A 97,815-nucleotide genomic window follows, 5' to 3' on the forward strand; every position below is an offset into this window, starting at 1 on the left:
CAGCTGCATTTTAGTAATGAGTCGATAGGCCGAAACGTTGCCGACATTATCAACCAAGCGGTGAAGAAAGTGGCTATTAGCGTGGCGGATGATGAGTTTGCCTATGATATCGGTGAACACAATTTTCACCCTTTGCTCGCGGATAATGATTTTCTTATCTCACCAATCAAAAGCAATGAAATTCCGGTTTATTTTAAGCTCAAAGAGTATTTCTCAATCCCTGCTAAACGGCAGTTTTTCATCTTGAAAAACCCTCATAAGATAAATGTCGCGCATGGCAAAAGTGTTTACATCGACTTTTATTTAAATGAGTTGGGCGCAGTGTTACTTGAAGAGAAAAACCTCTCGGTCAAAATAAATAAGACACTCTTTAGTAACTTATTTCATCAATCTTCGGAACCGGTGAGAGTCAACTATCAAGAGCTATCGTATCCTGTTATTGCAGACGCCAGTCAGCGTCATATTCAGATTTATTCAATCGATAAGGTTTACGTCGTAACTTCGGCCGGTCAAAAGGAAATTCCACCTGTGGTCGGCACGCAAACTGTTGATTTTCAATCGCAACTATATTGGTCACAGAGCAACAAGTTAGGCCATATTGAAGCAGCAGATAAGGCCACTTCTTTGGATGAGGTGAAGCACTTGGTGTTGCCAATCAATAAGGCGACCAAGGCTTACCCCAATGGGTTCACCGCATTTGCAGAGATCAGCTGTTACGATGCGCAGTTAGCCAACAAAATCCATGTTGGTAATCAAATCGTAGTAAATACAGAAGAAGCGCTAGCTGGGGAGTTTGAAGTCGGTGGCGTGACGATTCAACCCAGTAGCATGGTGACGGACGAGAAAAATTATTGGAGTTTGCTCAAGCTGATGTCCTTTAATTTATCTCAGCTGTTACAGGCACAAGACGCGAAGGCTACCTTGATTGGCTTCTTAAAATTGTTTGTTAATGCTAATGCCACACATCAAGAGCTCAATTCAATTTATGATGTTACGGCAAAAAAAATGAATGCCCCGTTTTTGGTTGAAAATCGCATGATCTTTGTCCCGGGGATGTCGCTGACATTGACGTTAGATAACTCAGAGTTAAACGCGGATTTTTCGTTGTTTGCTGAGCTACTCAATGACTTTTTAGCGGCGCAAACACCATTTGATCGCTGCAGTCAGCTAACCGTGGAGTACACCAGTTACAACTGGCCAGCAAAGCGCTTTGAAGCACAGTTAGGAGCGCGCGTATGCAGTTAACGAAACGCTTATTTAGCAAAGTATCGTCGGTACTTCATTTTACGCGCTTACTGAGAGTCGCTGGGGCAAAAAAAATCAGCTTTAAACAGCACTTGTTTTCAGACACGTATGGTAAGCGAAAAATCGACTACCAAGAACTGGCTGATCAGCACTTTGTGGTCGATAGCAATGAGGCAACGTTATTTGGTGAGCGAGGCGGGTTACCTCATTTCATCCTGGATTGGTTGAAAGAGGCTTACTTACGTAATAATCGCGCGTACCTCAGGTTTTTGGCCATTTTCGACAACACTTTTGTTCATCAATCTTTAGAACTCAAAGCATTTGCATCTAAGGTGTTTCGTGCCGAGGCCACGACAACAGAGCAGCAACAGCGTCAATTATTGCAAAGTTACTTCAGCTCGCTAACCGAAAACTACGAAACACTATCGATGATCCCGGCGACTTTGATTACGAGGGCTGAGCATTACTCTTTGAGTAATCTTCAGCGCTTGCTTAAGCATTATTTCCCCCATCCTATTCGGTTAGCGATGAGTGACATCGAGGTGAAAGAAATTCCCCCAGCCGCAAGAAGTCGTTTAAGCGCTTGTCAGCTTGGTAGAGGGGCTGTGCTGGGTAAACAATTTGCCCAGTTAGGTAGAACCTTAACGGTAACGGTTAGCTTTGATGATGCGATGGTTTTTTCAAAGTTAGAGAAGCAGGAAGCAGAACAGGTGGCGTTGTTAAGTGCCATCAAGTCACTTTGCTGCCACTACGTCAATCACGAGGTGGCGGTGGAAGTTGAAGCTGAATACATCGGAACAGTACCTTCTACTTTGGTACTCACGAATAATTATAAGGGCATTGTGCTTGGGGTAAACGCCAACTTAGCAAGGCGCAATGACGACCAGAAACGAACGGTAAGGGCTCTGTAGAGTTAGGGATAAGTATGTCTCAAGTATCTATTTCAAAACTAATTTCTTATTTAGACAGTAACTTAAAAAATGCGCTGGAGTATGCCGCTGCAGATGCCATGAACAGCCAAGCTGGCGCCATTGAAATTGAGCATTGGTTCATTTCGTTACTGAAAGGACGTGATCCTAAGTTGCAACAGTTTCTTGAGTCGCAACAGGTTAATATTGCACAGTTTGTGCAAGAGCTAGAGCAAAAACTAGGTCAGTTGGCACCGAGTCATTCAGGACAGCCTACCATCAGCCCTGAGTTGATAGACTTAGTGAAGTCTGCGTGGTTGGTTGCGTCGGTTGAATTTTCTCACAGTGCCGTTGCGGGGCTACATCTGTTACTTTGCATATTGCAGCCCGATCCATTGTCGTTTAAGCAAAAAGAGTTTACTGCACTTAAGAATGTCTCTGTTGAGAGCTTAAAAGAGCATATTAAAACGCTATCTATTTCGGCTAAAACACCAGCAAAGGGCGCGACAAGTGCACCGCAGAGTGTGGTAACGGGGGCGTTAGAAAAATATACCGTTAATCTTACTCAGGCGGCTCAGGCAGGTGAGCTAGATATTGTCTCTGGGCGTGCAGATGAAGTTAGGCAAGCCATTGATATCTTGTGTAGAAAACGACAAAACAACCCTATTTTTGTTGGCGAACCTGGGGTGGGTAAGACCGCCGTGGTGGAAGGGTTAGCGCAAAAAATTGCAGCGGATGAAGTACCTCCGGTTTTGTCTGGTGTGCAAATTCATTCACTGGATCTTGGTTTACTGCAAGCGGGTGCGAGCGTTAAAGGGGAGTTTGAAAATCGCTTAAAAGATGTAATTAACGAAGTAAAAACCTCAGAAGTGCCCATTATTGTTTTTATTGATGAGGCGCATACTTTGATTGGCGCAGGTGGTGCGGAAGGACAAAACGATGCCGCTAATTTGTTAAAACCGGCACTAGCGCGAGGCGAGTTTAGAACCATCGCGGCAACGACTTGGGAAGAGTATAAAAAATACTTTGAAAAAGACCCTGCACTGACACGCCGTTTCCAAGTGGTCAAAGTCGACGAGCCGAACGCAGAAGATGCGTTGCAAATGCTGCGTGGTGTCGCAGAGTCGCTAAAGAGTCACCACAATGTGTTTATCACAGAGGCGGCGCTACAAGCTGCCGTTGATCTGTCTATTCGTTATTTACCTAGTCGAAAGCTCCCAGATAAAGCCATCAGTGTGCTAGACACATCGTGTGCTCGTATTGCCTTAACGCAAAACGCAAAGCCTGCGAGTATCGAAGCAACAGAGCAGGGAATTCGCTACTTGGACAAAGAGCTAACATCGCTGACAAAAGAAAACGACATGTTGGCGAACCAAGCTACAGCCATAGCCGCAAAAGAACAGAAAAAGACTGAACTAGAAGCGCAACTGGTTACATTGAATACGCAATGGGAAAAAGAAAAAGCGCTTGTATCTGAACTGGCACAAATCCAAGCGGGTGAGCAAGCGGGAGATTTCACGGCGAAATTGGCTGAACTCAAGTCGTTGCAAGGCGAACAGCCTATGGTTCATGCCATTGTCGATGAGCAAACTATTGCGGAGGTAATTGGCGCTTGGACTGGCATCCCGATTGGTAATTTAGTTAAAGATGAAGTGGCGAAACTACTGACATTAGAAACAGCTTTACATCAGCGTATTATTGGTCAAAAGCATGCGCTACATGAGTTGTCTAAGAGTATTCGGGTTTCGCGTGCCGGTCTGACTGATAAACGTAAGCCAGTTGGCGTATTTTTGATGTGTGGCCCAAGTGGTGTAGGTAAGTCAGAAACTGCGCTTGCACTTGCGGATCAGCTTTTTGGTGGCGAGCAAGACATGACGGTCATCAATATGACCGAGTTTAAAGAAGCGCATAAGGTATCTATGTTACTTGGATCGCCAGCAGGTTATGTTGGTTATGGTAAAGGTGGTGTGCTAACTGAAGCGATTCGTCGTAACCCTTATTGTGTACTGTTACTCGACGAAATGGAGAAAGCGCACCCAAGCGTCCATGATATTTTCTATCAAATTTTTGATAAGGGCTGTATTCAAGATAGTGAAGGTCGTAATATCGATTTTAAAAATACTTTGATCATCATGACCTCTAACGCTGCTGACAGTGAAATTGTCGATTTTTGTAATGTCAGTGAGTCTCGCCCTGATTTAGTAGAGTTAGTGGACAACGTACGACCTGCGCTACAGAGCTTTTTCAAGCCAGCCTTTTTAGGTCGTTGTAATATCATCCCATATTATCCTTTAAATACTGCGGAGTTAGCTGAGATCACGGGGATATCGCTAAAACGTGTTGCGCAAAAACTACAAGAAACCTATGGGGCAACATTAAATTATGATCAAGCCTTTGTGGATTATGTGGTTGCCAAAGGAAATGAACCAACTATAGGTGGTCGTGCCATTGAGCAAATAATCAATCGAAACCTGATGCCGCAATTGGCTGAAAGCTGTATCGAGCGGATCAGCTTAGGCGAACCTATCCGTGAAGTGGTGATCTCAGGTTCAGCGGATGCCTCGGGCTTTGAGTTAGCTATAAATTGATGAAATGATGCTAAAAACCAGATTAATACGAGGCCTTATGTTAGGCCTTACATTATTTACCATGCATACGACAGGCAAAGAGGTCGTACAGCTGGCGACGCATGATGCTTACCCCTATCACTATGTTGAAAATGAACTCGTGAAGGGGAGTGTTATCAGGCAAGTTCAGTGCGCTTTTAGTCGGATGGAAGCCCCGTATCGCGCTGAGTTTGATAGTTGGGTAGAAGCAGAGCTCAAGTTGCGTACTGGTAAACTCGATGCCATTTTTGCCGTAGCTCAAAGTGATGCTCGAATGCGTTATGGAACGCTGTCTATTCCGATGGCGAGAAAACACTTGTACTGGTATTTCTCTGGTGCTGAAATGAATATCAGTGATGACAATCCGTTATATAAAAAATATAGAGTCGCCGCTGAATTTGGCTCTGACGAGTGGTTTGATATCAAGCGTAAAGGTTATAACGTGCAAATGAAGCCACGCAGTGGTAGTGCACTTTTAAAGTTGTTATTAGGCCATGAAGTCGATGCTATTTTAATAGATGAACATGAGTTTGAACATGAATTGGCTAAGTTCAAGCTACAAAACACCAACTTTTCTCGACGTGAATATGGCACCATAGAGTTAGGTATATTGTTTTCAAAAGCCTTTTTAAAGAAGCGTCCAACCTTTCTAGAGGCGTTTAATACTGCTGCCTCGAACTGTATTGTTGCCGATGATAGGAAGTTATAGATGAATGCTGCGATGTTGCAAGTCACTGAGTGCCCTGAAGATGTTCGATTGTTGTCGAGAATGGCGACGGTTTCTCAATCCGGCGTGGTGCTCGGAGCGTCAATTGAATGTGATTTGATTTTGCCGCATGCTGAGCAAGAAACGCAGCAACATGATGTATATGCTCGCATCGAACAAGATAAAGATGCCAATCAACTGCGGTTATATACAGAAGTTGAGGGGGTAAGTTTAAATGGTCGGCCACAGATCACACACTCATCCTCCGTGCTTTCTGATGGTGATATCATTGTACTTTTTGGCTACACCCTATTGCTTTCCATGCAGTCGGAAATCGGCGAGCCTGTTTTGGCTGCTGAAAAGCAAGAAGAGACTTTTTTTGATGTGATTGATGAAGTTGAGTTTGATGCGAGTAATATTTTTGCCGATTTAGAGACTGAACTTGACCAAATAAACACGCAAAAAACGCGTTCTGAGCAAGAAGAATTTATAGAGTATAAAGCAACAGATATCGGCGCTCATGATACGCAAAGTACATTAAATCAGGCTGCTATTGAGCAGAAACTGGATAAGTTATTAGAGGCGTCGCGTAGCCCTTGGCAGCAACAAAAGCAGATGTTGTTGATGTTAGATCAGGTGATGGATGAATTTCTAAAAGAATTCGATCCTCAGCTGATTGAAGACATGGTTGGCTCACCATCAAGGTGGAGCGGTAAGCACTGGGCGGCGTATAAAAATTACTACACAAGAAAAATGAACGAAGGACACTTTAAGCGTCAGTTTAAAGCGCTATTAATCGAATGTATGCAAAAGTAATCTTAGTCTCATTATTGATATGCTTAGCGGTTGGCTGCTCAAGTGCCGATCCGCTCCAGCGTTTTTCGTTACCGATACAGTTGCAGCTGGAGACCAACGAAAAGCTCAATTGGGCCAATGAAGGTGCCAATCCTGTTGCTATCCGGTTATATCAGCTCACCAAATCAGACCGATTTTCACAAAGTGAATTCATCGAGCTATTTCAATCGGATACGCAAATATTGGCTGAGCAATTGATAGAGAAGCAGCGGTTGTACCCAGTGATGCCGAATACAAAAGAGCAAAAGACGATTAAATTGCTTCCTGGAGTAAGGTATTTGGCGGTATTGGTAGAATTTAGTGACTATCAGAAAGGGACGACAAAGGCCGTCGTGGAAGTGCCTGAGGACGTTTCTGAAAGTACAGTAATTTGGCTTGGGCTCCAAGGAACGACAATAAAGTTCTCGGTAATGCCACAGCAGAGCTGGATGGATAGTTTGTTTGGTTGGGGAGCATAGTTTTGAGTAATAAAATTGTTTGGCGAGAAGGTACCTTTTTATATCCTCAGCATTTTCAGCAGATGGAATCACACCTTGAAAACGTCACACAGCAATATAGTGCGCTGACAACCAGTGAATTTGCACCGCATTGTGGTCTTGCTCAGCTGAGTATCAATGAAGGGTTACTAAAACTGGGTCAGTTTTCTGTGGTAGCGTGTGAAGGCATTCTGCCCGATGGTCAGTACTTCAAGTTAGATCAAGAGGTCGCGCTGCACATTCCTGAAGGCACGATAGATCAAATGGTCTATCTGGTTGTGCCAGCCAATCTTGCTGGAAACAACAGCTTTGATAACGGGGCTTCGAGCTCTCGCTATAAAACCCAGTTTAATCGCGTTTTTGACTTTACCAATAACCAAGCTGCTGAACTTGAAATTGAAACTGCACGCTTAAATGTGGCGTTGAAACTAGAGCAAGAAAACCTAGATGGTTTTGTCAAATTAGCGGTTGGTAAAGTGCTGGAGGTGGATGGCAATGGGGCAGTGATCATCGACCGCGCTTTTATCCCAGACTGCCTCAGCATTGGGGCGGCTGATATTTTGTTAGAGCGCGTGCGAGAGCTCGACACTTTGGCAAATGCCAAAGTGAATCAGCTGCTCACACGATTACAATCCGTCGTTGATACACAAAGCAACAGCGCATGGTACAAAGAGCAGCAGTTGCTTACCGTGATCTATCACTGGCTACCTTGGCTCGAGGCAACCCAACGAACACAACATTATAAATTAGGCCGTTTCTACTTTGAGCTAAAACAGTTTGAGGCGGCGCTATTGAGTATCGATTTTGAGGTGCGCTCTCCGTGGACACCGCTTACGTTCGAAAGTTTATATGAAAAATTTCATGGTGTATTGGCGCGGATCAAAGACAAGCTGTCGATCACCCAACAGCAAAATGTCATTGAATACACTTGGGATAAGTCGCTTTTCGATAGCAGAAGAATGTTATTGGTAAAGGTGAAGCAACACGATATCAGCCAGACTAAACGTATGGTTATTGCGGTGACTAGTCCGCAAAGCCTCGCCAAAGAACTATTTACAACAGGGTTTAAGCTTGCGGGTAACAAGAGCATCATCAATTGTATTAAAAACGCCACACCTGGTGTGCGAGTGAGTGCATTACCTTACGCTCCGCCAGAGCTAAAAGAGCAAGGGTCGACGGAATATTTTCAAATTGATTTAGAAGATCCACTGTGGGTGAAAATGGTAGATAACAAAGAAATGCTGGCGTTGCACATTGATGCCCGAATTCATGTCGATGACGTTAAATTATTTTTGATTAGCTAACTATGAGTGCAGCCAGTTATACGGTTAACCAATTCTCACTTGTTGATGAGAAAAATGCAGCGCTAAAGGACTTGCTAACGGAATTTAGTTGGCAGGAAGAGGCGTTATTACAACTAAGCCTGCCGCTTCTTGCGATGGTTGAGTCCGTTTCTTCATTGGAAGATATCGCCGCGCTGGAAAATTTCAGAGCTAACCTCATTACCGAGCTCAAGAGCATTAAACAACGAGGTCGGGAGCGAGCTATATCACCAGCGCTACTGGATAAGTTGTGCTTTATTTGGGCGGCATTCTTTGACGAAAGGATAAGCTATGGTTGTCAGTTGGATACGACACAGTGGCAAAACAAGACCTTAGTGAGTCAATTATTTGGTATTCGCAACAGTGGAGACACCTTTTTTAGCTTAGTATTTCAATTGATGGAGTTTCCTAAGAAGCACTTAGCGTTATTAAAGATTTGCTATCTCATTCTACAGCTTGGCTTTAAAGGGAAATATCACACAGGTCATGTGACTGAGTTGAAAAAGTTAACCGCCGAGATCAGTTTTGCATTAACTGAGCTTGGGGCATTCAAGTTGAAGCTTGATACGAATACAACAACGGCTCCCAGAAAGTCATCTCGTAACCTAGGGCTATTTACTGGTATTTCACCATTGAGTTTTTGGTTAGCGTTTACGGTGCTTTTAGTGGTGGGTTTATTTATTTATAACCAGTATTTCGGTGAGATTTATGAGCGCCAAAACCAAGAGTACAAAGAAATGGCGGGAGATACTTTTCAGCATATCCAGCAGTTGCAACCGAAGAAAATGTTTATTGAAAATGCAAGATTTTACGAAAGTGAGCAAATGCATGCATTAGAAACAGCGAAACCAACTGCGCAACCACAGACAATTGAGCAACCTAAAGCGCCCGCAGTTGCCCCGGTTATCACCGAAGAACCTATGACATTGTACTTGGTGCAAATTGGTGCTTTTAACAATATGGCACGTGCACAAAGTCTTAAACAAAAATGTGATAATAGCCGCTATCCACTCGTTATTGAGGAAGTGGGCGATAGCCAGTTTGTAGGTTTTATTGCAACAGGTTTTACGCAGGCCAAAGCGGTTAGTCAGTTTTTTGTGCAAAGCTGTAACATTTCACCTTATATCAAGGAGTATCAGTGAAGACTCCGTTAGTTCGCCTATGGATCGGTGCATCCTTCGTCTTATTGGCTGTACTACTTTTAGTACTTACTTTTTCGCTAGCGTTAGCAACACATTGGTATTGGCTGAGCGGACTGCTGGCTCTGGTTGGTGTGCTGGTGGTGTATGTGCCTAGTATCAACCGTTTTGTTATCGGCAAATATCAAAGAAGAAACTTCTTTAAGCAATACTCTACCCTATACAAGCGCATCGCAAAAAAACTGAAACTGAGCAGCAATGTTTATAAAACCGCATGGTATTTGGTGATTTCAGAGGGCAATACCAGTGACTCCTTCGCGCAATTTAATCGCGTTAAACTCAATGGTATGCCACCAAATATAGCGGTTTATCACGTTCAAGGGGCGTTGATTTGGCATGTAAAAGCAAAGGTTGAAGATCAGCAGCACTTCTTAGCTTGGCTGAGCTTTATTCGCGCAAAACAGCCGTTGAACGGGGTACTGTTATTAAGCGACGCATTTAGTGTTATCCAGCGTTCGCAAAAGGCTAAGCAAGAGTTTATTGCAGACTTTAAAGCGCGGCTCGAATCTATTTATCTGCGCAGCGGTTATCCCGTTCCCGCACACTTATTTCTATGTGGAATTAACAAGTTAGATGGAATAGCAGAAAGCTTGAATGAGCGGGTCGAGCTTGCTGATCTGTCCATTTACTTCTCTGAGCAGGGATTACAATCCTCTCACGCGCTCAGTGAAGCATACGACTTACTGTTTAAGAAGCTATTTGCCAATAATCTACAACAAGTCTCGCTGCAGCTGGATGATGAGTTCAAGCGTAAACAGCTGCTGGGACCGATGCAGCTGCAATATTTAAAGCTTGCCGTTGCGCACTTTATCGACGAGCTGGCCGACTTTAATGGTCAGGTACTGCCGTATAAAATTGAGAGCTTCCACTTAGTTGAGTCTGAAAATGCGGAGCAGCGGGTAAACCTTGCAACGGCACATACGTTAATTGAAGTGAATCAATCCCTTTTGCCCGTTGTTGCTGAAACCACGCTAAAACCTAAAGCAGAGATCACCAAGACATTCACAAATCAGGTTTTGCCGTTGGCACACTTAGCACCTGTAAATAGGTGGAAGATTTGGCGCCATAGCGTTAGACAGTTTTTAATGCTTTGCACAGGTGCAGGTCTACTCGCTGGAGCAGCTTGGGTAGGCTGGCAGGCTTACGTCTATAACCAGTCATTACACCAAGAATTTAGCAAGTTACATCAAGATTATAAGTATATTTTGAATAAAAGTGCCATCAGCTTTGATGAGCTAAGTTCATTGATTGAACCATTGGCATTGCTGCAGTCTGGTTATAGTCAATTTACCGAGGAAAAGGAAAGCCAACCTTGGTACGCGCTACCAATTCTTGCCTCTATTGACCGTGAAGAGCATTATCGTTCGCTATACCAGCAACAACTAGCTACCACGTTAGAGCCCACAATCAGCAAATATCTTGAGCAGGAGTTGTTTGTTTACTTGGAGCTTGAAGACTATCTCAATGTCATCAATGTAAAGGATATCTATCAGTCGTTTGCATTAGGTGAAAATAAAAGGTTGGTTAAAAAACATTTGGCGGAATCACTCACCCAGAGCGCTTTACTTGATGAGTCTCAAGTTCAAGTAGTATCAAGTCTCGTTGATGATCTGTATTTCCTCGGTTATAACAAAATAGATATCAATGAAGAGCTGTTGGCTTTAGTTGATAACCAATTAGCGCTGCAAGATACAAACCAATTGATGTATGAGTACGTTAAGCAGCTTCCTGAATTTGCAAAGCTGATTGATATCAGACCAACACTACTCGCCAAACATAGCGATCATGTGAGTTTATTTGGGATCACTCGAGCTAAAACACAGTTTTTGGTTCCCGAGTTGTTTACGCCTAAAGCACTGCAACAGCTATCGTTTTTGCCGGAGTCGGCGTTTATGCAGAAGCTAGTGCAAGACAATCATGGGTTATTTCAAACCCCGCCATCCAAGCGAGAACTAACTCGCATCGGTAACTATATAAAGTTTAGCTATATTAATGACTATATCAGCTTTTGGAGACAGTACTACTCGGGGATCCACCTTGCTCCAGAACTGTCGCTAGAGGTATTGCTTTCTGAGTTAACCGAAAGTGAGCAATCACCTCTGTTGCAGCTATATACTACACTTCGAGCCTATATCTATCTGCCGCAAGTGGAAGTGCCGAGTTTTGAAAAGGCTGATGCAATTGCCGTTAATGCCCCGAAGAAGGTCGCAGCCAAAGCACAAAAAGCGCAGCAACTAATTGATAAAGCTAATCAGAGCTTAAATAAGCAACAGTTATTGGAAATCGAGCGGGCAAAAGAGTTTAACGAAATTGCGGGTAAAATCCGTCAAGCATTCTCTGATAGTCCAATCCTAGTGCAAAGCGCTGAAAGTTTATCAAAGCAGTATCAAGCGTTTGTGGCACAGTTAAAAGCGCTGAAGGATTGGAAAACACAGGCGGATAGCACTGTGATCCCCGGGCTAAGCTATTTTCAACAGCTACAAGACCCTAATAACTTCAAGGCCTTTTCAGGGCTGTGGTTAACCCGTTACGATGAGCCTTTAATGGCGGAGCTGGTAGATTTGGTATTGCGTGAAACTGCAACGCATGTAAAGCGCAAAACATCAGAGTACTTACAAGAAAAGTGGCAGCAAGACGTGGTAGCGCCTTACCGTAAAAATGTTGCTGTTTACTACCCATTTAATAAATCTGGCGAAGACCTTAAACTCAGCGCACTGGCCGCATTTTTTGCGCCCAATAGTTCAATCAGTAATTTTGAGGAGCAGATCTTAGGGCAGTTTGTTTCTGTTGATGGCACGCTACAATTTCCGGTATTTGGTCGTCAGGCTGCGCTTTCACTATCACCTGAAGTCACAACATTTTTATCCACTTACGGCAAGCTTCAGCGAGAACTTTATGGCCAAGATGGCAACCTTAAGCTGAATATAGTGATTGCGCCAAAGTCGATGTCTGCAGCCTTGAGTGAATTTACATTGCGTGTTGGTGAGCGAAAACTAACCTATACCCATGGTCCTTTGGTTGAAACTCAGTTTAGCTGGCCGACAGATTTTACAGAGCAATCACTAGAGCTGGTGTTAACTGACCTGAGCAACCAAAAAATGACGCATACACTGGAGGGCGTCTGGTCTCCCATGCGCTTGGTTGAGCGTTACCAACAACAAAGTGGGCGAGATACGGTTGAGGTGAGCAACAAACAAGGTGCAGCTGTCGTGTTGAGCATGAAGGGCGCAGGCGATGAGGCGAGTTTGCTAAACCCAGAGTTTTTCTCTCGGTTATTCGTACCCGATACCGTTTTGCAGTGATATTACCCGTCGATTAAGGTGTGAACATGGAAACTTATATTGCAGGTGAAGTTAGCTACTTAGTTGCTAAGACAAGTAGCGGCAAAGCTTATCGCCTGAACTATTGCGATATTAGTGATGCAGTAGATAAAGGTGTCTCTGCAGAAATTGAGTTAGTCACTGACGGCGATGATATCTCAGATACGTTAGGGGACACTATGACCTTAAACTGGTATCAAGATGTTGCTGGACGACCCAATAACTTACTTGAATATCAGGCTTATGTCGTTGAAATTAATGAGCTTGATAGCCGTGCTGATGCGCTTCGTCGCTTTAAGCTAACGTTGAAATCTTGGTTATGGTTGCTCAGTTTTAATCGCACCTATCGGATCTATCAAGCTCAGTCAGCAAAAGACATTTTGTCTGATATTTTCGATACAGCAGGGTTTAAAGGGATGTACCAGTTTGGCACTATGCCAACCGCTAAATTGGAATACTGTACTCAATATGATGAAACCGACTTGGAGTTTGTGACGCGTTTAATGTCGCAATCTGGAGTTATCTTTTATTTCTCTCAAGATAGTGGCAAGCACACCTTGCAGGTTCATAGTGCAAGTTCGCCACTCGATAGCAATAGCCAAGCTAAATTTGATCATGCGCAGGTTAAAACGGCAAAAAACTTGCTGCTACAGCGTTTCGAACCACAGCAAAAGCTGGTTAAAAAATCTCTGTCATTGGCAGGTTATAACTATACGAAAACGAAAGTAGAATCCGCCAAAAGCCAGCTTTCTAATTCGAGTGTGACGACGATAACCTCAAATAACTTTGAGCATGTAGCGTTAAATAGTGATAGTAATGACTTTAGTGATGTCAGCACGCTTGCGGCTCAACTTAATAGCGCAGAGCAAGCCTGCGGTGGTGATATCGAGATGGAGACGGATGCAAACGTGGTGGTGGTGGGCAATAAGCTTACCGTGGCGACCCACGTTAATAGTCAACTAGAGGGTGACTATAATGTATTGGCGGTTAACCATCACATTGATGTGCAGCAATCAAGCCAAAGCGCGAGCTATCGCTGTGTGGTTCAGTGTCGCGATGAGGCGCTTCCGCTAACGCCACCTTACCCCAAAAAACCGTTGGCACGGGGTATTACGTCAGCGGTGGTGGTAACCGAAAGTGGTTCATTAGATAGCAAAGGCGAAATCAATCAAGACACGGATGGCCGAGTCAAAGTACATTTCTACTGGGATACCACAGACGAAAAATCAACTAGTTGTTATTTACGTGTGATGCAGCAAACCGCGGGCAGTAAAGCGGCGATGCAATTTATTCCGCGCATAGGCGATGAGGTTATCGTAGATTTTATAAACGGTGACATTGATCAGCCAATCGTTATTGGTAGTGTGTTTAACAGCAATACTAAACCACTCTATCCACAAAAAGATGCGACACAGTCGAGTATCAAAACAGGTTTGGCTGATGATACCGCGCATGAAATTTGTTTTGATGATAAAAAAGGCGAAGAGCTGCTTTCTATTACATCAGGTAAAGATCTCTCCATTACGGTTGCCAACAATGCCACGAGTTTAATCAACGCGGACGATAGTTTAACGGTTAAGAAAAACCAGACAACGACAGTTGAAGAATCACAAACTGTCTCGGTGACCAAAAATTACAGCTTAAAAGCAGATAAAATTGCGCTTGAAGGGGACACCGAGATTGAGCTGAAAGTGGGCAGTAATAAAATTACTATTTCAAGTTCTGGTATCAAGATAGAAGGTTCTGCCATTGAGCTTAAATCGTCTCAAGATACAAAAATATCAGCCATGAATCTGACAACCTCAAGCCAAGCATCCACCAAAATTAGTGCGACAGCAAATTTAGATCTTAAAGCAACCGCGCAGGCAAACTTAGAGGGTACGGCAGGTGTTAACGTAAAATCGACCGCGATTGCTAAGTTAGAGGGAACGGCGGGTGCACAAGTCACCTCAACGGCGATGGCCAAATTGAGTGGTACGGCAATGGCTGAGATCAGCGGCGCATTGGTCAAAATTAACTGAGTATATTGATGACGAGAATTAACGAGCAAGTGCTAGGGCAACTCAAGCAAGCATCGATTGCGACTATTATCAGTCGATATCAGGCTTCTGAAGAAGCAAGCAAGTTACTGGAACCCACATTAACCCCACGGCAGGCGGTATCGGCTTTACTAAAAGCTGACCTTGAGCGAGATGCAATTCAACTCGTTGCGCATGGCTTAGCGGTAATGAATGCGATCCGATGGGGGCTTCAAGTCGTGAAGGCCTCTGGGGGGAAAGCAGATGATGAACTCAAGGTATTGAGCTGTGTTGAGAGTTGGTTGCAATCACCTAGTGAAACTTTGCGTATTCGTGCACAACAGCTCGCTGAGCGGGTGGGGTTAGACAACGCGTTTGGTTGGTTAGCTTACTCTGTCTTTTGGTCGGGAACAGGTTCAATAGTTGCGCCTGAGTTACCTGTGGTACTACCACCCGAAAATATGGTTGGCCATGCTATCAATGCTGCAATATTATTATCTATGATTGATTAATAATCTTGGAGCGCACATGCCCTTTGCCACCACTCATATCCTTAATACATGGCGTAATGACACGAGTATTAGGCTGACACCAAGAGGGAAATTGTTGCGTAAAGTTGATAGTAAAGTCGCAGCCTATCGAGAATCTGCGACCCCAGCCAACTTTAGAGAACTAAAAAGTGCCTACTTTCTATGGCAGGTTAGTAAAGAAGAGAAATATTTAAAACAGGATGGCTGGCGTTCTAGTTTACGTAACTCGGCTGATAATAACTTCCCTGTTGAGCGTTTGCATAACTTCCTTTTCCCGAAGGAAGAAGACCAAGATATCGATGACTTTTCACTGTTGCTTGCCAAAGAGGCCAAGCGAGACTGTGTCAGGATCTTGTATGGCAGCCGTGCAAAGTTTCTGTATAAAGATGACTTAAAAGACATGGTCAAGCAGGCAAAGAAAGACATCACACAGTCAAAGCGCGAAAAGCAAGAGAAAGACCGCCAAGTACAGTCAAATTATAATGAAGAGCAACGACGAGAATCCTCTGAAATTCATAGAATTGCTAACTCAATCGTCAGCCAAGTTAAAAGTGGGAATGTCATGGCAACGGCAGTTAAGCAGGGCTACCACTGGGTAAAGGAAATTGCGCAAACCGTGATCGACTTTTTGAAAGGCATAGCGCAAGACTTTATGTTATTCGTCAAAGAATGCTGGGTGAGCATTCGTGAGCTGTTGATCAGTTTAGTCGCCGAAATTTGTATCGCTTTGGTGCCTGGGATCAATGCCATTGTATCTGCCGCGAAGTCGGTGAAAGACTACACTGAAGCGGTGAAAATGGCTGCCAAAGCTTGTTCTCAGCGTTTTAAAGATAGTAAAACGATGATGCTGGCGAATAAAACTTATCAATTAAGAACCGCATTAACGACGTTTGCTAACAATCAGTTTTTATTGGCGATGGCCGAAGCGGGTAAACAATTGGTCAAAGCAATTGATAACAGTTTTTCCGTCATTTCCGGGATCACATTGCCCGGAAATGTAACGAAAGTGCTGACGCTCACGGCTTTTTACGTGCAGAAAATCGCAGTACTGGCAAAAGAGTATTACTACACGCGTAAAATTAATCGATATTTATTACAAATCAACAAATATCATCCATATTTGGATGATAACCTCCTTAAAGACCCATTAGTTGCTGCGTACCTTATTGTTAATGCAACCGACTCCACATTGTTTGCAACGGTTAGAGACAACACTGATATGGCTGTTTGGCTAGACTATTGTAACGAGCATTTGTCTGAATTTGAGTCACTCAAAGAGCGAGCGCAGGAATACATAGAGTCACGCAAAATTCGACTTAAAGATTTAAAAACAAAGGCAAGCGAAGTAGGTCCAGCGCCTTTTCTGCAACAAGTACAAAATTTTGATAAATCGCTACTCAGTAAAGTCGAATTATCAAAACCTAAATCTGTATTGGACGAGGTTAGAGGGTTCGATAAGTCTAGCTTGAAGCCAACGGTAACCGTGGAAAAACGGGGGCATGGACTACTTGATGATATCGAGCTTTTTAATAACAAAAAGTTGAACTCGGTGACGACGCTAGAAAAGCGTGGTTTGGGGTTACTCGATGAAGTGACGCGTTTTAACCCGTCACAATTGGCACCAAGTAAAACGCAGGTAAAGCGTGGGGTCAGTGTGCTTGATCAGGTTGAGCTGTTTAATAACAAGTCATTGAGTAGTGCTAACACGGTTGTAAAACAGGGCGTCAGCGTGTTGGACCAAGTTGAGTTATTCAATAAAAAAGTACTGAAGCAACAAAGTACAAACAAGCTGGACTACTTATCGCAATTAAAGAAATTGGAGATGGAATTGCAGACGCTGGACTACAAGATGTTAGCGCACACTTTGCTAGGTAAAGGGTCGTTGTCTAGTGACTTGAATAGTATAGAAAGTACGCCTGTTAACATTGCGCAGTGGAAAAAACTTACGTGGGTAAAGTTTGGTCGTCGTCATGAAATAACCAAAGCGATAGATAGTGGAATTGGTAAATATTACCAATTCTTTTGCCAGCGCAAACATGCTTTTACAAGGCCCAGTAAGTGTGAACAGATCCCAAAATGCTTAGCGTTAATTGCAAGTAGAATAGAAATTTTGCAGCGGGATGTGCTTTATCCGACGCAAAAGTGGTTGTCACAGCTGGACTCGACACACCGGACGAGTCCACGTCGTCCTGCGATGACTAAGCTGAATGCCTCGAGCCAATCTGAGAGAAATGCGCTGCAGGCACTAGCGATGTCGTTAGAAAAAATAAACAGACGATATAGCGTGTTAGCAGGGCACAAAGCATAGGGTCTGCGGCAGTGAGTAAAATAGTTTTTTGAGGTTTATAGCCCATTTGGGGTTATCGCTTCGTGCTCAAATCAAGTTGATATTGTAACTGTAATGGATCATTACTAAGGATATAGCGTTGAAAAGCGGAATAGAAAATGCGGAGCTATTAGCTGGGATCCCTGAAGCCCATTCAGCGGTGTTTGCGCGTGTAGCAAAAGAGACTAACTGTGTTATTTCTTCTCGCGCGGTTGGTATTTATGCAACCCAGCTAATCACACAAGGCTACGCCACAAAAGGCTATCATGTTAAGGCTAAATCATGTGATTGGGGACCAATGGCTGGTTTTGTCTTAGCAGATCCTGCCCTTGGAAAAAAGGGCACTGGGGGTAAGGCGAGAGGCTGGCAAGAAGGGAAGGTAGCCGAAGCAATTAATAAATATGGCGCAATGTCTATTCCGCTTTATATTACGGATGCTCGTCGACAGGCGATGGCAGGGCTAATGCAGCGAGCCAGTAAAGGCTACGCACAAGAAACCGTGAATGACCATATCATCAAAGTGACTGCAGCTGCTAAAGACGGGCAGCGACATGCTTTTTTATTGATTAAGGTAAGCCAAATTCAGCCAGCGTCTCGTGCCTACGGACCAGAACAGAGCGACTGGGCAGTTTGCTATGATGCGAGTAATACCCTTGCTGCAGCCTGTCCGGATCCCCGTAAACATACTATCACGCTGCAATCTGGACATACCTATGTACAACTTTGTGGACTAACAAACCCGCTAGGTTATGGTGCCAAAGCACCATCAAATTACAAAGGCGTGCAAACAGGTGATTACGACTTGTGGGGAGTATTTCCGAAGGACAAGTTTTTCGGTGAAGAAGAAAGAGCGGTCGTGCGAGCAGCCACCAATGGTAAAAAGGATGGCTTTTGGCAACGAGACGTGGATGGCAGTGATAAGTTTATTCGCACATTTGATGAATATAGCCGCCAAGAAGGTCCTCACACTGGTAATCTTTCTCTATTGATCGAAGAAATAGCGGTACGCGTCAACACTGGCTGTATGAATGAAGGCAGTGGTGGGTGGATGGTTCACCACAGTGATGAAGCTGGTCGACCTATGGTTGATGAGCTGGATTATGAGGCCGTGGTGTATTTTCCCGATTCTCGTATTTGGATTATGGAAAGCGAGCAGGATGTGATAACGCTACGAGCACAATTAGTACAAATGGACTATGTGCCGCTATTTAATCCAATTTGGAATTTTAAACTTGGCTTCCAATGGATGAAAATATTAACTGAATGGCTGCAGCGACATGGCTCGATGAAAGGCTTCCCATTGAAAGACTATCAAGGCTTGTCATTGAAAATCTAATTGAACATGCCTTTCACTTGAAAGGCATTCGCTTGTTGAAGCTACGTTTACGCGGCGTCTGTTAGCCAATTAGTACGGTTGGCATTCCCAGCACAATATTGCCACCATGGCTGGTGGTATCACCCATTCTCGCCGCTGGTCTGCCACTAATAAGCACACTGGTGCTGCCTTTTACTATGGTATCTGGTGGACCAACACAGACAGCGATATCGCCAACAACAGAAGCAGGCATATTTCCAATTAGCACGTTAGGCACCGAGGGGCCTGATATTGGTCCACCTACATGTGGCACGGTGCCTGTTACCATAGAGCAGACATGCATATCTGAAATCCGTGCAGCTGGTAATCCGGGCATGGCATTCTCCTTTTATTGTTGTACTCCATCTCAGTATATCGCCTTTATGAAAATTCCCAATACTCAGAAAGGGTGTAATTTCTGTCAGAAGTTGCATTACGTTCCCAAACTGTTTACACTTGCCGCGATTCTAACCATTCATTCACTGTAGAGGAGAGAAAAACATGACACATACAATTTTATCCTTTGCAGGTCTTTCTCTGTAATTCGCGAGCGCGAATAAATATTTCCTAGCTTGCGAAAGCTGTATTTAGCGATTTTGTGTTGCCTATGCAACCTAACATTTGATTGCTATAACTAAGCCACTCTAGACCTGCCAATACACAATTATTTTTAAACCTCATTGAAAGGTATTGGTAACTATGGGCAGATCCGTCCAACAAATTTCTGATCGCGTGTGTCTATTTGCATCTCAAGACACTTGGATTGAAGGCGCTGCGATCCAACAACTTACAAAAACAGCTGAACTAGCCAGTATGCATCGTGTTGCAGGTATGCCTGACTTGCACCCGGGACGTGGTTATCCAATCGGCGCGGCATTTTTTAGCCTAGACCGGCTGTATCCCGCGTTAGTCGGAAACGATATTGGCTGTGGCATGGCGCTGTGGCAAACCACCACAAAGGTTGCCAAAGTTAATGTCGATAAGTTTGCTAAACGGCTAGAAGACATCGAGCAGCCGCTCGATGCAAGTTGGCAAGAGACTGTTCAAGCTGAAATGACACATCGTGATATTTCAGCTGGATTATTTGAAAGTGCACTGGGTACGATTGGCGGCGGTAATCACTTCGCCGAGTTTCAAGCGGTGGAACGTGTTTACAATGAAGCCGCGTTTACTGCGCTTGGCCTTGATAAAAAGTATTTACAGCTGCTGGTTCACTCAGGCTCGCGTGGGCTTGGGCAAGCCATTTTAGTCGACCATATTGCGCGTTTTAATCATGATGGCTTAGTGGCTGAAGCGGGCTCGGAGAGTGAAAGCGCACGCTATTTGGCACGCCATGATGAAGCGGTGCGCTGGGCTGAGTTAAACCGCTTTTTGATTGCAAAAAGATTTCTCGCAGCCATTCGTAGCGATGGTGAATGTACGCTAGATGTTAATCACAACCTCGTGTGCCCAAAAGTTATTGATGGCCGCGCTGGTTGGCTGCACCGTAAAGGTGCGACCCCAAGTGACAAAGGTGCTGTCGTGATCCCCGGCTCACGAGGTGACTATAGCTATTTGGTTCAGCCTGTAAACAATGCGCCTGCGTTAACGGCCTGTTTATATTCTTTGGCTCATGGTGCTGGTCGAAAGTGGAAGCGAGGTGACTGCCAAAGCCGCTTGAGTCACAAATATAAACGCGAAGATCTTTATCGCACAGCATTGGGGAGTCGTGTGATCTGTGGCAATAAGGAGTTGCTTTACGATGAAGCGCCGCAAGCTTATAAAAAGTGTGAAACCATTGTTAGTGATTTGGTTGACGCTGGATTGATAGAAGTGGTTGCAATATTGCGTCCGGTGCTGACATTTAAAACCAACGGGAGCTGTTCATCATGATCTTGTTGCAACTTTCAGCCGGTCAAGGCCCAGCAGAGTGCGGGAAAGCCGTTGCATTGGCGCTCAACTTAGTCAATAAACAAGCCAAAGCAATAGGCGCAGAATGTACCGTGTTAGCGCAAGAAATGCATGCACACAAAGGCTGCATGAAATCCGTATTGCTACAGCTTTCGAGGGACGCAAAAGCGCTTGCCGAGTATTGGCATGGCCCGCAGTTGTGGGTGTGTCAGAGCCCATTTCGTGCCAAACATAAACGGAAAAATTGGTTCTTTAGCGGCAGCATGGCCGAGATAGATGAAGTCGCAATGGCATCCGATATTCGCTATCAAACTTGTCGCGCCTCAGGTGCTGGTGGGCAGCATGTTAATACCACAGACTCAGCGGTACGAGCGACGCATATTGCATCAGGATTGAGTGTGCGAGTGGAGAGTGAACGTAGTCAGCATGCCAATAAGCGCGTTGCAAAGGCGTTATTACTACAGAAATTGGCCGCGCAGGCAGATGCTGAGGAAATGGCTCGTGATAAAGCAAGGTGGCAGCAGCATCAGGCGCTACAACGCGGTAATCCTAAAAATACTTTTAAAGGAAACCAGTTCAGCCCAAGGGTGCCGTTTAATATAGGAGCTCTGCATGACAACTAATGTGTTATTTATCTGTAGTCGCAACCAATGGCGCAGTCCAACCGCTGAGCGTATCTGGAAAAATCATCCGGGTATTAGCGTGAGATCGGCAGGCACAAGCCCAAGAGCACGTCGCAGTGTAAAGGTGAGTGATATTGAGTGGGCCGATATTATTTTAGTCATGGAAGAAAAACATAAATCGCGGCTGCGTGCACAATACGCCAATCTATTGCGCTATAAAAATGTTCAAGTGTTGGATATTCCTGACGAATATCAATTTATGGATGACGAGCTAGTGACGCTACTACGAGACAGCGTCGCGAGTATTTTAGTGGTTTAACCCAGCCCATTTTGGGTGTTAATAAGGTTGTAGGGAAGAGGATAGAGCAATGTAATTCCATCGGGAACAAGCAATTGAGAACACAATAAGTCGTTTTGTCGCTATTAATTGCTGATTTTGCGGCCAAGTACCAACTTGGCTTTTTAATTTTAAAAATGGAGCAACTAAGATGAGAATTAAATATCCTCGAACTCCGCACTTGGTGTGGTCAAAAGGGATCACAAGTGATGATGTAAGGTGTGCCAATACGGAACACTTTAAAAACAAACAAGTAGTCGTGACCGAAAAAATGGATGGTGAAAATACCACTTTGTATGCTGATTATTTGCATGCACGTTCACTCGACAGTCGTTTTCATCCATCTCGCTCTTGGGTAAAAGCACTACAGGCTCAAATAGGTCTAAAGATTCCAAAAGGATGGCGTATCTGTGGTGAAAACTTGTATGCAAAGCACGCCATTCATTATCAGAAGTTGCCTAGCTACTTCCTCGCTTTTTCTGTGTGGAACGCGAGTAACGAGTGTTTAAGTTGGGATGATAGCCAAGCTATTTTTAATGAGCTTGGTCTGCATAATCCAAAGGTGCTCTATCGTGGGGCATGGTGCGAAAAAACCATCAAAAGTATTGTTGTAGATACAAACTTACAAGAAGGCTATGTGGTCAGAGTGGCTGATGCCTTCCATTATGATGAGTTTGTTAATTGTGTTGCCAAATGGGTGCGCTCAGATCATATTGTGTCGGATAAGCATTGGATGCATAGCGTTATTACACCAAACAAACTCATGGAGGAGTAACACTGTATGTTAGCGAAGAAAAAAGTAGCGGATTGGTTGCCTTTGCTTGCAGAGCAACATCAGCCTGATTTTACAGAGTGCTTAGCCATGTTGGGGGAAACCTTTCCCCTTTTGCACGAACTTGAAGCAACACCACAAGATACTATTTGGCATGAGGAAGGTAATGTTGCCATTCATACCAATATGGTATTGGAAGCACTTTATGCATTGCTGCAGAGTTCTGCCTCTCATATAAAGGGGGAGCGAAGGCAGGTGCTGATACTCTCTGCGCTGTTGCATGATATTGCCAAGCCTGTCGTGACTAGAGCGAAGGAGATTGATGGTCAACGGCGGATTGTTGCACCGCGGCATGAGGCGATCGGGATGAGTTACCTAGCAAGTAGACTCGTTGACTTACCGTTGCCAATGCAGACTATTCAAACGATTTTAGCATTAGTCGGTTTTCATCAAATGCCCAAATTATTGGTAGTTAAAAACAAAGGCTTCAGTGAATATCTTAATTTAGCGCTAAATGCTGATCTCGAGATGCTCTACTGGCTCGAAGTTGCAGATATGCGAGGTCGTATCTGCCCAGATCAGGATATCCAAATTGAACTGCTGAGCTTGTTTAAAATGTTTGCTCAAGAATATGAGCTTTGGTCAGTTGCAGATCCGGCTGAATCACTGCTTGCTAATATATCGCGATACCCAACTGTTGAAGAACAGTGCTTCATTACTGCTTATACAGTTAGACAAATGGCTTTTGGCGAAATTACAGTTCCTGAAGAAGCTCCTATCAAATTTTACCAACAGGCAAAGCACTATGGTCATTTTTATATCATGTGTGGAGCGAGTGGGAGCGGTAAATCCAGTTGGATAGCAAAGCATCTTCAAGGATTTACACTGGTCTCTTTGGATGAACTAAGAGGCGAGATTAACGGTCGTTCCGCGAGTCAAAAAAACCGTGGTCAGGTGCTACAAGCCGCCAAGCAAAAGCTGAAAAAAGCATTAGCAGCGAAGGAAAATGTTGTGTGGGATGCGACAAACCTGCGAAAAGATTTTCGTAAGATACTTTGCGATTTAGGGTGTGACTACGGTGCGCTCGTGACGTTAGTCGTATTTCAACAAGGTGAAGTACAACTTAGACAAAATAACAGAGCAAGAGCACGAGTCGTCCCAGATGAAGTGATAACCCAGCAGCTGAAAAGGTTGGAGTGGCCATCGGTGACAGAAGCGCATCGGATACAGGTGATTGGCGAACAAGGGCAAGTGCTTTGGCAAAAGGGGACGTTTTAGCCACCGCTCAGTGAGGTTAGCTTTACTTGTCAGCTAATTTTGATAGCTGACAAGTAACCAATATAGAAGTGTGAATAGCGGCAGAGTGCTATCCTACGAGCTATGCTAATTTTATCTTGCTCAAGAACAGTTCTTTTGTCGGACTGCTCCTGAACATCATCCAAAATTTCGAAGCCTAAAACGTTCCCTTTCTTTGCATTTAACAATCGTTGCACCAGTTTATATTCTTGTGCTGTATAGCCTAGCCAAGGAGCAACTGCACTAGTGTTGTTGGTCATACTCCCTCATACCACTTTTACCAATATCAATGAGAGTATTAAGGTTATATGTATAAATTTTAAGCGCTTTTATATAAAACTTATATACCTTAAAGAAATGACGGTAGACCCACTGTCAGACATAGCTATACTTCACTCTCGATACGCCAAATACAATTATTTTGTGTGGTGGTTTTTAGGGTTTTGTTTGTGGAATATAGGGCGGAGGCGCGGAAATACACACATAGATACTTTTAGAATGAGCACAGGTGCGCTCAATATTAATGCGTTTAAGACTATAAATATTAATCCATCATAAGCTTTTTGCGGCAGCAGCATATGGATACTGAGGAATTTATCCGCTAAGAGAATCAATAGCCATGATAAAAAGGTGGCGAGAAAATGGTCTAATTTTAGGAAGTAGGCAATAGGGAAACTTGCAAAAAATATCATCAGGTAGCCGTAGTTTAGGTTGGTGCTGAGTGTGTTACAAAGCCACAGGGTCACGGCTAACAAGGAAATTGTAGATGTGTGCAAAAAGTGTGATTTTATTCCCTGACTTCCAGTAGCCATTTACGTTCCTTACTGACTGTGGTGGTGTACATTTGTTCAGCAATTACATCCGAATTTGTTCGATAACACAACGGCTTTTTCAATGACTCCACTTTGCTGCTAAGTGCCTCGCTAACTTAGCGCTTTAAAGCGCTTCTATCATTGCTTATGGAGAAGCGCTTAACTTCTTAAAAGTGCAAATTAAAGTGGTTTGATGGCGATAATATCCACCGCTTTTGCCAACCATCCTTGATACAGTGTAAATACCTGTTTGGTGTAAGCTTGCTGATGATGAAAATCGAACGCGGCTTGATCGACGAAGCGCTCAACTAAGGTAAGCTGGGTGCGGTTTTCATTTTCATAAAGTTCAAAGCGTAAACATCCTACTTCTGCTCGAGTGGCTGGCAAGATCTCTTGGATTGCGTTAATACAATCTTGATAGTGCTCGGTTTTAGGTGTGATATGGGCGATAAAGTTGACGTTATAGTGGTTGTTGGCCATGGTATTTCTCCATAATACGTTTAGTAACGGCGGTAACTGGGGCTGATAAAACATAGGCGGCGGTAAAAGAAGCTGGCCAAGCATTAGCAAAGGCATGTGCCCATCGCGTGGTAAAGTCCGCCATTAATCCCAAATTGATGTACGTGACCCATCCAGACACCATAAACGATAGGCACAATGACAGCAGTAATGTAAAAATGAGTTTTTGCATGTTTCCTCCTTTGGCTGTTGGTATGATTGTAGGGAGTTGCCAGCCGATCAGAATGGCAAAAATGGAAAGCTAAGATTGCGGAGATAACTATGCTAGATGACTTAAGACTCTTTGTTGAGGTAAGCCGCCGAGGAAGCTTTGCCAAGGCGGCAGAAGACCTTGGCATAGGCGCGCCGACGCTATCTAAACGGATGTTAGCGCTAGAAGACAAGCTTGGTTATCCGCTATTACTGCGTAGCGCCAGAGGACTTACATTAACGAATCATGGTCAAGCTGTAGTCGATGAGATGGCTGATCCACTGCTTGCGCTGCATGCAAAAAGTGAAACGCTTTCGACACTAGAAGCTAAGACGTTCCACCTGCTATGCCCGCAAAACCTAATAATTGATCCATTATACGATGCACTGCAATCGTTTCAGTCGCAACATCCTGATATTCAATTACATGTTGAACCTGCCAACAGTGTGGCCTTGTTAAGCCAAAAACGCTTTGATTTAGCGATCCGTGTTGGCGAGCTGGAGGATTCTAGCGTCTATCAAAAACAGCTGGGGAAAATCGCGGTAAGAGTGGTGGTTGCCACGGAAATTGCGACTACACAAACCCTATTTTTGCCCTTTAAAGCATCGCAACTGCCTGCAACCGATGAGTGGCGAGCACTGCTGGCGCAGTTTAGTCACGTCTCTTATGTGGGTGATATTACCTTAGTGCGTAAATTGGTAGGCTCGGCTAACGGTGCTGGCGTCTTGCCGATGACAGAAATTGCAGCGTTGGCAGCGCAATCTCAAACCACATTTAGCTATATCGGTGACTGCCAATTTATTCGCAGCATCTACGCACTTTGGCCAAATCAACGAACTCCACCGACTTACACCAGAGATTTTATTGAGTTACTGCAAATGCGGTGTCAGGAGCTTGATTATCTGCAAGGGGCAGTGATAACTCTATAATGAACACCGTACAATCGCATCTTATCCTAAGCTCAGATTGCGCTCAAAATGCACGATATCGACATCAGGCTTTAGCTTATAGAGCTGCGCTAAACGTCCGCCTGACTTGACCTTTTCATCTAGTGCTTCAAACATGTTTGAGGCTTCGATACGTCTTACTAAGCTCTTGCGCTGAATGGGTTTGGCGATAATGGCCTCGATGGCGGTTTTGAGTTGTCCAATGGTAAATTGATCAGGCAAACAATAAACCGGGATCATGGAATATAACGCCTTTTGCTGCAGCCGTGCCTTGGCCTTTTCAATAATGTGTTTATGATCAAAAGCCACGGCGAGATCTGGGATCTCGCTAAGATCTACCCATCTCACATCATCTACTGAGTCAATTTGCGTTGCCACTTGCTGAGGTGAAATCAAGGCGTAATAAACCAAGGTGACACTAAAGCCTCGCGGATCACGGTTGATCCCAGAAAAAGCCTGAAGTTGCTCTAGGTATTGTGGGGCAACACTGGTTTTCTCTTTGATCTTACGCAACGCGCTCATATCCGTGTTGTCATCCAGCTCAACATCAACAAACCCCCCAGGTAATCCCCAGCGGCCTTTAAAGGGAGCGTTAGCGCGTTTTACCAGCAGCACTTTTAAGCTGTCCTGCAAAATTGTAAATAACACGCTGTCTACCGTGAACAGTGGGTTTTGGTATTGGGTTAAATCGTAATCAGGGCTCATGAGATTTTTAGTTTGTGTCTTTTAGACACAATAAACAATTGTAGTCAGTATGGCAAATATACTGAATATCCCTATGTTAAAAATAAACACTAAATGTCCTTTAGACATAAAGATGTTGATTGATCAAAAAATGTTTGATACCTTATTTGTGTCTTAGGGACATTATTAAGGAAAGGTTATGAAAGTCACGAGTTATGAATTCTCTGGAAACAAAAAAGATGTTCAATATGAAGCATTTACCTTCTCAGGCGGGGAAGAGCATATTCGTTTCAAGGCATTTGATTTCTGTGATTGCGAAAAAGTGCAAATCACAGCCAGAGTGACCAATTCTTCTCATATCATGCGTTTACTGATGGCGGTGGATGCATTGAAGCGACTTTGTTTGGCGCGGACGCCAATAGAATTAGTGTTACCCTATTTCCCCTATGCGCGCCAAGACAGAGTATGCGTGACGGGCGAAGCGCTAGGTGCAAAAGTGATGGCGTCACTTATCAATCAACTGGCGCTAGACAAAGTCACCGTGTGGGATGCACATAGCGACGTTGTACCTGCACTCCTTGAGCGAGTGGAAAATGTTGAGCAAACGACATTGATATCTCAGTGTCCGGCTTTACAGCGACAGTTGCAGTGCGGTGCGCTCAGTTTAGTTTCACCAGATGCTGGAGCGAGTAAAAAAACACTGAAAATTGCGCAGCATTTTGGTGGTGAGGTTGAGGTTATCCAAGCACAAAAAGTACGAAATCTTAAAACGGGTGAAATTGTACAAACGCAGGTACTTGGTGAGGTAAAGGGTAAAGATTTACTGATCGTTGATGATATTTGCGATGGTGGTAGAACCTTCACCGAACTTGCTAAGGTACTAAAAGCACAAGGCGCTAACTCAATTGCGCTTTACGTAACACACGGTATTTTCTCTCAAGGATTAGGCGTTTTTAGTGGACTGATCGATACCGTTTATACGACTAATTCGTGCCGTGATAACGGCGACTTGGTTGAACACCACGATGTGCAATTTAACATGATTGAATTATAAGGAATATTGTCATGACAATTACCGCAGCAAGTATGCAAAAAGACGTGTATAAAGAATTTCACAGCCGCGCCTATCATCCTGAAGTGACAGAGGTTTATGCAAACTTTACCTCGCGCAGCGGTAAATTAAGTAATGTTGCAAATAACGATAAAGTGGCTTTTGTGGGGCTGCAGTATTTTATCAAAAGTTACTTACAAGAAGAGTGGCAAGACTTTTTCGCAGCCGACAAGCACACCGCTGTGGCAAATCATAGACGGATCATGACAGCAATGTTGGGCTACCCGGTGGATGTAGGTTATCTCGAGGCGCTACACGACTTAGGCTATTTACCGCTGAGGATTAAAGCGCTGCCAGAAGGGACTTTAGTACCGTATCAGGTGCCGCCCATCACTGTGGTCAATACCAAGCCTGGATTTGAATGGCTAACCAATATGATTGAGACTGTCTTAAGCTGCGAAAACTGGCCAATCCAAACGAGCGCTACCACCTCAGTTGCATATTTAAAAGTGTTCCGAGAATTTGCTCAAAAAACCGGTTTACCTCAGGAGATCGTGCCGTTTCAGGGTCATGATTTTAGTTTTCGCGGCATGTTTGGTAAGCACGCTGCGGCTATGAGTGGTTTTGGTCACCTTGCGTCTGGCCTTGTGGGGACGGATACTATTCCTGCGGTACTATTTGCTGAAAAGTACTATGGCGCAGATGTCGACAAAGAGCTGGTCGGCTGCTCAGTAGACGCAACCGAGCACTCTGTAACCTGTTCTTGGATCCAAGAAGGTGAAATCGAGTTTTTCCAATATTTGATGCGTGAGCAGTCACCGACCGGGATCCTCAGTGTGGTCTCTGATACTTGGGATTTTTGGAAGCTAGTCACCGAGTATTTACCAGAATTAAAAGCAGAGATTATGGCGCGTGATGGCACTGTGGTGATCCGTCCAGACTCCGGAGATCCGGTGAAAATCCTGACTGGGTATTGTGTCTCACCAGTATCAGAATATAGCGAGTTGGTTGACTCTCAGCAGCAAGCGCAAGAAATGGCAATGACAGATGGCTTTGAAGCGTATCGTTGGCAGGGAAATTACTATGCAGTTGAGCCTCACTCAAGGCAGCTGCAGGAGTGTGAAGTAAAAGGACTGATAGAATGTCTCTGGGATACCTTTGGTGGCACTGTGACCGATAAGGGCTTTAAATTGCTAGACGAGCATATTGGCGCAATATATGGCGATGCAATTACCCTTGAACGTCAGCGTCAAATTCTACAGCGACTGATGGATAAAGGATTTGCGTCCAAAGTGGTGCTCGGCATTGGCTCATATAGCTACCAATATGTCACTCGCGATACCCATGGCTCTGCGGTAAAAGCAACTAGTGTGGTTAAAAATAACCAGCGTGTGGCAATTTTTAAAGAGCCAAAAACCGACAGCAAAAAGCGCTCAGCAAAGGGACTGCTCAAAGTAGAACGCGTAAATGGTGAGTTGATCTGCAAGGACAATGTGACCGAGGAAGAAGAAAAGCAGGGTTTGTTAGAAGTGGTGTTTGAAGATGGACAGCTATTAAAAGAAACCACCTTGAGTGAGATCAGAGCTTTGATCAGCGCGCAAATTAGTTAGATTCCATTGTTGCTCTCATCGTCTTTTGGTCGCGATAGGTTCCAGCCATCGCGACTTTTGTGCTTCACAATTGTACATCTAATAATTACAATCAGTACAAAAAGTACTTTCCCATGTCTGACCAATATACTGTTTTATATGTAGAAGATGACTCTAGCAGTGCCGAGATTTTAAGTTTATATCTGGCACAAGCGAATATGCAGGTTGTCCATTTCGATAACGCCCCTGATGCTCATCGAGCCTTACAAAACCTCACATTTGAGCTTGCGATTTTGGATGTTATGCTCCCAGGAGGCGATGGCCGTGAGCTACTTAAAGAAGCCGTTATGCGCAACATTCCTACCATTATGGTGACCGCCAAAGTGTCTGAAACCGACCGCCTTGAGGGGTTTGAATTTGGTGCGGACGACTATGTGTGTAAGCCTTATAGCCCGAGAGAGGTCATCTCCCGAGCAAAAGCGCTATGTAAGCGCAGCTACCGAGGACAGCAAAGTGCCGCTTTGCTATTTGATGGCTTGAGCATTAACTTAGAGAGCAAATCCGTCACTGTGGCAAAGCATACTCCTGCGTTGACGGCGGTAGAGTTTGAGTTACTACTCACCATGGCCAAACAACCTCATCAAGTATTTAGCCGGGCGCAATTAATTGAACAAGTATGGGGAAGTGATGCGCCTATTACGGATCGGGCAGTCGACACTCATTTAGCAAACCTTCGTAAAAAACTGGGCGATAGCAAGGCTGAGCCCAAGTTTATCGCCACGCGTTACGGGCAAGGCTATCAATTTATCGCGCGTAAGGTGTCTTCATGAAGCTAAAAACTAAATTTACTTTACTTGTGGCACTATGTACCTTTGCATTGCTTGGTAGCTTTTATCAGTTATCTAAACACTCGGCAGAGCGCACCTTTTTAGCGTTCAATAAGCAAAGTGCAGTGATATTAGGGCATACGCTGCTTGATGATGACTTAGTGGAAGCTGCATTGGCTGACAAAACCTTTGTAAACCCAGAAGCGACGTTGACGTTTTTAGCATCGACATTTCCCGAGCAACTGTTTATTTGGCGAGATGCTAACTCAGCAACGGATATAAAGATCCTCAACCCCGATCTCACTATAGATTACGAGCAGGTCAAATCCGGTCATCAATTTTCTATCCATCATTCTGGTGTTGCAGCTTTTGTGGTGCAATTTAATGAGGTGCAACATGAACTGGCGCAGAATGAAGAATTATTTTGGCTCCCCAAGGTATTGCTAAATAGGTCGTTTGAAAAAGAAGCGCTACAGCAAGCGATGCTGGACGATTTTATGCTTACTTTGGTCATTTTATCAATTATTGCTGCGTTACTTGCATGGCTGGGCTCGTGGTACTTTTTGTCGCCACTTAAACAGCTTAAACGTAGCTTTAAGGCGATAGAGTCGGGCGAGTTAGATACCCGCTTAGCGCTAAAACGTCATGATGAAGTGGGTGAAATCATTAGCAGCTTCAATAATCTTGCGGCTTGGTTACAAGGGTTACACCAGCAATATAAGCAAATGAACTCCGACTTATCTCATGAGCTTAGGACCCCACTTAACGGTATTCGCTCACGCTTAGAAGCGATGGAAGACGGCATCTTGCCGATGGACAAGGCTCAGCTGGCGGTGATCGCCCAAGACCTTCACAACGTCAACCGTATCATCGACGACTTGTGCTTGTTATCGTTAACCGAGTCAAAGCAACTGACTTTGTCACCTGCACAGGTGGATGTTTCTGAGTTGATGAGTGCGCTTTTGGTGCGTTATCAAGCGCAGGCACAGGAGCAAGGTGTGGCGTTGACAGCAGATATTCAAGCGGGCGTAATCGTGACGCTCGATGCAGGAAGAGTTAGGCAGATAGTGGTGAATCTACTCGATAATGCGTTTAAATACGGCGCTGATGGCGGCCTTGTAATGCTACACCTACATTATCAAGACAATGAACTGGTTATCACGGTGACTGATCGCGGTCAGGGTATGTCTCCTACTCAATTAACACAAATATTTGAACGCTTTTATCGAGTGCAGGCGTCACGCCATGACACATCTAGTTTAGGGCTCGGCTTACCAATTTGTCGTCAACTTGCTGAGTTGATGGGGGCGACCTTGACTGTCAATAGCACTGAAAATCAAGGAGCGAGCTTCACGCTGAGGTTTTCTCGACTAACTTGATAATTGCTTGACAATTGCTCGGCATAGTTAGCTCAACAAAAACATCAACAGTGTGAGAGCAAGATTATGAGAGCAATTATTTTATCAGTATTAGCATGTACTACCGTTGGCTGTGGCATCACCGCGTCTACCAAACCTGAGTCACTAACCTTACCGATGAAGTATACCGAGAAAGGTCATGCCTATGTAATGACAGCACTTAATCATCAGATCACGCATCCTATGATTTTAGACAGTGCTGCGAACTTGGGGGTTTTACCCTCTCATTTAAAAGCCGCACTTGCTTTGCCAGAAGATAAAATCAGCACAATGAAAGTGCAAGGAGCCAATGGTAATTCAGAGCTGGAATTGACAAAGATAGAGCACACGAGTGTCGGGCACTTTGCGATTGAATCGCTACCGTATGTATTTCAAGATATGAACCGCTTAGAGGTCGAAGGCGTCTTACCTGGCATTTTGGGGCATGGATATATGTCGCAATATTGTAATGTGTTTGATTTTAAAAATAATGCGTTTAGCTTGTATCAAGAGGCTTGTCCAAGTAGTGTGACACAAGGTCTAGAAAGTGCACGCTTTACAATAGACGACGACTTTATCAAACTCACAGCAAGTTTTAATGGTGAACGGGTGGATGCGTTACTAGATACCGGTGCGCCAACTAATTACATCAACTCACACTTGGCAAATAAGCTATCTTTGACGCTTGGTAAAGAAGATATCGGCCGAGGTCTAAATAATATAGAAAACAAAAAGGTCGCCATAGAATCACTGCGCTTTAGCTTAGGTGGCAAGGAAATCATCAATACTGAAAGTCACTTGTCAGATATGCCAGTATTTGAGGTGCTTGGATACAAAGATGAGCCATTTATCCTACTTGGTTTAAGTAACTTTAACGATGACAAGCTAGTTATCGACTACGCTGAGAACAAAATTTACTTTTGATCCCAATGCTGCTGGCTTGACCCGACCAGTCAGTAGCGAATTATATTTCATACTAATTTAGACAGTTATTGTGTTTACTATAGCGAATAGTTATTTGAATGATCATTCAAGTAAGGTTAGTCTAGTACTCAATGAGTAGTTAACCTGAGGTTAGTTAGATCTCAGGTTATACCAATACAAAATGCACCAAAAGGAGCAACTGATGACTGACTTTACAATCCATACTGTAGAATCTGCACCGCAAAAAGGTAAACCATTACTCGAGAAGTCCCAGCAAGCGTTTGGCCGTATTCCAAACCTTCATGGCGTGATGGCTGAGTCGCCTGAGCATCTACATGGTTATCAAGTGTTACACGAAGCATTTTTAAATAGCTCGTTTAATAACGATGAAAAAACTGTGGTATGGCAAGCGATTAATGTAGAACATGAATGTCACTATTGTGTACCTGCTCACTCCGCTATCGCTAAGTCAATGAAAGTGAGTGATGAATTGATCAAAGCGCTGCGTGAGCAAGCACCACTAGGCGATGAAAAGCTAGAAGTACTGCGTGCCACAACACTTGAAATGTTACGTGAACGTGGCAAATTGAGTGATGCACAAACTAAAGCGTTTTTTGCCGCAGGTTATACTAAACAAAATCTGCTGGAAATTATCTTAGCGCTAAGTCAAAAAGTGATGAGTAATTACGTGAATCATATCGCGCATACTCCGCTGGATGATGCATTTAAAGCGTTTGTCTAAGTACAAAAAATCGTCACAAAACGAAGTATCATTCAATTTGTGACGCCTCGGTATATTAATATTTCCAGTTGCTAGCAAAGGATTAGTAATCCACTGCTCAGGTTATTTAAATCGGCTTCAATTTAGTGAGTCTTTGCGCTGCGAAGATGGCTAGTCCAAACACCAAGAGCGTAGCAAAAAGGAGTGACGAAAAGCTTTGGCTTGGCGTTTGTGGCTGATTTTTGTAAAGTGGAAAGTTGAGAATATCCTCTTTCGTTACCGCTTTATCAAAAAACATGAAATCATAAAAAAAATGGCGGATCTGCTGGTGGTAGTGTGCTATTTCTTTAAAATATTCTGTTTGATGATAAGAGCTGGTGTGAGCTAATTGGTTAAGCCCAAATTGCAGCATTAAGGCTGGAGAAAGCCAGCTGAGTTTCTGTAGCTGTTGATGTCTGAGCGCTCTGTTTTGCAAATAACCTTGCCATTGCTCATCAACTGCTATGTCACTTAAATGTTGCTGAGCGAAATACCATTTCCAATCGAATGTATCACCAAGTGGTGAGGTGCTTTGCCATTGTGGTTCATGGCTTAAGAACTCATCAAGCGCAGCTTGTTGATTTTGATCCCATCCATCATTCATTATTAAGCGCTGCTTGAGGCTGATTTCAAGAGGTGTATTCGTTTGGTAGCTGTTTGATAGGTAAAGGTGGATCGCGCCTGGAATAAGGATTGCAAAAATAACCCAGCTACTCAGATACGCTAAACTATTTACTACGCTACTTTTCCCCAAACTCATGATCAAACCTGCAAGAGAAAACCAAAATAGCATATAAAGTGTGATTGCGGCACACACCAACCAAAACGTTCCATCAAATGGTAAAGATAGTAGCGCTGCAGCACTGATGAGTAACACTGCGGTCAACAACCAGATCACCGCAAAGCGCAGCCCGAGTTGTTTATAAACTTGAAAGTAGGCGCGAATTGGTAGCGCACTTAATAACCGCCACCTTCCTGCATGTTGCTCATCTGAGATGAGTGTCACGGTGACAATTCCAATCACGATTGGCAGTAAATAGACAAGTACGAAACCTAAATCTAGTCCACCGGTGCGTTGTTGCGACGGATTGACGATTTCGCGGTTAAAAATTTGACCCTGTAGCGCCAATGCCTTGATTTTTGTAGCAACCATTGAATGTTGGCTTTCGCCAACAAATAACGCGGCCCACGGGCTAAGCTGCCACTGAGTGGGGGCGCTGGCATAGTAGGCGATAGAGCCAGGCTCAGGTAAGGTCTCGCGGTTGGCAACATATTCACGCTCCTGTTGAAAAACCACCGTAGATTTATATTGATCGACACGCTGTGATTTATAGCCTTGTGCTCCTTGATAAATAGCAACCAAGCCTGAGATAAGAAACAAGGCAAGTACCAGCTTGTTGACTGTGCCAGAGAACAACCGTTTGCATTCAAGCTTAAACTGAAGCATAAACTCTCCTTTGCATGAGGGGTGAATTTAAACTAAGAAAAATAATCAGCACGGCGAAGGTTGGCAGCAGCCATGTCCAGCTGAAATCACGAAGCGACCATTGTAAGTTGGGAGCGCTGTAGCTAAATGGCTCAAACTCCTGCCAATATGACTTGTCGATCCGTTGTGCTCGGTCGTTATGGTGATTAACCTGATGGGTATGCAGCTCGTTTAATTTTTGAATACGCGCATAGCGGTGTGCTTCGGCTTGTTGTTCAAAATCTAAAAAGTGTTTGGTATCGGTTCGCGTTAATGCCATAGAAAAGTCGCGCACAAATAAATACGGATTTAACCAATAAAATTTACTAATGAAGGCTTGTTGTGCATCAAATTGGGCTATTTGTTGGTCGTAGTGTTTGCGGTAAATTTGGGCGTTTAAGCGTTCACCCTCTTGCATCACCAGTCCACGATAGTTGATAGGTAAGTCTTCAACCTTGTCAACGCCGTATTGCTTTAAGGTTTGCTCTCTGAACTGATTAAAATACGGATCATTTGGATTATGACTGTTGCCTACTTTGCGGTTATCTAGTTTAACTGCGAGCTCAAAGTCATTGCGTTTTTGATGTGGGTGCTGGTTGTGAGCAAACTCAGCTAAAACACGAGGCATTAAAATCGTTAAAATAAACCAAATAGAAGTCAGTAATACGAGCGACTGTTTTGGCGCTTTTACCACAGACGACACAAAAAGTGTTAAACCAGTCCAAAATAAGCAATACAGTAAATAAATACCAAACAACAAAGCTAATCTTAAAGGGCTTTCTGTGGTGAGATCTGCTCCCGAGCTTAACGCTAGTACAAGGGCAAAAGCAAAAGCGGGGATGATGAAAATAACTGACAATAGTAGATAGCTGAGAGATTTTCCGATGATTAAATCGCGAAATGAGACGCCCATCGACATCAGTTGTCTTAACGTACCACTGTTTTTCTCGCCACTGATACTGGCAAATCCAAGCGCAACAATTAGCAATGGCCAGATTGTTAGCAAGATATTGGCCGTGCTTAATTCTGAGAAACGCAGCAGTGTGCCGCCATCTAAGTCATCTGTAAAGTTAGCACTGTTTTGCTTATGTGCCTCCAAGAAAATACTATCGCCAACCCAAGTATTAATACCAAGGTCAAAAAAGCTCAGTGCACTTGGGGGGCGAAAGGCGAAATGCCCAAAGTGGGCGACGCGGTGTGGGTGCCTATCGGGTTGCGCTTGCCATTGTTGCTCTACCAAGGCTTGGGCATTTTGTTGAGTCTGAGTGCTGTGTTGATATTGCTGGTAACCCGTAAATAATGCAATGGCGAGCAACAGTTGTATCATGATGAAAAGCAGCCACAAGACTGGGCTTTTGCGTTTACTGGCTAACTCATGGCGGAATATTTTTATCGTTTTGCTATTGATCATGCAAATATATTTCCTGTATTGACGCTGTGAACCTGAGCGATAAGAAAGTTGTATCAGCTGACTTTTTTTATTGGGGTCTTACCTGAGATCAGCTCATGATATTTCTGCTCTAATGAAGCGAGTGGCAAGTTTTTGTTTTCTATCAGTGTCAGTAGCGTGCCTTTGTCCATAATGCCGATTTTGTCTGCTAAGGTATGCGCGCAGTAAAAGTCGTGCGTGACCATTAAAATCGCCGCGCCTTTGTCGGCTAATTGCTGAATAATGCGAATAAACTCTAGAGTCGCACTTGGATCTAAGCCAGATGTTGGCTCATCTAAAAGTAAGACTTTTGCTTCACGAATAATTGCGAACGCGATCCCTACTTTCTGGCGCATGCCCTTTGAGTAACTTTTTAACGATTGCTGTCTAGCGTTTTGTTCAAGTCCAGTTTCATCTAATGCTGCGTGGATCTGCTCAGTGGTAACCGACAGCCCGGATAGGCTTGCTAAGTATTTTAAGTTATCAATGGCGTTAAACTCTTGATACAAATTGACCTGCTCAGGCAAATACACCAATTTATCTTTGGTATTTGCATCACGATGGACGTCAAGTCCGTCAATCAATGCTTTGCCGCTGTCTGGTTGTAAGAAATTTAAGAAGACATTGAGTGTAGTGCTTTTTCCGGCTCCGTTAGCGCCAAGTAAACACATGATTTCCCCTGATTGCACAACAAAGCTCAGATCGTTGAGCACTTTTTTATCTGCAAAAGATTTATCTAAATTAATGGCTTCAAGCATGAAATAATCCTTCAAAGATACTGTGCTTAGTGTAAATCTACGTAATTCTCGAAGTACTACACCTGCACAGTATTCGATTTAAAATTTGATTAGTTATAACATATCAATTGTTCAATAAATAGAAACATCTTTAGTTTGTTGGCACTAAAAAGCTCGCGGAACCCGTAAATGCACCACCATCAACACAGATTTGCGCGTTTTTATAGTAAACAAGGTCGTTTGAAAGTCGTTTTTTACAGTGGTTAGGAAAAAAAGCTTCAAATCGAACTGCACGCGTGGAGTTGATCGTTTTTTTGAATTTGATATCTAAATCTCTTAAATAGACCTCACCGACTTTTTCGCTCAATTGGTTATCCCAACAACCGTAGATTATGCCTATCTGAGATATCCAGATCATGGCGCTTTGGGCACTGAAGTGAAAGCGACCATCGCCAGGCATTTGAAATTGCTCAACGTCGACTTTACCTTCAATATAGCCAGGTGCGACGACCACAGAACTAAATGACATTTTTTCTTTACGCCAACCGTTTTCCAAATAGTCCGACATATAAGCGCGTTGCTGTTGCTGAGTAAGTTGGATCATGAGTTTTTCCTTACACTAGAAATTAATGGATTGGCAGAGTGTTGCTCCTCTGCAGACCGATTCGATGGGAGTAATATTGAATTTATGACTGCGGTGAAAAGCCCAATGGTGGTTAGGCTGTACCATGCTAAGTGATTATCTTGATTGGAATAATCAAAGGCTGCTCCAATTGCACTGCTACCTACGACCAATCCAATACCTGCAAAAAGATAGAAGAATCCGAAATGCGTTGCTACCGCGTGATTATTCGCAAGTTCAGAGATTTGACTCATGATAAATGGAAAGCTGATCATAGTGCCGAGGGTAAAAACAATGGCTAACATACTTAATGGAAGATAATAAAGTACGCCGTGGTTGTAAGGCCAATCGGGAATTAGCGTCACAAATGCCAGTCCCATCAACGCAATTCCTATGCTGATCCATTGATTTGGATGTAGCCAGCGTTCGCAAAGTCTCGTTATAAAAAACTGCAAACAAATAGAGACTAAGGCGCACAATGTGAGCACCCAAGCGACATCCTTTGGCTCACCATCTTGGCTTGTAATATGTATCGGAATGGCAAACGAAATCTGATTAATTAACATGAAGTAGCCAGTCATTACAGCGCAGAAAAGTAAAAATTCACGGTTTGAAAACACGGTACTGATAATACTTTTAGAAGGAGACATTTTTGCTTGAGCGTCTGGTTGAGTTTTGCGTTGTTGAGAGGCTGGCAATAAGAAAGCAAATATAATCGCAAAGATCACAAAGGGGATGGCGGAGACTAAACATAGCGCTGCGAAGTTGACGTTGAGCAACATCAATCCACACACTGGACCTAGTAGCTCTCCGCCGTTTCTCGCTACAGCCACCAGAGAGAACATTTGTGCACGGCTTAAGATCTCCTGTTTGGCAAAATACGCTTGTGCTGCTGGGGTAAAAAGTGCTCCAGCAAATCCTGTAAGAAAGGCCGCAAAAAATAGCAGAGGTATGATATCCGCGAATAAAAACAGCACAAACCCAATTGCGCGGAGCACACAGCCCATCATGATGAGTGTCTTGGTGCCAAACAGATCGGCGAGTAACCCACCGATGAGAAATAGTCCTTGCTGACAAAAAGAGCGCACTCCTAATACGACTCCAACTAAAGTTGCACTGAGCAGTAAATCTTGTTTTAAGTAGCCTGCCAAAAAGGGGATCAACATATAAAACCCCAGATTAAAGAAGAATGCAGCGACAAGCATCCAACGATATTCCGAGCTCAGTTTGAAATAGTAAGTAAACATAAGCGTTAGGACTCCGCGTATGGCTTTTGAGCAATTAAAATCGAGTGGAAGTTATCTGCAAATGTCTGAATTTTTAGCTTAACTTGAAAACCAGCAAGGTCGCTTTCGGTTACGCTTGGATAGAGTAAGGTACGTAAATTATAGGCTGTGCGAATGACCAACAGGCTACCCGCAGCCATACTATCGAAAAGATGGTGCAATATATTTCGTTTAATTTTTTCATCGCCAACTAAAGCGGCGAGCCAAATTACGTCATAGCACGCGAGATCGTCTTGTTTACAGATATCGTTATGAATAAAGTTCATACGATGAGCCGGCGCGAGTGCGTCACAAACTTCCTTTCCAAGTAATAGATCTTGTTGATGAATATCTAGGTTATCAACGGCTAGTTCGGCGTTATGCAGAGCTAAGCTTGTTAGAGGGAGTGCGCCGGAGCCAACCATTAATACCCGGTTGATTTGTTCAGTAGCTAGCGAGTGAGCGGCGTTAATTTCCAGTGCTGTGGCTCGTTGATAGTGCTTAAAATAGGGATATTCATGCTCTAGGGTGTGAACTGGGTCGATACTTTTAGAAATGCAATATGCCCAGTGTCTTTCATAAATGCTCGAAGCTTGACTAAATAAGGTTTGGACACGGGGTTTAATCGCTTGAATTTGTTGTTGCGCTAATACCGCATCAGTAAATTCGCTGCCATGTTCATTAGACAACAAACCCAAAAACTGGTGCAGCATCTCCATAACTTCAGGTGTTATTTCAAGTTTCGGTAATTGGCTGATCTTCTGATAAGTACTGACGATGCAATTAGCATGATTGAGGGGGTTAGTTAAAGCGCTCATTTTTTACTCTTAAATGGTTATCCTTAATTTACGTTATAACATACTATCTATGTTTGTTTTTTGTAAATGATTGTTTTGATTTTTCTTGTTTTTAATAGCTTATTCTTTACTATAAAAGTTTTATGGTATTGAATTTATTTCTTTTATTTTCATTGTTAATGATTTGTTTTTTTACGTCATCGACCGGTATCACGGTAGTACACGAAAAGTGATAGGCGAAAGTAAGAGCAGTACGTAAGTCATACTGCTATTACTTTTTTAAGAGTGTGGTGGTTAGAATTGATAAGACATAGAGAGTAATACTTTACGTGGCTCGCCAGGCTGAACCCACATTTGACTATACGAATTAGTGAAATGCTCACGGTCAAAGGCATTTTGTATCTTGCCTGAGACTATCCAGTTATCATTAACATTGTATTGCGCAAATGCGTTAAAGGTAACGTACGAAGGTAAGTAAAATTCGCTTCCGCGCTGACCAAGTCGCTTATCAATGTATTGCACACCAAAGCCTGCAGAGAGTGGGCGGTTAAATAGTGTATATTGCTGGCTTAGCTGTAAGCTAGCCGAGTTTTCCGGAATGTTTAGCAGGTCATCCCCTTTCTTTAAGCTTACGCCTAAACCAGTATCAATGGAGTCTTTATCTACCTGCGCATCAAGATACATGTAGGAAAAATTAACGGTGACATCAGCTGGTAACTGACCGATAACATCAAGCTCAACCCCTTGGCTACTTGCTTCCCCGATGGCTGCACTAAATCCCGGGTTTTGAATGTCGGCAACGATGATATTGGTTTGCTGGCTATCAAAGTAAGCTAGGGTAATATCCAGTTGACTATCGAGTAATGTCCATTTGCTGCCGAACTCGATTGATTCGCTTTGATTTGGGTCGAAAGCAGCACCTTGATAGTCAGTACCAAAGTTTAAGCGATATCCTTCACCGTAGGTTGTGTACAAAGACCATTCATCTGCCAATCGGTAAACCACACCCAACTGGGGACTGAAGTGTTGTTCAGACTGTTCAGCATATTGCTGACTAATTTTGTTATCAATAGTTTGTTTAAGCCAGTCAAAACGACCACCGATCCGCACCTGTACTGCATCGGTAACAGTGATTTGATCTTGGATGTAGACACCAGTTGCCCATTGATTTTGTTGACGAATAATGACAGGAGTAGGGGTCGGAGGGGAATATTGACCATAAACAGGGTTGTGAATGTTAATGGCATAAAGCTGTGCGTCACTCGGATTAGTGCTCAGGGCTGGTGCTCTAGCAACTCGGTAGTCCCGATCAAAGTCAAACCTGTCGTAATCCACGCCCATTATGAGGTTATGTTTGAAATCACCCACAGTGATGTCTCCAGCGAGCTCAAAACGTGCAACATATTGCTCGGTGTCATAAGCCCGTTGTCGATGTTGGCGGGTCAGGGTTTTAAAGTCGATATACAGCTTTTGACGTGAGGGAGAGATGTCAGCATCACTCGACAGACTGTCTAATTCGGTCTGTCTAAATGCTAATGCAGAGCTTAGCTGCCACTGTGCGTCGATGTTATATTGCCATTGTAACTGGTGGCCGTGCACCATAGTGGTTGTTGGACCATCACCTGGCTCACCAAGAAAACGCTCAATCGGCATAAAGTCGAAGTTACCTTGCGGGGCAATGATGCCTCGGTCAAATGGAATTTCTTGCTCTGCATACTCAAGTTCATATTGCCATTTTGACCTATCGCTTTGCTCGAATACCAAAGCCGTGGTTATTCCTTGTTTTTCAGTTTCAATGGTATCTCTAAAGCTGTCCTCTTGCTGATAAAAGCCGATGATCCTCGCGGCCGTATTTTCAGATAAGGTGGTGTTGAAATCCGCTTCTAAGCGTTGATGTTGGCGATTACCCAAAGTGAGTTTCACATCACCAAAAGTTTGGAACATGGGTTTTTTGGTAATTAAGTTGATGGCGCCACCTGGCTCTCCACGCCCGAATAGTGCAGCTTTTGGCCCTTTTAACACTTCAACGCGCTCAATACCCGACACATCTCTAGGTCCAGAAAAACCACGTCCGGCATTGAAACCATTGACTAAGTAGCCACTTGGTACATTCTCATCACCAAAAAAACCGCGAATGGCAAAGCTATCCCACAGTCCCCCAAGACTATTTTGCCTACTCACAGATGCCGACATATCTAGCACTTGCGTTAAACTATTGATCCCCATGTTTTCTATGAGCTCGGCATCGAGCTCGAACATCGCTTCGGGCGCTTCTAAATGGATAAAGTCTCCCCGATAAGCTTGACGCTCCGCCACGACTTCTATTTTTTCAATATGGGTGTCGTTATTGGCCTGTGCTGAAAAAGCGGCGGCGAGTGCCAGAGAGAGTAAACTTAAACGGCTTACCCCATTTACAGTGTTCATTATTAATCCTTTTGATATGTTATAACGTTTTTGGGTACTCTAGCATGGTATTGATTCGCTGTTAAGCTATGTTGAATAGACTGATAAGAAAAGAGTAGCTCGGGGCGGGCAGAGTGAGTTTGGTGTAGCTTGTCTAGTATTTAGGTCTAAAGGAAATGAGAGGCTAGGCCTCTCATTCGCTGATATTACTCACTTTCTAGCCCTTCAAGCTGCAAGCCAATCTGAGTACTTAACACTCCAGCTTGCGCTCGTAGTTGTGCATTTAAAGCGGTTAGATCGGTTTGTGCGTCGGCGTGGCGGTAGATTGCGCGGTTACCACGGACATAGCTTAATATCAGGTTATTATCACTAGCGAAAGTAGTAGCATTAATCATCGTAAGATGTTCAACGATAATTTCACCAGTGACAGTGTAAACCTCGCCAGTTGCAGGTGATTGTAGCTGTAACCCTGCCACTAATGTTGTGCCGTCCCCTTCGAGTGAGACAAAAGATTGGTTATTGATGTTTATCTCGGCACCTTGTGGAGCCTCGGTTAACTCAATTAATCCATCGCTAGCTGCAAGTGCTTGGCCACTAAGTAGTAAGGCAGTTAAAACGAATGCTTTCATAGTGGTTCTCCTTAGTTATGACCAATAAAACGAATTTGCCAAGAGGTTAATACACCATCTTGTGCGTTATTTCTATGCACTGCTTGAATATCCGGATCGCCGTTACGTGGATCAAAGATAAAAGCTTCGTCCTCACCTTGGGTATCAATTAACCGAATGGTCCACTGACCTTGTGCTGGCTCTCCATAGAAGTGGTGCGATAGCATTTGCATATCGTTAAAGCCGTTACGTCCGGTAATGGTACCTGTTCTTGGTGTCATTAAAACACTGCGAGTGCCTGACGGAGAAATAAGCTCAATTGCAACGTCACGGGTACTGGTATGCTCACCGGTCACTCGGATCTGTACCGCTTCAACGGTGACATCGTTGTCAATTTGTAGCGAGCTTTCGGCACCCGCAAGGCTACCGTCAGGAATGGTGACATTGGCATTAACTTGCTGCCAAGGTGTAATCGTGAAATTCCCTCGATCCGCACTATAGAAGCGGGCCATATTTACTGCCGCATCAACATCGATGGCACCGAAGCCATAGAAGGTGTGGAAGTCATACCCTGCCGCATTAGTTTGCCATGCTGGGATCGCATCATATTGCTGTGCTTCACCAGCCACATTGTTAAAGGTTAGTGTGACACCTGGGTGGTCTGGGTCAATTTTGCGAGCGGTTGAAGCTAAAATATGTCTAACATCACGCCACGTTAACGCGGGGTTTGCAGACATGATTAGCGCAATTGCCCCTGTCGTGTTTGGTGCCGCAGAAGAGGTGCCATTCATAGTCGCGTTATAATCACAGGTTGGATCGAGCGGGTGCCCGCCATGTAAACTATTGCGAAGGTTCGCAGGGTTTCTGCCCCAGTCACAGCCGCTAATATCTGTTGAGATAATAGCAGGTGTTGTTGAACCATATTCGCCACCTGGTGCACTGGCGAACACACTAGAGCCTACTGTTGAATACGATGAGAGTTTACCATCCGCATTGTAGGCTGAGACGACTAAGTTCCAATAGCTGGTATCAATACGTTCTAAGTTAACGTTTTGCATCGGTAAGCCATGATTGCGATTTGCAAACCATAAATAGCCAGAACCAAGTCCGTTTGCGTTAAAGCTTTGAACTCGATAGCCATTACCTGCAGATTTTACGAATATTGCACCGCGGCCACTATGACTTGTGGTAGTGATCTCTTCTTGAGCTTCTTCATAAGTTTGTAACCAAGGAGAAAAGTCATAATTGAATGTCTGCGGCGATGAAAGGGTACGGCCATAGCTTTGGTTAAATACCCGAGGAAAATCAAAAGAGGCTTTGTTGAAACCGTCAGAGTACATACCGTGAGACTGTAACCAGTTTTCCATGTTACCGTTTTTAAGATAGTTAAAACCAATTAGGCCTGCTCTTGGCGCTACGCCGCGACCTCCAATACCGTTAAAGGCACTTGCAGCGATGATGCCAGCAACGCCTGTACCGTGGCTATCCCCACTGTTGGCTGGTTTTAAATCAGGAGAGTTAGTGAGAAAGTCCCATGAGCCAGGTCTGACGTTGCCAATTAGATCTGGATGGGTTAGTTCGACACCACCGTCAATTACCGCAGTCGTCACCCCGGTACCCATAATTCCAAGGGCGTGAGTAAGGCTAAGGTTAAGATCCTCTCCTGCAACACCACCACGCTCAGAGAACGCATTTTGCCCTGTATTTTTCAAGTGCCATTGCTGGTTTACCAGTGGATCGCCTGGAAATAGAGGGTATTCCTGTTGGGCATTTGCTGCGCCGTGTAGTAACCCTAGCAATGTGGCTAGGTAAGTTATTTTTATTTTCATGGTATCTCAACTTGTTATTGTTTCTTTTACAAGAACAAACTGTATACCTCAAAAAGGTACTCGATGTAAATAGTGAGTTATATATGTATTTTTGTTGTTTTTATTTTGTTTGTTATAAGTGCTTCTATTTTGAATTGGCAGGGATGGCTGATGGTCGTGTAAGAATATAGCTGAGTACGGCAGCCTCAGTTATTGCGACAGACCACACCACCCAAATAGGTGCGCTACTATAACTCAAAGCTAGTAAGCCAACGCTCATGCCAATCGCCGCGCCAATCTTACCTTTTATTGGGATGACCTGATGTTGCCGCCATGCAACCAGACTCGGGCCAAATTTTGGATGAGTGAGTAGCCAATTTTCTAGCTTAGGAGATGAACGGGTAAAGCAAGCAAGGGCGAGGATGAAAAAGATGGTAGTAGGCATAACAGGCAGTGCCATGCCGATAAAGCCGAGACCAACAAACACGATGCCAGCAACATGCAGCCAAAAACAACGATTGAATAAGGGAATTTTTTTACGCATAGGCATCCTCATATTCCGGGAGTGCTGAAGTGACAGCGCATTGAGATGACCAGAGTCTACTTTGTTAATCTGAAGCCAGTAATTAAAAGCATACCACAGTGGCTGAAATTCGCGAATTTTCAACTAAGCTAAAGCAAAGAGATCACCAGTCGGACGTCAGTGTTTGAAATAGCTAATCTGATCTCATCTCAGGTTCAAGGAAGTGCTGCGACTGAAACGTTGAGGGGCAAAGTATGCAAGTAAATTTAGAACGTCTTAAGTCTACCCTATTTGCGCTCGCGGAGTTCGGTTATAACCATGAAGATAAGGGAATTTATCGCCAAGGTTTTAGCAATGAGGATTTTGCAGCGCGTAAATGGCTGATGGAATGCGCACAAAGTGAAGGGTTCGTGAGTCGCATGGATGGCGCTGGCAATGTGATTATTGAAATGACCAGCCCGGATATTGCAGCAAAACCCGCTGTGATCATTGGCTCTCATCTCGATAGTGTACCTGCTGGTGGCATGTTTGATGGAACCCTAGGCGTCATTGCGGGATTTGAGTGTATCCGCGTATTAAAAGAGCACAATGTGCAATTAGAGAGGCCGATTTGGGTTATTGGCACCAGTGAAGAAGAGGGACGCTTTGGCGGTATGATAGGGGCTCAAGCGCTCACCGGAAAGTTAACGCCACATCAATTACTCACAAGCCATGATGCGGATGGCTGTATGCTCAGTGATGCTATGCGTGCCCAAGGTTTAGAACCTATGGATGCGCTGAATGCGAGACTGGAACCAGAGCAAATAAATAGTTTTTTTGAATTACATATTGAGCAAGGCCCTGTACTTGATCAAAAAGGCATTCAAATTGGCGTGGTGGAGGGGATTTCTGGGGTATTTAAATGGATAGTCAAATTAATTGGGAAGGCCGATCACGCAGGCACGGCACCTATGGAGATGCGCAGCGACGCTTTTATGGGGCTGGCTGATTTTGCTTACCAGTTAGATAGAATTATTGCTGAGGACGGAACGGATACCACGAGGATCACTGTCGGTAAGGCAGAACTAAAGCCAGGTTTCGCACATACGATTGCTGGAGAGGTGGATTTCACCATCGTCGCACGCGATATGGACGAAACGGTGATGGAGAACCTTGAAATTGCCTGTCGTAAAGCGCTTTCAGCCATCGCTCGAAAGCATCATTTAATGTTTGAATATGAGCAGGTAAGTTGGTTGTCTCCAATGAAGTGTACACCAGAGATGGTGGAGTTTATTAGTCAACAGGCTGAGGCTTTATCGCTGAATTATCAGGTCATGCCAAGTGGCGCTGGTCACGATAGTCAGTTTTTTTCAGAAGTGTGTCCCACAGGACTGATATTTATTCCATCACTCAATGGCGTTAGCCATGCGCCAGACGAATGGAGTCATTGGCATGATGTCGAAGCTGGGAGTAATTTATTGTTGCAATGTGTTCAAAAAAGAGCAATAAAAACAAAAGAATAAATGTGAAGTGAGGATGAAGTTGGCTGGCGGTTTACTAGACAAATTTGATCCTTAAGCTAGTCTTTGTTACTACTAGAATAATGTGGATAGCAAAACTTGCGGCGAATTCGGACTTGGATAACCGCAGTTAGGGATTATGAGGATGTGGATCGCCCGAGTCGTAACCTTAGTCTTAGTTGCTGCGAGCTTTAATGGGCTTGCCGCCTCGTTGAGGGTGAGCGATGAGGTCGTGACTGCTGGGTTTATAACGCTACACATTGAGCGTACTGGTCCCCCTCTACAGCAATCAACACAGCTATCCATTCAACATCTTTCAGAACCTTACTCCCTCTCCCTTTCGCTTCAGCCGACTCAACAAGCGGTAACCATTAGTGGCTTGGCTGATGGTGATTATCTCGCAACCTTAGCTGATCCCTCTACTAACTCGGCACAAACGTCGGTCCCATTTACAGTTAAACATCATCAGTTAACGCTGGCGCTTGCGCTGTTTGTACTGGGCTTGTGCTTATTTGTGCTGCTTGTAGGGGTGATTGTGGTAGGCAATAAGCAAGCGCACGATAAGGAAAGCGTATGATAAATGCTTCATTGGCGCTCGGTCTTGCCCTAGCGTTTGCTTTGCTATGGGTATTTTTTGGTTGGTGGATTGGCAGGCGCGTGCAGTCACATAATGAGTTTGCGCTGGCCGGTAGAAATGTCGGATTGGCCTTTGCTTGCGCCACTGCGATGGCAACTTGGGTCACCAGTAACACCACTTTAGTTGCGCCACAGCTCACTTATCAGTTTGGTATTTGGGGCATGATAGGCTACGCCTGTGCCGCATTCGGATTGCTGCTATTTGCGCCGCTAAGCCAACGCATCAAAACTTTACTGCCCCACGGCTACACCAGTGGCGACTTTATACGATTGCGGTTTGGGCGTTTCTCTTGGTGGATCTTTTTGCTGATCTCTTTCGTGTATGCCATGAGTTGGCTCGTTAGCCTAGGCATGGCGGGTGGCATTTTGCTACACACCCTAAGTGGCTTAGATTATCACCTTGGTATGTCAATAATTCTCCTGATGTGTGTGGTCTACACGCTCTTTGGCGGTCTAAAAGCGGTGATCGCCACGGACTTTCTACAGGCCATAATTATTTTGGCTGGCGTCTTAGGAATAGCCATTGTCGTGGCGATGAATGTTGGGCTTGAACCCATTCACCAAAAACTCAGTAGTGACCACCCCAAGTTACTCGACCTGCTTTTCCCTGCCGCTGTGATGTTTTTGTTCAACAATATCTTTTTTGGTTTAGGAGAAATTTTTCACAGCAACGTATGGTGGTCAAGGGCGTTTGCATTTAAAGGTGGAGTGGGCAAAAAGGCGTATTTTATCGCGGGACTCCTGTGGCTGCCGATCCCAATCGTGACTGGATTTATTGCGCTGGCAGCGCCGAGTTTAGGCTTGTATCCTGCTAGCGCCGATATGGTAGGACCTTTGGTTGCAAGCCAAGTACTCGGCTATACCGGCTCGATTATTCTGTTCATTGTAGTGTTCTCCGCGCTGGCATCGAGTTTGGACTCCTTGCTTGCTGCAACGTCAGATCTCATCAATCAAGATATTTATCTGCAATACATCAAACCAAAGGCGAGCGATAGTGAACGCTTAAAAAGTGCTAAGTGGATTATTGTTCTGCTCGGCGTAGTGACCTGGCTATTGTGTTTACCGAAAATCGCCACTTTGGGCGCCTTGTTGAATTTTGCTGGTGCCTTTGTCGCCAGCACCATTTGGCCTATCGTATTTGGGTTGTACTTTGCGCGAATGATGGGAAATAGCGCTGGCTGGGCTATGTTACTTGGCACGCTATCTGGATTGATTGGGTATTTTTATATTGGTTTTTATGTCGCCGCATTAGTTTCTTGTGCGGTGTCGTTATTAATTTGTGTGATTGCTTGGCGTTTTAGTCAGCAATCATTCCATTGGCAAGCGTTGGGCACGCAAAGCAAAATGGAGGATGTATGATCTCATTGGGCGCATTTTCTAGTTTAATTTGGCTGGCCATAGTGCTCAGTTGTTTATGCCCTGTTGTCCTTGTCGTTATGTTCCTTATTGATTATAAAAAGAGGCAGTTATGGTAAGTGCGCAGCAAGTAGAGTTTAATCGAGCGCAGCCGGATGTTTACGGGGATGCACATCCCAAAGCATTACTCAGAGCGATACAAGAAGACGGTGACAGGCTGCATTGTTTGGAGAATAAGCACATTATTAGTGTCGACCATCTTGACCGAGACGTGCTGATCCAGTTATTCCGCCTCGCCGCGAAATATGAAAGTAATCCAGCAAGGTTCAGCTCGCCGCTCAGTGGCAAAATTTTGATCAGTGCGTTTTATGAACCCAGTACCCGCACCCGGCTGTCGTTTGAAAGTGCATGGCACCGCTTAGGGGGCGACATCATGTCGATCACCGATCGCTCCTCAACGGGCATAGCGAAAGGGGAGTCGCTGCAGGATGTCGCCGAGATGTTCAATAATTATGGTGATTGTGTCGTCTTACGTGACACCTCAGTGGAATCTATTGAAGAGATGATCCACAGCCTACGCATTCCAATTATCAACGCTGGTAATGGCATTGATGAGCATCCAACGCAAGCTATGTCCGACCTTTACACTATTTTCAAATGGCGGCCGTCGTTATTACTCCCTGACAGTGAAGCTTTTAGCCCTATAAAAATTGGCGTGATTGGCGTGCCGAGCCAAATGCGTACGGTGCGTAGCTTGCTGAAAATGTTTACGCACTTTCCGCGTATTGTGGACGAAATATTCCTGCTCTATGACGCGAGTGTCGAAGATGCGGTATCGAGTGAGCAATTGGCGCAGCTTGAAGAAGCTGGAGTAAAGGTGTCTATCGGTCATGACATGAACGCTGTTTTACCTGAGCTTGATGTGGTGTATATCAATTCCATTGCATGGGTAGGTGAAAGCTTCGAAACCTATGGGAAGTCGTTTAAATTGAGCACGGACTCACCCTTTAAGCCCGATGCGATAGTGCTTCATCCGCTGGCTCGAGGTGAAGAGCTGTGTACCAGTTTAGATGCCACGCCACACAATTGGTATTTTAGTCAGGCACGTGGTGCCGTCTTTTTACGCCAAGCCTTATTGACCTGTATGGTGCAGCGCGCCAGTACTGTGATGGATGTGATTTAGGGGGATATTATGTGCGGAATTGCTGGTATTTTTTCAACGCAAGCGCAAACACAAATAGATAATCAATTATTGGTAAACATGGCAGCCATTCAACATCATCGTGGTCCCGATGGTTTTGGTTATAAACAAATGGCTGGCGTGGGATTTAGTCACGCCAGACTGTCGATAATCGACCTTGACGAGCAAAGAGGTCGGCAGCCCTTTATAAGTTCTGATAAGCGCCTAATGTTGGCGCACAATGGCGAATTTTACGATTACGCGCGGATCCGAGCTGAGCTGGTAGCAAAAGGGGCAAGGTTCCAAAGTAAAAGCGACTCAGAAATTGCCATGCACTTATATCAGCAGCTTGGCCTTGATGAGATGCTGACGCATCTGCGCGGTGAGTTCGCATTTGCGTTGTATGACCAACAAACTGATACGTTGCACTTAGTTAGAGACCGCTTCGGTATTAAACCTTTGTACTACACTCAAGCAGAAGACGAAATTGTGTTTGGCTCAGAACTGAAAGTGCTGTTTGCCAATCCTAAAGTTAAGCGCCGATTCTCAAGTGAAGGCCTATTTCATCAACTGATCCAAGTCATGGTTCCCGGCAGCACGGCATTTGCGAATGTACATCAAATCAAACCTGGGCATGTTGTTAGCATCACCAGAAGCGAACAAGGTTTTAGCATTGAAGATAGGCCCTATTGGGATGTTAACTTTCCGAAGGCGCAAGCGTATTTAAATAGCAAAGATGAAGTATATTACATTGATGGCGTGCGCAAGCAGCTGCTTGAAGCGGTGCAGTTGAGACTCACGGCGGACGTTCCGGTAGGGTGTTACTTAAGTGGTGGCATAGACTCATGTGCTATTTTGGGTCTGTCTTCGGCCGCAGCACAAGCACCTATTAAAGCCTTTACCATAGGCTTTGATAGCGCAGAATACGACGAAACGCCGATTGCAAAACAGATGGCACAAGCCACCAAGGCCGATCATCATATTATGTCGTTGAGCGGTGACGAGCTATATGGGCATTTTGAGCGAACTTTATGGCATACCGAACGCACCATTTATAACACGCTTGGTGTTGCAAAATACTTGATGAGTCAGCAAGTTAACGAGTCTAATTATAAAGTCGTGATGACCGGAGAGGGCTCCGATGAGCTTTTTGCGGGTTATCCCGCATTTAGAAAAGACCTATTTTTATATGGCTTAGATGAACTTGATGACACCGAAAAAGCCCAGTGGCAAACCATGCTGGAAGACAGCAATAAATTATTTAAGGGCGCCATGCTTTCCCGTGAGCAATACGATAGTGCAGCATTAGATGAGGTGGTTGGTTTCACACCAAGTTGTTTGCAGCCTTGGCTGTCATGCAGTCACTTTGCCCATCAACTCGTTGCCGCTGAACACAGAGAAATACTCACGGGTTATGATGCAGGAAAAGCGATTGCCGAGACTTTAAATGATGCCATGTTGGAGTCTCGCCATCCACTCGATAAAGCCCAGTATGTATGGATTAAAACCATGCTTGAAGGGCAAATATTAACTTGGGGTGGAGATAGGGTCGATATGGCTAATTCGATGGAGGCAAGACCTGCCTTTTTAGATCATCACCTCGCAGAGTTTGCCTTTACCATTCCCCCGCAATATCGCATTAAAGATCGTAAAGAAAAATACGTGTTACGCGAAGCGATGAAAGGGCTACTGCCAGAAGTACTGTATGAACGAGAAAAGTTTGCTTTTATGGCACCACCGGCGCACTCAGATGAGAAGAAGTGGACGGCAATGCGCGTGTTGGCTGATAAGTACTTGTCTAGACAAGCTGTGGAAGCTGCTGGTTTATTAGACTTTGAAGCGGTAAATGCGCTATTTGAGTTACATGATTCGCCAGACGCCGATGATTCACTCAAAGTGCAACTAGATGCCGTGATCAATCATTTGCTTGGTGTGCAAATACTCCACAAACAATTTATCGCCGCAGATTTACCTCAATTTGCCGCAGCTGAAGCGGAACGCCTTGGTTGGAGGGCAGCCATAGAGTAAAGGCTGATCTTATTGGTATTACAGAAAACAAGGAAATAAAAAAGCGATGCACCAACAAGTGCATCGCTTTTTTGATTTAATACCTAAGATTAATCCCTTAGATTAAAAGTAATAACCGAAGTTAATGTTGAAGCGACGCTCGCTTTCGTCACTATCGCCTGCGATTGAACCACCAATAAACGGCTGGTTTTTCGCGTGAACTAAATCAACATAGGTGAAGAACGCACCCGCAGCGAGTGACACACCTGTAACATTCATCCAAGTGTCTTCGGTGTTATCTGATTTGTCGTAAATAATACCGAAGTCGTTATAAAATTGCAGATCGGTAATTGGGCCGAATTCAACTGGCAGGTTGTACGCTACATTAAAGTTCGACATGGTGGCTTCTGCCGCGATGGAATCATAAAACGCATAAGCGCCTACCGCCATACGGTTTACATCGTCAATATCGTATTGGTATTCACCGTGTTGTAGCTGTAAGTTCCAAGGGCCAATGTTGCTATTTAAATGCAGTGCCCACGCGTTGTAATCACCTGCCCGGTCGTTACCATCGTGAAGACCACCGGCAAGGCCAGAGACGCCAATTTCAGTTGTGCCACCGCTATGTTCAATATGATACGCGTAGCGACCAACAAAGGTGTTATATTCGCCGATTGGTTGCGTTGGGTCGTCATAAACGCCATCACCCGCTTTACGGAAACCAACTACGTCATAAGAGTAGCGATCACTGCGGTCATCCACATAACCGTCCACACCACCTAGCTCATCATTTTTGAAAAAGCCAAGATCAAGCTGCCAGTTGTCTGCCACTTTACGTTTAAATACCACCCCCATGTCGTGGTCGTCTTCAAGGCCAATGTAATAAGTAGTGTTAAAGAACCAGTTGTGCGAATTGTAAGGTGAGTTACCAAAAGGCACTTTAGTCATACCAACCTGAGCTTGCCAATGGTCAGCAAAGTCATAGTCTAGGTAAGCGTATTTTACCGCAGTCATATAGTCGAAAAAGCGGATTTCGGCGTTTAAGCCAAAGCCACCGACATTGCCAGAAAAGTTCAACCTGAAAATATCGAAGTCAAAATCACCGCCACGATTTTTGTTGTCATCGTCATAAGACGTATAGCTGTAGTTGGTTCTGATCGCGCCGCCGACTTTGATAGTCGGTTTTGTTTCAGCAGCTGCAACTTGAGTTTTAGTTTCAGCTTTGGTTGCGGCTTTTTCAGCCTTAGCGATTTTTTCCTGTTGTGCTCGTGCCTGCTCTTTTTGTTCTAGCTGGGTGAGCTTCTTCTGAAGTTCAGCTAATTGGCGCTTTAATGCGTCAATTTCTGAGTTTTCGGCAAGCACTGAATTAGAGCAAAGTGCTAGACCTAACCCGAGTGAGATGGTTGAAAGTTTTAACATATTTGTCCCGTTGTTAAATGGTTGAGCGCAAAAACCTCTTACAAATTGTAGACCACCAAACCTATCCTTGCAGAAAGCAGATAAATTTTATGATCCTTGATTGAATTATCCATAGTAACACTGCGGCCTATCTGACCTCAAAGTTACACAACATTTAACCATACCCAAGATGAATATAAGACGAACAAGTGATCACATTTGTATGTCATTCTTGCCCAATAGCTTATCTCTCACTATATTTTTATTATCTGTGAAATGGTGTTTATTCATGAATATATCGCAAAAATTAAAATTGTCTTTCGCAACAGCAATCGCGCTTCCTTTGTTAATCATAGCGGGGCTTATAATCAGTCAAACTAGGCAGCAGGGGATAGAGACTTTCTCAGAGCTCAGTGATCGAGAGGCGCTACAGGTTGAGAATGGTATCCAGATGTTTTTTGATGAAATTGCAAAAAACGTTGACTATTTAGCAACCCATGCGCAGGTCTTGAGTGCGCAGCAAGACGTGAAAACTTATATGGATACGACCAGCACCACTCGACTTAATTCGAAAGCAGGAAGTAAAACAGAGCAAGCAGCATATTCGTTATTTGAGCACTTTGGAAATACACATCCTGGTATTGCCTATATCTACATGGGAAATCAGCAAGGTGGTTATATTCAATGGCCTCTAGGTGAAGTGAATGCAAACTACGACCCTAGGCAGCGTCCTTGGTATCAAACAGGGCAATCGGGAAATGGCGAGACTATCCGCACTAGTGCCTATTACTGGGCACCGGATGATATGGTGATTGTGTCGACGGTAAAAGCGATAACTGCCAATGGCCAAACCGTGGGTGTCCAAGGCATGGATGTGTCACTGCAAGGGCTGACCAAAATCATCCGCAATATCAAATTGGGTGAGACCGGCTATTTGATGCTAGTAGAAGACACCGGAAATGTGTTAGTCGATGCCAAGTTCTCCGAACATAGATTTAAAAAGCTGGCAGACATAGCAAACGGCCGCTATCGAGAATTGGCTCAAAATAAAGATGGGTTATTTGAGCTCGAAATTAATGGGCAAGACTATTTTGCCAACATCTATACAGCACCAAAACTAGGCTGGAAGTTTATTGGTTTAGTTGAAAAAGGCGAGGTAATGGCAGCAGCCAATGCGATGACGCTGACTATATTGATTTTAAGTGCTGTCCTGATCACCGTATTTCTGTTATTGGCAAGCTATATTTCGAAGTTGATTTCAGCGCCTATTGTAGAAGTAAGTGATGGCTTAACTGAGATTTCTCAAGGCGGTGGTGATTTGACGCAGCGTTTAGACATTAAAGCTCGGGATGAAACGGGCAAACTGGCGACAAGCTTTAATCTGTTTTTAAATCTCATTGCTGAGTTGGTGACGCAAATCAATGAGTGTGCCCAGCAAGTTAACGAAACCTCACGACAAACCGCTTCGCAGTCTGATCAGCTCACGGGCGCTACCAGTCAACAGCAACAAGCGCTTGAAATGGCTGCCACCGCAATTAATGAGATGGCAGCAACCGCAAACGAAGTAGCGGCAAGCTGTGCCAATGCGGCTGAGTTGGCCGGGCAAACTCAGCAAGCATCTGAGCTGGGCCAAAGGGTGATCACAGAGTCTGTCGAGAGTGTTACAACGTTATCTGAAGTGATCAATAAGGCAACCGCGGATATCATGCAGCTCGACACCGAAAGCGAAAATATTATGTCGATACTCAGCGTGATCCGAGGCATAGCGGAACAAACTAATCTTTTAGCATTAAATGCTGCAATTGAGGCGGCACGCGCAGGTGAACATGGTCGTGGTTTTGCTGTCGTAGCCGATGAAGTACGAGCGTTGTCACAGCGTACGTCTGAATCGACGGAAGAAATAGCCTCTCAGCTTGATAAGCTTAGAAAAATGACGGAAATGGTGTCGGGAGAAATGAAGCGCAGCCTAACGCGTACGGAGCAAACGGTTGAGCTGACAAACTCAGCGCAACAACAATTTAGTGAAATTACTCAAGCGATTGTCAATATTAGCGATCTCAACACGCAAATCGCCACCGCAGCTGAAGAGCAGCAACATGTTGCCGAAGATATCAATCGTAACGTGGTGGAAATTAAAAATGCCGCGGATAGTGTGAGTGATATCGCTGTGAATACCAATCAAAATGGCGTGAGATTACATTCATTGTCGAGCACGCTCACAGAGCTGGTGGGCAAATTTAAGGTGTAATTTTAGTCCATTCAAGCTCCATAAACCGTGAGAGCTAGACTCTCATGGTGCTTCTGCACTGATATAATTGAATAAGTTTCAAATTGGATGGATAACAGTTTACTCGTATTATTTAAGTGGTAAGGTAGGCATATCATTGAGTTGACGTAGGAATTACCATGGAATTATCACCTTCAGTTTCAATCGAGCGCACTGAGTCCGGGCTTGAGTATATTTGGGTCAACAGTGCATTGTGCCAAGCGAAGATCTTTTTACAGGGCGCGCAACTGACCGAGTTTACGCCAGCGGGAAAAGGCAATTTAATTTGGGTTTCTGAGGCGGAAGATTACCTTGAAGGCAAACCGGTACGCGGTGGTATTCCAATCTGTTGGCCTTGGTTTGGTGTACATAGCAAAGCGGATTGGCCAATTCATGGGGTTGCTCGCAAGCTACTTTGGCGTGCGCACAGCGTCGAAGAAAAAAGCGATGAAATTACCGTTAAACTCACACTACCGATGACTTTAGTTGAAGCGCAATACTGGCCACACACGTCACAATTAGAGGTCGAGTTTGTGTTATCGGACAAGCTCGAAGTGCGACTGACTAATATCAATACTGGGGATGCACCATTTACGCTAACGCAAGCCCTGCATACGTATTTCCCAACACCGGAGGTCAGCAATACCACGGTTGACGGGTTACAAGGCGCGAAATATATCGAATTTGGTGAAGGTCCATTTGAGCAAACTGAAGTGGTTGGCTTTGCCCGCGAAACCGATATGGTATACACCCAAGCAAGCCCAGTGCAAACCATCAACACGCCTGCGGGCATTATTGAAGTAAAACGTGAAAACTCAACTTCTTGTGTGCTTTGGAACCCATGGATTGAAAAGTCACAGCGTTTAAGCAACTTTAATGATGATGAATACCACAAGATGTTGTGCTTAGAAGCGTGTAACGTAATGGATGATGCCGTGCAACTTGCACCGGGTGAAAGCCATACCCTAAGTACAATCATCCGTTGGTTATAATTTTATATTCGCGGAGCAGACTATGCTCCGCTGAAACCCGATAACAATAAAAATTCTCCCTATGGAAAAGCCCACAATACTGGTTATCGATGATAACGCCGAAGTACGCCTCAGCGCCGTATTCTTTTTAGAAGATCAAGGTTTCAATGTAATTGAGGCGGCAACCTTAGAGCTTGCCAAGCCTCTGCTCACCGCTAAGCAAGTGTCATTAGCCTTGCTCGATATGAACTTCTCCCGAGATACCACTTCAGGCAATGAAGGGCTAGACTTTTTGCGCTGGCTACGTGACTCCAATCTTAATGTGCCTGTGATCTGTATTACCGGTTGGGGAAATGTCGCGTTGGCGGTGTCTGCAATGCAGCTAGGTGCAAGCGACTTTATCGAAAAACCATGGGACAATCAGCAGCTGCTAGAAGCCGTGCAGCAACAACTCAAAATATCATTAAAGCAAGCGAATATCGTAGCAAAACACAGCGAGCGCGGCGCGTTTCAATGGCGCTCTCAGGCGATGCAATCTTTATATAAGCAGCTTGCTAAAGTAGCAAAAACCGATGCTCGGGTGCTACTTACTGGGCCAAGTGGCGCGGGGAAAAGTCATTTAGCTCAGTGGTTACACCAACAATCTAATCGTTCAGCAGGACCTTGGGTTGAGGTGAATATGGGCGCGGTGCCAGAGTCATTATTCGAAAGTGAGATGTTTGGCCACAGCAAAGGGGCGTTTACGGATGCAAAGCAGCATCGTGTTGGTCGTTTTGCAATGGCAAAGCAGGGCACGCTATTTCTGGATGAAGTGGCGACAATTCCACTTCCTTTACAAGCAAAATTACTGCGGGTGTTGGAAAACGGCAGTTATGAAGTTGTGGGTAGCAGTCAGACGCAACAAGCGGATTGCCGGCTTATTTGCGCAACCAACAACAATCTTGACGCCTTAGTGAAAGTCGGTGAGTTCCGAGAAGATTTGTTATATCGCATCAACACGATTGTGATTGAAGTGCCGAGGCTTGCCGAGCGTTTTGGCGATATCGTGCCGTTGGCTGAGTATTTTGTTGCTAAGTTTTGTGCGCAGTATGGTGAGCCAATTCGTGAACTTAGCCCAGCGGTTAAAGCTGCGTTGATTGAACACAATTGGCCTGGCAATGTGCGAGAGTTAAGTCACGTTATGGAGCGTGCCGTGTTAATGGCGGAGGGCTTGCAAATTGAGCTCAGTGATTGCCAACTACGCTTTACCGCTGCACCTAAAGTGACCAGTAATATGCCCAGCAAGACTTTGCAACAAGTGGAGCAAGAAATGGTGGAGCAAGCGATGCAACGCGCTCAAGGTAATGTCGCAGAAGCTGCTAAAATACTTGGGCTCACGGCTTCTTCTCTTTATCGACGTTTGGAAAAGTATGGCCTTAAAACATCTGGCTAGCGCCGAGTGGCGGCTTGGGGCCTACTGTACGCTGTTAACCATTAGCTGTACGGTTGTACTGACTTTGCTGCTTCTGCAACTACAGCTTGAGGTGATGTGGGTTGCCGTCGTATCGGTGAGTGTGTTGGGGTTATTGGGCGGGTTACAAAAAATACTGTTGTCTCACCTTAAACGCATTGCCATGCGTGCTAATTGGCAGCTAGAAGCGATTGCACAAAGTGACTTTACGCAAACCATTAAGCCACATTATACAGCGGGCGTGGTGGCTGAATTTGAACAGCGCTTACTGGCATTGAGTGCACAGCTGCACAGTCAAAAGCGCCGTTATCATAGTCAGCAGTTTATCATTTATCAGCTAATAGACAGCCTTAATACCCCTATTATGATGTTTGACGATAAGCTCAAACTTGCCTACGCCAATGGTGCATTTGAGTCGCTTTATCATCGCCCTTGGTTAGAGTGTAAGGGAATAAGCGCGGCTCAGTTTGGGCTTGTGCAACAAGATAATCACTGGCATTTTGCAGATACAGCGCAGCAATCTCGGTGGCAGCTGCAAAGCAGTGAATTCTTTCAAGAGGGTAAGCAGTTTTCTTTACTGGTTGCACTCGATATCACGAAGGCATTACGTAAAAAGGAGCTGGCTGCTTGGCAACATTTAATCCGAGTAATAAGCCATGAGATCCATAATAGTTTGACGCCTGTTAGCTCCCTAGCGCAAACCTTGTTGGCAAGAGCGAAGGACGAAAAAGAGCAGCATGCGCTAAGTGTAATAGGTCAGCGTTGCCAGCATTTACAACAATTTGTGAGCCAATACGCCAAGGTTACGCAAACCCCAAGGCTAGACAGGGAGTCGGTTTCCATCATGCTGTTACTATCCTCTGTTGCTGCGCTATTTGAGGATACCGACATCCAAGTAAATTGCACCGTGCATACGCTCAACCTTGATAAAGCTTTAATAGAGCAAGTACTGATTAACTTAGTTAAAAATGCTATTGAGGCCAGTGGTGAAAATGCCAAGTTGATGCTACATGCTTATTATCAGCAGCAACAAGCGGTGATTGACGTACGAGACAATGGCCCGGGCTTTGCCAACCTTGAGAACATGCTTACTCCTTTCTATTCCACCAAAGAAGGTGGGCAGGGAATAGGTTTAACCTTTAGTCGCACCATTGTGGAGTTACATGATGGGCAACTTAGTTGTCACAACACGGGCTCAGGAGGATTAATAAAAATTACTTTTCCTTGTTGATAATAATTATCATTAGCATATAATTAAAGCTCCTTCAAAACCTTGGCAAGGAGCTACCATGTTAGTCACTTATCTGTTGGCCAGCGGCTTTATTTTTATGGCGTATACCTACTCCAAATCATTTAAATCACATGCGCATACCAAGGCAAAGCTAGCGGTGTTATTGAGCGCGGGTTTAATCGCCACGGCAAAATGGCAGGCGGGGTTGAGCTCAACCGTGGTATTTTTTGTCTTTGCAGTGTCTCTTGCGATACTTAGCCTGTTTATCACCCTTGCACAGCCACAAAAGCACTGAAAAATTACGTGCATATAGAGCAACGCACATCTTGCTTGCCTCAAGATAGACGTTTTAAGGTATAACGTAGGCAAGAAATTGTTACTAAAAAGCACACTTTTTCTTTACATCTCTTGTTAAGCTAGCGCAACCGGATTTATTTAGGAAAGGTAATGCGAGCGCTACTGATAATTTTTGTTGCTTTTACTAGCTTTGGTTTACAGGCTAAGTGGCAAACCATCAAAACCGAAAACTTTAATGTGCATTATCCCCAGCCGCTTCAGCAATGGGCGTATTCTGCAGCAAATGAGCTGGAGGTGGTGCGAGATAAAGTGCTGGCACAACAAGGTAGAGCCTTGAGTGAACGTGCTGATGTGATTATTTACGATCCAGAAAATGCGGCCAATGGCTTTGCATTACCCAGCACAGATAAACCAATGATGGCACTGCAAGCGACGCCGCCTCAAGCTGATTCCGTCATCGCAAATAACACCAGTTGGCAGCAGTTGCTCATTTTGCACGAATATATTCATCTCGTTCATCTATCACAGCCGAGCCGTAATCAATGGCGACAACATCTCAGAGATTGGCACGATATTACTGACTTGCTCGATGCGGTATTACCGCGCTGGGTCAGCGAAGGCTATGCTACCTTGCTGGAGTCTAGATTAACGGGACGAGGACGTTTATACGATAACTACAGTGAGAGCATTGTGCGTTATTACGCGCAGCAAGGCGCATTACCGACCTATAGCGCTTTAGATAATGGCGACAAGTCTTACCTTTCCAATTCTATGGCGTACTTAGTCGGTGTACGTTTTCTAGCATGGCTTGAGGATAATTATGGTGCACAGACGTTAGATGCCGTGTGGACAAGAGTGCAGGCGGTGGAATCTCGCAGTTTTGAAACCGCATTTAGTGGGGCTTTTGGAGCGCCAGCCAGCCAGTTATATCGTCGCTTTATTGTTGAATATAGCTATCAGGCTATGCAGCAAGAGCTAGCCTTGGTTCCGACACAGAGTGAGCTTTGGCAGCGGTTCGCGTATGCTGCTCGAGATATCGCGTTCTCTCCGGATGGCAGTCAATTTTTGGTGGTAGAGCAAAACCGTAAACGCCAAGTCACACTCAATATCTACGAAAACAAAGAAAATGTAGAAGTTATAGAGCAATTTAATAAGCGCAATGAAGCAATACTAAATGCCGATCCTAAAGATATTGTGGATATCGCACCTGAAGTCTTTCCAAAAAAGCGACTTGCACAGCTTGATGCACATAATTTTGCTGGTATCTATTACCCCCAGTGGCTGAATACCGACGACATTTACTTCGTTGCAAAAACGCCGACTGCAGACGACACCTTTATTAATGATTTGTTTGTATGGAAAGTTGGTACTGGAAAACCTAAGCAACTAACCAAAGGCGCGGGTATTCGTCGCTTTAGTATTGTTGATGCCAATACCGTTATTGCGGAGGTGTCTCGTTTGGGTTACTCACAGCTAGTGACCATAGAGTTGGACTCAGGAAAGCAAACTGTAATTACCACAAGTAAGCTTGGGGATGTCTATGACTTTCCAGTGCTCTCTAAGGAAAACGCGACATTAGCCTATGTACATGTTGCACCTAACAAACGCTGGCAACTTGTTGTTAAAGATCTTAGCCACGATACAACTAAAATTGTTTATTTACCCAAGTCACATCAATACCTTTCGGGGTTAACTTGGTCTCATGATGATGACAAGCTGTACTTTATTTCTGGAGTTGCAGGCCACTTAGCGGTAATGCGTTATGATGTGACGAGTAGAATACTTGAGACCTTACCTGCGAGTGCTAAACCGCTTGAGCAAATTATTACTTATTCACAGCAGATACTGGTGAGCTATGCGACCCCTGAGGGTGTTAAGGTTAACAAAATAATTGCTCCGGCTTGGCGCACCGTAAGCGTGCTAGAGCAAGTGGATGAGGCGGAGCGAAAAGAGCTGCACCCCCACCAATTACCTGTGGCTAAGATAGATCAAACCGCGCAGCCCAGTTCTGATTATTCTGTGTTCGAACAGTCTTATTCTGTTGCCTTATCTGGCGCATTTAATAGCGCCTCTTTTGATAGTTTGGGCGTGGCATTAAAAGGGCAGGATGTGCTGCGCCGACTTGCTTGGCAGTTTGGAGCCGAGAAAAGTATCAATAATGGCGCGTTGATGGGCGCATTTGCCCAACTTGAATATCGTCATGAAAACTGGAAAACGACGTTTGATGCTGGATATCAAGAGCTAGAAGCGGATAAGCAGCCTCACTCGCCACAAACAAATACCTCGAATGAAAGTAGTTTTAAGCAATTTTCCTTGTCATCTAGCTATCGTTTTGGTGACGCATTGAATTACCTTGCTCCCGAATTGGGTGTTATTCGTGTGCAACATAGTGAAAAAACATGGAGCGGTGGGCGTTATGGCTTTAACGCTCGTACATTATGGGATACGCAGCAGCATGGTGTAGTACTGCAAACCTCTGCAGCTCAGTGGTTAGGTGAATTAGATGGATTTGATTACCAGGTGAGCCTGTTTGCTAAAGCATGGCAAATTCCATTCTATGCATCGGTCGATAGCCGCTACAGCAGCGAATTGCCACTAGCTGTGGGTGGTGGAGCGCTTACCAGCACTAGTATTAGTAATGGTTTACACACCGTTAGCGAACCTATGTTGCCACATCTATTTGCAACGGGAAGCCGCTATTTAGGCTATGAATTTGCAACTTCATGGCAGCAGGGAAAACCTAAGTTATTTTATAAGCAGCATCAGTTAGATGGAGAAGTGATTGGACAAAATTACGGTATTAAGATGCGCTTACCTTTGTCTCGAGTGATATTAGGCAAGGCCACTGATTTTGCTCCTGCAGGATTAACCGATCTACAGTTTAGTGCTGGAGTGGGCCGCGTAGAGGGGCATAATTTGACGAATGAAAACCGTGTTTGGTTTAGTGTTTGGTATGAGTTGTAGGTGAGCGCTGCGGACTGCTATCAAATAAAAGCGGGGGCTAGCCCCGCATATTATTTGGTGTGTAATGCAGCGCTGAGATTAATTATGGTTCGCTATAATTTGTAAGCCTGAGTACGCATTGTATCCGCGGATCATCACCCAATAACGACCAGCTCCTTCATTTAGGGAACAAGATTCGTTGTTACCATAACGGTAAGGGCGGCAAGTCCAATTACTGGTGGTGGGCTCTGCACCTTTTAGTACGTACATATCAGCATCACCAGTGCCACCGCTAGTGTTAAATGTCACTGTATTCACGCCTGCAGGGGCATCATAATAGAAGAAGGTTTCACTGCCTCTAGCACCCGCAAGTCCCGTTTTGGCAACTCCCTTGATAAGCTTTTGCTCTTCACCTGGTAGCGTCACGGCAACTTGCTGTGTTGTGGATGCCGTATCACCATTACTATCTGTGACGGTGAGTTCTACGGTATAGCTGCCAGAGTTTGTGAAGCTATGTGAAGTTTGCGCGCCTGAAGCGGATGCGCCGTCACCAAACTGCCAGCTGTGTTGTGTAATAGAGCCATTTGGTGAGCTAGAGCCTGAACCATCGAAGCTGCAGCTTAAGTCATTACAGCTGTAAGTAAATAACGCAACGGGCAATGGATCGGTAGTGCCGTTATCCCCAACGGGAATTTGGCCACCAAAGTGACTAGAAACCTGAGGCCAAATTAAGCTGATTTTAGCGCCTTTATTGGTACAGCCACCTAAATGGTGTAGCGCAACAACATTATTAGTTGAGGCTGCAAGTACTGGTGAACCTGAAGAGCCACCAATGGTGTCGCAGTAATAGCCTATATCTGTGCCTGTACCTCGACCATTCGCTGTTGCTTGGTTAACAGAGCATAGTCCATTGGTGTCTTGATCAGACTCAATCGACAGCTCTTTAGGGTTACCTGAACCATGCTGAGGGATGTAAATACGCTCGCCCTGTGATGGGTTTCGCACATCTAAACCAAAGTAACCAAACGGCTGGGCCTTAGCGAAATCATTGATAGTAAACAGCGTATAATCTAGTGTGTAATCTGTTTTAAGGAAGTCTTTACCTGTGACCTTTACCACAGTCTCGCGCTGGCTACCGTTACAGCTCGTACTTTGATAGTTAAACCATACCTCGGTATTCGCCAGCTCCGATGCCGATCCTACGCAGTGATTATTGGTAAACATGCGGTTATCCGCGCCTACACGCCAACCCGTACATAAACCACTGCCGTTCATAAGTAGTCTGGCGACAGGACGTGAACGCTCGAATTCGACCGGGTGTGATTGTGCCCAGCACTGCACGTCTTTACGCTCCATTGCGCCACAGGTCGACATGGGGGTAACATCGGTCAAGCTCTCAACAGTTGCTTGCCCTTCAGTACCATGATAGTAAAAATCGATTTCAGGCGTTTTGCCTAGATTACCCTGACCCGGGGTATATTCAATGATAACTTTATCAGCAGAGACTGACATAGCAGAAAATTGTTTAACGCCGTCATCACCGAGATTTGGATCAACTGTTGCAGCGCTTAGATTTGCTTGGGTATATTCATAGCGCTCACCACTGTCTTCTGAGCGAACTACGAGTTTACCGCCGCCTGCAAGATTGAGGTTTTTAAAATGTAGTTTGATGTAGCTTGCACCTGGGTGTGAAACCGTTTGCACAATAGTTTGCGTAGACGTTGAAGTGCTTGTAGCACTATTTTGAGTAATAAGTGGAAGGTTGAGGTCATACCTTTTACCAATCATTGCTTTGCTAGCTTTGCTGGTATATTCCATCATCTGAGCTTCAGTTAATGGCGCTTGTGCCATCGCGATACCAGATGCTAAACCTAATGCTGTGACAAGAATGTGTCGTTTCATTGTTATTCCTTTTGAGTGTGTGGTTTTCCAACTTGAAATAAATAAGTTGGGCGTCGCTCAATACTCAGGTTTCGGTGCACTGTAGAGCACAGCTAATTTGAGTATGTTTTTTGAACATCCACACACCAAAATAGAAACAATAATGCTTTTTGTAAAGTTTTATTTATATTGTTTTAACATAGATTTTACTTAATTAATGCCATATCGGCTGGGAGCGGGACGTCCCATGCTGCCGCGTTTCAAGTGTACTTATTTTTATACGGTTGTATTTGAGCATTGCCAAGAGGTGGAAAATAGATTCTATAGGTTATGTTGTATTTTTATGTTTAGCTCTTAAAATGCGCGCCTTCAAAAATAAAAACCTTAAAAATCATTATTTTACAATGTATCTTTAAGGGGTTTACAGCACCTTAACTTAGCAACAATTTAGACATTTGGAGTTGGCATTGAGCGAATATTTACCGATCGTTTCTTCTTTCGTTTTGGTTTTAAGCTTTGTTCCTTTGATTAGGAAGATCCGTAAAAATCGCAGTGTATCAGGTGTCTCACTGTTAATGATGAGTTTTGGTGTTGCACAAAGCTCTTATTTTATTGCCTATAACATTTTCTTTGAACGCTTTTTCATGGTGCTGCCTTTCGCGATTACCGGTTCTTTAAGCGCACTTATTTTATATTATTTTATTCGGTACAACGCAAGCTCGAAGCAACGCAATCAATTAGCACTCTTGCTTGGTTTGTCGACGCTTCCACTTGTGCTTTTATTGGTTAAGGACATCGAAGCTGCTGCGTTGCTAAATGCGTTAACTTACTTAGGACTAGTGATGAGTTCAATTCGAGTGATGCCACAAACCTATAAAACGATTAAAAGCGGTGATGTTTCTAACTTAAGCGCAAGATATTTCTCGCTACAGTTTTTAGCGGGAGGAATTGGGTTGGCTGCGGAGCTAAGTCTTGGCCATGTTAGCGTAGCTCATGTGCTGATGTTTGTGATGATTTTACTGACTAATGCCGCACAGTTAGGTTGTATTCAGTACTATCGTTCTAAACCTGCTTTAGCTTAGCGATATAGACAGACAAAATAAGGGCTAGCAAATTACTAGCCCTTAAAGTTTTCATTCATTTCACTCGTATCATACAAGAATTGTTGAGTTACGCTTCTAACGCTTTTGTGAGCAGACGATCGATATACGCTTTATGTGGCTTAGTGGCCTGAACGGCACCCTAAGCTGTGCTTGTATCCAAAATACTCTGCAGCTGGAATAACGCAGCGGCTTTTGCCAAATCGCCGTGTTTGCTTGCCTTTTTGTCATCCACACGCTTTCAAGGAGGCACTTGTGTGGTGACCCACTTAGAAATAGCTTATCCGCTTTGAATAAAATTCTACCATCTTCGACCTTTTCTATTTCGATACTGGCGAGAACTGCTTCACTGATGTTGGCATCGCTTACGTTGGCGATGGTTTTTTCTTCTTCTTTGTTCTGTTTAGCAAAGCTTGTAGTGGGTGCGAGGGCAACACCTAATACCATTTTTTTCATGATGTTGACTCGGTGTACCCAAAACAACTGAACCTGTCAGAAGCTCAAGGCAAAACGAGTGTAACAACAGATAAGTTGTACTCACCGCAGTTACTCTCCGATCCCGGAGTGGGTATTCCGATTTCGAAATATAAGCTAGATCTTTCAACTTAAAATCCATTAAGTAATTGAAAATTAAAGTTATTTAAAGTTGGCATTAATCTCGCTATTAATGTTTGGTCAGTGAGGAGGGGAAATGGATCTAGTCAAACCAGCGAAGCCAAAAAAGACCACACATTATATTGTGGTTGCCTGTTTAATGGTGGTGATAGTTTTTTATCTGCTGTGGCAACAATGGACATCTCATACTAGTGTGATGCGCACAGAGATACTGGTAGCAGAGGTGAAACAAGGGCCGCTTACTTTGTCAGTGGATAGCTTTGGGGAATTACGTAGTGCCGAGCAGTTTTTATTAAACGCGCAAAGCGCGGCTATCGTTAAAACTATTCACCATAAAGCGGGTGCAATTGTGCATAAAGGCGACGTGATCGCCGAGCTTGTGAGCCCAGATCTTACGTTACAAGTTCAGCAAGCCAAACAAGCTTTGCGACAGTCGCGGGCCATAAAAGAGCAACTGTTACTGACTCAGCAAAGAGAGCTGCTAAATGAGCGAACACAGCTGATGCAAAAACAAGGTGCGCTTAAAACCTTAGTATTGCGTCACCGCGCGGAACAAAATCTCGCACAACAAGGCATTATTTCCGCACTGAATTTTGCCCAAACTGAAACCAGCTTGAGTACCTTGCAACATGAAATAACTCTACTAGAGCAGCAAACTGAACAGTTGCAAGCACTGCATGGTTCGGCCCTTACTCTTGCCAACGAGGAAATTAATATTCGTGAGCAAGAACTCAATAACTTACTAGAAAAGCAGCAACAATTAGAGGTTAGGGCTAGTACTTCAGGGATCCTTGAGCGCATGCCTTTAGCGCTTGGGCAGCAACTTAATATTGGCGATGAGATGGCATTAATCGGCTCTAACCAGTCGTTGATGGCGGTATTATCTGTGCCGCAGTCCCAAGTGCGTTGGGTTGAAACAGGCCAAGACGTTATGGTGAAGATGCAGGCCAATATCATAAAAGGTAAAGTACTCCGAGTTGACCCTGTGGTGACAAACAATAGTGTGGAAGTTGAGGTGAGTTTACCAAATACACTACCAAAGCAGGCACGCTCGCAGCTGAGTATCTCCGCCAGTATTGCCATTAAGCACCTTACCAATGCCACTTATGTTCAGCGTCCCGCCAATGCTAAAGACAATCAAACACAGACTTTCTTTGCGCTGACTAGTGATGAAACCGCAAAGCCAGTGGAAATCACCTTTGGTGCTTCAACTGGGAAATATATTGTTATAAATTCTGGCGTTGAAGCCGGGAGACGATTAATCATTTCTGATCTAGCCTATCTTGCTAGTCTAGATGAGACAATCTTATTAAAGTAGGAATATCAAAATGATAGTGCTTAAAAATATTAATAAAGTGTTCGAAACCGAAGAGCTACAAACACATGCACTGAGAAATATTTCACTGGAAATAGCAAAAGGCGATTTTATTTCGATCTCTGGTCCCTCTGGTTGTGGTAAATCTACTTTATTATCCATCATTGGTTTAATTGACCAAGCAACAAGTGGTAGTTATACGATTGGTGCTCATGATGTGACAACGCTGACGCTTGATCAAGCTGCTGAGCTTCGTAATGAACACATTGGGTTTGTCTTTCAGGCTTTTAATCTCATTGATGAAATTTCGGTATTCGATAATGTCGCTTTACCCCTAAAGTACCGTCCTGAGAAGTTGAGTAAGGCAGAAGTAAAGCTGCGAGTCGAGTCTTGTTTACAAAAGGTTGGGCTGTCGCATCGCGTTCAACACAAGCCTAATCAGTTATCAGGCGGGCAGCAGCAACGTGTCGCCATTGCTCGTGCTTTGGTGACCGATCCAAGCATTTTACTGGTAGATGAACCAACTGGTAACTTAGATTCGAAAAGTGGCGATCAGGTAATGCAATTGATTGCTGAATTGCATCAGCAAGGCACTACCGTTTGTATGGTGACGCACGATCCTCGTTATGCCGATATGGCTCCAAGGCAGGTGAAGTTGTTTGATGGCGAGCTGTTAGGTACCGTCGCTTCTGCTCCACCTGTTAGTTTACGCGCATAGAGAGGGTGTCATGCAAGTGTTCAACTTAGGCCGAGTAAATATCTATCATGTTAGTGTTGTGACTACGCTGAGCTGCGTATTCGTTGTGATGCTTGTCGCAATGGGGATGTTACATAGCTTGTATTTCTCACCTTTGCCGTATTCAAACGCAGAACGTATTGTAAAGCTTGAATACCCAATGTTTGATGAAAATGGCAACGAGAGCAGCGAAGCCTTTAACTACCCATCATTAATGCATTTATACGAGCATAAACCTGTGACAATGGAGCAGTTGGCTATGGTGCATTATGCTGAGCAATTGCTAACTTCGGATGCCGATGCACCACAGGTTGAATCGGCTTATGTCTCGCCCGAGTGGTTTAGTATTTTTGATATGCCGCTTGCGATGGGCCGGGTTGTTACTGAACCCGTAAATGAGAGCAGCCCTGTCGCTGTGCTTAGCTATCAAGCTTGGCAAAGTCACTTCAATGGTGACCCCGATATTTTAAATAAAACGCTGCGTCTGGATGAGCGAGAGTTTACAATTGTCGGTGTCGCAGCAGAGCAATTTTATGAGCCCAACTTAAAAAAGCTCACACACAACACTGCGGTTTGGCTACCTTGGCAATATAACCTAACTTTAGAGGAAGCAAAGCCGTACTGGTGGAACCGCTACGCGGTTAATTTGATGGTGGGTAAACTGGCTACAGGTGTGAAGCATGCACAAGTTAGCCTCTCACTTTCCAACGAAATGAACACACTTTGGCGCAGCAAAGTGAGCGACAGTGAGTACTTTGCGAAATGGCATATTGGCATTCGCGCGGTGCCGTTAAAATCAATTATACTCGGTAAATCCCCCTTATTGTTGTTTGGGGTGTTTGTGGTATCGCTTGGCTTACTTGGTATAGCGCTATTAAATATTAGTAATTTATATCTTGCAAGGCTCAGCCAGATCCAGCGCAGGTTGGCAATTCAAGCGGTGGTGGGAGCAAAAATAAGAGATATTGCGCTGATGCAATGGTTACCATTGCTAGCACTTTGCTCAGTATCACTCGTGGTTGCAATTGGCGCGTCTTATGTTATTTGCCAATGGCTACAGACAGAACTCGTTGGACTGTTGCCGCAAGCGCAGCTGATAGCATTAACTTGGCAAAGTGTGCTCGCATTAGCACTGGTCGCTTTATTGGCGAGCTGGTTATTGTTGCTAGGTGGAATGTCAGCAATACGCTTTCGTCACTTAACGCAAATGCTAAAACAAAGTGGCAAGGGCACAGCTGTTGTTATGAGTTCGCGAGTGCAACGGATCATGGCAGTGAGTCAGTTAAGTATCTCTATTATCTTGATATTCTTTTGCTTTAATGTTGGTGTTTCTGCCATATCTCATCTCAACAATGCTTATGCAGTAGATCTCAAGAATAAATACGAAGTCACGCTTTATGCTCCTGATACAATGCCGAGAGACGAGTACGAAGAGATAATGCGTCAAGCCAGTGAGGTTTTAGCAAATACTGCAGAAGTAATTGCGGTAAGTCGAAGTCGCTCACCTATTGGACAGAGTGTTGACACTTGGTCATTGCAAGAGGTTGAGACGCTCAAACGAGTGCACCCTGTTGGTCGAGTAGTGGATAGTAGCTATCTCGAATTTTTCTCTTTGCCATTACTACAAGGGCAGTTTTTCGATAGTGAAGCAGTGCGTCGAGGCGATCAGCAGCTAATTATCAATAAAACTTTTGCTGAGCAGCTAGGTGGAGAGGAAAAGGCGCTAGGCAAACGCTTGAGTTTTGACATTACAGACGAAGATGCGGCATTTGAAGTTATTGGTGTTGTGGCCGATTTAGCTGTGCCGGGTGAGCCCGTATTACCCTATGTTTATCGAGCAGTACAAGGCAATAGGACAGCGTTAATAAAGACTCAGCAGCCGGTTACTAAATCCCATTTCGCCGAGCTGCTAGCTCAGGTTCATCCTGCATTGAAAATCTTTAGTTTTAAATCACTTGCAGCGCAGCGTGAGCAATACCTGTTGACTGATACTTTGGTCACCTACGGGGCACTATTTATACTTGCACTGGCGTTGCTGCTGGTTGTTGTTGGTTTAATCGGCGTGTTCCGATATAGCCAGTCACTTAAAGTTGTCCATTATGGTACAAAGATGGTTATGGGTGCCAAACACAGCGATCTAACTCAAGAGGATCTTATCACCCACTTTAAGCACATAGGTATCGCGTTAATTATCGCCCTGATGGGCTGTTTATTATTATCGCCGTACTTTCAGCAAACATTTAATGTGGCAGAGTTTTCGGTTGCGGCTGCGGGGATAGTGTTGGTGTCGAGTGTGTGTTTATACTTTTCACTGCAACAAATACTGCGCAGACCACTCAATGCGTTGATCAATCCTTCTGAGTTAGAGAAGTGATAAGTATGACATTATGGCGTACGTTATTGGGGCGGCTTTGGCATAGTCTTCGACAAAATCTGATGTTAGTTGCGTTATTGGGCAGCGCTTTCGCCGCGATGCTAATGAGTATTGGCTTATCATGGCAGGCTTATCAGCCGCTACCTTATCCGCAAAGCGATAAACTCTTTTGGCTACAGGGTGATATGTTAGATGAACATGACAAGACGATCATGGAAAATGCGATTTCCACACCCGTTGCTTGGCAGTTAGCTCAAGACAAACAGTTGTTTGATAAAGCCTCCGCGGTATTTTATAGCCATAGCTTATTGCGTGGCTCAGTGGTTGAGCCAAGGGTCGAGACAACTTATGTCAGTGATGATTTCTTTTCACTCTTTGATATTACTTTAAAGGAAGGGCGGTGGTTTTCCCAAAGTGATGTTCTTGGTACAGCACCTAATGAAATTGTTGTGACAGAGTGCTTTGTGCAGCAACATTTTCCTGATGAAAACATGATAGAACAGAGCGTTCAACTTGATGAGCGTCGTTATACCGTGGTGGGAGTGGCCGCGTGCGACGAGTCCGAACCGCAATTATATCAATCTAACCGGATGAGTGAGGTATTTTTGCCATTCGCCCTTATGATGGGTGACAGTATTACGGGTATGGATCATTTGGCGGTAAGAAGCGACTTATTTCTTGTAGGTCGTATAAAGCAAGGCAATGTAAAGGCGCAATTAACGCTTTTACAAACACAGTTTCAAGCTGCATTTGAGCAAGCTCAGTTAGAACAAGCGATATCTGGTCGTGCGACGCTCAAATTTTCGTTGTTACCACTTGCAGATAAACTAAAAGGGCAGCTAAGAACAACGACGCAATGGTTAGCATTTGCAGGCGTTGGGCTACTTATCATTACCTTAGTGAATGCATTTTCACTCTACTTGTTAGATTTTAAATCCAAACAAAACCAGCTGGCGCTGGCGATTGTACTCGGTGCTAAGCGCGGCAATCTGCAACTAGAGCAGTGGTGTTATATCGCCTTAATTTTTTTATTTGCGTCATTGTTTGCCATAGGGATAGCGAAAGCTGGCGTTTGGCTAATGCAGTTTTGGGCAAAGGAGGCTTTAGCACACGTAGTTTGGCTAACGTTGCCTTGGTGGAGCTTCTTGTTGGTGGTTGTCTTTGCTCAACTCTGTGCACTGGTGTTTGTAAAACTTGCAATGTCTCAGGTGTCATTTAAGGATATTCGTAGTCAATTAAGTGGCGCAGGAAAAGGACAGGTCAAACAATTACCTAAGTCAATGAGTCAAGCCTTACTCGGATTGCAAATTGGTGTGGGTATAGTCACAATGAGCTTTGCATTTTGGCTATTGAGTTACTTTGGTGGGCAGCTAAATACATCAAGTGGTTTTAACTCAAATAACCTTTATTTTGTTGAGTTACAGCAAAGTAACTACGAACGCAGCTCAGATGCTATTCAAGCAAGATATAATCAAGCGATGATAAATTTGTCGGCGCTTAGACAACACCCAAGTGTCGAGAGTGCTGCTCTGGCTGGCGTATTACCTCATGAGTTTGTATTTCTGGAGTCGCTGAGCCTAGTTGATGATGGCAGCGACTCAGTCGTCGCTTATTTACAGCTCAGTGGGCCAAGTTACTTTAGCACTTCAGGCCAAAGATTTATTGCTGGTGGCGGATTCTCTGAGGATGACTTAGCTATCAATAGTTCGGGAAAAAAAGTGGTGCTCAATCAGCTTTTAGCACAGCGCCTTGGCGTGACTGCGGCAGATATCGGCATGACCATCTACGACAAAAACCAGCGCCCTATTACCCTTGTGGGCATTGTTGAAAATACCTTCAGCCATACCTCCCAAGCACAAGCCTTGGCTTATCTACCTTTTAATTTTATTAGTGGAAATATTTTGGTGCGAGCCAAAGCGGGGGAGAAATTAGACTTGCATACGATTACTGCTTTGTACAAACAGCAAAACCCAAGCCAATCGATCTTAAAGCTCGTTGATATCAAGTTGCGGATGCAGCAACTCAATAAAACAGCCATGCTGAGCTTTTTAGCAGGGCTGGTGATCGCACTGATGATGTTAATACAAGTAGTTGCAGGTATGTATGGTTTGCTCGGTTATCTTGCGATATTGAGTGCGCCAATTTTTAATATCAAACGTCTAGTCGGCGCTAAGACTATTGATATTTTGATAGAGCAATGCCAAAACCGAGTATCTCTTATCGCGGTGGCTGTTGTTATTGCCGTGTGCTTCTCTCTAGTGATAGCGAGTATATTTGGCATTTTGAGTGGGCAGCTTGGGATCTATTTATTGCTGGCCGTCGTATTAATAGGGAGTTTTATTTTAGCGCTTGAGTTTCATCATGTAGCAAAGCAGATCTAGGCGATGATTGTGACAAAAAATCAAAGAAGTTGTTATGTATCTTGCAAAAGCCATACTTGAAAAGGTCTTTATATATCAATCTCGTAAATGTTTAATTGTTTGAAATTACTTAATAATTTTTGATGCTTTAGCGTGACTATAAATAGATGTTCTACAGGTGTAACAGATTCTTACAAATGTCACATCCGAGAACGCAATAAACTTGCTACTATACGGTCAGAAAATTATCAATAGGTATTGTCATGCAAGCTAAAATTCTAAAATGGATTCTACCCTTTACCGTGCTTATAGTGGGTGTTGTTGGATTTAAGGTCATCAATGCAGTGGCTAAAAGTGAACCAGAGAAGCAGGAAGTCGATTCTCGCCCTGTTGTTGAAGTTGAAACAATCACTGCGCAAGATCACCAAGTGGTGATCCAAAGTTATGGCGAAGTAAAACCGCTAGAGAGCACGCAGCTTTCTATTCAGGTCTCGGGCGAGGTTGAATACTGGCACCCTAACTTTGTCGAAGGTGGGCTGGTACAAAAAGGCGAGGTGCTGCTTCGCATTGAGCAAGATAACTACGAAGCTGCATTGCTCCAAGCGGAAGCTGAACTTGCAAGGGCTGAAGCGCAGCTTATTGAAGAGCAAGCTCAAGCTGACGTTGCTGCTGATGAAGCAAGAAGGTTTCCAAATAAAAAGCACACCGACCTATTTTTGCGTAAACCGCAAGTCATGAGTGCCAAAGCCTCAGTAAAATCTGCAAAAGCCGCATTACAGCGTGCAAAACGAGATCTAGAAAACTGTGAAGTGATTGCACCTTACAATGCGTTGGTAGTGAAAAAAGACGTTGGTCTTGGCCAGTTCGTTTCCATGGGTAGCTCTGTCGGTACTGTCAATAACATCGAAACTGCAGAAGTCATTATTCCTATCGCGGGTTTTGATTCTGTTTTTCTACCTGAGCGAGTGTCAGGGCTTGCTGCCACGGTTTATCAGCGTGGCGTGAATGCTTTTACTCGTGAAGCGGTAATTGATAGAGACCTAGGTACTGTTGACCAACAAACTCGCATGAACAACCTAGTGGTACGTATTAACGACCCGTACGGTCTCACAACGCGTCAGCCAGCGATAAAATATGGTACGTATGTACAAGTTAGCTTTGCGGGTAAAACGTTAAAACAAATCTACCGCCTACCTCAAGATATCGTGAATAATCAGTCGGTTTGGTTGCTTAATCAAGATAACCAGCTTGAGCCACGTAAAGTGCAAGTTATCCGCGAAGAGGGGGAGTTCTTCCTAATTGGTGATGGCATCACAAGTCGCGATAAAGTGGTCATGACGCCACCAGAATACCCACAAAAAGGCATGGAAGTTAAAGTTGCTGGCACGGACTCGTCATCAAAGCCAAGTAGTCAGCCGGAAAAGCTGTAACAGCAAGGAGCGACCATGAGTGATATAGAAAAAACATCGCAGCGCGGTATTATCGCCTATTTTGCGAATAATACGGTAGCAGCGAACTTGTTGATGGTCTTCATACTGATAATGGGTTTTATCAGTTATATGACTATCCAAAGACAAATGTTTCCAAACTTTGAGATCAATTATGTGACGGTGTCAGCCGTATATCCTGGCGCGTCTCCTCAAGAAATTGAAGAGGGGATCTTGATCAAAATTGAAGAAGCATTAAAAGACGTTACAGAAATCAAAAAAGGGGTTTACCGTGCCGCTAGAGGCAGCGGTAGTGCGCAACTTGAAATCTATAAAGATGAAGACTTAACGGAAGTCGAAGATAAAATTCGCTCGCGTGTGAATAGTATCGCGACCTTCCCAGCGTCCATGGAGCCTGTGCAGGTTCAGCTTATAGAGTTTCGTCAAGACGTAGTGAACATTGCGCTTGCAGGTAATCTACCGTTGAATGCGCTCAAGCCAATTGCTAAAGAAATTGAGGATGAGTTACTAGAAATTCCGGTGATATCACTGGTTGACCGCTCCACCCCTGACTACGAGATTGGTATTGAAGTAGATCCAGATGCTCTGCGACGTTACAACCTAACCATTAATGATGTGAGCAATGCAATTAGACGTTATTCGACCAACATTTCAGCAGGTCAGATAAGGACGGAATCAGGCATTATTGCCGTGCGTGTTGAAAACCAAATGTACCGCGGTAATGAGTTTAGAAACATCCCTGTTAAGGTCGGCGATAACGGCGCGAAAATTTACCTTCAAGACATTGCAGAAATCAAAGATGGCCTAACTGAAGGTGAATACTATTTTCGTTTGAACGGTGAAAATGCGGTATTTTTAGCGGTTAAAGCGACCAAAGACCAAAACATGATCCCTATCGCTCAGGCGGTACATCAGTATATCGAAAAGAAAAATGCTGAATTACCAGCAGGCTTAAGATTAGAACCAATCGTTGATATGACGTACTACCTAAATGCTCGACTCGAAATGATGAAGAGCAATATGATCCAAGGTGCGTTACTGGTTGCCATCATGCTAACTATTTTCCTGCGTTTTAAACTCGCGCTTTGGGTAATGATTGGTCTGCCTGTTTGTTTCCTTGGCGCGTTCTTGTTTATGCCCGCACTTGGAATCAGCATTAATATTGTATCGCTGTTCGCCTTTATCATGGTGCTTGGGATCGTGGTAGACGATGCCATTGTCATAGGGGAAGCCGCTTACTCCGAAATTGAACGTAAAGGTCACAGTGTTAAAAATGTAGTGATCGGCGCTAAGCGTGTTGCAACGCCAGCAACCTTTGGTGTATTAACAACCATTGCGGTGTTTGCACCTATGTTGTTCTCATCAGGTCCAGAGAGCGCATTCTTTAAGTCAATTTCGGGCGTTATCATCTTATGTCTGGTGTTTAGTTTGATTGAATCAAAATGGATTTTACCAGCGCATATTGCCCACACTAAGATTAAACCACTGCGCCCAAACAGTCGTCGAGCTGCATTTAACAAGAAGTTCTTCGCCTTTGTTAATGGACCATACAGACGCTTTATTCAGCGCTGTGTCGAATGGCGATGGACGGTGTTTTTAAGCTTTGTAGCAATGTTGATATTTAGCTTAAGTTTGGTGACCTCTAATCTTGTACGTTTTATTCCTTTCCCCAAGGTGCCAGAGGACTATCCGAGAATTGAAGTTACTATGAACGATAATGTTTCGGATGAGCAAACCATTGCGGCAATGCAGTCGATCGAGTTAATGATGCACCATGTTGATAAAAACATTATGCAAGAATTCGGTCAAGGCATGATTAAGGATATATATTCTTGGAACGAAAGTCGCACGAAGGGCTTGGTATTATCAACGCTTGTTGATGAAGATTTAAGACCGTTTACCGCTTTTGAACTTGCGCGTCGTTGGCGTGAAGCAATGCCAGAGATCACTGCGGTGAAGTCAATCATTGTGTATGACAGTGTTGGCAATGAGGGCGGCGGTGAAGGCGAGTTTGGCTATCGCTTATTAGGCTCAGATATCGAGACTCTGAATGCGGCGGGCAGACAGCTTATTTCTATGCTTCAACAGCAACCTGGGTTATTTGATATCAGCTCGAGTATTGACCCTGCGAGTAAAGAAATGCAGATTGCGCTCAAACCAGTGGCGTATGAGCTAGGTTTGCAACTGGCTGATGTTGCTATTCAGGTTGGTAATAGCTTCTACGGTGGTGAAGCGCAGCGGGTTATTCGTGATGGTGAAGAGATCAAAGTGATGGTGCGTTATCCTGAACTAGATCGTAAAGCCTTGGCTTCACTTAAGCGTACTATCATCACTACGCCAAAAGGCAAAGAAGTGATGCTAGGCGACGTCGTAGAGTTTACCGAGAAACCGGGTATCAATTATATTCGTCGTGAAGATGGCTTTAGAACGGTATACGTATACGGTAGCATCGATGAAGAGCTGATTGAACCTGATGTGGTGGTTAAGAATATTGAAGAAAATATCTTACCAGAACTACTTAAGCAGTTCCCAGGCGTAAAAACTAAGCTGGGTGGTAGTGTGGAAGAGCGCCAAGCACAAACCAGTGAGCAGATCTTATTCTTTGCAGCTGGTATGTTGATGGTTTATATCTTATTGGCTGTACCGCTCAAGAGCTATGCGCAACCGCTTATCGTGATGTCAGTAATCCCATTTAGCTTAGTCGGTGCGCTATGGGGTCACTTAGTGTTTGGCTTAGATATGAGTACTATGTCTATGTTCGGGTTAGTAGCCGCAGCAGGTGTTGTGATTAATGACTCCTTGGTAATGACGGACTATATCAACCAAGCACGTGCCGAAGGCGTTAAGCTTAAAGAGGCGGTTATTGAAGCGGGCTGTGCACGCTTTAGGGCAATCACGCTAACCTCTATTACGACGTTTGCTGGTGTCATGCCAATCATCTTTGAAACAAGCCTACAAGCAAGGTTTGTTATTCCGATGGCGGTATCACTTGGATTTGCCGTGTTATTCGCAACGCTTATCACGCTTGTGTTAGTGCCAGCCCTATACATTATCTTAACCGATGTGCAGGGGGCAGGTTCACGCTTAAAAGCGAAGATCAGACGCAAGCCTAAGTCTGACGATAATCAATTAGAGGAAGCGGAAGCCTAGAAACTCCCGTTTACACTAAACAATGCAAAGGTCGCGCAATCATGTTCGGCCTTTTTCTTTGCGCGCTGGTGTGGCACTTGAATCATGATACACTGGTGAAAAATAACGAATTTAGGATGACTACTTGGTGATGGAAAAAACTCAACCGCTAGCCAGAAAGCAGCCGAAATCCTTGCTGCATCATAATCATGAGCGTATCGATAACTACTACTGGATGCGTGATGACGAGCGTAAAAATGCCGACGTATTGGCACATCTAAAAGCAGAGAATGATTACTGTGAAGCGCAAATGGCGCCTCACCAAGCGCTGCAAACCCAGCTGTTTGAAGAAATGAAAGGTCGTATTGTAAAAGACGATAGCTCGGTGCCTGCAAAAGATGGCAACTATTGGTATGTAAGTGAAGTGAGTGGTGATGATGAATATGCTAAGTATTATCGCGCATCACAAGAAGATTTGACGGATAAAAAGCTACTGTTAGACATTAATCAGTTAGCCGCTGGCAACGAGTTTTACGACATCGGTGATATTACCGTAAGCCCAGATGAGCAATTGCTTGCCTATAGTGAAGATACCGATGGGCGTCGAATTTACACCATCAAGTTTCTTGATTTAAACACCAATACATTACTACAAGACGTGCTGTATAACACGGAAGGTCAGGTAATTTGGGCGAACGACAATAAAACCGTATTTTATGTCAAAAAAGACGAGCAAACGTTGCTCGGCTTCCAAGTGTATCGCCATGTGTTGGGAACGCCACAAAGCGATGATATTTTGGTGTTTGAAGAGCAAGATCGCCAATTTTATATGGGATTGGGTAAAAGTCGTGACGAAAGCGCTATTTATATCTATCTTGCAGCGACGGAAACGAGCGATCAGTTAATACTGGATGCAAATGATCCTTGCGGTGAGTTTAGCACCCTTATTCCAAGAGAAATTGGCCATGAATATGGTCTTGAAAAAATGGGAGAGTTCTTTTACATCCTGAGTAATAAGAATGCTAAAAACTTCCGTTTAATGCGTGCAACAGCGGCAACTATTGGTGATGTTGAGCAGTGGGAAGAGTTAGTTGCCCATCGCGACCATGTACTATTAGAAGGCTTGGAGCTGTTCAATAGTCACTTTGTGCTGACAGAGCGTGAACAAGGGCAGATCCGTTTTGTGGTTCATGATTATCAAGGGCAGAGCTATCACCTTGGATTTGATGATGCTTGTTATTTTGCCACGGTTGGAAATAACCCTGAGCCAAGTTCAAGTAATATTCGTATTCACTACTCGAGTATGACAACTCCCAGCTCAGTGTACGATTGTGATTTAACTACAGGTAAGAAAACGCTTAAAAAGCAGCAGCAGGTGTTAGGCGATTTTAAGCCAGAATATTATCACTCTGAACGTTTGCATATTACCGCAAGAGATGGCGTTAAAGTCCCTGTATCTTTGGTGTATCGCAAAGATAAGTTTAACCAAGACGGTAGCAATCCATTATTGCAGTATGGTTATGGTTCTTATGGTATTACTATCGATCCTAACTTCTCTAGTCAAATTCTAAGCCTGTTAGATAGAGGATTTGTATACGCGATTGCGCATATTCGGGGTTCTGAGATGCTTGGCCGTGAATGGTATGAGCACGGCAAAAAAGCCCATAAGCAAAATACCTTCAACGACTTTATTGATGTTACCAAAGCCCTAGTTGAACAGGGCTACGGCCATAAAGACAAAGTGTTTGCATCAGGTGGAAGTGCAGGCGGCCTGTTAATGGGTGCAATTGCAAACCAAGCTCCAGAGCTGTATTTAGGGTTAGGCTGCCATGTGCCTTTCTTGGATGTGTTAACTACCATGTTGGATGAGTCAATCCCATTGACCACCAACGAGTATGATGAATGGGGTAATCCGAATAATGAAGCGGACTACCAGACTATTTTAGCATATTCACCGTATGACAATATTGAAGCCAAAGCCTATCCAAATATTCTTGTGACCACAGGTCTGCATGACTCGCAAGTGCAGTATTGGGAGCCCATGAAGTGGGTTGCTAAGCTTAGAGAATATAAAACGGATGATAACGTACTGATTTTTAAAACCGACTTGGAAGCGGGTCACGGTGGGGCGTCAGGCAGGTTTAAAAGCCTGCATGAAAGAGCGCTAGAAATGGCATTCTTTATCAGCTTGTTGGATGGTAGGTCGGAGCTTTAGCTCGACTCGCACATCCCAGCTTTGGCTTGATAACAACGTTATATAAGCTCGCGAGGTGAACTCGCTCCTACCAAGGGAGAACCAAGGTAGGATCTGGCTCTGCTTGTAGGTCGTAGCTTTAGCTCGACTCGTACATCCCTGCTTTGGCTTGATAACAACGTTATAAAAGCTCGCGAGGTGAACTCGCTCCTACCAGAGGAAACCTAGGTAGGAGTTGGCCCAGCTTGTAGGTCGGAGCTTTAGCTCGATAACAACGTGGTAAAAGCTCGCGAGGTAAACTAGCCCCTACTCGGAAAACCCGCGTAGGGGCAAGCTATCTTAGTTTAAATACGCTTTAAGCATCCACACCAACTTTTCTTGCTCTTTGATGTAATCACTCATTAGCGCAGCTGTCCCTTCATCTTCGGCTTCGCCCGCCTGCGCTAGAATCTCACGCTGCATAGAAATAAGCGTTGTGTAGCCATCAAGCAAAGTTTCTAGTGCTTGCGTACCATTGCTGATCCCTTTTGCTTCTTGAATTTTGCTGGTTTCCAAATAATCAGAAAACGCATGCAATGGGTTGCCTTCAATCGTCAAAATACGCTCTGCGATTTCGTCTACCTTCTCAAGTAATAGCGTATAAATTTCTTCAAATTTTAGGTGTAGTTCAAAAAACTCACGACCTTTGATGTTCCAGTGAAAACCACGGGCATTCATATATTGAATTTGGTAGCTACTTAGTAGCGTATTAAGTGACGTTACCAGTGCTTGGCTCTTTGCTTTGTCTAAACCGATAGAATTAATGTTTGTCATGCGATGCTCCTTGTTGATTCACAGTCAGTATGGCGCAACCTTAGGTGATTGCCCAATGATTAAAATCAAAGCGTTTAATCGGAAAAATCAATGGTTAAAATCAAAACATATCAAATATTAATACAAGATGACGTTGGGATGAGCGCGTTAAAAAACAAGATGAAACCCCAAAAAGCGCTCAAAAATAACAAGGTGACATGAATACTTGGCAGGAATAAAGCTTGCCAACTTTTACCAAAATCTTACCTGAGCGCGTAGTTTTTGATCTAAGACAAGTGTTTAATCACGTTCGTATTTTGGCGGTTTGAAACCTTGATTTAGGTCAAAATATCACCGCACTGTAAGCGCATAATCATCTCATCAAGACACAAAAAACGCGGTGTCTACTACTTGAGGAAATGAGTATGAAAGGCAAAACACAATCAGAACATAAAATGGAACTCGTCGTCGTTGTTATCGCTCTAGTAGCATTTGTTGTTGGGCTAGTGGGTCACTTAGCTGGCGCAAGTATCGCAAACTCAGACACCTTTGGTTATATCGCTGCACCAGTGCCGCTAGTAGTTGGTTTGATCGCTGTGATTGCTTACAAAGTGGCTGCAAGCGCAGAGCACTAAGGCCTCTCTAACAGCTCGCAGATATAGTCCATTACCGCACGGGAATATATTAAGCTGGTATGGCTGAGATGAAATACTTTGTGCTCGGCCATGCCACTGAGCTTGGTTTCTTCTAACAACACAGTACCATCCGACTGGCTACCTTTTTGTAGTAGTGGCATTAGTCCAATGGGTAAGTCGCCTGCAATACTGTAAAGCTTGGCGTCGAAAGGCCAATCTTGATTGTTAGATAATAAAAATTCCACACTGTTCTTTAACAGTAGCTCCAGTCCTTTGTCGTGCATATGCTTGGCAATGGCACTGCCTTTATGTGGTGTCCCCAAGGTCACCACTTTTTTTACTTGCTTGCTCGTTGCAGAACCTCGCTCTAAATACGCCCTTGCAACTAAGCCCCCCATGGAGTGGCAAACGAGTGCGGCAGGGCGGTCGCCAACAAAAGTATCAATAGCGGCGCAAATCTCATCAATGTTTGGCGTTAACGTGTTATAGCTTAAATTGAGAATACGGTAGCCTGATTTACCTAAGCGAGCGCTAAGCGGCCGCATCACAAACCCAGACATGTACAAGCCATGTAGCACTACAATGCTTTCGATTTTGGCGCTCACGGTAATATTGAGTGGAATAGGAGAGTGGTTCATGCCGCCTCTTTAAACTTGAATACTTCTAAGCCTTGTGCGAGTGTACCACCCTCACTTGAATACTTGATGTATGAATCAAGTCAAATTGAAAAGTTATTATCTTAGAGCCAGTGATCTTGGCTAATCAAATTGCCACTCTTGCTTGTAATCGTACCTAAAGCCAATGGAAATGGAATCCATATCCACTTGATTATCAAAGGACTTGTTCAAATACTCCAAGTGCACTCTGAGCGGCGGTGTTGGTAACCACTCAAGTGTAACATTGTAGCCATCAAAGCTCTGATTTAGCGGATCGTGACTGCCGTACCCGTCATCAAAATCAAAATATCCGGTCTTGAGCTTATAATGTTTTGCGAGTTGATAGGCCAGAGAAAGATCAAAGGTGTGGCCTTGTCGAGAATCAAGTGCGCTCACGCGTTGATAGTCTTTGTCCTGATAGGCCATGGCAGCGTAAAAGCGAGAGTTAAATTGATAGGCCAGTGCGCCAGACCAGAGTTGGTTTTCACCAATATGTTGCTCGTTATCGTACACATCGTTTTGTTGATAAGTAATTGCGGCATGTAAACCTGCGTTATCGTAACTTAATCCTGTGTTGAATAAATCCGTTTGATTATCGCCTTTATCACCATTAAATTGGCCTGCGGCGATAAACGTCATTGGCCCCAATTCGTAGCGGTAAGTAACTAAATTATCAACGAAAAAAATACTCTCTGGATCGTAAGCAAATGGACTGCTGGCGTGATTAAAAATATCAACGTATTCGGCGATAAACAGATACTGTGCAGGTCTTTGCTTGCCGATACCAAATCGGCCATACGGCGTACCTAGCGCAGTATAAGCACGGCGCGATTTGCCAAAATTTCCTTCATTGGCGAGATCGATGCCCCATTCACCATGAAGTTCGGCCTGCCAGCCCGGCATAAATTCATGAGTCACTTTAATCCCTGCGTGGGATAAGGCGTCACGAACATCCCAGTTACTTTCGTCATCTTGGTTTATTACGCCAAATGTCGGGCGTATTGTGGCGTAGGCTTTGAGGGTGGTTGAGGGCTCGGTCAGTGGTTTTACGGGGTCACTTTGTGGTGTTGACTTTGCCACTGGAGCAGCGACCTTTAGGTCGCTATTTTGCGTCATAAATCGAGCTTTAAGCTCAGCTAATTGTCGCTCAAGATTTTCAATGTCGGCCATGGTGACAGGGCGATCGGCTGCCAAAACTGCTGAAGAAGTCAGTAAACAGGCTAGGCCAATCAGTGCGGTTGAGTTGCTCAAAGTAAAATTCATGGTTTTTACATCGCTCAGTTGCCAATAATCGAATTATAGACAACACTTTTGATATTCGAGCACTTTTTATTCAGGCTGTTGAATATGAAGATCCGCACTAAGTTCTCTGTGACTTCTGCCATAGTGATCTTATTGATCATCACCACAACGACGCTTTCTACTTACTGGTTTGTTAGCGATTCGGTGAAAACCAAAACCCATGCTTATGTAACCGACAGCACGCAATTGCTGGCTGTGAGCATAGAGAATTGGTTGGCTGGTAAAGCAACGCAAATTAATGTGATAAAAAGTCAGTTAGAGCAAAACTTTAGCGATGATAACTTTCAGCAAGCGTTGAATACACCAGTATTTAAAAACGAGTTTCTGCTTACTTTTGGTACTTTGGCAAATGAGGAGGGGCTCAGGTCAAACAACCCTGCTCGTAAAAATCCTCCGGGCGTAGATTTTAGAGAGCGAGCTTGGTATCAACTTGGTAAAAATCAAAATAAAACGGTGTATACCAGCCCGTATACTGATGCGGCGACAGGCGAATTGTTGCTATCGGTAGTGTCTCCCATCGTAGTTAATGGTAAATTTAAAGGGGTTATTGGGGGAGACTTAAGCCTAAAAACCATCGCCAATAGTGTCAATCAGGTCAATTTTGATAATACCGGTTATGCCTTTTTGGTCGACAAGTCTGGTAATATCATTTCTCATCAACATGCCGAATTTAACGGCAAAAAACTGCAACAGGCATACCCTGCATTACGCTTAGGTAGCGTAGATAAGTTGCAAGAAGTAGATACCAAAGAAGGCAACAGGCTGTTTTACTTACATTCGCTTGATAATACCTTTGGTACGGATTGGTATTTGGCAGTGTTAATCGATAAATCAAAAGCCTATAAAACACTAACCGAAATTACTATAAACTCCCTGATCATTGCCATTTTAGCCGTGGCTATTGGAGTATTCTGCGTACGGACTTTAGCAATTCACTTACTCCAACCATTACGGGATTTGGAATCTGCGATCACCAGTATGGCAAATGGAGGTGGTGACTTAACTCGGCGCTTAAAAATCGTTAACGAAGATGAATGCGGCACAGTTGCACGACAATTCAATCTCTTTTTAGGCTTTTTGCATGGGTTGGTAAGTAATGTAAAAGAACGTGCAGACGAAGTGGTGATAAGCAGTGATGCCGCCAAAGAGTTGTCGACGCATTCTTCACAGAAACTTGATCAACAAGTTAGCCTGATTGAAAACCTCGCTACCGCGATGAATGAAATGAGCACTACCTCGACCGAAATCGCGGGTAACGCGCAGCAAGCCGCAAGCTCCATCACCTCGGTAAATGAAAAGACCTCCGAAGGGCAAGAGATATTCTTTAAAGCGCGAAGCCAAATTAATGCATTGGCTGACGATATTACTGCATCGTACGAGCTAAGTACGCAACTTGCAGAATATAGCCAAAATATCGAGAATATTCTTTCAGTCATAAATGGTATTGCAGAACAGACTAATCTATTAGCACTTAACGCTGCAATTGAAGCCGCACGTGCCGGAGAGCAAGGTCGTGGTTTTGCGGTAGTGGCAGATGAAGTGCGCTCTTTAGCATCAAAAACACAGGAATCCACCACCGAAATTAAATCCATGATCGACCAGATCCAAGCCTCGTCCATTCAAGTTCAGCAATCCATGGGAAGCAGCCGAGATAAAACCCAGCAATGTGTTTCACAAACCGAACAAGCAACACATATGCTAGAAGAAATCTCAGAAGCAGTAAAAGAGCTTATGGATCGCAATATCCAAATTGCGACCGCCATCGAAGAGCAAAGTGTGGTGATTGAAGAAATCAATAAAAATACAATACATATCAACGATATCAGCGTTGAAGTCGGCAGCTTTTCAGACAAGCAATATAGTGCCAGCGAAGAACTCGCGAAAAATGCCCATGAGCAAGAGGTGCTGCTGTCTAAGTTTACGCTGTGAAAATATCGGTGACTAACAGGGCTTATATACCCACCGTTTGCTTAATAGGAAATTGCCCGCCGTCGCTAAGAGTATACCCAAGGCAAATGCAACATGTACGTTGGTAAGTGGTAAAAAAAGCCAAAATACACCTAGGTTCACAACGCCAAATAAATGGCTGATAAGTATATGTTTGGATAGCTGACTAATAACACGCACCCGTTGTGCTTGTGTAAAAGTGAAAAACCTATTACCTAACCATGTTGTCATAACTGCACACCAAAATGCGATTAACCTTGCGAAAAATGGCGTAGATGAGTTAGCTAAAAGCGTGCTAAAAACACTCCAGTCAACTACAAAGCCCGCTCCTCCAACACATAAAAAACGAAAAAACTGCATAACAAGCCACCTCAAAATAACAGAGCTTGCTAAATAGCAGGTCAAAAAAAAGTCGTCCCAATGTAGACATTTTTTCGACATTGTTAATTTTAAACTGCGCTAAATGCAATAATTGGAACAGAGTTATGACCAAGCTAATGGTTGCCATTGATAGGTCGAATATGGCCCGTACGCAGCGCAAAATACGTTACACCAATAGGGCACTTATCTCTTTAATCGTCCCTGCGTTTAATGAACAAGAGGTACTCAACACGATACATCATAAATTATGTACCGTGATTGCTACACTGCCTGAGTATCGATTCGAATTGATCTACATCGACGATGGAAGTACAGATGAGTCATGGCAAATGATGTGCCAGTTAAATAACAGTTTTTCATCTGTAGTTTGCCTGCAAATGAGCCGTAATTTTGGTAAGGAGGCTGCGTTAACTGCTGGATTTGAACATGCGCAAGGCGATGCGGTGATCCCTATTGATGCTGATTTACAGGATCCACCAGAGTTACTGCCAAAAATGCTTGAGGCGTGGAAAAAGGGTTTTGATGTAGTCAATATGAAACGCAGTGCCCGCGAAGGAGAGTCGTGGTTAAAAACAGCGAGTGCTCGGTGCTATTATAAATTACTTAATTGGGTATCAGATAGTCCAGTAGAAGAAGACGTTGGTGATTTTAGGCTATTAGATCGCAAAGTCGTTGATGCTATCAACACGCTTCCTGAGCGAAACCGCTATATGAAAGGGCTAATGAGTTGGCCTGGGTTTAATCAAACGACCCTCGAGTTTAAGCGTCCAGAACGGGCAGCAGGAGAAACTAAATGGAGCTATTTACAGCTTGTTAAGCTTGGACTTTCGGGAATAACTTCATTCAGCATGAAGCCTTTAAGGCTTGCTACTTGGGTAGGTTGCGTCATTTCCTTATATGCATTTATTTTTGCCATTTGGGTGCTGGTCAAAACACTCGTGTTTGGCGAGCCGGTACCTGGTTATCCAAGTATTATGTTGACTGTGTTAGCGTTAGGTGGCGTGCAGCTATTAGCCATTGGTATTTTAGGTGAGTACATTGCCGGGCTTTTTACTGAGGCTAAACAACGGCCAGTTTATTTACTGATGGATATTAAAAAGACCGAAGCAAAAGAAGAGTTGCAATATGAGGCATAATTACACTCTATTTTGTGTCGTCTTAGGGCTGATGCTACTGAGGCTTTTTACACTAGGAAGCTATCCCTTATTTGATACTACAGAAGCGAGATATGCAGAAATAGCAAGGCTAATGATCGTGACTCAAGATTGGATCACGCCATGGTTTGATAAAGGTGTGCCATTTTGGGGCAAGCCGCCAGCTCATACTTGGATTACTGCGCTTAGTTTTGAAGCATTTGGTATTTCTCCATGGAGTGCGCGCTTTGCGCATTGGTGTACTGGGGCGCTGAGCTTAATTATATTGTATTCCTTCGCAAAGCGTTCGCTAGGTGTGCGTATTGCTCAAGCTAGTATATTGATCCTTGCTAGTTGTATTGGGTTTTTTATAGCGACAGGAATGGTGATGACTGACCCTGCATTGATGTTAAGCTCAACATTAGCAATGGCTAGTTTTTGGTTATGCTATAAACACAATAACCGGGCTGCAGGCGTTATATTCTTTTTCAGTTGTGGTTTAGGCATGTTGATTAAAGGGCCTGTGGCGGTCGTTATCGTAGGGATAGCCATTGTGCTATGGGCAATTTGGCAAAAACGCCTTTACTCTGTGATTAAAGCATTACCTTGGTCATTAGGTTTACCTGTTTTTGTGGTTACTTTTTTACCTTGGTATATGTTGGCTGAGTCAAAAACGCCGGGATTTCTCAATTACTTCTTAATTGGTGAGCATATTCAGCGGTTCCTGCAGCCAGGATGGCAGGGAGATCTATATGGTACCGCACATGTGGAACCAAAAGGCACGATTTGGCTAATGTGGCTGATAGTCGCATGCCCTTGGTCAGTATTATTTTTCATTCGCTTCTTTAAGTCGCCAGATACTCGTGCGGTGTTATTTAGTTCTGAAATAAAAACGTATCTAATTACTTGGACAATTGCTCCATTATTACTTTTTACTTTTGCTAGCAATATCCTATCAGCTTACGTTCTGCCCGGCTTGCCCGCTTTTGCATTATTAGTTGCCTTATATTTTGAACCATTTAAAGGATATATAAAAATTGGGCTTATTAGCTTTTGTTTTTATGCATTATTAATAGCAGCATTGATATTTGGTTGGCACAGTAAGGATTCTGAGCATACGACGCTATCAGCGATATCAAAACCTTGCCCTAACACGCCAGTGTATTATTTAAAAAAACTGCCATTTTCAGGGCGTTTTTATAGTTGTGGCTGGGCTGAGTTAGTTATGGATGATAATGAACTTTTTCAGCTAATTCAGACTCAAAAGACGAGTTATGTTGTGCTAACACATGAGCAAAGAAGTACATTTTTATGGCCTAAAAATTTGCAATGTGATGTGTTAAGCGAAAACCGCCAGAGGATATTGCACAGATGTGTGCGAGAACACCATTAAAAATACTGCTAGTGGAAGATTCGCAGCAAGTAGCTGAAACCATATTTGACTATTTCGAGGGAGATGGGCATCACTTGGATTACGCTGCAAATGGAACACTTGGTTTGCAGCTCGCTCTTCAATATGACTACGACTGTATCATTCTAGATGTAATGCTCCCTGGGGTAGATGGTATTGAAATATGCAGTAAGCTCAGAGAGTCAGGCGTAGCAACACCGATTATTATGCTTACAGCGCGTGATACTCAACAGGATATGTTGCAGGGGCTTAACGGTGGAGCAGACGACTATATTATTAAGCCATTTGATCTCTCTTTGCTAGAAGCAAGGATACATGCTGTAGTGCGGCGAGTGCGCGGAGATGGCTTCAAGAAAATAATAAACGTTGGTTCATTGCAAATAGATTTACAACAGCGTTTGGTGACGCGAAATGAAAGTGTATTGAGGCTCAACCCTAGCTGCTACAAAATACTCTTATTGTTAGCACAGCAAAGTCCAAAGCCGGTTTCAAGAGAATCCCTCGAAGTTGCACTTTGGCAAGACGAGGTACCCGACCAAGATCTATTAAGGCGTCATATGTACCAGCTAAGAAAGATCATAGATAAAGCGTTTGATGCAGAGATGTTGGTTACGGTACCAAAGTTCGGCTACAAGTTGATTTCTGATGAAAACACTTAAGCAACAGCTATTTAAGGCATCTTGGCTTGGTGCTATTGGGCTTATTTCAATATATACATTAGCTGTCTCACTCGCTATTTTGTACACAGAAAACCGAGCAAGTGAGCAACGGTTGAGTATTGTAGGACCTTATCATTTACAAGAATTTTCAGAGCAAGAAGGAAAAGAGAAATTAGTCAATCCTTTGTTGAGGTTGTATCAAGATTATCAGGCACTCCCTAAAGCAATTCAAGCTGACATCAAACCTGGTTGGTTAGGGGTGACAACACTGCAATTTGATGATGATAGTGAATTCTGTGTACTTGCCTATAAAATGACTATGAAAGGTGGCGGTTCTAAAGTCTTATATGCTGTCGAAGATATTAATGCGACCGAATGGCAAGATATTGATTTGGCAGTCGTTGAAATTGGTTTTGCTGTGTTTGGTACTTTGTTATTTTTGCTAGTCACCTATCTTATTAGACTTCAAGCTGCCTATCTTGCAAAGCCACTACAATGTTTAGTAGAACATATTAGTGACCAAAGTCTTGACCATGAAGAAACAAAAATTAGTAGTAAAAATAGTTGCTTAGAGATACTAAGTATAGAGTCAGCAGTTAACCACTATCGCAGTAGAATGAAGCAAATGCTTAATCGAGAGCAAAGCTTCACACGCTATGTAAGTCATGAACTGCGTACGCCGATGATGGTGATCAAGGGAAATGTCGCGGTATTAAAAAAGCACACAGGGGAGAGTAAACAGCTAAGAGGAATCGATCTGGCTATTGAGCAGGTCACCGATCTTACATATACCTTTTTAAGTTTGGCTAGAGAGAGTCTTGGTGAACCTTGCCGTTTTGAAATCACAGCCGAATGGCTAAATGAAATAGTGGCACCATTTAGCAGTAAATCTGTGGCAAATAAAACAGAATTAAAATTACAACTTTTAGAGCCATGCGTCGTGTGTTGCGATGAAGTTTTATTAAAAGCTTTGATTAGAAACCTACTAGACAATGCTATAAATTGTACTTATGAAGGGCAAGTAAGCCTATTCCTTTCACAATCAAGCTTAGAAATAGTTGATTCTGGGTGTGGTTTAGACGAGAAACCGAGAGGGTATGAAGGGTTTGGTTTCGGGCTTCAGATAGTTGCGGATATTTGTACTAAGTACCAGTGGCAGTTTTCATTAACGCAAAACTCTGAATTTGGCTGTACCGCGAAAATTGTATTTTAAATATATTCGGGCCGAACGCTCTTTGCTGCAAAAAATAAATTTGAAAGATTAACAGACCCTAATTAGCCCCAACTGCTGCGACATTTTATAGACGCTTACCTCGATACTCTGATGCTAGATTAAACAGAGGAACGAAGGTGATTACTTTGAAAAATACTTTACTATTAATTTGCTGCTTACTTGGTGCTGTAGCTTGTGGTGGCAGTAAACAGAACAAACAGGTTGAGCACTCAACCAATCTTACCATCGACTTATCTGAACCAGATCAAAGTAAAACGTTGGTACAAGACTTTCCTATTACACTATATGTGGAGTATCCCACCGGAGTAGATTCTTTAGAGGGGATCACCAGTATTAATATGTATGGACCATTACTTCATGTTCACCAGAGTAATGGTGTGATTGGGTATATAGATACTGCTTCAGATTCACTTAGCTATAAACGACAGGACTATTCCGACTTAGCATTGCAAGAAGCGACAGACTTAGAAGTACAAGAACAAGCGTATTGGTTTGTGTCGGGGGCAAATACGGTGAGCCGAACAGGCTTACCAAATGGTGTGGTTTCAACATGGCAGTTAAAAACGCACTATAAACTTACAGAGTTAGCTGTAAATGACCAAGAGCCCAGCAAATTATGGTTATTTAATCGTGCTGATCGCCAATTAATACACTTTGATACAGCAACGGAAGCAGAACTGGTTTATGACTTGAAAGGAGAGTACGAACCTCAGGGGCTAGCGTGGAGCGGTGAAAAATTATTGGTACTGGCAGGCAACAATGCAGACTACATCGTTGCTGAATATGATACTGCTGGGACATCACTCAAATTAACAGCATCGTGGAAACTAAGTGGCTTTAACGGTGAAGTATTTAATGATGTGAGCCTTGCACCTGATGGGAGAATAATTGTGAGCTCGAACGCCGTAGCGAATAATATTTTCTTAGTAGCCGACAAAAGTGAGCTAATTGGTACTGGGCCGATTGAGCACGATACTGAATTACAGCTAGTAAAACAGGTTGAGCTCGAGCAAGGAATAGCTCAGCCGTCAGGAATTTGGCCGGTAAAAGATGGGGGGTGGTTATTGATCACCGACCAAGCTGAAGTCTTTTTGCTTGATAGTTCTTTTAAGATAATAGAAAAAGTATCGCTTCAATTCAGCAGTATTGAATGTAATCAGGGTTGTACAGAAGCGGTTGTTGGTACTTCAGATAGCTTTCATGCAATCACAGATACAGGAGTAATTGGTCTGTTTGTGAAAGTTGGAAGTGAATATCAATTAAAAGAAGAAGTCGTGGTGGCTGCGACCAATGAGCAAGGAGATGCGTATGAATATGCTGGTTTAGGACACAATGAAGCCACAGGAGAGTTTTATCTTGTTACTGATCAAGACGGCGCTGAGGAAGAAGATAAGCTCATTATTTTAGATTCTACATATAAAGTAATTAACATCTATCCGATCACCTATGGTTCAGAATCGAACGGGAGTATTTTCGAATATGATGCCCAAGGAGTCGTGTACAAAGACGGAGCGATATACGTACTCTCTCAAAGATTTACCAAACTACTTAAATTGACCATGACTGGAGAAATTGTATCAGTAATTGATCTGAGTGAAGCGGATGTCAAAGAGCCCAGTGATTTTGCAATTCGTGAGGGAAAGATTTATATCATTGGGGATCACGAAAATAACGAGGCCGTACCACCGATTTCTATATTTGAAATTGTACAGAGCTAGCCGAAATGGTATCGCTAAGAGCTGCTTATGTAGCTCTTTCTTAATTTATTGCTAAGCGGTATGGTTGTTGCTGAAACTCAGGTTATTTAACTCAATCATACGGCGACCACTATCATGGCGACCACTATCATGGTGACCACTATCAATACAGACGTTGAAGTCAGAAATTGGTATCAGTTTAAATTGGCTAAATATTCAATATATCTATGGCTTTAGTATGTTTAGCTGGTTGGGAGTTTGAGTGTAAAAAGTGCACCTCCAAATTCTTCACTGTCTGAGACGGTAATTGAGCCTCGGTGTTGTTCACATATCTTTTGTACGATAGATAGCCCTAACCCATAACCACTCACTCCCTTGTTTCTTGCTTGATCTGCTACATAAAAAGGCTCAAATATATGTGTTTTGTGCTTTTTATCAACACCTGGGCCATCATCATGAATAAAAATCTCGATGTGATTATTTTGCTCAGAACATACGACTCGCACTTTCGATTTAGCAAACTTAAACGCATTGCGGATGACGTTATCAAGGGCTCTCGTAAGCAATTTTTTATCAGCGATTACAAAAACCTTTGAAGAATTGAAGCGAATATCTAGCGCTATGTTGTGCCTTCTTTCTTTTTGCCATCGATGCTTAGCCCGATTTATCAAAGCGCTAAGATCGAATTTCTCCATCACTAACCTTTGGCCACTATTTTCTAATTTTGTATAGTGTAATAGTTCATCGATCATTTGCTCCATTTCCTCGGTGTCAGCAATCACCTCTTGTATGGTTGACATTTGTTCACTATTTAAAGCAGTCTCTTTTAGTAATTCTGCTTGCCATTGGATGCGGAATATTGGAGTCCGCATTTCATGAGCCACAGCATTCGTCAAAGCGCGATTACTTTCAACTAAGTGCATAATCCGGCTGGCCATGTCATTAAAAGTGCGGTTTAACGTTCCTAATGAGCTAGAGCCTGAGGTATCAGCACGACTAGCTAAATCTCCTTGAGCAAACCGAATTGTTGCTTGCTCCAAGAGCCTGACTCTTCTATAAATAAGGAAAATATTAATCAATCCAAATATAACAAAACTAATAGCTAAAAATATCAAGAAAAGATTATTTTCAAGTTCGACTTTTGCCCTAATAATACTTTGGGAGTCGGGTGTGTAGCTGAAGAATGCTGCATAGCCAGTCAACTTAAACCACAGGGTTCGATTATCATCAAAAAATATGTGAGTAGGATTACTCTGATTAAGTGCTGTGGCCACAGAAGCCGGTAATTGTGCTACAGAATGGTAAATTGTAAATAGCTGTTCCGTCTGGGTAGAGAATTGCTGCATCGCGCTTTTAGCTGCCTCAATACCTTGATTATCTGCTATGTTTTGGAGTAATTGCTGGTGTGCCATTGCTTCATAATCTTCTAATAAGAACTCGTAGTCTGTTGTTATTCCATACACCAGCCACTCATAAGCGAATACTGCTACGATGAAGCAAATAAACAGTACAAGTAGTGATTCAACAAAAATTCTTCTCATATAGAGCCAGCTTTTACCTGAATTAAATCAAGGAAGTATATTCACCAGGCATGGCTATCAAATAAATAACCTTTTCCACGAACTGTTTGAATGCCTTTCGAGACGTCTTGAACATGACTGAGCAGCTTACGTACCCGTACAATGCGATTGTCTATCGTTCGATCTACACCATCATATTCAATGCCTCGAAGTGCTTTGGTGAGTTCATCGCGCGATACAACTTCATCGGCTCTAGTTGCTAATAGCCAGAGTAGATCAAACTCGCTTTCCGTCAGGTGGATCAGCTTTCTATCAAACTCGCAGTGTTTGTATTTCCGCTCAAGCTTTAGCTTGCCAAAGTAAAGTGTTTCAGACTCAGTTTGTTGGGGAAGCGCTGGACGTCTCAGCAAAGAGCGCACTCGGGCAAGCAGCACCCTAGGTTTTATAGGTTTAGTGACATAATCATCAGCACCAATTTCTAAGCCAACAACGTGATCAAAATCATCATCACTTGCTGTTAATATTAATATCTTGCCTTGAAAGTTCTTTCTTGCTTGTCTACAAATTGTTAGGCCATCAACGCCAGGCAACATCAGATCTAATAATACAATATCGGGCAGAAGTTCATAAATAGCATCCACGGCTTTACTGCCATCCCCAACGACCGTGATATTAAACCCTTGAGCCGTGAAGTAATCTTTAAGCATCTTTTGGAGCCTTTCGTCATCTTCGACTATTAGCATTTTGCTCGTTTTCATCTGTTTACCGGATCCTAAAGAACTTCCTGTCCACAAGTATATATGAACTTTGTCAGCCTAAAAAATACATTTCCATACACAGCAATCACAGAAATTACCTTATTTACGCAGTAAAGTTTTCACCAAGTTTTAAATAATCAGGAGATAATATATATGAACTCTCTCAAAACATTAGTTGCAGTATTTTGCTTAGCTTCAGTGGTTGGTTGTAACTCAAATTCAAACTCAAAAACCACTATAACGCCAAAACCAGCAGAGACAACAGACCTGCCTTTGGCTAATTACCGCTTTTCTGAGTCAGAACTGAAGGAGCTTTTAGATGAACGAGCGGTGGTTCGCTCTTCTGTTAAGTTGAATTTTCAAGGGCAATTATTCGACAAGGTAATGTTTTCAGAACAGCTAAATGATAGTCAATGGATAGTAAAACTTGAAAATGCAGACGGAAAAAATTTAGATCTGTTGCTCGATAACAGTGCTGAAGGGACATGTTTTATTTACAGTCCGAGTGAACTAATGGAGTTATTCGATTGCAGTGATAAAACACGTACCGTGGGTGAAGACTCGACGGTGATACTGTCCGCTTCCCAAAGAGATGCGTCTGAGATTCAAGTTGAATTTTCAAACCAAGTGCTAGAGTTTATTGAAATCATTGGCTCAACTGTTTTAACAGCCAGTACTTCGAATAACCAAGTGACCGTGACAACATCTTTCGGCTTTGAAGACTTCTTCACGGAAATACTTAAAATGGACGGCAGTGAGGAACGAGTTCAATCGACACTTGGATTAAGTACATATACGCAATTAAAAGAGCTCACGTCGCAGTTTGAAGGTACAAAGATGACATTAAACTTTGCTAACCATATCGGTGGAAGTGCAGACGATGATATAAACATGTATACAGGTATGCTGATCAGAGAGCACAACATGACCACGTTAGTCTCGAGATCAGGCTCAGTTTTCTCGGGTGGAACAGATTTATTTGCAGCTGGAAACCCAAGAATATTAAGAAGAGCAATAGATTCTGACGCTATTGAAGATAACAAACAGATTGGGGTTCATAGCTGGAGTAATGGTGATAGCTCAGCACTAGATATACCATACACTGATGCAAGCCATAGAAGACAAGCTACGTACTTTAAAAAAATGCTTGGTGATAAAGGAGTAAGTTTTTACATTTTTACTTTGGAGTCAGCGCCAGCTGAGGGCGAGCACTGGGTCACTAAAGCAGAGTCAGAACAGTATGGGTTAATCACAACAATTGAATGATATTGGCAGCAAGAGTGATAAATTTAACTGTCACTTTTGCTTGTTTAGTTGGTAGAAATGTTGTCAAGTGAGTCATGCAGACCTTTGACGATGTTTTTTTACTTTCGCGGCGGATTGTTTACCTAGGTCTTGACTGTTGATGTTTCTTAGGTATTAACTGGGTCTCTAATTGGTGGCTTTGTCTTACCACTGCACACCATCTCAGTAGAGTAGTTAAAGGTTAGATACCGTGGTTTCTCTAATTAAAAATGTAAACGAAAGCAGCAGAAGAAATTTGGTGAAAAATGTAGGCTAGGAGGGTGATTGAACCTAGCCTAGCGACACCTTTGTATTTAAAGGACTTAAAAAGGTGCTATTGGTTATGGGGTAATTGGTTAGATAGCGCGACGATATCAGCCATAACACGTTTCTCTCCAAGATCAGCTAGGAAAGCTAAATGTTCCGTGGCTTTTACCTTTTGGAGATTCTCAAGCTTAGGTTCGCCACCAAGGGCAAGAGCTGGCGCAAAGCCATAGATTTCTCCATTTTCAAGAGGGCCTAGCTTTTCAACTGCACGGTCGAAAAGCGGTTGATCATTATGATCGCTTAAATCCAATTCTGCTTTTGGAGGTTGAGTGGCGAAAAATAAATCTAAGGCTCTAGAGGGGTTGTGTTGGCTATAAAGCTCACGATTGAAAGACGGAAAAATCATGCCATAACTACTCACTATTTTTAGACTGTAACCAGAACTTTCTCCCCAAATGTACATTTTACCAAAAGCGTCTATAGCGATAACCGAAAAGTGGTTTTGATCATTATGCTGCATTTGCTCAAACTCGGTTTCTTTTAGCCACTTGGCCAAAATAGCTTGATAATCTTTAGGGTTAACCTGCCAAAATCGTCCATCGCCCCAACCGCAAAAACCATATTCTTGCCAATATTCAATTAGGTTATCGGGTAAAATACCTTGATAGTGTAGTAGCTGTTCTTCCTTCGGTTGAACTGATTTTATAGCTGGACCAAATCCCTTAAAGTGATAGAAGTTGTCAAAAAATTTGTTCATTGTATACACCTGTGTAGAGGCACTGTTAGTTCGTAGGAAAGCTTGTTGTTGCTGGCTAAATAGGCGAATGTAGAGGTGTTTTACTCAGTACGCTTTAAGATCTATGTCATACTTCATCTTTTAGCTCTTGGTCCCATTCATAGTCAATATTGAATTCACCACTTTGTTTGAGTACAAACCTAACTCTATCCCATTTTTCTTCTGGATCACCACTTGTGATCTCATGGAGTTGCTTAAACAGGCGATAGGATTGATAGCCCACTTTGAAATCACACAATTCATTATTTGAATAATGAAGATATTTACCTTGATACTTAGCAGAGTCTCCGTAGTAACTAAAATCTATGAACGCTTCATCCCAAGGTGTCCTAATTGAATTTACTATGTTTTGTGCTATCTGGTTGTAAATCGCATGAACTGTTTCCATCGTTATTACTCCAAGTGAGTTATCGTAATTTATGTTTGGTGAACTAAAAAAGATAGAAATGAGTTAGTATCATCTATCTTTGCTGGTTGCTCATCTTCATCAGCTTTGAGCGCGTTAAAAAATGAAGATAGGTTGGTTGAAATCTCATAAAATTCTTGTTCGTTTTCACTGCTTTCGTGATCCCAACAGTAAACTTTGAGATCGTTTTTTCCTAAACAAAGTTGATCGCCACCACAAGAAGCACCAAAGATAAAATAGCCTTTTTGCTGAAGTTCTTCGTACATGACATTTTTCTGAAGAATATTGTTATTTTCATTATCAATACCATAAAGTATTTCAATTGACTGATAACCTTCATTATCAGCAAATGGCGCGGCTTGGTTTGGCTTAATTTTAGCGCCAGATTCAAAAATAACGGATGAAGTGAACAGTGAATAAAGTTCCCTCAGTTCATTTGGGAGCTTGAAGTTAAATTTATTTTCTATCTCACTGATTTTTAATTTTTTAGTGCTTTTTTTATGCAAGGGTGTGGCACCAAGAGAGAACAGAACATTTTTAATCATCGTTTACTATCCTTAATATTTCAGTTGGGCTTGTAGCATGTGTAGCGCCGATACCACGATCCTTGTTTGCTTTGTCGTCGGCAGGTTGTTGTTAAATTTGTTTGTTATAGGTCCGTAGTTTGAGCACTGTTGCCTCCTACTGATTATCTTGCCAATGTACGAGGTCTTTCGGATAGTATGGATGATTTATAAAACTGCTGTCATCGATGTTGAATACCGTAACAACAAGTGCAATTTCCCAGCACCAGTAGCCAATGTAAGCATCTGTAGCCATTAAGTGATAATCTGGGCTACCTTCCAATACATACCAAGCATCTAGATAGTCTTTTTGCCATTGGCGATAGATTAACATATTTAATAAAAATGGTTTAAATTCAGAGATCATCGCCGCGAGAGTATTTCTGATGAATAAGATACAAAGAGTCACTGACTAGCCTAAATAAACCTTTCATTTTGACTTCAAATTCAAACTGACTATTAGGTTGGACCTTTTTTATTTTTTCTCGATAATTTTTTAGTCTAAAGTTAATCCTATCATTGTAATACTCGATATCCCTTAATTTATCTCGTAGCATTTATATATCCTAAAATTCTATTTCGCTTATTTTTTCATTGGTTATTATGGTGATTTGTTATCATTTTTATAGAATGGAGAAAAGTGTATTAAAGCTAGGGCAGATATGACTTATTGCGTTATCACCCTCCTCAAGTTGTGAAGTGATAATAAATATAACCTCTGGATCCGTTGCGTTATAACGAAAATCAAAAGCAATTAAATTTGAATCAAAGTGTAACTCCCCCAAAAAATGAAACAGTTCATAAGTAGAATTTTCCATTAACTAAAATAGGAAAATTTACGATGAGAA

General features: G+C 43.6%; 81 protein-coding genes (1 of these 81 running past the window's edge). 52 read left to right on the top strand and 29 right to left on the bottom strand.

The window, feature by feature from the left end; genetic code table 11:
• The 13 genes from DRB05_RS12565 to DRB05_RS12625 form a co-directional block, all read left to right on the top strand.
• Positions 1-1,245: the 3' portion of a type VI secretion system baseplate subunit TssF gene (locus DRB05_RS12565; protein ID WP_128727251.1), read on the top strand. It extends 573 nt beyond the left edge of the window; only the last 1,245 of its 1,818 coding nucleotides appear in the window; its start codon lies off the left edge, out of view; the stop codon is at positions 1,243-1,245.
• Positions 1,236-2,156, top strand: coding sequence for a type VI secretion system baseplate subunit TssG (locus tag DRB05_RS12570; protein ID WP_128727252.1), 921 nt, complete (start codon positions 1,236-1,238; stop codon positions 2,154-2,156). Before DRB05_RS12565 ends, DRB05_RS12570 begins: the two co-directional genes overlap by 10 nt.
• A gap of 14 nt (positions 2,157-2,170) precedes the next feature.
• Complete coding sequence (tssH, locus tag DRB05_RS12575; protein ID WP_128727253.1) at positions 2,171-4,741, top strand: type VI secretion system ATPase TssH; 2,571 nt, start codon at positions 2,171-2,173, stop codon at positions 4,739-4,741.
• Between the two features lie 37 nt (positions 4,742-4,778).
• Positions 4,779-5,468: a transporter substrate-binding domain-containing protein gene (locus DRB05_RS12580; protein WP_235956595.1), complete on the top strand. Its 690-nt coding sequence runs from the start codon at positions 4,779-4,781 to the stop codon at positions 5,466-5,468.
• A complete protein-coding gene (locus DRB05_RS12585) occupies positions 5,469-6,281 on the top strand; it encodes a hypothetical protein (RefSeq protein WP_128727254.1) in 813 nt (270 codons plus the stop codon).
• Positions 6,266-6,778, top strand: coding sequence for a type VI secretion system lipoprotein TssJ (gene tssJ / locus DRB05_RS12590; protein ID WP_045989250.1), 513 nt, complete (start codon positions 6,266-6,268; stop codon positions 6,776-6,778). Before DRB05_RS12585 ends, tssJ begins: the two co-directional genes overlap by 16 nt.
• Before the next feature lie 2 nt (positions 6,779-6,780).
• Entirely contained in the window at positions 6,781-8,100 is a 1,320-nt protein-coding gene (gene tssK / locus DRB05_RS12595; protein ID WP_128727255.1) for a type VI secretion system baseplate subunit TssK, read from the top strand.
• Between the two features lie 2 nt (positions 8,101-8,102).
• Entirely contained in the window at positions 8,103-9,260 is a 1,158-nt protein-coding gene (locus DRB05_RS12600) for a DotU family type IV/VI secretion system protein (RefSeq protein ID WP_128727256.1), read from the top strand.
• Positions 9,257-12,619, top strand: coding sequence for a type VI secretion protein IcmF/TssM N-terminal domain-containing protein (locus tag DRB05_RS12605; protein ID WP_128727257.1), 3,363 nt, complete (start codon positions 9,257-9,259; stop codon positions 12,617-12,619). The genes DRB05_RS12600 and DRB05_RS12605 overlap by 4 nt, the downstream gene beginning before the upstream one ends.
• A gap of 26 nt (positions 12,620-12,645) precedes the next feature.
• Positions 12,646-14,658, top strand: a complete 2,013-nt coding sequence (gene tssI, locus DRB05_RS12610) for a type VI secretion system tip protein TssI/VgrG (RefSeq protein WP_128727258.1) — start codon at positions 12,646-12,648, stop codon at positions 14,656-14,658.
• Positions 14,659-14,666: 8 nt separating this feature from the next.
• Entirely contained in the window at positions 14,667-15,167 is a 501-nt protein-coding gene (locus DRB05_RS12615; RefSeq protein ID WP_128727259.1) for a hypothetical protein, read from the top strand.
• A gap of 16 nt (positions 15,168-15,183) precedes the next feature.
• Entirely contained in the window at positions 15,184-17,493 is a 2,310-nt protein-coding gene (locus DRB05_RS12620) for a hypothetical protein (RefSeq protein WP_128727260.1), read from the top strand.
• 118 nt (positions 17,494-17,611) lie between these two features.
• Complete coding sequence (locus DRB05_RS12625) at positions 17,612-18,847, top strand: anthrax toxin-like adenylyl cyclase domain-containing protein (RefSeq protein WP_128727261.1); 1,236 nt, start codon at positions 17,612-17,614, stop codon at positions 18,845-18,847.
• Between the two features lie 61 nt (positions 18,848-18,908).
• Here the strand turns inward: DRB05_RS12625 and DRB05_RS12630 are convergent, their stop codons facing one another.
• Entirely contained in the window at positions 18,909-19,202 is a 294-nt protein-coding gene (locus DRB05_RS12630; protein ID WP_045989257.1) for a PAAR domain-containing protein, read from the bottom strand.
• A gap of 362 nt (positions 19,203-19,564) precedes the next feature.
• Between DRB05_RS12630 and DRB05_RS12635 the strand changes: the two genes are divergently transcribed.
• The 5 genes from DRB05_RS12635 (at position 19,565) to DRB05_RS12655 (ending at position 23,765) form a co-directional block, all read left to right on the top strand.
• Positions 19,565-20,737, top strand: a complete 1,173-nt coding sequence (locus tag DRB05_RS12635) for an RNA ligase RtcB family protein (RefSeq protein ID WP_128727262.1) — start codon at positions 19,565-19,567, stop codon at positions 20,735-20,737.
• Positions 20,734-21,378: a peptide chain release factor H gene (prfH, locus tag DRB05_RS12640; RefSeq protein ID WP_128727263.1), complete on the top strand. Its 645-nt coding sequence runs from the start codon at positions 20,734-20,736 to the stop codon at positions 21,376-21,378. The genes DRB05_RS12635 and prfH overlap by 4 nt, the downstream gene beginning before the upstream one ends.
• Positions 21,368-21,697 (top strand): phosphotyrosine protein phosphatase, encoded by a 330-nt coding sequence (locus tag DRB05_RS12645; RefSeq protein WP_128727264.1) that lies wholly within the window; start codon positions 21,368-21,370, stop codon positions 21,695-21,697. The genes prfH and DRB05_RS12645 overlap by 11 nt, the downstream gene beginning before the upstream one ends.
• A 169-nt stretch (positions 21,698-21,866) precedes the next feature.
• The gene (locus DRB05_RS12650; RefSeq protein WP_128727265.1) at positions 21,867-22,490 is read left to right on the top strand and encodes an RNA ligase family protein; all 624 of its coding nucleotides are present in this window, start codon (positions 21,867-21,869) and stop codon (positions 22,488-22,490) included.
• Between the two features lie 6 nt (positions 22,491-22,496).
• Positions 22,497-23,765 carry an AAA family ATPase gene (locus DRB05_RS12655; RefSeq protein ID WP_128727266.1) on the top strand — a complete coding sequence of 423 codons (1,269 nt, stop codon included), beginning with the start codon at positions 22,497-22,499 and terminating at the stop codon, positions 23,763-23,765.
• Between the two features lie 29 nt (positions 23,766-23,794).
• Here the strand turns inward: DRB05_RS12655 and DRB05_RS12660 are convergent, their stop codons facing one another.
• The 4 genes from DRB05_RS12660 to DRB05_RS12675 form a co-directional block, all read right to left on the bottom strand.
• Complete coding sequence (locus tag DRB05_RS12660; RefSeq protein WP_128727267.1) at positions 23,795-24,043, bottom strand: hypothetical protein; 249 nt, start codon at positions 24,041-24,043, stop codon at positions 23,795-23,797.
• A gap of 156 nt (positions 24,044-24,199) precedes the next feature.
• Positions 24,200-24,595, bottom strand: a complete 396-nt coding sequence (locus tag DRB05_RS12665; protein ID WP_128727268.1) for a hypothetical protein — start codon at positions 24,593-24,595, stop codon at positions 24,200-24,202.
• A gap of 180 nt (positions 24,596-24,775) precedes the next feature.
• Entirely contained in the window at positions 24,776-25,075 is a 300-nt protein-coding gene (locus DRB05_RS12670; RefSeq protein ID WP_128727269.1) for an antibiotic biosynthesis monooxygenase, read from the bottom strand.
• Positions 25,056-25,286 carry a DUF2798 domain-containing protein gene (locus tag DRB05_RS12675; protein WP_128727270.1) on the bottom strand — a complete coding sequence of 77 codons (231 nt, stop codon included), beginning with the start codon at positions 25,284-25,286 and terminating at the stop codon, positions 25,056-25,058. The genes DRB05_RS12670 and DRB05_RS12675 overlap by 20 nt, the downstream gene beginning before the upstream one ends.
• A gap of 89 nt (positions 25,287-25,375) precedes the next feature.
• On the opposite strand from DRB05_RS12675, the gene DRB05_RS12680 reads away from it, so the two are divergent.
• Positions 25,376-26,233: a LysR family transcriptional regulator gene (locus DRB05_RS12680; RefSeq protein WP_128727271.1), complete on the top strand. Its 858-nt coding sequence runs from the start codon at positions 25,376-25,378 to the stop codon at positions 26,231-26,233.
• 21 nt (positions 26,234-26,254) lie between these two features.
• Here DRB05_RS12680 and DRB05_RS12685 read toward each other — a convergent pair whose 3' ends face one another.
• On the bottom strand, positions 26,255-26,956 hold the full coding sequence (locus DRB05_RS12685) for an NUDIX domain-containing protein (RefSeq protein WP_010376576.1): 702 nt from the start codon (positions 26,954-26,956) through the stop codon (positions 26,255-26,257).
• Positions 26,957-27,134: 178 nt separating this feature from the next.
• On the opposite strand from DRB05_RS12685, the gene prs reads away from it, so the two are divergent.
• From prs to DRB05_RS12715, 6 genes are all read left to right on the top strand, one after another.
• Positions 27,135-27,989: a ribose-phosphate diphosphokinase gene (prs, locus tag DRB05_RS12690; RefSeq protein ID WP_128727272.1), complete on the top strand. Its 855-nt coding sequence runs from the start codon at positions 27,135-27,137 to the stop codon at positions 27,987-27,989.
• Between the two features lie 11 nt (positions 27,990-28,000).
• A complete protein-coding gene (locus DRB05_RS12695; RefSeq protein ID WP_128727273.1) occupies positions 28,001-29,596 on the top strand; it encodes a nicotinate phosphoribosyltransferase in 1,596 nt (531 codons plus the stop codon).
• A 113-nt stretch (positions 29,597-29,709) separates the two neighbouring features.
• On the top strand, positions 29,710-30,405 hold the full coding sequence (locus DRB05_RS12700) for a response regulator transcription factor (RefSeq protein WP_128727274.1): 696 nt from the start codon (positions 29,710-29,712) through the stop codon (positions 30,403-30,405).
• Positions 30,402-31,781, top strand: coding sequence for a HAMP domain-containing sensor histidine kinase (locus tag DRB05_RS12705; protein ID WP_128727275.1), 1,380 nt, complete (start codon positions 30,402-30,404; stop codon positions 31,779-31,781). The genes DRB05_RS12700 and DRB05_RS12705 overlap by 4 nt, the downstream gene beginning before the upstream one ends.
• A gap of 66 nt (positions 31,782-31,847) precedes the next feature.
• Positions 31,848-32,723: a retropepsin-like aspartic protease gene (locus tag DRB05_RS12710; protein WP_128727276.1), complete on the top strand. Its 876-nt coding sequence runs from the start codon at positions 31,848-31,850 to the stop codon at positions 32,721-32,723.
• Positions 32,724-32,925: 202 nt separating this feature from the next.
• Positions 32,926-33,465 (top strand): carboxymuconolactone decarboxylase family protein, encoded by a 540-nt coding sequence (locus tag DRB05_RS12715; RefSeq protein ID WP_128727277.1) that lies wholly within the window; start codon positions 32,926-32,928, stop codon positions 33,463-33,465.
• Between the two features lie 106 nt (positions 33,466-33,571).
• On the opposite strand, the gene DRB05_RS12720 is transcribed toward DRB05_RS12715, so the two are convergent.
• The 10 genes from DRB05_RS12720 to DRB05_RS12765 all read right to left on the bottom strand — a co-directional run bounded on the left by DRB05_RS12720 (position 33,572) and on the right by DRB05_RS12765 (position 45,161).
• Positions 33,572-34,930 (bottom strand): DUF3526 domain-containing protein, encoded by a 1,359-nt coding sequence (locus DRB05_RS12720; protein ID WP_128727278.1) that lies wholly within the window; start codon positions 34,928-34,930, stop codon positions 33,572-33,574.
• Positions 34,917-36,359, bottom strand: coding sequence for a DUF3526 domain-containing protein (locus DRB05_RS12725; RefSeq protein ID WP_128727279.1), 1,443 nt, complete (start codon positions 36,357-36,359; stop codon positions 34,917-34,919). Before DRB05_RS12725 ends, DRB05_RS12720 begins: the two co-directional genes overlap by 14 nt.
• 53 nt (positions 36,360-36,412) lie before the next feature.
• A complete protein-coding gene (locus DRB05_RS12730) occupies positions 36,413-37,135 on the bottom strand; it encodes an ABC transporter ATP-binding protein (RefSeq protein ID WP_128727280.1) in 723 nt (240 codons plus the stop codon).
• 130 nt (positions 37,136-37,265) lie between these two features.
• Positions 37,266-37,718, bottom strand: a complete 453-nt coding sequence (locus DRB05_RS12735) for a hypothetical protein (RefSeq protein ID WP_128727281.1) — start codon at positions 37,716-37,718, stop codon at positions 37,266-37,268.
• Positions 37,715-38,983, bottom strand: coding sequence for an MFS transporter (locus DRB05_RS12740; protein WP_239966257.1), 1,269 nt, complete (start codon positions 38,981-38,983; stop codon positions 37,715-37,717). The genes DRB05_RS12735 and DRB05_RS12740 overlap by 4 nt, the downstream gene beginning before the upstream one ends.
• A gap of 5 nt (positions 38,984-38,988) precedes the next feature.
• Positions 38,989-39,819, bottom strand: coding sequence for a nicotianamine synthase family protein (locus tag DRB05_RS12745; protein WP_128727282.1), 831 nt, complete (start codon positions 39,817-39,819; stop codon positions 38,989-38,991).
• Between the two features lie 273 nt (positions 39,820-40,092).
• Complete coding sequence (locus DRB05_RS12750) at positions 40,093-42,222, bottom strand: TonB-dependent siderophore receptor (RefSeq protein WP_128727283.1); 2,130 nt, start codon at positions 42,220-42,222, stop codon at positions 40,093-40,095.
• Between the two features lie 185 nt (positions 42,223-42,407).
• Positions 42,408-42,830, bottom strand: coding sequence for a hypothetical protein (locus tag DRB05_RS12755; protein ID WP_128727284.1), 423 nt, complete (start codon positions 42,828-42,830; stop codon positions 42,408-42,410).
• A gap of 11 nt (positions 42,831-42,841) precedes the next feature.
• Positions 42,842-44,638: a S8 family serine peptidase gene (locus DRB05_RS12760; RefSeq protein ID WP_128727285.1), complete on the bottom strand. Its 1,797-nt coding sequence runs from the start codon at positions 44,636-44,638 to the stop codon at positions 42,842-42,844.
• A gap of 124 nt (positions 44,639-44,762) precedes the next feature.
• Positions 44,763-45,161: a YbaN family protein gene (locus tag DRB05_RS12765; protein ID WP_128727286.1), complete on the bottom strand. Its 399-nt coding sequence runs from the start codon at positions 45,159-45,161 to the stop codon at positions 44,763-44,765.
• 233 nt (positions 45,162-45,394) lie between these two features.
• On the opposite strand from DRB05_RS12765, the gene DRB05_RS12770 reads away from it, so the two are divergent.
• The 5 genes from DRB05_RS12770 to asnB all read left to right on the top strand — a co-directional run bounded on the left by DRB05_RS12770 (position 45,395) and on the right by asnB (position 51,839).
• Positions 45,395-46,642 carry a Zn-dependent hydrolase gene (locus DRB05_RS12770; RefSeq protein WP_128727287.1) on the top strand — a complete coding sequence of 416 codons (1,248 nt, stop codon included), beginning with the start codon at positions 45,395-45,397 and terminating at the stop codon, positions 46,640-46,642.
• 142 nt (positions 46,643-46,784) lie between these two features.
• The gene (locus DRB05_RS12775; RefSeq protein ID WP_128727288.1) at positions 46,785-47,216 is read left to right on the top strand and encodes a hypothetical protein; all 432 of its coding nucleotides are present in this window, start codon (positions 46,785-46,787) and stop codon (positions 47,214-47,216) included.
• The gene (locus tag DRB05_RS12780) at positions 47,213-48,634 is read left to right on the top strand and encodes a sodium:solute symporter family protein (protein ID WP_128727289.1); all 1,422 of its coding nucleotides are present in this window, start codon (positions 47,213-47,215) and stop codon (positions 48,632-48,634) included. The genes DRB05_RS12775 and DRB05_RS12780 overlap by 4 nt, the downstream gene beginning before the upstream one ends.
• A gap of 109 nt (positions 48,635-48,743) precedes the next feature.
• A complete protein-coding gene (locus tag DRB05_RS12785) occupies positions 48,744-49,814 on the top strand; it encodes an aspartate carbamoyltransferase (protein ID WP_128727290.1) in 1,071 nt (356 codons plus the stop codon).
• Positions 49,815-49,823: 9 nt separating this feature from the next.
• Positions 49,824-51,839 carry an asparagine synthase (glutamine-hydrolyzing) gene (asnB, locus tag DRB05_RS12790; RefSeq protein WP_128727291.1) on the top strand — a complete coding sequence of 672 codons (2,016 nt, stop codon included), beginning with the start codon at positions 49,824-49,826 and terminating at the stop codon, positions 51,837-51,839.
• Positions 51,840-51,941: 102 nt separating this feature from the next.
• Here asnB and DRB05_RS12795 read toward each other — a convergent pair whose 3' ends face one another.
• Complete coding sequence (locus DRB05_RS12795) at positions 51,942-53,237, bottom strand: porin (protein ID WP_128727292.1); 1,296 nt, start codon at positions 53,235-53,237, stop codon at positions 51,942-51,944.
• A gap of 268 nt (positions 53,238-53,505) precedes the next feature.
• Here DRB05_RS12795 and DRB05_RS12800 point away from each other — a divergent pair, with 268 nt between their 5' ends.
• From DRB05_RS12800 to DRB05_RS12825, 6 genes are all read left to right on the top strand, one after another.
• A complete protein-coding gene (locus DRB05_RS12800; protein ID WP_128727293.1) occupies positions 53,506-55,464 on the top strand; it encodes a methyl-accepting chemotaxis protein in 1,959 nt (652 codons plus the stop codon).
• 158 nt (positions 55,465-55,622) lie between these two features.
• The gene (locus DRB05_RS12805; RefSeq protein ID WP_128727294.1) at positions 55,623-56,474 is read left to right on the top strand and encodes a D-hexose-6-phosphate mutarotase; all 852 of its coding nucleotides are present in this window, start codon (positions 55,623-55,625) and stop codon (positions 56,472-56,474) included.
• A gap of 61 nt (positions 56,475-56,535) precedes the next feature.
• The gene (locus tag DRB05_RS12810; protein ID WP_128727295.1) at positions 56,536-57,885 is read left to right on the top strand and encodes a sigma-54 dependent transcriptional regulator; all 1,350 of its coding nucleotides are present in this window, start codon (positions 56,536-56,538) and stop codon (positions 57,883-57,885) included.
• The gene (locus DRB05_RS12815) at positions 57,863-59,134 is read left to right on the top strand and encodes an ATP-binding protein (RefSeq protein WP_128727296.1); all 1,272 of its coding nucleotides are present in this window, start codon (positions 57,863-57,865) and stop codon (positions 59,132-59,134) included. The genes DRB05_RS12810 and DRB05_RS12815 overlap by 23 nt, the downstream gene beginning before the upstream one ends.
• A gap of 58 nt (positions 59,135-59,192) precedes the next feature.
• Positions 59,193-59,429: a hypothetical protein gene (locus tag DRB05_RS12820; protein ID WP_128727297.1), complete on the top strand. Its 237-nt coding sequence runs from the start codon at positions 59,193-59,195 to the stop codon at positions 59,427-59,429.
• A gap of 152 nt (positions 59,430-59,581) precedes the next feature.
• Complete coding sequence (locus DRB05_RS12825) at positions 59,582-62,395, top strand: hypothetical protein (RefSeq protein WP_128727298.1); 2,814 nt, start codon at positions 59,582-59,584, stop codon at positions 62,393-62,395.
• Positions 62,396-62,473: 78 nt separating this feature from the next.
• On the opposite strand, the gene DRB05_RS12830 is transcribed toward DRB05_RS12825, so the two are convergent.
• Positions 62,474-64,276 carry a PKD domain-containing protein gene (locus DRB05_RS12830; protein WP_128727299.1) on the bottom strand — a complete coding sequence of 601 codons (1,803 nt, stop codon included), beginning with the start codon at positions 64,274-64,276 and terminating at the stop codon, positions 62,474-62,476.
• 446 nt (positions 64,277-64,722) lie between these two features.
• Here DRB05_RS12830 and DRB05_RS12835 point away from each other — a divergent pair, with 446 nt between their 5' ends.
• Complete coding sequence (locus tag DRB05_RS12835) at positions 64,723-65,337, top strand: PQ-loop repeat-containing protein (RefSeq protein ID WP_128727300.1); 615 nt, start codon at positions 64,723-64,725, stop codon at positions 65,335-65,337.
• A gap of 96 nt (positions 65,338-65,433) precedes the next feature.
• On the opposite strand, the gene DRB05_RS22700 is transcribed toward DRB05_RS12835, so the two are convergent.
• Complete coding sequence (locus DRB05_RS22700; protein ID WP_162499749.1) at positions 65,434-65,811, bottom strand: hypothetical protein; 378 nt, start codon at positions 65,809-65,811, stop codon at positions 65,434-65,436.
• Positions 65,812-66,046: 235 nt separating this feature from the next.
• Here DRB05_RS22700 and DRB05_RS12840 point away from each other — a divergent pair, with 235 nt between their 5' ends.
• The 7 genes from DRB05_RS12840 (at position 66,047) to DRB05_RS12870 (ending at position 79,547) form a co-directional block, all read left to right on the top strand.
• On the top strand, positions 66,047-67,288 hold the full coding sequence (locus DRB05_RS12840; RefSeq protein WP_128727301.1) for an HlyD family efflux transporter periplasmic adaptor subunit: 1,242 nt from the start codon (positions 66,047-66,049) through the stop codon (positions 67,286-67,288).
• A gap of 10 nt (positions 67,289-67,298) precedes the next feature.
• On the top strand, positions 67,299-68,003 hold the full coding sequence (locus tag DRB05_RS12845; RefSeq protein ID WP_128727302.1) for an ABC transporter ATP-binding protein: 705 nt from the start codon (positions 67,299-67,301) through the stop codon (positions 68,001-68,003).
• Positions 68,004-68,013: 10 nt separating this feature from the next.
• A complete protein-coding gene (locus DRB05_RS12850; RefSeq protein ID WP_128727303.1) occupies positions 68,014-70,395 on the top strand; it encodes an ABC transporter permease in 2,382 nt (793 codons plus the stop codon).
• Between the two features lie 5 nt (positions 70,396-70,400).
• Positions 70,401-72,776, top strand: coding sequence for an ABC transporter permease (locus DRB05_RS12855; RefSeq protein WP_162847789.1), 2,376 nt, complete (start codon positions 70,401-70,403; stop codon positions 72,774-72,776).
• A 242-nt stretch (positions 72,777-73,018) separates the two neighbouring features.
• A complete protein-coding gene (locus tag DRB05_RS12860) occupies positions 73,019-74,185 on the top strand; it encodes an efflux RND transporter periplasmic adaptor subunit (protein WP_128727304.1) in 1,167 nt (388 codons plus the stop codon).
• Between the two features lie 15 nt (positions 74,186-74,200).
• Positions 74,201-77,353 (top strand): efflux RND transporter permease subunit, encoded by a 3,153-nt coding sequence (locus DRB05_RS12865; RefSeq protein ID WP_128727305.1) that lies wholly within the window; start codon positions 74,201-74,203, stop codon positions 77,351-77,353.
• Between the two features lie 130 nt (positions 77,354-77,483).
• A complete protein-coding gene (locus DRB05_RS12870; protein ID WP_128727306.1) occupies positions 77,484-79,547 on the top strand; it encodes a S9 family peptidase in 2,064 nt (687 codons plus the stop codon).
• A 318-nt stretch (positions 79,548-79,865) separates the two neighbouring features.
• Here the strand turns inward: DRB05_RS12870 and DRB05_RS12875 are convergent, their stop codons facing one another.
• Positions 79,866-80,339 carry a Dps family protein gene (locus DRB05_RS12875; protein WP_010376518.1) on the bottom strand — a complete coding sequence of 158 codons (474 nt, stop codon included), beginning with the start codon at positions 80,337-80,339 and terminating at the stop codon, positions 79,866-79,868.
• Positions 80,340-80,743: 404 nt separating this feature from the next.
• On the opposite strand from DRB05_RS12875, the gene DRB05_RS12880 reads away from it, so the two are divergent.
• Entirely contained in the window at positions 80,744-80,953 is a 210-nt protein-coding gene (locus tag DRB05_RS12880) for a hypothetical protein (protein WP_128727307.1), read from the top strand.
• Here DRB05_RS12880 and DRB05_RS12885 read toward each other — a convergent pair.
• Together DRB05_RS12885 and DRB05_RS12890 are read right to left on the bottom strand one after the other, a co-directional pair.
• Complete coding sequence (locus DRB05_RS12885; protein WP_128727308.1) at positions 80,950-81,591, bottom strand: alpha/beta fold hydrolase; 642 nt, start codon at positions 81,589-81,591, stop codon at positions 80,950-80,952. The genes DRB05_RS12880 and DRB05_RS12885 overlap by 4 nt on opposite strands.
• Positions 81,592-81,711: 120 nt before the next feature.
• Positions 81,712-82,872, bottom strand: a complete 1,161-nt coding sequence (locus DRB05_RS12890) for a porin (protein ID WP_128727309.1) — start codon at positions 82,870-82,872, stop codon at positions 81,712-81,714.
• Between the two features lie 84 nt (positions 82,873-82,956).
• On the opposite strand from DRB05_RS12890, the gene DRB05_RS12895 reads away from it, so the two are divergent.
• The 6 genes from DRB05_RS12895 to DRB05_RS12925 all read left to right on the top strand — a co-directional run bounded on the left by DRB05_RS12895 (position 82,957) and on the right by DRB05_RS12925 (position 91,394).
• Entirely contained in the window at positions 82,957-84,840 is a 1,884-nt protein-coding gene (locus tag DRB05_RS12895) for a methyl-accepting chemotaxis protein (RefSeq protein ID WP_128727310.1), read from the top strand.
• A gap of 503 nt (positions 84,841-85,343) precedes the next feature.
• Positions 85,344-86,375 carry a glycosyltransferase family 2 protein gene (locus DRB05_RS12905; protein ID WP_128727312.1) on the top strand — a complete coding sequence of 344 codons (1,032 nt, stop codon included), beginning with the start codon at positions 85,344-85,346 and terminating at the stop codon, positions 86,373-86,375.
• Between the two features lie 31 nt (positions 86,376-86,406).
• Positions 86,407-87,765 carry a glycosyltransferase family 39 protein gene (locus tag DRB05_RS12910; protein ID WP_275669084.1) on the top strand — a complete coding sequence of 453 codons (1,359 nt, stop codon included), beginning with the start codon at positions 86,407-86,409 and terminating at the stop codon, positions 87,763-87,765.
• The gene (locus tag DRB05_RS12915) at positions 87,744-88,442 is read left to right on the top strand and encodes a response regulator transcription factor (protein ID WP_128727314.1); all 699 of its coding nucleotides are present in this window, start codon (positions 87,744-87,746) and stop codon (positions 88,440-88,442) included. Before DRB05_RS12910 ends, DRB05_RS12915 begins: the two co-directional genes overlap by 22 nt.
• Positions 88,429-89,655, top strand: coding sequence for a HAMP domain-containing sensor histidine kinase (locus DRB05_RS12920; RefSeq protein ID WP_128727315.1), 1,227 nt, complete (start codon positions 88,429-88,431; stop codon positions 89,653-89,655). Before DRB05_RS12915 ends, DRB05_RS12920 begins: the two co-directional genes overlap by 14 nt.
• Before the next feature lie 146 nt (positions 89,656-89,801).
• Positions 89,802-91,394: a hypothetical protein gene (locus DRB05_RS12925; protein ID WP_128727316.1), complete on the top strand. Its 1,593-nt coding sequence runs from the start codon at positions 89,802-89,804 to the stop codon at positions 91,392-91,394.
• Positions 91,395-91,615: 221 nt separating this feature from the next.
• Here the strand turns inward: DRB05_RS12925 and DRB05_RS12930 are convergent, their stop codons facing one another.
• Together DRB05_RS12930 and DRB05_RS12935 are read right to left on the bottom strand one after the other, a co-directional pair.
• Positions 91,616-92,914, bottom strand: coding sequence for an ATP-binding protein (locus DRB05_RS12930; protein WP_128727317.1), 1,299 nt, complete (start codon positions 92,912-92,914; stop codon positions 91,616-91,618).
• Positions 92,915-92,955: 41 nt separating this feature from the next.
• Positions 92,956-93,651 (bottom strand): response regulator, encoded by a 696-nt coding sequence (locus DRB05_RS12935; RefSeq protein ID WP_128727318.1) that lies wholly within the window; start codon positions 93,649-93,651, stop codon positions 92,956-92,958.
• A 153-nt stretch (positions 93,652-93,804) separates the two neighbouring features.
• Here DRB05_RS12935 and DRB05_RS12940 point away from each other — a divergent pair, with 153 nt between their 5' ends.
• On the top strand, positions 93,805-94,917 hold the full coding sequence (locus DRB05_RS12940) for an alpha/beta hydrolase (protein WP_128727319.1): 1,113 nt from the start codon (positions 93,805-93,807) through the stop codon (positions 94,915-94,917).
• Positions 94,918-95,269: 352 nt separating this feature from the next.
• Here DRB05_RS12940 and DRB05_RS12945 read toward each other — a convergent pair whose 3' ends face one another.
• The 5 genes from DRB05_RS12945 to DRB05_RS22990 form a co-directional block, all read right to left on the bottom strand.
• On the bottom strand, positions 95,270-95,959 hold the full coding sequence (locus DRB05_RS12945) for a GAD-like domain-containing protein (protein ID WP_128727320.1): 690 nt from the start codon (positions 95,957-95,959) through the stop codon (positions 95,270-95,272).
• A gap of 106 nt (positions 95,960-96,065) precedes the next feature.
• The gene (locus DRB05_RS12950) at positions 96,066-96,386 is read right to left on the bottom strand and encodes an immunity protein YezG family protein (protein WP_128727321.1); all 321 of its coding nucleotides are present in this window, start codon (positions 96,384-96,386) and stop codon (positions 96,066-96,068) included.
• Between the two features lie 29 nt (positions 96,387-96,415).
• Complete coding sequence (locus DRB05_RS12955) at positions 96,416-96,949, bottom strand: SMI1/KNR4 family protein (protein WP_128727322.1); 534 nt, start codon at positions 96,947-96,949, stop codon at positions 96,416-96,418.
• 136 nt (positions 96,950-97,085) lie between these two features.
• Positions 97,086-97,376, bottom strand: coding sequence for a PoNe immunity protein domain-containing protein (locus DRB05_RS12960; RefSeq protein WP_239965809.1), 291 nt, complete (start codon positions 97,374-97,376; stop codon positions 97,086-97,088).
• Positions 97,324-97,524, bottom strand: coding sequence for a PoNe immunity protein domain-containing protein (locus DRB05_RS22990; RefSeq protein ID WP_240036243.1), 201 nt, complete (start codon positions 97,522-97,524; stop codon positions 97,324-97,326). Before DRB05_RS22990 ends, DRB05_RS12960 begins: the two co-directional genes overlap by 53 nt.
• Between the last annotated feature and the right edge of the window lie 291 nt (positions 97,525-97,815).

The organism is Pseudoalteromonas sp. A757, from assembly GCF_004103285.1.
In the GTDB taxonomy this organism is placed as follows: domain Bacteria; phylum Pseudomonadota; class Gammaproteobacteria; order Enterobacterales; family Alteromonadaceae; genus Pseudoalteromonas; species Pseudoalteromonas galatheae.

Coding starts and splice junctions, on each gene's coding strand:
- DRB05_RS12570 (WP_128727252.1), top strand. CDS start 1,236: ATGCAGTTAACGAAACGCTTATTTAGCAAAGTATCGTCGGTACTTCAT.
- tssH (WP_128727253.1), top strand. CDS start 2,171: ATGTCTCAAGTATCTATTTCAAAACTAATTTCTTATTTAGACAGTAAC.
- DRB05_RS12580 (WP_235956595.1), top strand. CDS start 4,779: ATGTTAGGCCTTACATTATTTACCATGCATACGACAGGCAAAGAGGTC.
- DRB05_RS12585 (WP_128727254.1), top strand. CDS start 5,469: ATGAATGCTGCGATGTTGCAAGTCACTGAGTGCCCTGAAGATGTTCGA.
- tssJ (WP_045989250.1), top strand. CDS start 6,266: ATGTATGCAAAAGTAATCTTAGTCTCATTATTGATATGCTTAGCGGTT.
- DRB05_RS12600 (WP_128727256.1), top strand. CDS start 8,103: ATGAGTGCAGCCAGTTATACGGTTAACCAATTCTCACTTGTTGATGAG.
- tssI (WP_128727258.1), top strand. CDS start 12,646: ATGGAAACTTATATTGCAGGTGAAGTTAGCTACTTAGTTGCTAAGACA.
- DRB05_RS12615 (WP_128727259.1), top strand. CDS start 14,667: ATGACGAGAATTAACGAGCAAGTGCTAGGGCAACTCAAGCAAGCATCG.
- DRB05_RS12620 (WP_128727260.1), top strand. CDS start 15,184: ATGCCCTTTGCCACCACTCATATCCTTAATACATGGCGTAATGACACG.
- DRB05_RS12630 (WP_045989257.1), bottom strand. CDS start 19,202: ATGCCCGGATTACCAGCTGCACGGATTTCAGATATGCATGTCTGCTCT.
- DRB05_RS12635 (WP_128727262.1), top strand. CDS start 19,565: ATGGGCAGATCCGTCCAACAAATTTCTGATCGCGTGTGTCTATTTGCA.
- prfH (WP_128727263.1), top strand. CDS start 20,734: ATGATCTTGTTGCAACTTTCAGCCGGTCAAGGCCCAGCAGAGTGCGGG.
- DRB05_RS12645 (WP_128727264.1), top strand. CDS start 21,368: ATGACAACTAATGTGTTATTTATCTGTAGTCGCAACCAATGGCGCAGT.
- DRB05_RS12650 (WP_128727265.1), top strand. CDS start 21,867: ATGAGAATTAAATATCCTCGAACTCCGCACTTGGTGTGGTCAAAAGGG.
- DRB05_RS12655 (WP_128727266.1), top strand. CDS start 22,497: ATGTTAGCGAAGAAAAAAGTAGCGGATTGGTTGCCTTTGCTTGCAGAG.
- DRB05_RS12660 (WP_128727267.1), bottom strand. CDS start 24,043: ATGACCAACAACACTAGTGCAGTTGCTCCTTGGCTAGGCTATACAGCA.
- DRB05_RS12665 (WP_128727268.1), bottom strand. CDS start 24,595: ATGGCTACTGGAAGTCAGGGAATAAAATCACACTTTTTGCACACATCT.
- DRB05_RS12670 (WP_128727269.1), bottom strand. CDS start 25,075: ATGGCCAACAACCACTATAACGTCAACTTTATCGCCCATATCACACCT.
- DRB05_RS12675 (WP_128727270.1), bottom strand. CDS start 25,286: ATGCAAAAACTCATTTTTACATTACTGCTGTCATTGTGCCTATCGTTT.
- DRB05_RS12680 (WP_128727271.1), top strand. CDS start 25,376: ATGCTAGATGACTTAAGACTCTTTGTTGAGGTAAGCCGCCGAGGAAGC.
- DRB05_RS12685 (WP_010376576.1), bottom strand. CDS start 26,956: ATGAGCCCTGATTACGATTTAACCCAATACCAAAACCCACTGTTCACG.
- prs (WP_128727272.1), top strand. CDS start 27,135: ATGAAAGTCACGAGTTATGAATTCTCTGGAAACAAAAAAGATGTTCAA.
- DRB05_RS12695 (WP_128727273.1), top strand. CDS start 28,001: ATGACAATTACCGCAGCAAGTATGCAAAAAGACGTGTATAAAGAATTT.
- DRB05_RS12700 (WP_128727274.1), top strand. CDS start 29,710: ATGTCTGACCAATATACTGTTTTATATGTAGAAGATGACTCTAGCAGT.
- DRB05_RS12705 (WP_128727275.1), top strand. CDS start 30,402: ATGAAGCTAAAAACTAAATTTACTTTACTTGTGGCACTATGTACCTTT.
- DRB05_RS12710 (WP_128727276.1), top strand. CDS start 31,848: ATGAGAGCAATTATTTTATCAGTATTAGCATGTACTACCGTTGGCTGT.
- DRB05_RS12715 (WP_128727277.1), top strand. CDS start 32,926: ATGACTGACTTTACAATCCATACTGTAGAATCTGCACCGCAAAAAGGT.
- DRB05_RS12720 (WP_128727278.1), bottom strand. CDS start 34,930: ATGCTTCAGTTTAAGCTTGAATGCAAACGGTTGTTCTCTGGCACAGTC.
- DRB05_RS12725 (WP_128727279.1), bottom strand. CDS start 36,359: ATGATCAATAGCAAAACGATAAAAATATTCCGCCATGAGTTAGCCAGT.
- DRB05_RS12730 (WP_128727280.1), bottom strand. CDS start 37,135: ATGCTTGAAGCCATTAATTTAGATAAATCTTTTGCAGATAAAAAAGTG.
- DRB05_RS12735 (WP_128727281.1), bottom strand. CDS start 37,718: ATGATCCAACTTACTCAGCAACAGCAACGCGCTTATATGTCGGACTAT.
- DRB05_RS12740 (WP_239966257.1), bottom strand. CDS start 38,983: ATGTTTACTTACTATTTCAAACTGAGCTCGGAATATCGTTGGATGCTT.
- DRB05_RS12745 (WP_128727282.1), bottom strand. CDS start 39,819: ATGAGCGCTTTAACTAACCCCCTCAATCATGCTAATTGCATCGTCAGT.
- DRB05_RS12750 (WP_128727283.1), bottom strand. CDS start 42,222: ATGAACACTGTAAATGGGGTAAGCCGTTTAAGTTTACTCTCTCTGGCA.
- DRB05_RS12755 (WP_128727284.1), bottom strand. CDS start 42,830: ATGAAAGCATTCGTTTTAACTGCCTTACTACTTAGTGGCCAAGCACTT.
- DRB05_RS12760 (WP_128727285.1), bottom strand. CDS start 44,638: ATGAAAATAAAAATAACTTACCTAGCCACATTGCTAGGGTTACTACAC.
- DRB05_RS12765 (WP_128727286.1), bottom strand. CDS start 45,161: ATGCGTAAAAAAATTCCCTTATTCAATCGTTGTTTTTGGCTGCATGTT.
- DRB05_RS12770 (WP_128727287.1), top strand. CDS start 45,395: ATGCAAGTAAATTTAGAACGTCTTAAGTCTACCCTATTTGCGCTCGCG.
- DRB05_RS12775 (WP_128727288.1), top strand. CDS start 46,785: ATGTGGATCGCCCGAGTCGTAACCTTAGTCTTAGTTGCTGCGAGCTTT.
- DRB05_RS12780 (WP_128727289.1), top strand. CDS start 47,213: ATGATAAATGCTTCATTGGCGCTCGGTCTTGCCCTAGCGTTTGCTTTG.
- DRB05_RS12785 (WP_128727290.1), top strand. CDS start 48,744: ATGGTAAGTGCGCAGCAAGTAGAGTTTAATCGAGCGCAGCCGGATGTT.
- asnB (WP_128727291.1), top strand. CDS start 49,824: ATGTGCGGAATTGCTGGTATTTTTTCAACGCAAGCGCAAACACAAATA.
- DRB05_RS12795 (WP_128727292.1), bottom strand. CDS start 53,237: ATGTTAAAACTTTCAACCATCTCACTCGGGTTAGGTCTAGCACTTTGC.
- DRB05_RS12800 (WP_128727293.1), top strand. CDS start 53,506: ATGAATATATCGCAAAAATTAAAATTGTCTTTCGCAACAGCAATCGCG.
- DRB05_RS12805 (WP_128727294.1), top strand. CDS start 55,623: ATGGAATTATCACCTTCAGTTTCAATCGAGCGCACTGAGTCCGGGCTT.
- DRB05_RS12810 (WP_128727295.1), top strand. CDS start 56,536: ATGGAAAAGCCCACAATACTGGTTATCGATGATAACGCCGAAGTACGC.
- DRB05_RS12815 (WP_128727296.1), top strand. CDS start 57,863: ATGGCCTTAAAACATCTGGCTAGCGCCGAGTGGCGGCTTGGGGCCTAC.
- DRB05_RS12820 (WP_128727297.1), top strand. CDS start 59,193: ATGTTAGTCACTTATCTGTTGGCCAGCGGCTTTATTTTTATGGCGTAT.
- DRB05_RS12825 (WP_128727298.1), top strand. CDS start 59,582: ATGCGAGCGCTACTGATAATTTTTGTTGCTTTTACTAGCTTTGGTTTA.
- DRB05_RS12830 (WP_128727299.1), bottom strand. CDS start 64,276: ATGAAACGACACATTCTTGTCACAGCATTAGGTTTAGCATCTGGTATC.
- DRB05_RS22700 (WP_162499749.1), bottom strand. CDS start 65,811: ATGAAAAAAATGGTATTAGGTGTTGCCCTCGCACCCACTACAAGCTTT.
- DRB05_RS12840 (WP_128727301.1), top strand. CDS start 66,047: ATGGATCTAGTCAAACCAGCGAAGCCAAAAAAGACCACACATTATATT.
- DRB05_RS12845 (WP_128727302.1), top strand. CDS start 67,299: ATGATAGTGCTTAAAAATATTAATAAAGTGTTCGAAACCGAAGAGCTA.
- DRB05_RS12850 (WP_128727303.1), top strand. CDS start 68,014: ATGCAAGTGTTCAACTTAGGCCGAGTAAATATCTATCATGTTAGTGTT.
- DRB05_RS12855 (WP_162847789.1), top strand. CDS start 70,401: ATGACATTATGGCGTACGTTATTGGGGCGGCTTTGGCATAGTCTTCGA.
- DRB05_RS12860 (WP_128727304.1), top strand. CDS start 73,019: ATGCAAGCTAAAATTCTAAAATGGATTCTACCCTTTACCGTGCTTATA.
- DRB05_RS12865 (WP_128727305.1), top strand. CDS start 74,201: ATGAGTGATATAGAAAAAACATCGCAGCGCGGTATTATCGCCTATTTT.
- DRB05_RS12870 (WP_128727306.1), top strand. CDS start 77,484: ATGGAAAAAACTCAACCGCTAGCCAGAAAGCAGCCGAAATCCTTGCTG.
- DRB05_RS12875 (WP_010376518.1), bottom strand. CDS start 80,339: ATGACAAACATTAATTCTATCGGTTTAGACAAAGCAAAGAGCCAAGCA.
- DRB05_RS12880 (WP_128727307.1), top strand. CDS start 80,744: ATGAAAGGCAAAACACAATCAGAACATAAAATGGAACTCGTCGTCGTT.
- DRB05_RS12885 (WP_128727308.1), bottom strand. CDS start 81,591: ATGAACCACTCTCCTATTCCACTCAATATTACCGTGAGCGCCAAAATC.
- DRB05_RS12890 (WP_128727309.1), bottom strand. CDS start 82,872: ATGAATTTTACTTTGAGCAACTCAACCGCACTGATTGGCCTAGCCTGT.
- DRB05_RS12895 (WP_128727310.1), top strand. CDS start 82,957: ATGAAGATCCGCACTAAGTTCTCTGTGACTTCTGCCATAGTGATCTTA.
- DRB05_RS12905 (WP_128727312.1), top strand. CDS start 85,344: ATGACCAAGCTAATGGTTGCCATTGATAGGTCGAATATGGCCCGTACG.
- DRB05_RS12910 (WP_275669084.1), top strand. CDS start 86,407: ATGCTACTGAGGCTTTTTACACTAGGAAGCTATCCCTTATTTGATACT.
- DRB05_RS12915 (WP_128727314.1), top strand. CDS start 87,744: ATGTGTGCGAGAACACCATTAAAAATACTGCTAGTGGAAGATTCGCAG.
- DRB05_RS12920 (WP_128727315.1), top strand. CDS start 88,429: ATGAAAACACTTAAGCAACAGCTATTTAAGGCATCTTGGCTTGGTGCT.
- DRB05_RS12930 (WP_128727317.1), bottom strand. CDS start 92,914: ATGAGAAGAATTTTTGTTGAATCACTACTTGTACTGTTTATTTGCTTC.
- DRB05_RS12935 (WP_128727318.1), bottom strand. CDS start 93,651: ATGAAAACGAGCAAAATGCTAATAGTCGAAGATGACGAAAGGCTCCAA.
- DRB05_RS12940 (WP_128727319.1), top strand. CDS start 93,805: ATGAACTCTCTCAAAACATTAGTTGCAGTATTTTGCTTAGCTTCAGTG.
- DRB05_RS12945 (WP_128727320.1), bottom strand. CDS start 95,959: ATGAACAAATTTTTTGACAACTTCTATCACTTTAAGGGATTTGGTCCA.
- DRB05_RS12950 (WP_128727321.1), bottom strand. CDS start 96,386: ATGGAAACAGTTCATGCGATTTACAACCAGATAGCACAAAACATAGTA.
- DRB05_RS12955 (WP_128727322.1), bottom strand. CDS start 96,949: ATGATTAAAAATGTTCTGTTCTCTCTTGGTGCCACACCCTTGCATAAA.
- DRB05_RS22990 (WP_240036243.1), bottom strand. CDS start 97,524: ATGCTACGAGATAAATTAAGGGATATCGAGTATTACAATGATAGGATT.